This is a genomic window from Phyllobacterium calauticae (assembly GCF_019991125.1).
Lineage (GTDB): Bacteria > Pseudomonadota > Alphaproteobacteria > Rhizobiales > Rhizobiaceae > Phyllobacterium > Phyllobacterium calauticae.
The window spans coordinates 57,672-168,566 of record NZ_JAGENB010000008.1 but is presented as its reverse complement, the minus strand read 5'-3'; the positions used below and the strand labels follow the sequence as shown (position 1 = coordinate 168,566).

At 61.3% G+C, this 110,895-nt stretch carries 106 protein-coding genes (1 of these 106 cut by a window edge); 62 read left to right on the top strand and 44 right to left on the bottom strand.

Annotation, left to right across the window (positions count from 1 at the left end):
- The coding region (locus J1W56_RS22445; protein ID WP_223615510.1) for a caspase family protein at positions 1 to 1,261 on the bottom strand (1,261 nt) is incomplete at its 3' end.
- A gap of 525 nt (positions 1,262 to 1,786) precedes the next feature.
- On the opposite strand from J1W56_RS22445, the gene J1W56_RS22440 reads away from it, so the two are divergent.
- Positions 1,787 to 3,559, top strand: coding sequence for an adenylate/guanylate cyclase domain-containing protein (locus J1W56_RS22440; protein WP_223615509.1), 1,773 nt, complete (start codon positions 1,787 to 1,789; stop codon positions 3,557 to 3,559).
- A gap of 22 nt (positions 3,560 to 3,581) precedes the next feature.
- On the opposite strand, the gene J1W56_RS22435 is transcribed toward J1W56_RS22440, so the two are convergent.
- Positions 3,582 to 5,078, bottom strand: a complete 1,497-nt coding sequence (locus J1W56_RS22435; protein ID WP_223615508.1) for an MDR family MFS transporter — start codon at positions 5,076 to 5,078, stop codon at positions 3,582 to 3,584.
- 268 nt (positions 5,079 to 5,346) lie between these two features.
- Between J1W56_RS22435 and J1W56_RS22430 the strand changes: the two genes are divergently transcribed.
- The 4 genes from J1W56_RS22430 to J1W56_RS22415 all read left to right on the top strand — a co-directional run bounded on the left by J1W56_RS22430 (position 5,347) and on the right by J1W56_RS22415 (position 8,570).
- Positions 5,347 to 6,834: a carboxypeptidase M32 gene (locus tag J1W56_RS22430; RefSeq protein ID WP_223615507.1), complete on the top strand. Its 1,488-nt coding sequence runs from the start codon at positions 5,347 to 5,349 to the stop codon at positions 6,832 to 6,834.
- A 134-nt stretch (positions 6,835 to 6,968) separates the two neighbouring features.
- On the top strand, positions 6,969 to 7,418 hold the full coding sequence (msrB, locus tag J1W56_RS22425; RefSeq protein ID WP_223615506.1) for a peptide-methionine (R)-S-oxide reductase MsrB: 450 nt from the start codon (positions 6,969 to 6,971) through the stop codon (positions 7,416 to 7,418).
- Positions 7,415 to 7,936, top strand: a complete 522-nt coding sequence (gene msrA / locus J1W56_RS22420; protein ID WP_223615505.1) for a peptide-methionine (S)-S-oxide reductase MsrA — start codon at positions 7,415 to 7,417, stop codon at positions 7,934 to 7,936. The genes msrB and msrA overlap by 4 nt, the downstream gene beginning before the upstream one ends.
- A 34-nt stretch (positions 7,937 to 7,970) precedes the next feature.
- On the top strand, positions 7,971 to 8,570 hold the full coding sequence (locus J1W56_RS22415; protein ID WP_223615504.1) for a DUF922 domain-containing Zn-dependent protease: 600 nt from the start codon (positions 7,971 to 7,973) through the stop codon (positions 8,568 to 8,570).
- A 6-nt stretch (positions 8,571 to 8,576) separates the two neighbouring features.
- Here the strand turns inward: J1W56_RS22415 and J1W56_RS22410 are convergent, their stop codons facing one another.
- The 5 genes from J1W56_RS22410 to J1W56_RS22390 form a co-directional block, all read right to left on the bottom strand.
- Complete coding sequence (locus J1W56_RS22410; RefSeq protein ID WP_223615503.1) at positions 8,577 to 9,743, bottom strand: diphosphate--fructose-6-phosphate 1-phosphotransferase; 1,167 nt, start codon at positions 9,741 to 9,743, stop codon at positions 8,577 to 8,579.
- Positions 9,744 to 9,776: 33 nt separating this feature from the next.
- Positions 9,777 to 11,303, bottom strand: a complete 1,527-nt coding sequence (zwf, locus tag J1W56_RS22405; protein WP_223615502.1) for a glucose-6-phosphate dehydrogenase — start codon at positions 11,301 to 11,303, stop codon at positions 9,777 to 9,779.
- A gap of 168 nt (positions 11,304 to 11,471) precedes the next feature.
- Complete coding sequence (locus J1W56_RS22400; RefSeq protein ID WP_223615501.1) at positions 11,472 to 11,666, bottom strand: hypothetical protein; 195 nt, start codon at positions 11,664 to 11,666, stop codon at positions 11,472 to 11,474.
- A 151-nt stretch (positions 11,667 to 11,817) separates the two neighbouring features.
- Positions 11,818 to 12,336 carry a SixA phosphatase family protein gene (locus J1W56_RS22395; RefSeq protein ID WP_223615500.1) on the bottom strand — a complete coding sequence of 173 codons (519 nt, stop codon included), beginning with the start codon at positions 12,334 to 12,336 and terminating at the stop codon, positions 11,818 to 11,820.
- A 111-nt stretch (positions 12,337 to 12,447) separates the two neighbouring features.
- On the bottom strand, positions 12,448 to 13,881 hold the full coding sequence (locus J1W56_RS22390) for an esterase-like activity of phytase family protein (RefSeq protein WP_404928700.1): 1,434 nt from the start codon (positions 13,879 to 13,881) through the stop codon (positions 12,448 to 12,450).
- A gap of 306 nt (positions 13,882 to 14,187) precedes the next feature.
- Here J1W56_RS22390 and J1W56_RS22385 point away from each other — a divergent pair, with 306 nt between their 5' ends.
- On the top strand, positions 14,188 to 15,795 hold the full coding sequence (locus J1W56_RS22385; RefSeq protein WP_223615498.1) for a CYTH and CHAD domain-containing protein: 1,608 nt from the start codon (positions 14,188 to 14,190) through the stop codon (positions 15,793 to 15,795).
- On the opposite strand, the gene J1W56_RS22380 is transcribed toward J1W56_RS22385, so the two are convergent.
- The 10 genes from J1W56_RS22380 to J1W56_RS22335 form a co-directional block, all read right to left on the bottom strand.
- On the bottom strand, positions 15,792 to 17,348 hold the full coding sequence (locus J1W56_RS22380) for an EAL domain-containing protein (protein WP_223615497.1): 1,557 nt from the start codon (positions 17,346 to 17,348) through the stop codon (positions 15,792 to 15,794). The two genes, J1W56_RS22385 and J1W56_RS22380, sit on opposite strands and share 4 nt — an antisense overlap.
- 142 nt (positions 17,349 to 17,490) lie before the next feature.
- Entirely contained in the window at positions 17,491 to 18,621 is a 1,131-nt protein-coding gene (locus J1W56_RS22375; RefSeq protein WP_223615496.1) for a glycosyltransferase family protein, read from the bottom strand.
- Positions 18,618 to 19,865 (bottom strand): glycosyltransferase family 4 protein, encoded by a 1,248-nt coding sequence (locus tag J1W56_RS22370; RefSeq protein WP_223615495.1) that lies wholly within the window; start codon positions 19,863 to 19,865, stop codon positions 18,618 to 18,620. Before J1W56_RS22370 ends, J1W56_RS22375 begins: the two co-directional genes overlap by 4 nt.
- A 10-nt stretch (positions 19,866 to 19,875) precedes the next feature.
- Positions 19,876 to 21,090, bottom strand: coding sequence for a glycosyltransferase family protein (locus tag J1W56_RS22365; RefSeq protein WP_223615494.1), 1,215 nt, complete (start codon positions 21,088 to 21,090; stop codon positions 19,876 to 19,878).
- Positions 21,091 to 21,192: 102 nt separating this feature from the next.
- The gene (locus tag J1W56_RS22360) at positions 21,193 to 22,368 is read right to left on the bottom strand and encodes an ABC transporter permease (RefSeq protein WP_223615493.1); all 1,176 of its coding nucleotides are present in this window, start codon (positions 22,366 to 22,368) and stop codon (positions 21,193 to 21,195) included.
- Complete coding sequence (locus tag J1W56_RS22355) at positions 22,365 to 23,363, bottom strand: ABC transporter permease (RefSeq protein WP_223615492.1); 999 nt, start codon at positions 23,361 to 23,363, stop codon at positions 22,365 to 22,367. The genes J1W56_RS22360 and J1W56_RS22355 overlap by 4 nt, the downstream gene beginning before the upstream one ends.
- 2 nt (positions 23,364 to 23,365) lie before the next feature.
- The gene (locus J1W56_RS22350; RefSeq protein WP_223615491.1) at positions 23,366 to 25,273 is read right to left on the bottom strand and encodes an ABC transporter substrate-binding protein; all 1,908 of its coding nucleotides are present in this window, start codon (positions 25,271 to 25,273) and stop codon (positions 23,366 to 23,368) included.
- Positions 25,267 to 27,156, bottom strand: a complete 1,890-nt coding sequence (locus J1W56_RS22345) for an ABC transporter ATP-binding protein (protein WP_223615490.1) — start codon at positions 27,154 to 27,156, stop codon at positions 25,267 to 25,269. Before J1W56_RS22345 ends, J1W56_RS22350 begins: the two co-directional genes overlap by 7 nt.
- Before the next feature lie 512 nt (positions 27,157 to 27,668).
- Positions 27,669 to 28,631, bottom strand: a complete 963-nt coding sequence (locus tag J1W56_RS22340) for a polysaccharide lyase (protein ID WP_223615489.1) — start codon at positions 28,629 to 28,631, stop codon at positions 27,669 to 27,671.
- On the bottom strand, positions 28,628 to 29,965 hold the full coding sequence (locus J1W56_RS22335; protein WP_223615488.1) for an adenylate/guanylate cyclase domain-containing protein: 1,338 nt from the start codon (positions 29,963 to 29,965) through the stop codon (positions 28,628 to 28,630). The genes J1W56_RS22340 and J1W56_RS22335 overlap by 4 nt, the downstream gene beginning before the upstream one ends.
- A 494-nt stretch (positions 29,966 to 30,459) precedes the next feature.
- On the opposite strand from J1W56_RS22335, the gene J1W56_RS22330 reads away from it, so the two are divergent.
- Positions 30,460 to 31,803 (top strand): nucleotide sugar dehydrogenase, encoded by a 1,344-nt coding sequence (locus J1W56_RS22330; RefSeq protein ID WP_223615487.1) that lies wholly within the window; start codon positions 30,460 to 30,462, stop codon positions 31,801 to 31,803.
- 2 nt (positions 31,804 to 31,805) lie between these two features.
- On the opposite strand, the gene J1W56_RS22325 is transcribed toward J1W56_RS22330, so the two are convergent.
- Positions 31,806 to 32,960: a DUF3095 domain-containing protein gene (locus tag J1W56_RS22325; protein WP_223615486.1), complete on the bottom strand. Its 1,155-nt coding sequence runs from the start codon at positions 32,958 to 32,960 to the stop codon at positions 31,806 to 31,808.
- A gap of 494 nt (positions 32,961 to 33,454) precedes the next feature.
- Between J1W56_RS22325 and J1W56_RS22320 the strand changes: the two genes are divergently transcribed.
- Complete coding sequence (locus J1W56_RS22320; protein ID WP_223615485.1) at positions 33,455 to 34,249, top strand: helix-turn-helix transcriptional regulator; 795 nt, start codon at positions 33,455 to 33,457, stop codon at positions 34,247 to 34,249.
- An 8-nt stretch (positions 34,250 to 34,257) separates the two neighbouring features.
- Here J1W56_RS22320 and J1W56_RS22315 read toward each other — a convergent pair whose 3' ends face one another.
- From J1W56_RS22315 to motA, 7 genes are read right to left on the bottom strand one after another with little or no spacing between them, the layout of a single operon-like run.
- Entirely contained in the window at positions 34,258 to 34,698 is a 441-nt protein-coding gene (locus J1W56_RS22315; RefSeq protein ID WP_223615484.1) for a hypothetical protein, read from the bottom strand.
- A 30-nt stretch (positions 34,699 to 34,728) separates the two neighbouring features.
- Positions 34,729 to 35,793 carry an EscU/YscU/HrcU family type III secretion system export apparatus switch protein gene (locus tag J1W56_RS22310; protein WP_223615483.1) on the bottom strand — a complete coding sequence of 355 codons (1,065 nt, stop codon included), beginning with the start codon at positions 35,791 to 35,793 and terminating at the stop codon, positions 34,729 to 34,731.
- A 20-nt stretch (positions 35,794 to 35,813) separates the two neighbouring features.
- Positions 35,814 to 36,842 (bottom strand): flagellar motor switch protein FliG, encoded by a 1,029-nt coding sequence (locus J1W56_RS22305; RefSeq protein ID WP_223615482.1) that lies wholly within the window; start codon positions 36,840 to 36,842, stop codon positions 35,814 to 35,816.
- 53 nt (positions 36,843 to 36,895) lie between these two features.
- Positions 36,896 to 37,249 carry a flagellar motor switch protein FliN gene (gene fliN, locus J1W56_RS22300; protein WP_105735218.1) on the bottom strand — a complete coding sequence of 118 codons (354 nt, stop codon included), beginning with the start codon at positions 37,247 to 37,249 and terminating at the stop codon, positions 36,896 to 36,898.
- A gap of 25 nt (positions 37,250 to 37,274) precedes the next feature.
- Complete coding sequence (locus J1W56_RS22295; protein ID WP_223615481.1) at positions 37,275 to 37,775, bottom strand: BAB2_0123 family type IV secretion system effector; 501 nt, start codon at positions 37,773 to 37,775, stop codon at positions 37,275 to 37,277.
- Positions 37,756 to 38,691, bottom strand: a complete 936-nt coding sequence (locus J1W56_RS22290; protein WP_223615480.1) for a FliM/FliN family flagellar motor switch protein — start codon at positions 38,689 to 38,691, stop codon at positions 37,756 to 37,758. Before J1W56_RS22290 ends, J1W56_RS22295 begins: the two co-directional genes overlap by 20 nt.
- An 8-nt stretch (positions 38,692 to 38,699) precedes the next feature.
- Positions 38,700 to 39,572, bottom strand: coding sequence for a flagellar motor stator protein MotA (gene motA, locus J1W56_RS22285; RefSeq protein ID WP_319025573.1), 873 nt, complete (start codon positions 39,570 to 39,572; stop codon positions 38,700 to 38,702).
- 163 nt (positions 39,573 to 39,735) lie between these two features.
- On the opposite strand from motA, the gene J1W56_RS22280 reads away from it, so the two are divergent.
- The 35 genes from J1W56_RS22280 (at position 39,736) to J1W56_RS22110 (ending at position 69,011) form a co-directional block, all read left to right on the top strand.
- Positions 39,736 to 40,515 (top strand): DUF1217 domain-containing protein, encoded by a 780-nt coding sequence (locus J1W56_RS22280; RefSeq protein ID WP_223615478.1) that lies wholly within the window; start codon positions 39,736 to 39,738, stop codon positions 40,513 to 40,515.
- A complete protein-coding gene (gene flgF / locus J1W56_RS22275; protein ID WP_223615519.1) occupies positions 40,512 to 41,237 on the top strand; it encodes a flagellar basal-body rod protein FlgF in 726 nt (241 codons plus the stop codon). The genes J1W56_RS22280 and flgF overlap by 4 nt, the downstream gene beginning before the upstream one ends.
- A 31-nt stretch (positions 41,238 to 41,268) precedes the next feature.
- Complete coding sequence (fliI, locus tag J1W56_RS22270) at positions 41,269 to 42,645, top strand: flagellar protein export ATPase FliI (RefSeq protein ID WP_404928685.1); 1,377 nt, start codon at positions 41,269 to 41,271, stop codon at positions 42,643 to 42,645.
- Entirely contained in the window at positions 42,642 to 43,217 is a 576-nt protein-coding gene (locus J1W56_RS22265; protein ID WP_223615477.1) for a hypothetical protein, read from the top strand. The genes fliI and J1W56_RS22265 overlap by 4 nt, the downstream gene beginning before the upstream one ends.
- Before the next feature lie 115 nt (positions 43,218 to 43,332).
- Positions 43,333 to 43,713 (top strand): flagellar basal body rod protein FlgB, encoded by a 381-nt coding sequence (gene flgB, locus J1W56_RS22260; protein WP_105735211.1) that lies wholly within the window; start codon positions 43,333 to 43,335, stop codon positions 43,711 to 43,713.
- Positions 43,714 to 43,718: 5 nt separating this feature from the next.
- Positions 43,719 to 44,138 carry a flagellar basal body rod protein FlgC gene (flgC, locus tag J1W56_RS22255; RefSeq protein WP_105735210.1) on the top strand — a complete coding sequence of 140 codons (420 nt, stop codon included), beginning with the start codon at positions 43,719 to 43,721 and terminating at the stop codon, positions 44,136 to 44,138.
- Positions 44,138 to 44,458 (top strand): flagellar hook-basal body complex protein FliE, encoded by a 321-nt coding sequence (locus J1W56_RS22250; RefSeq protein ID WP_223615476.1) that lies wholly within the window; start codon positions 44,138 to 44,140, stop codon positions 44,456 to 44,458. Before flgC ends, J1W56_RS22250 begins: the two co-directional genes overlap by 1 nt.
- A gap of 9 nt (positions 44,459 to 44,467) precedes the next feature.
- Positions 44,468 to 45,256, top strand: a complete 789-nt coding sequence (gene flgG / locus J1W56_RS22245; RefSeq protein ID WP_223615475.1) for a flagellar basal-body rod protein FlgG — start codon at positions 44,468 to 44,470, stop codon at positions 45,254 to 45,256.
- Positions 45,257 to 45,264: 8 nt separating this feature from the next.
- Positions 45,265 to 45,747, top strand: coding sequence for a flagellar basal body P-ring formation chaperone FlgA (flgA, locus tag J1W56_RS22240; RefSeq protein ID WP_223615474.1), 483 nt, complete (start codon positions 45,265 to 45,267; stop codon positions 45,745 to 45,747).
- Positions 45,744 to 46,964 (top strand): flagellar basal body P-ring protein FlgI, encoded by a 1,221-nt coding sequence (locus tag J1W56_RS22235; RefSeq protein WP_404928681.1) that lies wholly within the window; start codon positions 45,744 to 45,746, stop codon positions 46,962 to 46,964. The genes flgA and J1W56_RS22235 overlap by 4 nt, the downstream gene beginning before the upstream one ends.
- An 89-nt stretch (positions 46,965 to 47,053) precedes the next feature.
- Entirely contained in the window at positions 47,054 to 47,494 is a 441-nt protein-coding gene (locus tag J1W56_RS22230; protein ID WP_308526413.1) for a MotE family protein, read from the top strand.
- Positions 47,491 to 48,204 (top strand): flagellar basal body L-ring protein FlgH, encoded by a 714-nt coding sequence (gene flgH, locus J1W56_RS22225; protein ID WP_223615473.1) that lies wholly within the window; start codon positions 47,491 to 47,493, stop codon positions 48,202 to 48,204. The genes J1W56_RS22230 and flgH overlap by 4 nt, the downstream gene beginning before the upstream one ends.
- 5 nt (positions 48,205 to 48,209) lie before the next feature.
- Complete coding sequence (locus J1W56_RS22220; protein WP_223615516.1) at positions 48,210 to 48,698, top strand: flagellar basal body-associated FliL family protein; 489 nt, start codon at positions 48,210 to 48,212, stop codon at positions 48,696 to 48,698.
- Complete coding sequence (fliP, locus tag J1W56_RS22215) at positions 48,695 to 49,432, top strand: flagellar type III secretion system pore protein FliP (protein WP_223615472.1); 738 nt, start codon at positions 48,695 to 48,697, stop codon at positions 49,430 to 49,432. Before J1W56_RS22220 ends, fliP begins: the two co-directional genes overlap by 4 nt.
- A 167-nt stretch (positions 49,433 to 49,599) precedes the next feature.
- The gene (locus J1W56_RS22210) at positions 49,600 to 50,550 is read left to right on the top strand and encodes a flagellin N-terminal helical domain-containing protein (RefSeq protein WP_223615471.1); all 951 of its coding nucleotides are present in this window, start codon (positions 49,600 to 49,602) and stop codon (positions 50,548 to 50,550) included.
- 139 nt (positions 50,551 to 50,689) lie between these two features.
- Complete coding sequence (gene fliF / locus J1W56_RS22205) at positions 50,690 to 52,336, top strand: flagellar basal-body MS-ring/collar protein FliF (protein WP_223615470.1); 1,647 nt, start codon at positions 50,690 to 50,692, stop codon at positions 52,334 to 52,336.
- Between the two features lies 1 nt (position 52,337).
- Entirely contained in the window at positions 52,338 to 52,991 is a 654-nt protein-coding gene (locus tag J1W56_RS22200) for a hypothetical protein (RefSeq protein WP_223615469.1), read from the top strand.
- Positions 52,988 to 54,247 carry a MotB family protein gene (locus tag J1W56_RS22195; protein WP_223615468.1) on the top strand — a complete coding sequence of 420 codons (1,260 nt, stop codon included), beginning with the start codon at positions 52,988 to 52,990 and terminating at the stop codon, positions 54,245 to 54,247. The genes J1W56_RS22200 and J1W56_RS22195 overlap by 4 nt, the downstream gene beginning before the upstream one ends.
- A gap of 38 nt (positions 54,248 to 54,285) precedes the next feature.
- A complete protein-coding gene (locus tag J1W56_RS22190; protein WP_223615467.1) occupies positions 54,286 to 55,455 on the top strand; it encodes a chemotaxis protein MotC in 1,170 nt (389 codons plus the stop codon).
- Positions 55,452 to 56,678 carry a flagellar hook-length control protein FliK gene (gene fliK, locus J1W56_RS22185; protein ID WP_223615466.1) on the top strand — a complete coding sequence of 409 codons (1,227 nt, stop codon included), beginning with the start codon at positions 55,452 to 55,454 and terminating at the stop codon, positions 56,676 to 56,678. The genes J1W56_RS22190 and fliK overlap by 4 nt, the downstream gene beginning before the upstream one ends.
- On the top strand, positions 56,611 to 57,201 hold the full coding sequence (locus tag J1W56_RS22180; protein WP_404928677.1) for a transglycosylase SLT domain-containing protein: 591 nt from the start codon (positions 56,611 to 56,613) through the stop codon (positions 57,199 to 57,201). The genes fliK and J1W56_RS22180 overlap by 68 nt, the downstream gene beginning before the upstream one ends.
- Positions 57,202 to 57,439: 238 nt before the next feature.
- Positions 57,440 to 58,111: a flagellar transcriptional regulator FtcR gene (ftcR, locus tag J1W56_RS22175; protein ID WP_105735195.1), complete on the top strand. Its 672-nt coding sequence runs from the start codon at positions 57,440 to 57,442 to the stop codon at positions 58,109 to 58,111.
- A 122-nt stretch (positions 58,112 to 58,233) separates the two neighbouring features.
- Complete coding sequence (locus tag J1W56_RS22170; RefSeq protein WP_223615465.1) at positions 58,234 to 59,520, top strand: flagellar hook protein FlgE; 1,287 nt, start codon at positions 58,234 to 58,236, stop codon at positions 59,518 to 59,520.
- Positions 59,521 to 59,548: 28 nt separating this feature from the next.
- Positions 59,549 to 61,021, top strand: a complete 1,473-nt coding sequence (flgK, locus tag J1W56_RS22165) for a flagellar hook-associated protein FlgK (protein ID WP_223615464.1) — start codon at positions 59,549 to 59,551, stop codon at positions 61,019 to 61,021.
- Positions 61,022 to 61,023: 2 nt separating this feature from the next.
- Entirely contained in the window at positions 61,024 to 62,073 is a 1,050-nt protein-coding gene (locus tag J1W56_RS22160; RefSeq protein WP_223615463.1) for a flagellar hook-associated family protein, read from the top strand.
- A gap of 51 nt (positions 62,074 to 62,124) precedes the next feature.
- Positions 62,125 to 62,469 carry a flagellar biosynthesis regulator FlaF gene (flaF, locus tag J1W56_RS22155; protein ID WP_223615462.1) on the top strand — a complete coding sequence of 115 codons (345 nt, stop codon included), beginning with the start codon at positions 62,125 to 62,127 and terminating at the stop codon, positions 62,467 to 62,469.
- Positions 62,470 to 62,474: 5 nt separating this feature from the next.
- Positions 62,475 to 62,915 (top strand): flagellar biosynthesis repressor FlbT, encoded by a 441-nt coding sequence (flbT, locus tag J1W56_RS22150; protein ID WP_223615461.1) that lies wholly within the window; start codon positions 62,475 to 62,477, stop codon positions 62,913 to 62,915.
- Positions 62,912 to 63,310: a flagellar hook assembly protein FlgD gene (gene flgD, locus J1W56_RS22145; protein WP_223615460.1), complete on the top strand. Its 399-nt coding sequence runs from the start codon at positions 62,912 to 62,914 to the stop codon at positions 63,308 to 63,310. The genes flbT and flgD overlap by 4 nt, the downstream gene beginning before the upstream one ends.
- A gap of 16 nt (positions 63,311 to 63,326) precedes the next feature.
- The gene (locus J1W56_RS22140; protein WP_105735188.1) at positions 63,327 to 63,593 is read left to right on the top strand and encodes a flagellar biosynthetic protein FliQ; all 267 of its coding nucleotides are present in this window, start codon (positions 63,327 to 63,329) and stop codon (positions 63,591 to 63,593) included.
- Positions 63,594 to 64,182: 589 nt separating this feature from the next.
- Entirely contained in the window at positions 64,183 to 66,273 is a 2,091-nt protein-coding gene (gene flhA / locus J1W56_RS22135; RefSeq protein ID WP_223615459.1) for a flagellar biosynthesis protein FlhA, read from the top strand.
- Positions 66,274 to 66,284: 11 nt separating this feature from the next.
- Positions 66,285 to 67,043, top strand: a complete 759-nt coding sequence (gene fliR, locus J1W56_RS22130) for a flagellar biosynthetic protein FliR (RefSeq protein ID WP_223615458.1) — start codon at positions 66,285 to 66,287, stop codon at positions 67,041 to 67,043.
- Between the two features lies 1 nt (position 67,044).
- Positions 67,045 to 67,455: a hypothetical protein gene (locus tag J1W56_RS22125; RefSeq protein ID WP_223615457.1), complete on the top strand. Its 411-nt coding sequence runs from the start codon at positions 67,045 to 67,047 to the stop codon at positions 67,453 to 67,455.
- A 49-nt stretch (positions 67,456 to 67,504) separates the two neighbouring features.
- Complete coding sequence (locus tag J1W56_RS22120; RefSeq protein ID WP_223615456.1) at positions 67,505 to 68,065, top strand: rod-binding protein; 561 nt, start codon at positions 67,505 to 67,507, stop codon at positions 68,063 to 68,065.
- 26 nt (positions 68,066 to 68,091) lie between these two features.
- Positions 68,092 to 68,529: a flagellar protein FlgN gene (locus J1W56_RS22115; RefSeq protein WP_308526412.1), complete on the top strand. Its 438-nt coding sequence runs from the start codon at positions 68,092 to 68,094 to the stop codon at positions 68,527 to 68,529.
- A complete protein-coding gene (locus J1W56_RS22110) occupies positions 68,526 to 69,011 on the top strand; it encodes a hypothetical protein (protein WP_223615455.1) in 486 nt (161 codons plus the stop codon). The genes J1W56_RS22115 and J1W56_RS22110 overlap by 4 nt, the downstream gene beginning before the upstream one ends.
- Positions 69,012 to 69,017: 6 nt before the next feature.
- Here the strand turns inward: J1W56_RS22110 and J1W56_RS22105 are convergent, their stop codons facing one another.
- The 6 genes from J1W56_RS22105 to J1W56_RS22080 all read right to left on the bottom strand — a co-directional run bounded on the left by J1W56_RS22105 (position 69,018) and on the right by J1W56_RS22080 (position 74,603).
- Positions 69,018 to 69,359, bottom strand: a complete 342-nt coding sequence (locus J1W56_RS22105; RefSeq protein ID WP_223615454.1) for a PilZ domain-containing protein — start codon at positions 69,357 to 69,359, stop codon at positions 69,018 to 69,020.
- A gap of 195 nt (positions 69,360 to 69,554) precedes the next feature.
- The gene (locus J1W56_RS22100) at positions 69,555 to 70,820 is read right to left on the bottom strand and encodes an ABC transporter substrate-binding protein (RefSeq protein ID WP_223615453.1); all 1,266 of its coding nucleotides are present in this window, start codon (positions 70,818 to 70,820) and stop codon (positions 69,555 to 69,557) included.
- Between the two features lie 25 nt (positions 70,821 to 70,845).
- Positions 70,846 to 71,682, bottom strand: a complete 837-nt coding sequence (locus tag J1W56_RS22095; protein ID WP_223615452.1) for a carbohydrate ABC transporter permease — start codon at positions 71,680 to 71,682, stop codon at positions 70,846 to 70,848.
- The gene (locus J1W56_RS22090) at positions 71,679 to 72,623 is read right to left on the bottom strand and encodes a carbohydrate ABC transporter permease (protein WP_223615451.1); all 945 of its coding nucleotides are present in this window, start codon (positions 72,621 to 72,623) and stop codon (positions 71,679 to 71,681) included. Before J1W56_RS22090 ends, J1W56_RS22095 begins: the two co-directional genes overlap by 4 nt.
- Positions 72,616 to 73,770 carry an ABC transporter ATP-binding protein gene (locus J1W56_RS22085; RefSeq protein ID WP_223615450.1) on the bottom strand — a complete coding sequence of 385 codons (1,155 nt, stop codon included), beginning with the start codon at positions 73,768 to 73,770 and terminating at the stop codon, positions 72,616 to 72,618. The genes J1W56_RS22090 and J1W56_RS22085 overlap by 8 nt, the downstream gene beginning before the upstream one ends.
- Positions 73,767 to 74,603, bottom strand: coding sequence for a metallophosphoesterase family protein (locus J1W56_RS22080; RefSeq protein WP_223615449.1), 837 nt, complete (start codon positions 74,601 to 74,603; stop codon positions 73,767 to 73,769). Before J1W56_RS22080 ends, J1W56_RS22085 begins: the two co-directional genes overlap by 4 nt.
- Before the next feature lie 223 nt (positions 74,604 to 74,826).
- Between J1W56_RS22080 and J1W56_RS22075 the strand changes: the two genes are divergently transcribed.
- The 3 genes from J1W56_RS22075 to J1W56_RS22065 all read left to right on the top strand — a co-directional run bounded on the left by J1W56_RS22075 (position 74,827) and on the right by J1W56_RS22065 (position 78,394).
- A complete protein-coding gene (locus tag J1W56_RS22075) occupies positions 74,827 to 76,083 on the top strand; it encodes an ATP-binding protein (protein WP_223615448.1) in 1,257 nt (418 codons plus the stop codon).
- 345 nt (positions 76,084 to 76,428) lie between these two features.
- Positions 76,429 to 77,721, top strand: coding sequence for an NCS2 family permease (locus J1W56_RS22070; protein ID WP_223615447.1), 1,293 nt, complete (start codon positions 76,429 to 76,431; stop codon positions 77,719 to 77,721).
- A gap of 67 nt (positions 77,722 to 77,788) precedes the next feature.
- Positions 77,789 to 78,394: a deaminase gene (locus J1W56_RS22065; protein WP_223615446.1), complete on the top strand. Its 606-nt coding sequence runs from the start codon at positions 77,789 to 77,791 to the stop codon at positions 78,392 to 78,394.
- Positions 78,395 to 78,454: 60 nt separating this feature from the next.
- On the opposite strand, the gene J1W56_RS22060 is transcribed toward J1W56_RS22065, so the two are convergent.
- The gene (locus J1W56_RS22060; RefSeq protein WP_223615445.1) at positions 78,455 to 79,333 is read right to left on the bottom strand and encodes an arginase family protein; all 879 of its coding nucleotides are present in this window, start codon (positions 79,331 to 79,333) and stop codon (positions 78,455 to 78,457) included.
- Positions 79,334 to 79,485: 152 nt separating this feature from the next.
- Here J1W56_RS22060 and J1W56_RS22055 point away from each other — a divergent pair, with 152 nt between their 5' ends.
- Positions 79,486 to 80,409, top strand: coding sequence for a LysR family transcriptional regulator (locus J1W56_RS22055; RefSeq protein WP_223615444.1), 924 nt, complete (start codon positions 79,486 to 79,488; stop codon positions 80,407 to 80,409).
- On the opposite strand, the gene J1W56_RS22050 is transcribed toward J1W56_RS22055, so the two are convergent.
- On the bottom strand, positions 80,396 to 80,899 hold the full coding sequence (locus J1W56_RS22050) for an ureidoglycolate lyase (protein WP_223615443.1): 504 nt from the start codon (positions 80,897 to 80,899) through the stop codon (positions 80,396 to 80,398). The genes J1W56_RS22055 and J1W56_RS22050 overlap by 14 nt on opposite strands.
- Positions 80,900 to 80,908: 9 nt before the next feature.
- Positions 80,909 to 82,327, bottom strand: a complete 1,419-nt coding sequence (gene puuE, locus J1W56_RS22045) for an allantoinase PuuE (RefSeq protein ID WP_223615442.1) — start codon at positions 82,325 to 82,327, stop codon at positions 80,909 to 80,911.
- 181 nt (positions 82,328 to 82,508) lie between these two features.
- On the opposite strand from puuE, the gene uraH reads away from it, so the two are divergent.
- From uraH to xdhC, 4 genes are read left to right on the top strand one after another with little or no spacing between them, the layout of a single operon-like run.
- Positions 82,509 to 82,877: a hydroxyisourate hydrolase gene (gene uraH, locus J1W56_RS22040; protein ID WP_223615441.1), complete on the top strand. Its 369-nt coding sequence runs from the start codon at positions 82,509 to 82,511 to the stop codon at positions 82,875 to 82,877.
- Positions 82,878 to 82,883: 6 nt separating this feature from the next.
- Complete coding sequence (gene xdhA / locus J1W56_RS22035; RefSeq protein WP_223615440.1) at positions 82,884 to 84,362, top strand: xanthine dehydrogenase small subunit; 1,479 nt, start codon at positions 82,884 to 82,886, stop codon at positions 84,360 to 84,362.
- 9 nt (positions 84,363 to 84,371) lie between these two features.
- The gene (gene xdhB / locus J1W56_RS22030) at positions 84,372 to 86,708 is read left to right on the top strand and encodes a xanthine dehydrogenase molybdopterin binding subunit (protein ID WP_223615439.1); all 2,337 of its coding nucleotides are present in this window, start codon (positions 84,372 to 84,374) and stop codon (positions 86,706 to 86,708) included.
- 7 nt (positions 86,709 to 86,715) lie between these two features.
- Positions 86,716 to 87,576, top strand: coding sequence for a xanthine dehydrogenase accessory protein XdhC (xdhC, locus tag J1W56_RS22025; RefSeq protein ID WP_223615438.1), 861 nt, complete (start codon positions 86,716 to 86,718; stop codon positions 87,574 to 87,576).
- Between the two features lie 3 nt (positions 87,577 to 87,579).
- On the opposite strand, the gene J1W56_RS22020 is transcribed toward xdhC, so the two are convergent.
- Positions 87,580 to 88,494 (bottom strand): LysR family transcriptional regulator, encoded by a 915-nt coding sequence (locus J1W56_RS22020; RefSeq protein WP_105735167.1) that lies wholly within the window; start codon positions 88,492 to 88,494, stop codon positions 87,580 to 87,582.
- 134 nt (positions 88,495 to 88,628) lie between these two features.
- Between J1W56_RS22020 and J1W56_RS22015 the strand changes: the two genes are divergently transcribed.
- A complete protein-coding gene (locus J1W56_RS22015; protein WP_223615437.1) occupies positions 88,629 to 89,870 on the top strand; it encodes a urate hydroxylase PuuD in 1,242 nt (413 codons plus the stop codon).
- Positions 89,867 to 91,222 (top strand): guanine deaminase, encoded by a 1,356-nt coding sequence (gene guaD, locus J1W56_RS22010; RefSeq protein WP_223615436.1) that lies wholly within the window; start codon positions 89,867 to 89,869, stop codon positions 91,220 to 91,222. Before J1W56_RS22015 ends, guaD begins: the two co-directional genes overlap by 4 nt.
- 44 nt (positions 91,223 to 91,266) lie before the next feature.
- On the opposite strand, the gene J1W56_RS22005 is transcribed toward guaD, so the two are convergent.
- The gene (locus J1W56_RS22005; RefSeq protein ID WP_223615435.1) at positions 91,267 to 92,097 is read right to left on the bottom strand and encodes an IclR family transcriptional regulator; all 831 of its coding nucleotides are present in this window, start codon (positions 92,095 to 92,097) and stop codon (positions 91,267 to 91,269) included.
- 167 nt (positions 92,098 to 92,264) lie between these two features.
- Here J1W56_RS22005 and gcl point away from each other — a divergent pair, with 167 nt between their 5' ends.
- Genes gcl through J1W56_RS21985 form a run of 4 tightly spaced genes read left to right on the top strand, consistent with a single transcriptional unit; the run spans position 92,265 to position 97,090 of the window.
- Entirely contained in the window at positions 92,265 to 94,049 is a 1,785-nt protein-coding gene (gene gcl / locus J1W56_RS22000) for a glyoxylate carboligase (protein WP_223615434.1), read from the top strand.
- 25 nt (positions 94,050 to 94,074) lie between these two features.
- Complete coding sequence (gene hyi, locus J1W56_RS21995; protein WP_223615433.1) at positions 94,075 to 94,890, top strand: hydroxypyruvate isomerase; 816 nt, start codon at positions 94,075 to 94,077, stop codon at positions 94,888 to 94,890.
- Between the two features lie 4 nt (positions 94,891 to 94,894).
- Positions 94,895 to 95,779, top strand: a complete 885-nt coding sequence (locus J1W56_RS21990; RefSeq protein ID WP_223615432.1) for a 2-hydroxy-3-oxopropionate reductase — start codon at positions 94,895 to 94,897, stop codon at positions 95,777 to 95,779.
- Positions 95,780 to 95,812: 33 nt separating this feature from the next.
- Positions 95,813 to 97,090: a glycerate kinase type-2 family protein gene (locus J1W56_RS21985; protein ID WP_223615431.1), complete on the top strand. Its 1,278-nt coding sequence runs from the start codon at positions 95,813 to 95,815 to the stop codon at positions 97,088 to 97,090.
- On the opposite strand, the gene J1W56_RS21980 is transcribed toward J1W56_RS21985, so the two are convergent.
- Together J1W56_RS21980 and J1W56_RS21975 are read right to left on the bottom strand one after the other, a co-directional pair.
- Positions 97,087 to 97,254, bottom strand: a complete 168-nt coding sequence (locus tag J1W56_RS21980; RefSeq protein WP_223615430.1) for a DUF1127 domain-containing protein — start codon at positions 97,252 to 97,254, stop codon at positions 97,087 to 97,089. The genes J1W56_RS21985 and J1W56_RS21980 overlap by 4 nt on opposite strands.
- 130 nt (positions 97,255 to 97,384) lie before the next feature.
- Positions 97,385 to 97,837, bottom strand: coding sequence for an Lrp/AsnC family transcriptional regulator (locus tag J1W56_RS21975; protein ID WP_223615429.1), 453 nt, complete (start codon positions 97,835 to 97,837; stop codon positions 97,385 to 97,387).
- A 123-nt stretch (positions 97,838 to 97,960) separates the two neighbouring features.
- Between J1W56_RS21975 and J1W56_RS21970 the strand changes: the two genes are divergently transcribed.
- Both J1W56_RS21970 and J1W56_RS21965 read left to right on the top strand, forming a co-directional pair.
- Positions 97,961 to 101,014 carry an aminotransferase class III-fold pyridoxal phosphate-dependent enzyme gene (locus J1W56_RS21970; protein WP_223615428.1) on the top strand — a complete coding sequence of 1,018 codons (3,054 nt, stop codon included), beginning with the start codon at positions 97,961 to 97,963 and terminating at the stop codon, positions 101,012 to 101,014.
- An 85-nt stretch (positions 101,015 to 101,099) separates the two neighbouring features.
- The gene (locus J1W56_RS21965; protein WP_223615427.1) at positions 101,100 to 102,116 is read left to right on the top strand and encodes an amino acid ABC transporter substrate-binding protein; all 1,017 of its coding nucleotides are present in this window, start codon (positions 101,100 to 101,102) and stop codon (positions 102,114 to 102,116) included.
- Between the two features lie 55 nt (positions 102,117 to 102,171).
- Here J1W56_RS21965 and J1W56_RS21960 read toward each other — a convergent pair whose 3' ends face one another.
- The 5 genes from J1W56_RS21960 to J1W56_RS21940 form a co-directional block, all read right to left on the bottom strand.
- A complete protein-coding gene (locus J1W56_RS21960; protein ID WP_223615426.1) occupies positions 102,172 to 103,719 on the bottom strand; it encodes a DHA2 family efflux MFS transporter permease subunit in 1,548 nt (515 codons plus the stop codon).
- Positions 103,712 to 104,932: an HlyD family secretion protein gene (locus tag J1W56_RS21955; RefSeq protein ID WP_223615425.1), complete on the bottom strand. Its 1,221-nt coding sequence runs from the start codon at positions 104,930 to 104,932 to the stop codon at positions 103,712 to 103,714. Before J1W56_RS21955 ends, J1W56_RS21960 begins: the two co-directional genes overlap by 8 nt.
- On the bottom strand, positions 104,925 to 105,389 hold the full coding sequence (locus J1W56_RS21950) for a MarR family winged helix-turn-helix transcriptional regulator (RefSeq protein ID WP_105735155.1): 465 nt from the start codon (positions 105,387 to 105,389) through the stop codon (positions 104,925 to 104,927). The genes J1W56_RS21955 and J1W56_RS21950 overlap by 8 nt, the downstream gene beginning before the upstream one ends.
- Positions 105,390 to 105,561: 172 nt before the next feature.
- A complete protein-coding gene (locus tag J1W56_RS21945) occupies positions 105,562 to 106,416 on the bottom strand; it encodes a ferredoxin--NADP reductase (protein ID WP_223615424.1) in 855 nt (284 codons plus the stop codon).
- A gap of 250 nt (positions 106,417 to 106,666) precedes the next feature.
- A complete protein-coding gene (locus J1W56_RS21940; RefSeq protein WP_223615423.1) occupies positions 106,667 to 107,653 on the bottom strand; it encodes an aldo/keto reductase in 987 nt (328 codons plus the stop codon).
- A gap of 177 nt (positions 107,654 to 107,830) precedes the next feature.
- Between J1W56_RS21940 and J1W56_RS21935 the strand changes: the two genes are divergently transcribed.
- The 3 genes from J1W56_RS21935 to J1W56_RS21925 are packed head-to-tail and all read left to right on the top strand — an operon-like array spanning position 107,831 to position 110,468.
- The gene (locus J1W56_RS21935) at positions 107,831 to 108,691 is read left to right on the top strand and encodes an ABC transporter substrate-binding protein (protein ID WP_223615422.1); all 861 of its coding nucleotides are present in this window, start codon (positions 107,831 to 107,833) and stop codon (positions 108,689 to 108,691) included.
- Positions 108,688 to 109,683 carry a FecCD family ABC transporter permease gene (locus J1W56_RS21930; protein ID WP_223615421.1) on the top strand — a complete coding sequence of 332 codons (996 nt, stop codon included), beginning with the start codon at positions 108,688 to 108,690 and terminating at the stop codon, positions 109,681 to 109,683. The genes J1W56_RS21935 and J1W56_RS21930 overlap by 4 nt, the downstream gene beginning before the upstream one ends.
- Entirely contained in the window at positions 109,680 to 110,468 is a 789-nt protein-coding gene (locus J1W56_RS21925; protein ID WP_223615420.1) for an ABC transporter ATP-binding protein, read from the top strand. Before J1W56_RS21930 ends, J1W56_RS21925 begins: the two co-directional genes overlap by 4 nt.
- A gap of 262 nt (positions 110,469 to 110,730) precedes the next feature.
- Here the strand turns inward: J1W56_RS21925 and J1W56_RS21920 are convergent, their stop codons facing one another.
- On the bottom strand, positions 110,731 to 110,895 hold the final stretch of the coding sequence (locus J1W56_RS21920; protein WP_223615419.1) for a mechanosensitive ion channel family protein. 2,100 nt of this gene lie beyond the right edge of the window; only the last 165 of its 2,265 coding nucleotides appear in the window; its start codon lies beyond the right edge, outside the window; it ends in the stop codon at positions 110,731 to 110,733.

The following is a 110,895-nucleotide window of genomic DNA, read 5'->3' as shown; positions in this document are numbered from 1 at the left end:
GCGGTGGTGGCGGCAGGAAGATCACCGGCGGCGGGGGTGGCGGCGCAAAGTCGAATTCGGGATCATCGAAATACAGGACCGGGCGGTCGACATAGATGATTTCCGTTTCAGGTGGCGGCGGCACGTCGTAAGCAATTACCGTGAAGGATGCGGGCGGCTCCAGCGCGGCTTCAAAATGGTCAAGCCTCCGGCGGGCATCCCAGCCGTGCGGACCATGCGGATAGCGGCGCAGATATGACCAATAGGCTTCCGGCGTGTCGGCGACCCAGGTTTGGCGCCATGTGATCGCCTCACGCCGGGCAGCGACAATGGCCCGCACACGCTTGGCCATCGGGTCGCTGGGGTAAGCGGCAAGAAAATCCTCGTACCCGCGCAGCGTATCGCGATCGAGCGCGGCGAGATAGGCATCGCGGGCATCAAAATCGCGAATGGCCTTGGCCCGCATTGCACCGCCCTGCAGCGCGGATACTTGCTGTGCCGGCGCATCGGGGCCTTTATCGAAGAAAAGGAACGGCGTACGGAATTTCGTGGCATTCCAGGGCAGTTCCCCGCCCTTGGTCGCATCGCTCACCCGCAGGCGCGTGCGATCGAAGACGTCATCAAGCCCCAGCCCGCCGACACGGATCATCTCGGCAAGGGCGTGCGCATAGGCGCCGTAAGGCCCCGCCTCTGGCGGAGCGACGGTTCCGGGCGCTGCATTGAAGCCGATCAGGACATTGGGATCGGGATCGACAATGGCCAATCCCCCTGCCAGCGGCTGATCCGATCGGACGAATGGGTTGGTTCGGGCCGCGTCGAGCACCATGATGGTGCCCTTGTTCTGCAGTGCGGCGAGCGATTTGGTGAAATCGGAGACCCGTATGGCTTCGACGGGAACATCGGTTGCGCGCTTCATTTTCGCATCGACACCGGCAAAATAGTTTTCGCCTTCATACTGCAGGCCATACCCGGCGAGATAAACGAAGACGACGGTGTCGGGCCCGGAGGCCGTTGCCTTGTCGAGAAAATCCCGGAAGGTATGGCGCAACGAATCCTGATCGAGATCCCTCGCTCCGACCACATCAAATCCTGCGGCCTGCAATGTTTGTGCAATCAGGCCGGCATCGTTGGCGGGTGTCGGCAGCGGACCGGTTTGATAGGCCGAATTGCCGATGACGAGAGCGATTCTCTTCTCTAATGGCGCCTGGGCTTGGGCCAGGCCGGGAATGGATAGGGAGCCGAGTAACAGAAATACAGCAAGACATGTCCGGATTATTCGCATCTCGATCACCTCATTGCAAAGCACGCACGTGCAGCAGGATTATGGTGTGCTTTGAAAGCGGCACGCAAAAATCGTGCTCCATGATTCCGGCAAAATCGTGGGATCGGCGCTTTAAATCTGCTTTGATCAAAGCTTTCAAAATTGCTGAGTATAATCAATGTGGCATGGTTGATGGGACGTCCTGCACCGGGAATTGCCGCGGTGGAATACGCAATAAAACACCGGTCTGTTGCCAGACCGGTGCCTTTGATCGTTGAAAAAGATATTGGTCATTGGAAAAGAGTGCATCTGAAGACCAAAGCCCTCGAAAGATACTCTAGCCATTTAAATCGATTTGAGAATTGGTAGTTCCACCTAGAGAGCGGAGCCATCGACAGGATTGCGGCTCAGGCAGATTGCTCTGCCTTTCCTCGCCACCGCAGCGGTGGCGACTTGCCGATCGCATTTTGATCACCTGTTTCACATGGACTTGGCTGGCATAGACTCATAAAGTCGGTTGCAGAGCCATTCAGATGGGGAGCAGTGTTGGCTATCGACCGCGTTGCACGCAAACTGGTTGCCATTCTGGCAATCGATATGGTCAGTTATTCGCGCCATATGGAAACCGACGAGGCCGCCACGATAGCGCGCATGCGCGTTCATCGTCAGCAGTTGATCGATCCGGTTCTGCGGGAACACAATGGACGCATCGTCAAGACAACGGGCGACGGGCTGCTTGTCGAATTCGGCAGCGTTGTCGACGCGGTCGAAAGTGCGGTTCTGATCCAGCGCGGCGTGGCGGACGCCGAAGCGGACATGCCGCGGGAGCACCGCATTCAATATCGTGCAGGCATCAACATAGGCGATATCGTCATTGACGGTGATGATATCTTTGGCGACGGCGTCAATATCGCCGCAAGGATGGAAGCCTTGGCTGAACCGGGTGGTATCTCGATCACCGCGAATGTGTTTGAGCAGGTCGCGGGCAAAGTGGCCTTCACCTTTGAAGATCTTGGCGAACGGCAGGTCAAGAACATCAGGAAGCGCATACGCGTCTACCGGGTTGTGCTGGAGATCATGGCGGGTGCCAAACGCCCCCGATCCGATGCGCCATCGGCCGACGGTGTCGCCAAGCCGGCCATCGCCGTCCTGCCGTTCCAGGATATGAGTGCCGACAAGGACCAGGAGTATTTTGCCGACGGTATCGCCGAAGACATCATTACGGGGCTGGCGCGCAACCAGGCATTCTTTGTCATCGCCCGCAATTCATCCTTTACATACAGAGGCGGTGCCGTCGACATAAAGCAGGTCGCCGGGGAACTCGGCGTGCGCTATGTGCTGGAAGGCAGCGTGCGGCGCAGCGGTCCCCGGGTGCGGATCACCGCGCAGCTGATCGATGCGGCGACCGGCAATCATATCTGGGCCGAGCAGTTCGACCGGCAGATGGATGACATCTTCGCTGTCCAGGACGACATCACGGCGAGCATTGTTGGCGTGGTGACGCCCGAACTCATCGGCGCGGAGATGAAGCGGGCTCGCCGGAAAGACCCCGCCAACCTCAGCGCGTGGGATTATGTCATGCGAGCGAACTGGCATGCCTGGCGCTGGACAAGGGAAGACAGCGCGGCAGCCAAGGATTTTGCCCTGAAGGCAATAGCGCTTGATCCGAACCTGGCGCGGGCACGGGTGGTGCATGCCATGTGCGATATCATCGATGTGCTGTATGCTTGGAGCCCCAATCCGCCGCAGGCCATGAACGAAGCCCACGAGATGGCGCGCGTCGCGGTTGAACTGGATGAGCGGGATGCCGAAGCGCATACGATCCTCGGTTCAGTCGCCCTGTTCATGCGGCGGTTCGACGATGCCCGGCGGTGCCTGGAAACGGCCATCGATATCAATCCCAATCTGGCGTTCGCACGCATGTGGGGCGGCGGATATTATGCGCTGGCGGGTGAAAGCGGCAATGCACGCGAAACCCTGAAGATGGCCATACGGCTCAGCCCGCGCGACCCGGCCAATTACTGGACTTTCGCATTTTTCGGCATGGCCGAGTTTGCCGACGGGCTTTACGACGCTGCGGCGGAATGGGCGCGCAAGGCCCTGCATCTCAATCCCAATTTTCCGACCGGTCATAGGGTTCTTCTGGCGGCACTCGGCGAGATGGGTGATGCAGACGCGACGCGTGCCGCGCTTGACCGCCTTCTCCAGGTCGCCCCGGGGACCAGCATTGCGACGACGCGTGCCGGAGTCCCCTGGCGAAACCCCGAGCATTTGCAGCGCTATCTCGATGCGCTGCGCAAGGCAGGGCTGCCGGAGTGATGCGGCAGCCCTGGCATTGCCGTCAGGACGACAGTGCCTCCTGCATCTCGGTTTGTGTCGGCGGCTTGCGGCCGGCCTCGCGTGAAACCGGGATCAGCCAGGTCGTGGCAAAGGTGAGGATGGCAACGGTGAACACCCCCCAGAAACTCCAGTGCAGGGCGGAGTGAAACACCAGGCGGATGGCGGGGTTCGTCGCCAGGCTGGACAGGCCCGATGGCTGGTTGATCACCTCGTGCAGTTTGTTGGCGAGATCGCCGCTGCCGAAATGCGCAATTCCGATATTGAGTATGGCGCCCAGGGTTGTCGCACCGAGGGTGTTGCCGAGGCTGCGCGAGAAGATGATCGATGCCGTGGCACTGCCACGCATCGACCATTCGACACTTTCCTGTACCAGAACGACGCTGGTGACGCTGATCAGTCCCATGCCGAAACCCATGAGGAAGGAACCGACGCCGGCCGAGACAGGGCTGCTTTCGGGCGTGAGGAAGAGCAGAAACGACGCGCCGATCGGAAACATCAGGCTGCCGGCGCGCAGGGTCCTGCGGATTCCAAACGCGCGAAACAGCCGGATGGACAGCATGACGGCGAGCGGCCAGCCGACGATGAGCATGGTCAGCGTGAAGCCGGCAACCAGCGGCGAGCGTCCCAGCACGCCCTGCACGTAGATCGGCAGTACGGTGGTCAGCCCGATCAGCGCCATGCCGGCGAGAAGCGTCGCTATGTTGCTGGTGGCGACAAGGCGGCGGCTCCACAGGGCAAGCGAAATGATGGGCTCCGGCGCCCGGCGCTCCTGCATGAAGAACAGGATGGCAGTCACGATGAACACGGCAGCCAGCGCGGCGAGGATCGACAGATCGGCGTCCGTTTCGGTCAGGATGACCATCAGCGAGACGATGGCAGTCGAAAACAGGATGGTGCCGAGATAGTCGATGCGGGCTTTGCGCGGCTCGATTTTTTCATGCAGGAACAGCGCAAAGCCGATGATCGTCAGCAGGCCGATCGGCAGGTTGATCCAGAAAATCCACGCCCAGGAAAAATGATCCACGATCAGGCCGCCGGCGAGGGGGCCGGTTACGGCGGAAATTGCCCAGACGCTGGCCAGAATGCCCTGCACCTTGGCGCGTTCCTCAAGCCTGTAGAGATCGCCGACGATGGTCATCGTCACGGGCTGGATGGCTCCGGCGCCCAGCCCCTGCAGCAGGCGGAATGCGATCAATGACGTCATCGACCAGGCAAAACCGGCCAGTGCCGAGCCGGCAAGGAAAATCACAATGCCACCGATGAGCATGGGTTTGCGGCCGAAAATATCGGACAGCTTGCCGTAGATCACCGTTGTCGTCGACTGTGCCAGCAGGAAGGCCGAGAAGACCCAGCTGTAATAGGTGAAACCGCCGAGTTGCCCGACAATGCGCGGCATTGCCGTGGCAACGATGGTGGCTTCAATGGCGACCATGAATGTTGCCAGCATGATGGAGGCAACAATCAACGGACGTTTTGAACGTTCAACCGATTGAGACATGTGTTGTTCTGGCTTTCCACTCGCCGAGATAGTGGTTGACGGGTCACGGAAGACCTCAGGCGAGCTGTATATGTGCGGGATCGGGTTGGCGGCAAGGGGCTCAAAATCGCGGCTTGCACGCCATACTTCAACGCCTCGAAACGCCGGTTGTCAATCTCCCCGATGCACACTCCTGACATCCCGGCGCGTGATTCAATCTTGCACTCGCCGGAAAATTGAAGTCCTCTCGGGCCCTGTTTTGAATCAGGATTCGCCCAAGGGGAACAGAATGTCCTTCCAGAAACTCGATGAACTCGGCCACAGGCTTGAAGCCCTGGAACACGCGCTTGCCATTCTCGGCGCCGACGAGGCCACCCATATGGCCGTTGGCGGCGGTGAAAAGCGGGCGGAAGCCATGGGCACGCTGGCGGGGATGTATCATCGCCAGGCATCCCCGCCCGAAATCGCCGACTGGATCGATGCGGCGGAACGGGAGGACCTCGACGAGGAGCAGGTCGCGGCTGTCAGGGAGTTCAAGCGGCACTATGTCAATCTGACCTGCCTGCCCGCTGAATTCGTCGAACGCCAGACGAACACTCGTATGCGCTGCGAGCAGTTGTGGCGCGACCTGCGTGCCAAGAATGACTGGGCCGGGTTTTTGCCGGCGCTCGAAGGTGTCATTGCACTGGCGCGCGAAGAAGCAGCCATGCGCTCGCAGGTTCTCGGCCTTGGTCTTTATGATTCGATGATCGAGCAATATGACCCCGGCAATCGCACGGCGGATATCGCGCCGGTATTCGACACGTTGAAAACCTTCCTCAAGGACTTCGTGCCGGAGGCGCTGGCCATGCAGGCGGAAAGGCTGGCAAAACACCCGCTGAAACCCTTGTCCGGTGTTTATCCGGTCGACAGGCAGCGCGAGCTTGGTCTTGCCATGATGGCAGCGGTTGGCTTCGATCTTTCCCATGGCAGCCTTTCCGTATCGCACCATCCGTTCTGTGGCGGCGTGCCGAGCGACGTGCGCATAACGACACGCTACCGGACGACGGAGTTTCTCTCCTCGCTGATGGGCGTGCTGCACGAAACCGGTCACGCGCTTTATGAACAGAACCTGCCGAAAAAGTGGTCGCATTGGCCGCTGGGAAAGGCGCGGGGCATGGCGGTGCACGAAAGCCAGAGCCTGTTTGTCGAAAAGCAGCTCGGCCGCAACCCCGCATTCTGGCAATGGGCTCTGCCGATTGTCGACAAATATCTGGGTGAATCCTGGTCCATGGATGACATCATTCCGCATGTTCACCGGGTCGAACGCGGTCTGATCCGGGTCGATGCCGACGAGGTGACCTATCCGCTGCATGTTATCTTGCGTTTCGAACTCGAACAGGACCTGATCCAGGGCAGATTGCAGCCGGTTGACCTGCCCGAGGCATGGGACGCGAAGATGCGCGACTACCTCGGATTGTCGACGATTGATAATCCGGCCGACGGGCCCATGCAGGATGTGCACTGGGCAAGCGGCGCCTTTGGCTATTTCCCGTCCTATACCCTCGGGGCGATGATGGCTGCGCAACAATGGGCGGCGCTGACAAAGGAATATCCGGCTGCCGACAGGGATATAGCCAAGGGAGAGTTTGCGGCCATCAACGGTTGGCGGCGTGACAAGATCTGGTCTCAGGCATCGCGCTGGTCGACGCCGGAACTGCTTGAACGCGCCACCGGCGAAAAGCTCAATGCGGACCACTTTATCGGCCATATCCGTGCGCGCTATGGTGCGGTGTAAACGCTTGCAGCGGACGATGTTTGCGCCGCTCCGGGCTTGATAACCGGGGCGGGCGGACACAAATATGCACCAACACACTTCATGGTTGGCCGGACATGCCGCAATCACGCTGACCCCTGATGGAAGGGAAACATATGCGCAAATATGAAAAGAACTCTGACGTGATCTCGAAACTCTCTCCGGAGCAGTTTCGTGTCACGCAGCAGAACGGGACCGAACGTCCCGGTACGGGCGAATACCTGGACAACAAGGAACCGGGTATTTACATTGATATCGTTTCCGGCGAGCCCCTGTTTGCCTCATCCGACAAGTTTGAATCGGGATGCGGTTGGCCCAGTTTCACCAAGCCCATCGAGCCTGCCCATGTGAACGAGCTGCGCGACGACAGTTACGGCATGGTGCGCATTGAAGTGCGCTCCAGCCATGGCGACAGCCATCTCGGGCATGTTTTCCCCGATGGTCCGCAGGATCGCGGCGGGCTGCGCTACTGCATAAACTCGGCCTCGCTCCGGTTCGTCCATCGGGACGATATGGAGGCGGAGGGCTATGGAGCCTATCTCAATCAGGTGGAGGAAATCGGATGACAAGCGAACGCGCAGTCCTTGCCGGCGGCTGTTTCTGGGGCATGCAGGATCTGATCCGTCGTTATGACGGCGTCCTGTCGACCCGCGTCGGCTATTCCGGCGGTGATGTCGAGAACGCAACCTACCGCAACCATGGTACCCATGCGGAAGCCATCGAAATCATTTTCGATCCCGCGCGGATCAGCTACCGGAACATTCTGGAGTTCTTTTTCCAGATTCACGATCCCACGACGCTCAACCGCCAGGGCAACGATCTGGGATTGAGTTACCGCTCGGCGATTTTCTATGCGGATGAAGAGCAGAAGCGGATTGCCGAGGACACGATTGCCGATGTCGATGCGTCCGGTCTGTGGCCGGGAAAGGTTGTGACCGAGCTCGCACCGGTCGGTGATTTCTGGGAGGCGGAGCCGGAACACCAGGATTATCTGGAACGGTATCCCAACGGATATACCTGTCATTTCATCCGGCCCGGCTGGAAGCTTCCTGTGCGGGACAAGGCGGCAGCATCAGGAGCCTGATGCTGTTCGCCCGGATGTGACGGGAAGGGGCCACATGATAAAAACTGCAGGGTACTGCCTGGTTGCCGTCTGCCTTGTCGGCATGCCTGCGGCGGCACAGGCGGCGTGGAAAGCTGTCGAACAGGTGGAAACCTACGCGATTGCCGGGAAATCCGGTGCGGCGCTCTATGCGTCGATTGGCGAGCGGGGGCCCGTCATCGCCGGTACCACCCGGACAATCGCCCACACCAATTTCAAACTGACGTGGCAAAGGAAGTATGAGCGGCAGGGCAATGCCTGCACCCTGGTTGCCGCAACGCCGAAACTCATCATCACCTATACGCTGCCGAAGCCCGCCGAGCGGTTGCCGGCTGCGGTACAGGCAAGCTGGGATACGTTCATTGCCGGTGTGCGCACCCATGAAGCCGTGCACGGCGAGACGATCAAGGACATGGTCAAGGGGATCGAGGCGGCGACCATCGGCCTGTCGGTGCCGGATGATCCCGGCTGCCGGAAAATCCGGGTCGAGATGACGAAGCGCCTTTCCGCGCTTTCCCTTGCCCAGCGGCAGAAGGGGCGGGATTTCGACCGGGTCGAGATGGGCGAGGGCGGCAACATCCAGCAGCTTGTGCTTCACCTGGTCAATGGCGGGTGACGCCGCCTATGCGAGCGGCTCGGCGAGCGTGAAGCGCTTTGGCAGCAGCCGTTCGAAATAGGCCCGGCACGGCGCTGAAATCCGGTTGCGCTCAGGCTCGAGAAAATCGTCCGGCAGGTGGCGTGTTTTGCCGGCAACGCTGGCAAGCGGAACGATCTGCGGACGGGTGCTGCCATCGGCATATTGCAGCGCTACCGACCCGCCGCCGCGCGCCGCCGTTTCGACGGCAAAGACTCCCGCCTCGAAAGCCTCTTGCGCATCAGTCGCATTGGTTGTGGCGATATTGCCGCGCGGCAGGTAGCCGAACGTATCCACCCGTGCACGGGCGCCGGGCAAGCCGTCCCTGAGAAGCTGTTCGATGGCCATTCCCAATTCTCCGCCGGACAGGCGGATATTGCCATGGGCGTCGCGTTCAAGGCGATCGGCGGGAACAAGGTTTTCAACCACGGTCCGCCCGTCCTCGCCGGTCACGCCTTCCGACATGGCAATGATGCAGCGGCCGTGACGGCTCTGCGCTTCGCGCACGTCATCGATGAACCGTTTTGCCGAGAAAGCCCGCTCCGGCACATAGACAAGATGAGGCGCGCTCGCATCGTCATGCTGCCATGCGGCGGCCGCGGTGGTCAGGAAACCCGCATGGCGGCCCATGACGATCCCGACATAGATGCCGGGCAGCGCACGGAAGTCGAGATCGATACTGAGGAAAGCGCCCGCGATGAACTCGGCAGCGGAAATGAAACCGGGCGTGTGATCGCTTTCAACCAGATCATTGTCGATCGTCTTGGGGGCATGAACGAAGGCAATATCCCCGCCCGCCGCTTCCACCAGGATCTGCTGGGTTCCGGCGGTATCGTTCCCGCCGATATTGATGAAGGCGGTCGCCCCGACCTGACGCAGGCTTTTCAGGATCGCCTCGCAATAAGCCGCATCGGGTTTGTCGCGCGTGCTCCCGAGCGCAGCACTCGGTGTTGCCGCGATCAGGCGCAGTTGTTGTTCCGGCAGAGCCGAGAGATCGACGAAGTTGCCGGCGCGAATCCCGCGCACGCCATGCTTTGCACCGAGCACGCGGGCACCGGGATAACGCTTGCGCACCTCCAGCGTGGCGCCCGCAAGGGTCTGGTTGATGACTGCCGTCGGTCCGCCGCCCTGTGCAATTACGAATGTCTCGGTCATATCCGTCCCTCTCGTTTTTCTTGTCGGATCAAGTCAGGAAACTTTCGCTTTCACCCGGTGCTGCACATCGGGCTGGTGCCATTTTCGGCCATCGCGCTCGATCAGTGCATCGGCGCATTGCGGCCCCATGCTGCCCGCCGGATAGGGATCAGGGCGTTCTGCCGATGTCGCCCACAGATCGAGAAAGGGTTGCACCGCCGCCCATCCCGCTTCGATGCTGTCGGCGCGCTGAAACAGGGTCTGGTCGCCGACAAACAGATCGTAGAGCAGGGATTCATAGCCGGTCAGTTTGCCGATATCAAAGAAATCCGCATAGTTGAAATCGAGGGATACCGGCACCGTCTCGACGGAAAGACCGGGCGACTTGATCGATATTTCGATGTGCAGGCCCTCGTCCGGCTGCACCTGGATGATCAGCCGGTTCGGTGTCAGGCGGCGCTGCGGCCCCATCCCCTTGAACTGGGCGAAGGGAACCTGACGGAAGGTGACGACGATCTCGGTATCGCGGGCCGTCATGGCCTTGCCGGTGCGCAGATAGAAGGGAACACCCGCCCAGCGCCATGTATCGACAAAAAGCTTCAGCGCAACGTAGGTCTCCGTTGCGCTGTCGCGCGCCACATCCGGGATATCCGTATAGTTCGGTATGGTTTTGCCGCCGGAAACCCCTGTTGTATAGGTGCCGCGCGCCGAGTTCTGCTCGGCTTCTTCGCCGGAGTAGATCCGCAGGGCTTTCAGGACCTTGCCCTTCTCGTCGCGGATTGCCTCGGCGTCAAAGCTGTTCGGCGGCTCCATGGCAACCATGGCAAGAAGCTGAAACAGATGGTTGGGCACCATGTCCCTGAGCGCGCCCGTTGCGTCGTAGAATTTGCCGCGGGTGCCGACATCGACGAGTTCGGCCGCGGTGATCTGGACGTGATCGATGAAATTGTTGCTCCACAGGGATTCGATCATCATGTTGGCAAACCGCGCCGTCATGATGTTCTGCACGGTTTCCTTGCCGAGGAAGTGGTCGACGCGATAGACCTGCGTTTCCGGCACGCGGTTCAATATCCTGGCATTGAGCGCCTTGGCCGAGGCGAGGTCGGTGCCGAACGGCTTTTCGATCACAAGGCGGCGGAAGGCACCACCCGTTTCTTTCAGCAGGTCGTGATCGGCGAGCTTGTCGACGATATCGCCGAAGAACAGCGGTGGCACGGCAAGGTAATAGGCGGCGTTCCGCCCGGCCTGCGCTCCGAGCTGGCCGGCAATCTCGGCATAGATTGCATCCTGCGTGAAGTCGCCCTGCCGATAGAAGATGCGCGAGCGCAGCCCCTGCCATGTCTCGGCGCTGTAGTTGGCCTTGATGTTGGACGTCGTGAGAAAGTCTTCGAGCTTGGCGCGCAGCATTTCGTCATCGCCGGGTTCAATGCCGATGCCAAGGATCTGCAGGCTGTCGCTCACGAGACCGCTCTGCGTCATGTTGAGGACGGTGGGAACGAGCAGCCGCCGCGTCAGATCGCCCGTTGCGCCGAAGATGACCAGAGTGACGGGCGGAGCGGGCGCGATGGTCGGTTCAGTCACGGGAGCTCCTTTGGTTCAACACTGGGCACATGGCGCGTAACGCGTGGGGGTCTTGGCCGGTTCGTTCCGAGAATGAACGGAATAACGCGCGGCGTGGCAAGCATTATCTTGCTGGCTTGCCACGATTTCATCCGCCAGGGGAAGCTGTTTCGTGATGCGCGTGGAGGCCTATTTGCCCTTGCCGAATTTAACAGGCTTGCCGTCAGGGTCCGAAAGCGCCGTCTTGATCGCATTGAGGAATGCTTCGGGATTGTCGATGGAAATGTTGACGCTCTTGGCTTCCTTGAACGGGTTGAGACCCGAAAGCTTGAGGTTGGCGGTTTCCTCTTCGTACCTGATTTCCTGAAGTTCTCTAAGGCGCATCCTGACGTCCAATCGCGGTTTGCAGTGAATGGTCCTGTCACATATTCGAAAAATGATTGTCATAATCAACAGCTGAAAGTTGAAATGACCGCCTCAGTGCAGCTATTTTGGCGCATGAACGCCCGTGGAATCAGGGGGCGGGCGAATGGCCTCACCCGTGGCCGATTGTTCTCGGTGTCACAAACCGCTCCAGTTCGCCGGATTGATCGGCAAGATCGGACCAGCGCGTGGCGGTGAAATCGATGACGGCTAGTCCCGCCGTGGGGTATTTCTGCCGGAGGCGGGTGAGATCGGCCTCCCGTCCCCTACCGGCAAGCCGGAGGGCTGCATCCTGCAACCCTGGATTATGGCCAACAACCAGCAATGTCCCGATCCCCGGCTCCACCGCCCTGACAACATCCAGGATCACCCGCGCAGGCGCCTCGTAGATCCGCGGCTCCTCCAGCCAGCGTATACCGTCTCCGATGACCGGACGCAGCAGTTCCCATGTCTCCAGTGTCCGCCGTGCCGTGGAGATAAGGGCGAGATCCGGTATCAGCCCTTCTCCGGTCATGTATCGGGCCATCAGGGGGCCGGCCCGGCGGCCGCGTTCGGCAAGCGGGCGGTCGTGGTCGTCAACACCATTCGGCCAGTCCGATTTGGCGTGGCGAAGCAGGAGAAGTCGCAGCATCTGTTTTGCTCCATGGGCACTCAGCTCACCCAATCATATAACATGAACGGGAATGCATGGAGGTTGATGTCATCGGAGAGGGCAATCCTCTCCGATGATATGTCGAGCGAACTACTTATGCAGTCCGGGAATGGTGACCTGAAACACCTGGAACATGGTGTCGACGTCGGCACCGCCCTCGGCCTTGTAGCTCGCGCCGACCTGAAAGCCGTCCTGGGTCAGGAAGTCATTGTCATTGCCGACGAACAGGAAATAGTCGTCCGGCAGCTTGGGATCGAGGACGCTGACAAGTGCCATGGCTTCCCATTTTTCCGACAGGTTGTTGCGGTCATTGGGCGCACCGTTGTGCAGGCCGAAGCGCGACAGGTTCGCATTGTCATTGATATCAATGAAGGGGGTCAGTGTTGCCGGGGTAATGGAAGGGTCGACAATGCCCTTGGGTGCAACGGCCTTGTCGGCATCGAAGGCGCTTCCGGCGATATCGGTGGCCGCCGAGGTGTCGACGACGGTGATGTTGCGGTAGAGCGACGTGTCGCCGTCAAGGCCATAACCGTTGCCGCTGTCGCGTGCCAGCATCAGGAATGCCTTGTCGGACAAAGCCACGATCTCGCTCTGCGCTGCCACAGCCTTCTTGCCCTTGGCATTGGTGAAGGCGGGAAGCGGCACGACATATTCATGCACCAGCTTCAGATGGGCCGGATCGGCCGCGTCATAGACGAGGGCGCGGGTGTTCTGGCGGGTCGAACTGGAATCGCCGCCATCCTGGCGGGCGGCCGACTGGAGAACGGCGATCAGGAACTTGCCGTCGGGCGTCAGTGCCATGCCTTCCAGGCCCTGATTGTTCTGGCGGCCGGTATCGGGGTCCTTCGGATCGGGCGCCTGTGCGCCGGGCCCCGGATTGTTGGAGGAGAAATTCGCCTTGCCATGGCGCATGGGAACCAGCGCTGCCGGAGGCTGGGTTGCCGACATCATGCGGCCCTCGGCGGAAAAGCGGTAAATATTCGGTCCATACTCGTCGCTGATGAACATCGTGCCATCGGCCAAGCGGACGATTGCCTCATTGTCCAGGGATATCTTGCCATTGACAGCCTGCGGCAGGATGGGAAAATCTCCGGCAGCGGCGCGAACATCGGACTGCGGGTCGAGGCCGGTTGTATCGGCGCCCTTGTCATCCACCAGCAGCAACGTGTCGGTGAGTGCAGCCTCGACGCCGCTCTGCTGCTTGTCGGCGGACGGTGTTGCGCCGGGCGCCACCGGCGTGAACCGGATCGACAGCATGTTGAGGCGGGGGCGGTAGTCGGTTGTACCCGCCACATTGTAACCGCGGTCGGGCAGGAGCAGCATCGTGCCCTTGTAGCTGTTGCCATCGCGGCTCCAGTCGGCCGGGTTCATCGCCATGCCCGAGCCGGAACCAAAGGTTTCACCGAACTTGTCACGCTGATTGGCCGGAATTCGCCCAACGCCGACCAGCCCCTTGTTGACGAGCGTTGCACCGCTGATCGCAACCGAATTATCGGCAAAGGCTGCGGTCGGAAGTATGGCCATGGAGGTTGCAAGCAACCGCAACAGGATTGACGGCAGATGGCGCATGGAAAAATCCTTTGACAAGACAGTGTGGCGGGTGGTCTCGGGGTCGATCTTGGGAAGAGACCGCCCCCCCGGGAATCGCGCAAGGAGACCTTTCCGGTAGGGTCTAGAACCGGAATGTAATACGCTCATGACAGCGGCGACGGCCCTGGGTCCCGCTGGCCATCAGCCGGGCAACCCGGCTCAACAATATTTGCGCTACCAAGACGGCACACACGCGATAGTATAGTCCGTGCAACGGGATGATCGACGGGAGCGGACGGAATGGCTGGAGTTTCGGTTCACGGAACGCAGGACGGTGCGGGCGTCGCGACTGCTGCCGTTCCGCCGCGTGCCCCTGTTGAGATCGAGCTGAAGCTGCGGGCGCCCGTGGGCATGCTCGATGAAATTCGCGCCTCCGCAGCGGTTCGGCAGGCCGCCCGCAACAAGGGCTTGATCCGGCGGCTTGATGCCACCTATTACGACACCTCCGATCATCGGCTGTTTGCGGCGGGATTGTCGCTGCGTGTCCGGCGTGAGGGCCGTCAACATGTGCAGACAGTCAAGCGGGCAGCGGATCACGGTTCTTTGCAACGCAATGAGTGGGAGACGGTGGTGAGCGGCATGGCGCCCGACCTTGCTCTGTTGCCGCTTGCCGATATCGGTGCGCCTTTGGACGGAATGACGGTGGATGAGCTGGCACCGGTTTTTGCGACCAGGGTCCGGCGGCATCTGCTGATGCTCGAGCATCAGGACGCCCGGATCGAACTTGCGCTCGATGACGGCGTCATTGAATTCGGCGCGTCGCGTGTGCCGCTGTCGGAAGTCGAACTTGAGCTGAAGCAGGGGAAAGTCGCGGCGCTCTATCAGTTCGGTCTCAATCTGATGGATGTTGCGCCGCTTTGCCTGGAAACGCAGAGCAAATCGGCGCGGGGGTATGCGCTGGCGCTTGGCGATGAACCATCGGCGGTCAAGGCGGCACCGTCCGGCTTCGTCAGGTCTGATACGGTCGATGAGGCGATTGCCAAGCTTCTGACCAATTGCCAGCAGCAGATCGTGGCCAATCTTAGCGCCAGTCAAACCGGGCAGGAGCCGGAAGGCGTCCACCAGTTGCGCGTCGCGCTCCGGCGATTGCGCGTGGCGCTGCATTTTCTCTGCCGCGAGTTGCAGGCGCCGTCGCTGGACAACCTCAGCACCGAGGCAAAACTGTTCGGGCAGGCGCTGGGTCCCGCCCGAAACTGGGACGTTTTCCTGCATTCGACCCTCACAGAGATTGAGGAAGCCAACCTGCCGCACGTCAATATATCCGCCTTCCGTGCGGCATGCATGTCCTCCCACGATCAGGCCTACCAGGCCGTCCGGCGTATCATCGGCGATCCCAGGACCAACCGGTTCCTGTTGTCCCTGGGGCTGGTGATCGAACAGAGGAGCTGGCGCAACGATATTGCCAGCGAGGATTTGCGCATCCTGACCGAGCCGCTGGCGCAGTTTGCGGCGCGGGTGCTGGACCGGATAGAACGGCAGGTCCGCAGGCGAGGGCACGGCTTTCGCCATCTTCACGCCGATGCGCGCCATCGGCTGCGCCTTGGCCTGAAGCGCTTGCGCTATGCCGTGGAGTTTTTTCTGCCGCTCTATTCCAGTCGGCCGGTGACCGCAAAATACCTGAAGCGCCTGTCGCGGCTGCAGGACCTTCTGGGTGAGGCGAACGACATCAAGAGCGCGCATGAGCTCATGGATACGCTCGACCATGATTCTCTCGGCGCGGAGGCAAACCGGGCCGTCGGGGCCATCATCGGCTGGCAGGGGCACCGCCAGGCGGCGGGCGGCAAACAGCTGATCGGCAGATGGCGGGCGTTCAAGGACACCGCGCCGTTCTGGACACCGCGGCCCTAGAATTTTTCCTGCACCAGTTCCTGCAGCGCGGCGGCACTGACCGGCTTGCCGTAAAACCATCCCTGACCGTCGATCGGCGTTTGCAGTCCGGCGAAATAGTCCCGCTGCGTGGCTGTCTCGATGCCTTCGACAACGATTCCGAGGTTGAGGACACGGGCCATGTCGATGATCTGCGGGACAATCGAGACCGTCACCGAGCCGGTTCCGATCGTCTGGGTGAATGATTTGTCGATCTTGATGCCATCGACATTGAGGTTGCCGAGATAGGCGAGGCTGGAATAGCCGGTGCCGAAATCATCGATGTAGATTCGGTGGCCGCGCGCGCGAAGTGTCCGGATGGCGTCGACCGCAGCGTCGGCATTGGCCGTTGATCGCTCGGTAATTTCAAGGCCGAGCTGTTCGCTTCCGACATTGGCCTGCCGCAGGCGCTGTTCCAGCGCCGAAGCAAATGCCGGATCGACAAGGTCGGCAGCGGATATGTTGACGTTGATGCGGAAGGTCCGGTCCGCTTGCAGGAAGGCATCCATATCGACCAGAACGCGGTCGAGGACATAGAGCGTGACGCGTTTGATCAGCCCTTCGTCTTCGGCTACCGGAATGAAGATGTCCGGCGAGATGGTGTCCTTGTCATCCGTCCAGCGCACCAGTGCCTCGGCACTGTGCGGCGTGTTCGTCCCGATATCGAAAATGGGCTGGTACACGACGGTAAGACGCCGCTTGTCGAGGGCCTGGGCCAGTCTGGCGCCGAGCGAAAGGCGCTTGCGCTGCAGAAGGAGGATGATCAGGGCGAGCGCGCCGCCCAGGGTGCCGCCAAGGCCGGTGATGCTGGCCTCGATGGGGAACGCATCCTCCTCCAGGTCCTTGACATGGGCCTGCAGGGAAACGCATGCCCGTTCGCCGCAGAGATTGCGAAAGACGATATCGCCATCCCGCCCGGCACCCTCCGGCAGTTTTTCACGCCGCTTTCCCGCATTCAGCCCGCCGAACATCGCGACGGGGTTTTGCGCGCCGGGCGGCTTGAACAGGATGCCGAAACTATAGTTCGGATCGGTCATGGCGTCGAATGCGGTGGGGTCGAGCACGACATTCGCATTCCCCCTGCCGATGATGGGCGCCGGGGTGTTGGAAATGGCAAGCGGCGTATTGGCGTAGACAAGCGTGCCGTCATTCGTTGCCAGATCCGGCTTGGCAAGTGGGGTGGGCTTGGCTGAACCGAAGACGGCGGAACAATGAAATGCGCCATCCCGCACGCGTCCGATGTCCTTCAGATACTTCGTATCGAAAAGCACATCGCGCAGGTGGTTGATCTCATCGTTCGAACAGAATGGAAAACCGGTTTCATTTGCCTTGGACAGGATCGTATCAGCCTCGGCGAAAACGAAGTCGGCGCGTTTCAGCAGCTGGTTCGACAGGGACAGCATGTGCCCGCGGTCGCTGCGGATGATGACAAGCCTGCCGATCCACGATCCGGCGAGGCTTCCCAGCACAATGAGAGCAATGGCCAGAGTAATTTGCGGCACAATCCGCCATTTAAAGGATCGTATTACTGGCATTCGCGTGATCTCATCCGCACTATATTTGGGCGACTGTATCGCAGGCGGGATAACAAGTGGTAATGAACCAGAAATTCTCCGCTCGGATTTCGGATGTATCAAACGCAACTGTTGCCGGGAGTGTGAAATCCCGATGCCGCTGCTACAGCATGTCCCGCAGCAGCTTTGCAGTGTGTGCCGCTCCGTTCAGATCGAGACGATGGCTGCCCGGTTTGGGCTGTGCGAGCGATGCCTCGATGGTCTCGCCGAGCAGGCGCCCGGTCAAGCCGTTTTCAGGCAGGGCCACGGCCAGCCCAAGCGCCGCGAGGCGGTTTGCCCGCACTGTCTGTTCGGTTTCGCCGCCCGCGGTGAATGGCACGAGGATTGAACGGCATTGCGCGCGCAGCACGTCGCAGACCGTATTGTACCCGGCTTGCGATATGGAAAGCGCCGCGCCGCGCAGCAGGGAAGGGAAGTCCTTGCGAAAACGCACCACGCTGACATTGTCGGGCACGGCGTGTGAAAGTGCCGCAAAATCGGCTTCCGGCAGATTGGGCCCGGTTATCAGGCACCAGCGGCCGCGATGGCTCGAGGTCCTCGCCGCTTCGAGGGCCGCGCGGATCAGATCAAGGCCGACGGCGCCGCCGCCGGCGGAAACGACGATGTCAAAGCTTTCCACCGGGAGCGCGGCAACAGGCGCGGCCACGAGGCCGGTATAGATGATCTTGTCGGCAATCTCGGCGGCCAGCGGAAATGTCTCGGGCAGGGTGACGAAATCCGGGTCGCCATGGACGAGCACATGATCGAAATGCGCCTTGATCAGTGCAACGGTTTCCTCATCCCGTCCGGGTTTGGACCGTTCCTGCAATATATCCCGCACGGAGGTCAGGAGTTTGGGCCGGGGGGAGGTGGCTGCTATGGCGTCGAGCAGCGGCAGCAACTCGAAGCGCATTTGCCTGCGGCCAAAGGGAAAGGCCTCGATGACGACGATGTCGGGCCGGACGGCGTGAAATGTCTCGAGCAGCAGATCCCGGCGGCGGTGGAGAAAGTGCTCGTCAACCGGGTTGCCGTGCTCGTCGGCCAAGCCGGAAAACCCGGCATTGCTGGCGACAACAGCGGGCAGGGCCACGGATTTGATGTCGGGGCCCGGAAATCCCGGAACAGGCAATCCGCCGGTGATGACCGTCACATCGAATGCATTGCGGGCCAGCGCTGCGGCAATGCGGCTGACGCGCGCGAGGTGGCCGATGCCGAGAAGATGCTGGACATAGAAGAGCACACGGGGAGCGGTCATTCCGTCCTTTGCCATTCGGTTTCAAACAGGTTGGTCAATTGCCGGATACTGGAATTATGGTCGAAGTGCTCGCGCACGCGCGCTTCGGCCGCCTGGCCGAGACGGTGGCGCAGGTTCGGCGCGCGGATTGCTTCCTCCAGCGCCCGGGCCAGGGATTCCGGATCTTCCGGAGGCACGACAAAACCGTTTTCCCGGTCGGTCAGCAGTTCCGGAACGCCGGAAATATTGGTGGAGATGCAGACAAGATTCTGGCTTGAGGCTTCCACGAGAACATTGGGCAGGCCGTCGCGGTCACCATCCGCAGCAATGCGGCAGGCCAGAGCGAAAATATCGGCGCGGCGATAATGCTCCAGCACCTCTTCCTGTGCGAGCGCGCCTTTCCAGGTGATGCGATCGGCAATGCCAAGTTTCTGCGCCAGCGGTTTGAGCCTGGCCAGCTGGTCGCCGCCCCCGATATGGACGAACGTCCAGTTGAGATCGCCGGGCAAGGCCGCCAGTGCGCGCATGAGGACGTCATAGCCCTTCTTTTCCACCGCGCGTCCGACGCTCAGGATCTGCACCGGGTCTGCCGGGTTCGAACCGTTGCGGCTGGATCGCGCCCCGGTGAAATGGCCGAACCGCGCCAGATCGAGACCGTGATAGCTCAGGTGCACCTGTTCCCGGCGATCGGTCAGCCCACGCATGTGTTCATAGCCGCTGCGGGTGCAGGTGACGCTCCAGCGGGCCTCCGCCAGCTTTTCCGTCAGTTCCCAGTCCGGCGAAGTCCAGATGTCCTTGGCGTGGGCCGAGCACGTCCACGGCACGCCGGTCATGATGCTGGCATAGGCGGTCACCGAAGCGGGCGTGTGGATGAAGTGCGCGTGCAGCCATTCTCCGGCATCGGGCCATTCATGGGCAAGCACAAGGGCCTGGCCCAGGCGGCGGAACCGGTTGCGGGTGACATCGCGGCGCAGATCGGTCCAGAAGCGCCGCAGCAGCGGTTTGAAGCCCGGCTTCGACCAGCCGGCAAACAGTGCCCGCAGCACCCGCAGAGGCTCCTCGTGCAGATATTCCGGCAGATAGACGACCCGCGCCCTGATCTCGTCATGGATGGGATGGCGCTTCTTGTCCGTCGGCTTGCGCATCGAAATGAGCGTCAGGTCGAAACCGGCGCGCTCCAGCCCGAGCAATTCCTGGGCGATAAAGGTTTCCGACAGGCGCGGATAACCCTTCAGCACCACCAGTGTTTTACGGCGTATGGGCAAAATCGGCTCTTTACTCGGCAACGGCCAAAGGTTGTTCTTGCTGACGCTCGTCCAGCCAATCGCCGACAATCGTCGAGATATGGACAAGCCCTTCCAAGCGCATGCCTTCGCCCTTGCCGCTTTTCGATGGCGGTGCCCGGTCAGGCAGACGCTTGAGCGCTTCGGCGAGTAGCTGGGGTTTTTCGGCCTCTTCCGGCAGGAGCATGTCGACAAGGCCGAGTTCCGAGGCGCGCTGGGCCCGGATCAACTGTTCCTCGCGCGGTTGGATGCGCGGGACGATCAGTGCCGGCTTGTCGAACGACAGGATCTCGCAATAGGTGTTGTAGCCGCCCATGGCCACGACCGCCTTCGCACCGGCAATCAGCTCTTCCATGCGGTTGTCGAACTCAATGACCTCGATATAGGGGATCTTGCCGCCCTTTTTCACCAGCTTGGCCCGTTGCTTGGCCGGCATGTAGGGCCCAAGCACAATAAAGGCCTTGTGTGTCAGTGTCGGGTCCTGCTGGTAGGCATGAATGACGTTGTGGACGAGGTCGGCACCATCGCCGCCGCCGCCGGTCGTCACCAGGATGTAATCGCCCTCCGGCACATGCACCGAGGCTTTGTCGTGCGACAGGCTGCGCTGCAAGAAGCCGACAAACTCCATCTTGTTGCGCACGCCGGCGGGCACGTCGAGATCAACCAGCGGATCGTAGAAATCCGGCGGGCCATAGACCCAGACATTGTCGTAATACTGGTCGATCTTCTGCATCACATTGGCTTTTTTCCATTCGGCCTCGAGCAGATGCGGTGCGTCCATGACTTCACGCAGGCCCAGCACAAGCGTCGTGCCGCGCGACTTGAGATAGGCCAGGGTTTCCTCGACCTCGCCTTTCAGGCCCATGGGCTCCTTGTCGACGATGAAAATATCCGGCTGAAACGTTTCAGCGGTGTGCCGGATGATCGACTGGCGCATTTTCAGGGTTTCATGCAGATCGATGTGCCGGGCAAGCGACGTGTACTCGCCGTTGCGCAGCTTGATCACGCTTGGAACCTTCACGAAGTCGACGCGGGCACGATAATCGAATGCCCCGGCGATGGTCGCGCCGGAAATGATGAGTATATTGAGCCCGCGATAGTCCTCGACAAGCGAGTGGGCGATGGTCCTGCAGCGCCTGAGATGGCCGAGGCCAAACGTATCATGGCTGTACATGAGGATCCGAGCATCTTCAAAACGCCGCATCATGGTCAAAACCTCTTTGAGACGAATAGCTTTGGCAGGTTTAGCTGCACAGCACATTCGGGACGGCTGGGAGAATGCAAATCCATTGGTATGTCAACTTTCCACTTATCTGTAGGGGTCTGCGGCGTCGCGCAACCCATCTCCCAGAAAATTGAATGCCAAAATAACAAGAATGACCGGAATCATTGGGAAAAGTAACCAGGGATAAAAAGCGATTACACTGACGCTGCGGGCTTCGGTCAGGAGAATACCCCAGCTGGTGATGGGCGGACGAAGGCCGAGACCGAGAAAACTCAGCGCCGTCTCGCCCAGAATCATGCCCGGGATGGATATGGTTGCCGTTGCAATCAGGTGTGACATGAAGCCCGGAACGAGGTGACGCCCGATGATACGTCCGCTTTTTGCTCCCATCAACTGGGCCGCCAGAACATAATCCTCTTCGCGCAACGCCAGAATTTTGGAGCGGACCGCACGGGCGAGGCCCGTCCAGTCCAGCAGACCAAGAATGAGCGTGATACCGAAGTAGATGATGATCGGGCTCCATGTCACCGGCATGATGGCGGCCAGCGCCATCCATAGAGGCAGACTAGGCAATGATTGCAATACCTCGATGACGCGCTGAACGAGCAGGTCGAACCAGCCGCCATGGTATCCCGCGAGTCCGCCGATGATGATGCCGAGGACGAAGCTGATGGTGATGCCGATAAGACCGATGGTCAGGGAAATGCGCGCGCCGTAGATAATCCGGGAAAGCACATCGCGGCCCAGCCGGTCGGTTCCCAGAAGGAACAGCTGCCCGCCCTTGGCCGGGCAGACCAGATGGACATTGGTCGCAATCTGGCCCCAGAAGCGATAATCGTCGCCGCGGCAGAAGAAGCGCAGCGGTTGCACGTCGCTCTTGTTGTCAGTGTATACGCGTTTCAGCGATTCCATGTTCAGGGTCATTTCACGGCCATAGACGTATGGTCCGATCAGCTTTCCGTCATGGAACAGACGGACCCGCTGCGGTGGGGCATGGATGAAATCAACATTGCGTGTGTGCAGGTTGTAGGGCGCCAGAAACTCGGCAATGATGATCATGCCGTAGAGTGCGATCAGGAAAATGCCGGACGCCAGTGCAAGGCGGTGGCGTCTGAATTTCCACCACATCAGCCGCAATTGCGATGCGAGATGAACCTTGGCCTGAGCCTCGGTCATCGTCTCGATCGACATCGGATCGAATGGTGCGCTTGAGACGTAGTGCTGCAGGGGCGCGCCGGGGAGCGGGAGTTGTGCTGTCACTTCGTGCTCCTGCCCTGCAACCGGATGCGTGGATCAAGAAAGGCCAGGGCAATGTCGGATATGAGCACACCGATCACCGTGAGAAACGCCAGGAACATGAGGAACGAACCGGCAAGATACATGTCCTGGCTCTGCAATGCCTTGATCAGCATGGGTCCGGTCGTTTCGAGCGACAGGACAATGGCGGTAATTTCCGCACCGGAAATGATATGCGGCAGGATCGAGCCGATATCGGCAACGAAGAAATTCAGCGCCATGCGCAAGGGATATTTGACCAGGGTGCGGAAGGGATGCAGCCCCTTGGCCCGCGCCGTCATCACATATTGCTTCTGCAACTCGTCGAGCAGGTTGGCGCGCAGGCGTCTGATCATGCCGGCCGTCCCGGCCGTTCCAACGATAATGACGGGAATCCACAGATGGGCGAGGATTGATCGCGCCTTTTCCCAGCTCATGGGCTCACTGAGATACTTCTGATCCATGAGATGGCCGATCGATGTGCCAAACCAGATATTGGCGAAATACATCAGGATCAGGGCCAGCATGAAGTTGGGTATGGCGATACCGAGCAAGCCAAAAAGCGTCAGCCCGTAATCGCTCCAGCTGTACTGATGCGTTGCCGAATACATGCCGATGGGAAAGGCGAGCAGCCAGGTCACCAGAATTGTGACGAATGAAACGAGAACAGTCAGCCACAACCGGTCGCCTACGACAGCGGTGACCGGCAACTGATACTCAAAGGAGTAGCCGAAGTCTCCCTGCAGCATGCCGCCCAGCCAGTGGAAATAGCGCAGAACCGGCGGTTGGTCGAAGCCATATTGGTGGCGAAGCTGTTCCAGATCCTGCAGGTTGACGGTTTCGCCCTGCGCCTGCATTTCGGCGATCTGGCTTTCAAAGAAGTTGCCGGGCGGCAAATCGATGATGACGAAAACCAGCGCCGAAATAATCAGCAGCGTGGGCACCATCGCGGCAATGCGCCATAGGATATATCGCAGCACGTCTACGTCCCCCCGCTCATCCAGAAAGTATCGGGCATGTAAACTCCGAGCCAACAGGTCGGATCAAAGCCGTAGAGACCTTTTTCGGGAACATTCTGCAAGTGCGAGGAGCGCAGAATGGGTTGCAACGTGCCGTTGACCAACCCTATCGAAAACACCTGATCGGTGTAGATGGCCAGCATCTTGTGCCATATGTCCGCACGCTCGGCCGAATGGGCCGATTTCCGCCATTGGTTTTGCAGGGCGACGAGTTCCTGTGCTTCCGGCAGGTCGGGTGCCTGGCCGCTCTGCCCGAGCGACAGGTAATGCATGCCCCAAAGCGGCCATTGCCATTGATCGTCGGTGGTCGGCGCCAGCTGTCCCGGATTCATGTCCGGTGTTGCCACGCCATTGGCGATGCCAAACCAGATGGACATCATGATCCGGCCTGCCTTGGCGCGGCTGCGGAAGATATCGCGCTGGGAGGTTCTGGTGAACAGCGCCAGGCCGATCTTGCGCCAATGATCCACTATGAGCTCGAGAACATCGGAATCCAGCGTGCTCTCGCCCGGCGTTTCGATGGTGATTTCTGCAAGGCGGCCATCGGGGAGCAGGCGGATGCCATCATCGTTGCGCCTGTGCATGCCAACTTCGTCCAGGAGCGCATTGGCCTTGTCCGGATCGAATGCAATCCATGCCTTGGCATAATCCGGTCTGAACAGCGGGCTTTCCGGCAGCACCGTGTCGGCGCTTGGTGTTCCCAGGCCGTAAAACACCGCCATGTTGATTTCATGCCTGTCGATGGCAAGCGACAGCGCGCGCCGGAAGCGCACATCGCGAAAAAGCGATCGCCATCCCTCATCCGCGCAATTGAGATTGGGCAGGATTGCGACCCGTGAACCCCGGGTCAATTTCCACAGGTCGACCTTCACCGGATAGCGCTTTTCGGCATCCTTGAGGAAGGTGTAGTCGGCAAAATCGATGCCGGTGGCCTGCAGTTCGCTTTCGCCCGCACCCGCCTTTGCCGGAATGATCGGCGATGAGCTGATGTTCAGGATGAAGCGGTCGATATAGGGCAGCTGCCGCCCGTTCTCGTCGACGCGATGGAAGAACGGGTTGCGCTCGAACACGAACTGTTCGGCCGGAGGGGTTGTCATGTTCCGCCAGGGATCGAGCACCGGCAGTTCGGGGTTTTCCGGACGGTACTGGCGCGCCATCTTGATGTGAAGATCGGCCCACTTCTTGACCCGGTTTTCTTTCATCAGGGCGGCAAGGCGGAACTTGTCCTGATAGTCCTTGTGGAATTGTTTCAGATAGAGCGACGGGCCAACCACAACCAGGGCTTGCGGGGCCGCCAGGCTAGGCAGGAAATCAGGATTCGGTGACTCCCAGGAATAGCGCACGGTCAGCGGATCGAGGACCTCGAACTTAGGCAACTTCCCGTCGATGCGCAGCTCCAGCGCGCCGCCAGCGGGCGTCAGGTCCGAATTCAGAAGAACATCGTTCCACCAGTAACTGAAATCATCGGTTGTCAGCGGCGAACCGTCGGACCACTTGTGCCCCTCGCGCAGTCTGAAGGTGAAAATGGTGTCGTTTTCCGATTCGAACGATTCGAGCACATCAGGCCGCAAAACGAGATGTTCGTCATATCCCACCAGACGGGCATAGCCGTAGATGGTCATGAACCGGATATCTTTCTGGCTGCCGATGATGGTGCGCAGCGTTCCGCCGTACTGTCCGGGGACGCGGCCCATTTCCTTCAGGTTGATAATCCGCGGCCGTTTGGGAATACGCTGGGCAAGCGGCGGCAGGCTGGTGGCACGCAGCCGGTCCTCGAGAAACTCCGGTTCGCGTTCGCGATCGGCCGCTTTGACCGAGACCGGAACCACGGTGGCGGCAAGGGCGCCCAGGACTGTCCGCCGCGTCACCACGAGCGTAGTTCCCGTGTATCGACATTGCGCCGCGCCAGCACCACGTGACCATTGCCGAGATCGGCGGGCGAGAGCGGATCATCGCTGTCGCCGCTGGAGAATTTTGGCCCCCAGGCACGTTCATCCGAGGCACCGCTGGCCTTGAGCGTCTTGAAATCCAGCGGCCGGTCGAGGTCCGGAAACGGCACGGCGGCCAGAAGCGCTTTCGTGTAGGGATGGACGGGATCGCGCAGGATAATTTCGCGGGGCGCAATCTCGACAATGCGCCCGGCACACATCACGGCGATACGATCGGCCATGTAATCAACCACCGCAAGATTATGGGAAATGAACAGATAGGTCAGGCCCAGCTCCTTCTGCAGGTCCTTCAGGAGGTTGAGGATCTGCGCCTGAACAGAAACGTCGAGCGCCGAAACCGGCTCATCGCAGATCAGCAATTGCGGTCCGAGCGCCAGTGCCCGTGCAATGCCGATGCGCTGGCGCTGGCCGCCGGAGAAGCTGTGCGGGTAACGGTTGAGATACCGCTGGTCAAGACCGATCGCCTGCATCAGCGCGCGCACCGTTTCCAGACGATAGGCCCGATCCCCGCGCCCGTGAATTTCCAGGGGCTCGCTGAGGATGTTCTGTACGGTCATGCGCGGCGACAGCGACGAAACCGGATCCTGGAACACCATCTGGATTTTGGTGCGCAATTCCAGAAGCTTGGCGCCCTGCGCGGCAAGCACGTCGATTTTGCCCCGGCCGTCATCAAAGGTCACCGAGCCGCCATCCGGGGTTACTGCCCGCATCAGGATTTTGCTGACGGTGGTCTTGCCGCTGCCGCTCTCGCCGACGAGGCCAAGACATTCACCACGCCGGATATCGAAGCTGACACCGTCGACGGCGCGTATGCGGGTCTTGTCCTGCTTGCCGAAAAGACCGGATTTGCGGATGCCGTAGCTCTTGGTGAGGTTTCGCACGGATACAAGCACGTCAGGGGCCGTTTCCTCGTGCTTTCTCTTTCCCCACAACGCGCCGGAATTGACCGGTACTTCACGCAATGCCTTCAGGCGTTCCCCGGGTTTCATGTCGAAATGCGGTATGGCAGCCATCAGCCCCTTCAGGTAACGATGCTGCGGGTTGCGGAAAATGGCGTCGACCGGCCCGGCTTCCATGATTTCGCCGTGGTAGATCACCACCACCTCGTCGGCCATGTTGGCCACGACACCGAGGTCATGGGTGATCAGCAGCATGGCCATATTGAGCTTGTGCTGGAGATTGCGCAGCAGTTCCAGGATCTGCGCCTGGATGGTGACGTCGAGTGCCGTTGTCGGTTCGTCCGCAATGAGCAGGGCAGGGCGGCAGATCAGCGCCATGGCAATCATCGCCCGCTGCCGCATGCCGCCCGACAATTCAAACGGGTACATGTCATAGGTGCGCTTGGGATTGGAGAACCCGACCAGCCCCAGCATTTCCTCGGTCTGCGAACGGCGTTCGGATTTGGTCGCCTTGGTGTGGATGGCCAGGACTTCGCTGATCTGGTTGCCGACGGTGTGCAGCGGCGAGAGCGACGTCATGGGTTCCTGAAATATCTTGGCCATGCGGCTGCCGCGCAGGGCTCTTATTTCGGGTCCGTCCCGCTCCAATTGCAGAATATCGGTGGTTTTGCCGTCGATCGGGTCCGTAAACAGGATTTTGCCGGTTACGGCGGCCGTGTTGGGCAGAATGCCCATGACGGACTGGCTGATGACGGATTTTCCCGATCCGGATTCGCCCACCAATGCCGTTACTTTTCCCGGAAGGATGCGCAGATTCGCACCCTTGACGACATGCATACGCCCGCCCAGCATCGAAAACGAAATGCCGAGATTCTCGATACGCAACAGATCAGACCCCGACGTCATGCCAGTTTTTCATTCCCCCAGAGCGTTTTTATTATCGCCATTACGATTAAGACTATCGCACGATATACAGTGAGTCTAGCTAGGTCGTGCACTCATAAATCTGATCGAAATGGCGCCTGAAACGGCAAGAAGATGCCGCGCATGGTCCGGTCCGGCCTTAGGCCGGGCCGAAAGACGCATGCGCAAGTCGATATTTGGAGCATGGTCTTGCCCGAAAAGTCGAACAACTTTTCGGGACCATGCTCTGAGAGATGCGAAGGGCGGGGCCTTTCCCCGGCCGAGCGGCTCGACACTGCAGCTTGCAGCCGTTTCGGCGTCCGAAGGATATGGTCCATTTGCCCGGCTACGTCGTCGCAAAGCCTTAAAAATGAACCACATTTCCCTCGTCTTTGCTCCTCGTATCCGAACAAATGGCCACATACCATTTCAATCAGATTTATGAGTGTACGACCTAGGTCACACGCCGATGACATCACTCTGGCATTTCAGGGTTATTTTTGTGTGGCCGTGCTCTAGAGCACGGGGCAGAACTGCGCGTCCATGACGTCTTCACAGCGCGGCGAACGGCGGAAATCGTCGTAATAGAGTGTCCATTCCTTGTCGTCGGCTGCACGGTACGGGCCAAATTTGAAATATTGATTCTTGCCCAGTCCCTTGTCGGCATGGCCGATATGGCCCCTGACCGTCACGATCCATTTGTTGTTGGCAAAAATCTCCACATGGCCCGAGCCGTCAGGTCCGGGCTTCGTGTAGATCGCAAAGTCGATCCAGCCCGAATCCGGCGTCGGCAGCTTGTTGCCGCGATCCGTCACCGTCATGGCGCTGGTGCAGGTGGAGAATTGTTTGCCGTTCTCGGCGGACCAGTTCGAATCGGTCGCCACAAGGGCGCGCATCTGGTTGGTTTCAGGGCGCAGCCACACCGGTGTCTGTCCGCCGGCGCACGCCGGATCCGCCGCGATTCCATTCTTTTTGGCCGGCGCGATATAATTGGTCTCGATGGTGGCGAACAGCTTTCCCTGGTTGAGCCGCAGCGCCAGAAAGGGACTGAAATCGCCGACCGCCTTCGGCCCGATCTCGCGTTTCCACTGGGCAATCAGATAGCGGTGATCGTCGCTGGGAATGGGATCGGCAAATTTGACGGCAAACCCGTACCAGACCCCCTGGTTGTAGGGCACGCGCTTGTCGGTCTTTTCCCAGATTTCCGCCCGTTCACTGCAATTGTGCTTTGTGCCCGGACACAGCGGTTTGACGCTCAGCTTGAGGGCGCCGCCACCATTGCGCGTGACCTCGGATTGAAATTCAACCGTTCCGGCGCTCTGCTCGAAATTCTTGCGGTAGTAGAGGCCGCCGGCCGGCGAAAAGTCCTGACCATCAAAACGGTCGATGAGCACGTCGCTCCTTGGCTCTGCGCCGGCTTGGGATGAGAGAGTCAAACTTGCAGCCAGGGCAGCCATCAGAACGGTCTTTCGCTTCATTGCATGAACTTCTCCAGAAGGGGCCTCTGATCCTGTGTTTTCGCATCACGGTGCAGCAGCATGACCTGTTCCGCTTCCGACAGGCCGTCATAGGCCACTTCATCAAAGGCATCTTCCGCCACGACAGTAGCCGATTGTTTGGGCAGGAGAACAGTGACCTTTTGCCCGACGCCGCGCAATTTTTCTTCGCCGAGGGTTGTCCAGTCACCGCCGCAATAGTTGGCGAACGCCTGGCTGGCGACGATTTCGCGCGAATACTTCTTGGTCAGGCCCTGCAGCCGCTGCACCTCATTGACGGCAGAGCCGAAGGCGGAAAAGGTCAGGCGGTCCTTCAGGCCGACATTGCCGAACATGACATTGCCCACATGCAGGCCGATGCCGTAGCGGATGTCGCTGAGGCCGTCCTTGCGCCGGTCGCGATTGAGCTCCGCCACGCGGGCCTGTGCCTTGAAGACAGCCGAAAGAGCCGCCTGACAGGCAACCTTTGAAGCGTCCTTGTGCCGGCCGCAGGGGTAGACCGCAAGAAAACCGTCCCCCATGAAACTGAGGATTTCGCCGCCGCCGCGGTTGAATGGCGCGGCGATCGCATCGAAGAAATGATTGAGTGTGTCGATATAGGCCTGACGGCCTTCCCGTTCGGCCAGCATGGTCGACTGGCGCATGTCGCCCATCACCAGGGCCGCCCGGATCGTTTCGCCGTCACCCCGGCGAATCTGGCCGTTGAGAACGCGCTTGCCGGCATTGCCGCCGAGATAGGTGGTCAGCATGTTGTCGGCGAGCTTGCCGAGAACCGCCATTTTGGCGGCAACGGCCAGATGGTTCTGCAGCTTCAGCAGTGCACCGATCATGCTTTCGCTAAAACCCGCGCTGCTGTCCGTTGACCAGGAGCCCATCATGCCCTGTGTCGACTCGCCGCTGAAAGGCTGCACGAAGGCCAGATAATCCGTCACGCCCTGCTTCTTCAGCTCGTCAAAGATGGGGAATTCATGCGGCCCGTCCGCATCGATGCGCCGCCGCACATGTTCGAGGTTGTTGCACAGCAGATAATAATAGGGGCTGAGCAGAAAACGTTCGGGTTTCTCGCCCGCATTGTGGCGATAGCCTTCCACCACGAGCCCGCTGGAGCGCTGCCAGGTGAAGCCAAGCGCGTCGTAGAGCGGGTGCAACATGGAGAACGTCAGGTGGACGCGGGCAATCGGCAGGCCCGCCGCGGCAATGCGTTCACAAAAACCGCGTATGATTGTCTCAAGATTCTCACCAGCGAGAGAAGAACGTGTGAGCCAGTCTGCGACCTTGTCGAGAAGTATGGTGGAAACATCCGTTTGCGTGCTCATCACTCGTCCTTGTCCTTGCGAACCGCGTCCAGCTTCGATGCGCTGTTCCGTGATCGGCCGGGCACATGAAAAATCATACCCAAAACAAGCAGATACGGAGACAAGATGAGCGAACCGGACAAGGGTGTCAACGCTGGCAGCGGGGTCGCCGGCAACAATCGCACTGCCCGGTTCTGTTCAAATGGATGGCTGGCTGGCGGTTCTCTATCGATCCTGATTGCGTGCTGGCACTGAAATGGGCATGTCACCGATCTGAAACAATAGAGGCGCCGGGGTTAATTCACCGGATCGGCACGCACTCCTGACAACCTCCTGTCAGCAGCGCGCCAGACCGGGCTTGCCGTCGCATCAACTGTTTGTGACAGGCCGGACGCCGCCGGCCTTGCTTGACAGCGGTGGCTGGAGCAGCCATCTAAACCGGACGAATTCCGGGCCGCCACTGCGCCCTCAACCGCATCCGCTCACGCGGCGTGCTTCGCAAAGAAGAGATCGCCTTGGCCGTTTCCTCCTCCCCCTTCTCCGACCTTTCCGCCAAAATCGACGCGCGCACCGCCCAGGCTGGGGTGATCGGGCTTGGCTATGTCGGGCTGCCGCTCGCCATCACCCTTGCCCAGAGCGGGTTTTCGGTGACCGGCTTTGATATCGATCCGGCGAAGATTGTCGCCCTCGACGCCGGTCATTCCTATATCGAGGCGGTCACGGACGCGTCGCTCGGTGCGCAAACGGCGCAGAACCGGTTCCGGTCGACAAGCGATTTTGCCCGGCTCGCCCAGTGCGACGTGATCGTCATCTGCGTACCGACACCGCTGACGAAACATCGCGATCCCGACCTGTCCTTCGTCGAGGCGACCTGCCGCTCGATTGCCGCGGCGCTCCGGCGCGGCCAGCTTGTCGTGCTTGAATCGACGACCTATCCCGGAACAACCGATGATGTGGTCAAAACCATTCTGGAAAAGACCGGTCTCAAATCCGGCAAGGACTTCTTCCTCGGCTTTTCCCCGGAGCGGGAAGATCCCGGCAATCGCGATTTCCAGACCTCGACCATACCGAAAATCGTTGCGGGCGATGGCGAGGAAGCCAGCCGGCTGATGCAGGCTTTCTACGGTGCGGCGGTCAAGACGGTTGTTCCCGTCTCGTCCAACGCCACGGCCGAGGCGGTCAAGCTGACCGAGAACATCTTCCGGGCGGTGAACATCGCGCTCGTCAACGAACTGAAAACCGTCTACGCCGCCATGGGCATCGACATCTGGGAGGTCATCGAGGCGGCCAAGACAAAGCCCTTCGGCTACATGCCGTTTTATCCCGGCCCCGGCCTCGGGGGCCACTGCATCCCGATCGATCCGTTCTATCTCACCTGGAAATCGCGCGAGTACGAGCTGCCGACCCGCTTCATCGAGCTGGCAGGCGAGATCAACTCCGCCATGCCGCGTTATGTGGTCGGCAAACTGGCCGAAGCACTGGATATCCGGGCGGGCAAGGCGCTCAGCCGCTCACGCGTGCTGGTTCTCGGGCTTGCCTACAAGAAGAACGTGCCTGATATCCGTGAAAGCCCGTCGCTGCGCCTCATTGAAATCATCGAGGAGCGCGGCGGCCATGCGGACTACCACGACCCGTTTGTCAGCGAGATACCGTCGACCCGCGAATATATGGCGCTGAAAGGCCGTGCGTCTGTGCCTCTGGATGAGAAAACGGTGAAATCCTACGATGCCGTTCTGGTTTCGACCGACCATGACGACGTGGATTATGCGGCGCTGGCCGAATGGTCGCCGCTGATCGTCGATACGCGCAACATTTTCACCAGGCGCGGGCTCGCCGCCGGGCATATTGTGAAATCCTAGGATCAGGACAGCTTGGCCTTGAGATTGCTGGCCGCCATGGCATAGCCGCCCGATGCCCCGTCGATGAAGTGCATGTGATTGCGCGACATGGGGGTCGGAACAAGACAGGTCATCAGGGCTGAATCCTGCCGGTGCAGGCCGAAGCGGGCGATGCCCGCCTTCGATGCCTTTTCCAGCAGGGCCTCAATGCGCTGCAACCGGGCCGGATCGATATCAATCGTCATTTTCAGACCATCGTCGAATTTGCGAAAATCCGAGTTCCGCGCGACGTCGCGCTTGTATTGTTTCGGATCAAATTTCCCCCAATGCAGGTCAAGCCTGTCCATCGCAACGGTCAGGGCGATCTGGGCGAGTATCGCGATTTTGCGAAGAAGGCGTTGCCCCCTGGGGGCAGTGGCGCGTGCCTCCGTCTCCACACCGCTGGTATTGAATGCAATGGGCGGTCCATCCGCCGGCAAGGGATGCGCGCCGCGATTCTGTTCGGCGGCAATCGCAACGATGTCGGCAACAAGCTGCTGGAACGCCGCCGTTGCGCCGGCGTCGCCGGGAATGGCGATGATGGACAGGATTTCGCCATTGCGTGCCACTATCGGATTCCATCGGCAGGAAAGCCCCGTCAGATCCGGGCGCGATCCCGATGGACCGGCGGCGATGGCATATTTGCCGGCTTTCATCTGCGCTTCGGCCCAACTGCTGCCGCCGCCCGTAAACATCGCGTAGAAGACTTCGGGACTGGCGCTGAACCGGGCAACGCGCACGTCAAGGCCTTGCGCCTTGATCTCGCTCATCGGCACGAGGGCGGCACGCAGGGTCAGTTGCAGGTCCTCACGCACCCAGGCCTGAACCGAGGCAAGCGCTTCACGCGCCTGCACGGCTGCGGAGGCCGGAATGGCGACAAGCGCGCCATCGCCGCCGAAGACGAAGGGGTAATTGTGCCTGCCCAGAGCATTGAGCAGGGCGGAGATGACGCTTGCGCCTGCCATGTTCACGGCCTTGTAACGCCCGGCTTCGATCGCCCCGGTTGAGCCGACAATATCGGCCACTGCCAGTATCCAGTCGTTGGGGAGCGGCCGATAATTGCCCGCATCCGCTACGCCTTCGAAGTCAATGAAGACGGGAAGCGAGTCGAAGAAATCGTCGTTTGCAATGGCACCCATGCAAGGCAATTAGCACATTGTGCGGGAACAGGCGACGGGCAGGATGAATGTACGGCGATGAAGCGGGAATAACGGGTCTTGCCGGCAACCGGTGCGGGGCCGCCTCCCGGCCAAAGGCAAGCGTGCCAACCATGCGCGCAGCGGTTGTGGATACACCTGGCGCGATCGCAACAGCCGGGCGCCTGTGCCCGAATTTTGCGGTAAAATGACCGAAAACATTGGAAAATGTGCGTCAAAGGAGACACGCGTTTTCTGGTTTGTCAGGCTTGATACCGATAATCAAAGCTTGGCAGGCAGGTTCAACCATAAATTGCCTTTTGCAGCATTTATGTGAAAAACTGCAAATACAATTGTTCATCGTCTTGTCTGCCTGCCTGTCTCGTGCGAGCATGAAGGGGCTTTTAATCCCATGCGATGAAAAGCCATCTGAAATCCAGAAGAATACCGTTGCGGAAGCCGGCACTTTGCGGGCCAAGAGGAATGACTTGTATCCAATGCTGCTTGAACTGGCCCATTTTCCCGATTTTCAAAAGGGCCTGTTCAAGGACGTGGTGGCTTCGGACACGCTTGCAATGCTGCACGAGGTCAAACAGCAGACCGGCTGCCGCCACATTGCCCATGTCGGGCACCCGGAACCGCGGCCTGGCAGCGATGTGGTCGATGAAAATGTCCCGCTTCTGATGACCTATCCGGTCAGCTGGATGTTGCGCTATTTTGCCAAGGACTATCTCAAGATCGATCCGGTGATGCAGGGGATGACGCTGTTCCAGCCGCGTGCCGATGCGCCCGGCACGATCTGCAACCTGACTGCCGATGCCATCCCTTCGCCAGCCGTAAAACGCTATCTGATGGACGCGGAACGGCGCGGGCTTGGCAACCTGTATCTTGCGATTTGCGCGACGAATGCCTTCGGCTTCCGCGGGATCACGCTCTTCACCTTCGACGTCGAAAAGGCGGAGCAGGGTGCCTTTGTCGAGCGCAGGCGCAAGCAGTTATCGGCAGCTTCGGCGCGTATCCACAACGCCCTGCACGGCACCCGCAATCCGGCCCTTGCCGCGATCATCTCCAATCTGTTGACCAGACGCGAGATCGACTGCCTGTTCTGGGCAGCCAATGGCAAGACGGATGGCGAGATCGGCGAGATTCTCAATATCGCGCGCTGGACGGTGGTCACCTATCTGCAGAACGCCAAGAACAAGCTGGGCTGTTCCAACAGAACATCGACAGTGGCGACGGCGCTTGCTCTCGGCGTGATCGACATACCCACCGTTGCCAAGGCCTATCTGTAGGAAGGCGGTTATTGCGCCTTTGCCGATGCCGACAATTGCGGCAGGCGTGCATTCTCGAAGGCCTGGGCCAGCAATGCGGTGTTTTGCGCGGGACTATGCCCCGTTTCGGCAAACCGCAGATGGTGCAGATCGATCTCGGTGCTTTCGGAAGACAGCGTCAGCCGGAAATAGGCATTGACCCCCATATTGCTGAACTCGAGATCGAGCATCACTTTCGGCGCGGTGTTCCAGTCCAGCGCATATTCACCGCCAAGACCGAACGTCAACGTATCGGGATAGAACGTCAGTTCCGTCGCTGAATTGACGATATCGGCAATGTTGCCGAACAGTTCACAGCGTATGAAGGCAATATAGTCGGCAACATCCACAAGACGAAGATCATGGATGACCTCTGTCAGGTGGTTTGAAATGATATCAACCCGGGCAACCGAATATTGCGTTCTTTTCATCTGCTGTTTACCCGATTGGAAACGGTTTTATTATTTACGTCGTACATTAACGAATTGGATCAGTTCTGCCACGGCTTTGTAGAATTCTGGTGCAATGGCATTGTTCACTTGCACTTGCTTGTACAACGCGCGCGCCAGTTGCACATTCTCGAAAACCGGTATGTCATTGGCCGCGGCGATCTCCCTGATTTTGAGAGCGATCAGATCCTGCCCCTTGGCAACCACGATAGGGGCCGGATCTTTCGCCGGGCTGTAGCGTAGAGCAACGGAGAAGTGTGTCGGATTTGCGACGATCAGCGTGGCCGTCGGAACCGAGGCAATCATGCGCTGGCGCGCCCGGTCACGGCCGAGCGAGCGCAACCGGGCCTTCAGCAGCGGATCGCCCTCTGCCTGCTTGTGCTCGTCCTTGATCTCCTGCTTGGTCATGCGCAGTTCGCTGCGCCAGTGAATACGGGCCCAGGCAAGGTCGAAGGCTGCGAGCGCGGTCACCGCAATCGTCACGGATGCCAGAAGCCGGGTGATGTTGCTGCGGATGAGCTCGGGCAGCTGGCTGGGTTCGGTGATGATCGTGTCGACGAAGAAATGGCTGCTGCGGAAGAACATCATGAAAACGATGATGCTGGCCGCCGCGAACTTGAAGACCGACTTGAGGAATTCTATGCGGCCCGACGCGCCGAAGATGCGTGTCCAGCCCTTTGCAATGGATACGCGCGAAAACTGCGGCTGGATACGGTCAAAGACCATGCGCGGCGCATTCTGCAGCACCGATGCGAGGATGCCGGCGGTGGGAATGATGATGAAGACGGGAAGCAAGGCCGCACCCACGGCCAGGCCGACGATGCCGAACAATTGCCGGGCATCCTGCGCGCTGTTGAGCCGCCATTCCTCGGGCTTGTCAAGCAGGGCCGAGAGGAACGCCACCAGTTTCGAGCCGCTGGGCACGGCGACGAAAACCATGATGACGAGAAAGGCGGCGATGGAGGCGAGGATCGGCGCTTCGCGCGAGACGGGCAGATTCCCCTTCTCGACCGCATCACTGATTTTCTTCTCAGTTGCTTCCTCGGTTTTACTCTCTTTGTCGGGCCCGTCCGACATGCTCTAGCAGGCCCTGCCGATCATGTTTCGGATTCTTGCGGTTCGAGCTTGAGCTCGCCGCGTTCGGCCAGGGCAATGGCGGTGCGGGCAATGGCGCGGCGCGCTTCCGTGACTGTGTTGGCATTGATGTTGGTCTGGCTGGACAATTCGGTTTCGACCATGCGCCGTCCGCGTGTCGACAGGGACTGGAGGATGAGTTCCTGCAGGCGCGGCTCGCAGCCATGCAATGCTGATGTGACCACATCCGTCTGGATTTCATCGAAGAGGATGAGGCGCGCGCGCTGCGATATGCGCACGATATCCTCGAAGGTGAAGAGCTTGGCCTTGATCTTGGCAAGGTCTTCCGCGCCCAGATCGGTGAGGCTCGCCAGCAGTTCGTCGATCTCTGATTTTTCCAGCTGGTTGATGATGTTGGCAACGGTGCCGTGATGGCTCTTCTCGGAACCCGAATTGTCTTTTCCGGTGACCTCGCGCTGCAGGATGCTTTCCAGCATCGCGATCGTCGAAGGACCCACCTTGCGGATATGCAGCGTGCGCTGAATGATGGCACCACGTTCCTGCGGCGCAAAGCCGATCAGCAGCCGGGCCGCGATATCGGAAGGCAGGCGCGAAATCACATAGGCCGTCACCTGGGGATGCTGCGTTGACAGATAGGCTTGCAGCACGTCGAGCGGCACGCGCGGCAGGATATCCCACACGGATTCCTGCGTCAGCAGTTCGGGGCGGCGGTTCTCGATGACCGCGCTGGCCTCTTCCGCCGACAGCGTTTCGCGCAGCAGCCCTTCAAAGCGCATGCCGGCTTCCGAAACCGGCGCGCCGTCGGCAAAGGCGTTCTCGAATTCCTTGACCAGCTCTTCGAAGTCACCGGGGGTGATCGGCTCGAGCTTGCGGGCATGGCCGGCAAGCGAGCGCAGATCGTCCGCATTGAAATGCTTGAGAAGCCGCGAGGCGGATGGCCGCCCGATCGCCACAAGCAATGCGGCCACCTTTTCCGGGCCGCTCAGGTCCTGGATGGTGCTTTCGCCCTGAGGTGTGTCTTGATCGCTCATGCGGTCTGGCTTCTCGTGCTTGTAGGGGGGAAGGCGGCGCGGCGGCGGATGACTTAGCTGCCGCTGCCGATGACTTCGGTGAGGCTGACGCCGAAGCGCGAGGAGTCGTCCTCGAGGACGATGACTTCACCGCGTGCGATCACCCGCCCGTTGACGACGATATCGACGGGATCGCCGATCTGCTTGTCGAGGGTCACGACGGCGCCGCGGCCGAGCTTCATCAGATTGGCCACCGGCATCGACGTGCTGCCGAGAACAACCTGGACGTCGACGGGAATGCCCATGATGAGATCGATGTTCGGCTTCGATCCCGCAGGTTTGCGGCTTGGTTGCGGTTCATCGCGCTTGAGATCTTCGATTGCCTCGTTGAGCTCGTCTTCGATGGAATTCTTGTCGGAAATGGCCATGATGGGAAATCCCGTTCACACTGGGTTAAAGGACGGCATTCGCCACGTCAGCACTGCGGACGATGCGATTGACGAACACGGGCAGGACTTTCGCCGGAGCCGCGGGCTGGTTGTGGATAGGCGTGCCCTGACGGATCTCGGTCTGGGCTGCCGGAACCGGCTGCTGCGCAAAGGCGGGTGCGGCAGCGCGCTGGGCGGCATCGACGGCCGGGAAGGGGCGCACATTGTCCTTGAACTCGTTCTTGGCGCGTTCAACCATGCGGATGGTGCGCGTCATTTCCGAACGGGCGCGATCGGAATCCTTGAGCTTGGCCTCCAGACGCACGCTTTCGTCCCGGCAGGTTTCACGCTCGTTCTGCAGGAAGAGCAGCGCCTGCTCGAGGCTCTGGGCCGAACCGGCCACCTGTTGCGCCATGGCGCGGCTCATGGCCGTCAGCCGGTTGGCCTTGCGCAGGGCAACGAGGAAGACCGTAAGCCCGGTTGCGATCAGGGCGGCGGAAATGAGATTAGCCAGCAGCAAGCTCATCGAGCAGGTCCTCTTCTTCATTGATAGGATCGGTGATGCGAACGGTGAATGCCGTGCCGGTCTTGCCCAGACGGCATTTGTAAAGTGCCTGTTTGCCGCTGCGCAGGCGTACCTGATTGATCGCATCCTTGGGCAGCTGCAGGATCTGGCCGGGTTTCAAAAGGGTGATTTGTTCCAGCGTCATGGACCCCTGCTGGATGAAGGCCTCAATGTCGATATGGGCCCGGCTCACCTCGAGACGCAGCTTCTTTGCCCAGGTCGGATCGGAGTGGTGTGCCGGCTGTTGCAGCATCCGCGCGATGGCATCCTGCATGGGACGGAAGCTCGAACGCGGCATCATGATGATGATCTGGCCGCTGTGTCCGCCAACCTTGAGCAGCATCGTGCAGCATATCATGCGTGTATCGGTCACCGAGGCAACCGAGAAATGCGCGGCTTCCGTCAGTTCGGCGATCTGGAACAGCGCGTCGCTGCCACCCGAGAACATGTGATCCAGCGATGCGGTGACGTCGGTGAAAATCTGGCGGGCGATGCCAAGGTCGACCGAGGTCATCGGGCGATGCGGCTGGTGGTCCTGGCTGGCGCCGGACCCGAACAGGGCATCGACCCCGCAATCGACAAAGGCACGGTCGGCAGCCAGCAGCAGGCGCGATGCCCATTTGACGACCTGCACGGTTCCGATCAGTCCCGAGCGCATCAGGGTGCTGGCAATGGCATCCTTCTCGATTGATTCCATGCGCACGAATTCGGCCGCAATGGTGACGTCGGACTGGCTGGTTATTTTGCCGGCAAACGTCGTTGCAAGGTCACGAAACACGGCCTCAAGGGATTTGAGATCGTCCACCGACATGCCGGCGGCGCGCAGGATGCTTTCCGCAAGCACGTCCGGTCGTTTCTGTTCTGTCTCGACATCCATTGTTCAGCCTACGCCGCTTGCTGCATCGGAACGGTGGAGATGGTTTCCTGCTCGACCACATCGATGGACGGACGATCATAGGCCGAAATCGTCTTGCGTCCATATTCGAGCGCGATCTGCGGCAGGGCGCCGTTCATGTAGGCGAGCAGTGTCTGCTTGACGATCATGTAAAGCCGGTTCTGCTTCTCGCGCGTCGTCTTGATCTTGGTGGCAATCGGGCCGACCACACCATAGGAAAGAAAGATACCGGCGAAGGTGCCGACCAGCGCCGCGCCGATCAGATGACCCAGCACTTCCGGCGATTCATTGAGGGCGCCCATGGCCTTGATCACGCCCAGCACCGCAGCAACGATGCCGAGTGCCGGCAAACCTTCCGAAATGGCCACCATGGCATGGTAGGGCTTGAGCTTGTCGCGGGAGATCGTGTGGATTTCCTCGTCCATCAGCGCCTCGATTTCGTGCGAGCGCGCATTGCCGATAATGATCAGGCGGCAGTAGTCGCAGATGAACTGCGTCAGATCATGGTTCTTGAGAACGCTCGGAAATGCCTGGAAAATCAGCGATTCATTGGGATTGTCGATGTGGACTTCCACCTCGTTGCGCGACTTGGCGCGCAGTTCCCGCATCAAAGCGTAGAGGACGCCGAGCACATCGAGGTAGTCGCGCTGCTTGGGAACCTTGTTGGAGAAAGCCTCCATGCAGGCGCGTCCGGTATCCTTGACCGCCGAAAACGGATTGGCGACCAGGAATGTGCCGAGCGCGGAGCCGCCGATGATGACGAATTCCCATGGCTGCATGAGAACACTCACATGCCCGCCCATGGCAATGAAGCCGCCAAGGAGACATCCCATCGTTACCACAAGTCCAACAAGGATTCCCAAAGCGCTCTCCTGCAAATATTGCCAGCGGCCGAGGAGTAGCAAGTCCGGCTTGCGTGAACCTTGCATGGAGACGCAGGTTTGTGGTCGGGGTGAAATTGCGCGGACAGCTTCAGGCAAGCTTGCTTTGGCACAGATAGGCGAAAGCCGTGGGAGTGCCGTTGCCATGATCAACACGATGACCAGCTATAAATTGATCTCGTCGAACCTGACGCGTTCGCTGACGAGGGTGGCGGCCGAACCGGTCGTGCAGCGCGACACGGACTACTACCTGAAGAATATCGGCAAGGTCAAAACCATTGACGATTTCATGAAGAATGACCGGCTGTATAAATACGCCCTGAAGGCTGTCGGGCTTGAGGACATGGCTTTCGCCAAGGCCTTTATCCGCAAAGTTCTCACCGAAGGTACCGGCAAGGACAGCTTTGCCAACAAGCTGACGGACAAGCGCTACCTGGAGTTTGCCACGACGTTCGATTTCGCCAAACTGGGTGACAAGGCGACCAGCCAGCCCGCCGTGCTCAAACCGGTGACGGACAAATATGCCCGCCAGACGCTGGAGCAGGAAGCCGGGCAGGACAATGAAGGCGTGCGGCTTGCCCTGTATTTTGCCCGCAAGGCGCCCACGATCACCAATGCCTATGAAATCCTCGGCGACAAGGCACTGCTCAAGGTCTTCCAGACAACCTTTTCCATTCCGACGCAGGCGTCCAACATGGATATCGACCGGCAGGCCAAGATGGTCACCGACAAGCTCGATCTCGCATCTCTCAAGGATCCGGCGAAGCTTGAGAAATTCCTCACCCGGTTTACGGCTATGTATGAAATGAACAATCCCTCGACTGCCTCCACCATTCCCTCGCTGCTTTTCGGCGGAGATACCACCATCGGCATTTCGCAAAACATCCTGACGATCTTGCAGTCGTTCAAGCTGGGTGGCCGCTGATGGAAAACTCGATCTATGTCGGCCTGTCCTCGCAGATATCGCTGGAGCGCCGCCTGGATGCCCTGGCGCACAATGTGGCGAACATGTCGACGCCGGGTTTTCGCGCCACGGGCATGAAATTCGAAACCATGGTGTCGAAGGCGGCCGAGGACTCGAGCTTCGTTTCGGCCGGTCAGAGCTATATCAAGACGGATGCTGGCCCGATCACCCAGACCGGCAATCCCCTGGATATCGCCGCAAAGGGCGACGTATGGTTTTCGCTGCAGACACCGGCCGGGCAGGTTTTCACCCGCGACGGCCGCATGCAGATGACAACGACCGGCGAGCTGCGCTCGGTCAAGGGTTACCCCATCCTGGATGCGGGCGGCCAGCCCCTGGTCATTGACCCCAATGGTGGCCCGCCGCAGATTTCCGCCGATGGGGCGGTCTATCAGAACAAGCGCCAGCTGGGCTCCATTGGCCTGTTCACGATCAGCCCCAATGCCAAGCTGACCTATTTCGACAATTCGGCTGTTATTCCGAGCATTACCGCGCAGCCGACCATCGACAATCCGCACGCGGGTGTTGTTCAGGGCGCCATTGAGGGATCAAATGTCGATGCGATCGGCGAAATGACCCGGCTCATGAGCGTTACCCGGGCTTTCGAGCGGGTCGATGCCTTGCTGCGCGGCAATGAAGGCACCTTCTCCGAAGCCATCAAGACGCTCGGATCGAAGACCTGATGCACCGTCTCCTTGAACCGGCGGGATAAGCATGCAGGATCTTGAAGCAGCCCTGCCAACGATGAGCACCGGGACGGGCAGTCTCGAGGCGCTGGCCCGGCTTGTCTCGCAGGTCGTGACGGCTCCGGCTCCCGTGGCCGTCGGCGGCTATGTGAACGAGGTGTCGCGCTCCGCCATCGGCGTGCGCGGCATTTCGGAACAGGCGCAGCTCGGCGACATGGTGACCATCCGCAGCGACAACCGGCTGCACCCGGCCGAAGTCGTGCGGATCGAGCAGTCGCGCGTCCTGGTCAAGCCGTTCGATGACCGGATCGTGCCGTCGCTCGGAACGCCCGTCTTCCCCGAGGGGCCGTTTCGCATTGCGCCGGCGCCCGACTGGAAGGGGCGGGTCATCAACGCCCTCGGTCTTCCGCTCGACGGCAAGGGTTTGCTCACCGCAGGCAATAATCCCAAGCCCGTGGATTGTCCGGCTCCGCTCGCCATGAATCGCAGCCGCGTCGAAATCGGCCTGCGCACCGGCGTCAATGTCGTCGACGTCTTTGCGCCGATGTGTTTCGGCCAGCGCATGGGTGTCTTTGCCGGGTCCGGCGTCGGCAAATCCACGCTGCTGGCCATGATGACCAAGGCAACGGATTTCGACACGGTTGTCCTGGCGCTGACGGGCGAACGCGGCCGCGAAGTGCGCGACATGCTCGAAGACACCATGGCCGGCAAGCTTGGCAAGACGGTCACTGTTGTTTCGACCGGCGACGAAAGTCCGATGATGCGCCGGCTTGCCCCCAATACGGCAACGGCCATCGCCGAATATTTTCGCGATCTGGGCGACAATGTTCTTCTGATCGTGGATTCCGTGACGCGTTTTGCCCATGCGGCGCGCGAAATCGCCATTGCCGCAGGTGAACCGCCGGTTTCGCGCGGCTATCCGCCGAGCGTGTTCAGCCAGTTGCCGCGCCTGCTTGAGCGCGCCGGCCCCGGATTGTCGGACAGTGGTACGATTACCGGCATTTATGCCGTTCTGGTCGATGGCGACGATCACAATGATCCGGTGTCCGATGCGATCCGCGGCACGCTGGACGGGCACATCGTGCTCGACCGTGCCATCGCTGCGCAGGGTCGTTTCCCGGCCATGGATATTCTCGGTTCCATTTCGCGCCTGGCGCAGCACAACTGGTCGCCGGAACAGGCGAAACTCGCCACCAGCATGCGCGGCCTCATTTCGCGGTTCGAAGAGACCCGCGACCTGCGGATGATCGGCGCCTATCAGGAGGGGGGTGACCCCCTGCTCGATCAGGCCGTTCATCTGGTTCCACGCATTTACGACGCTATGCAGCAGACACCGGCCACGCCGCTTTCGCTGGATCCCTACAGCGATCTGGCAGCGGCGCTTCGGCCAAAGGAGGGGGCATGACAAAACAGAAGACCACGGGCCTGGCGCCTGAAAGCGATCCCGCAACGGAAATTCCCGCACCCCGCCAGCGCGACAAGCGCTTTGACGGCTATATCAAGGGCGCGGGATTTGTCCTTGCAACCATCTGCGCTATCCTGCCCTTCGTGATGTATTACGACATCTGGGAAGCGCGGCCCAAGCCGGAAGCCACCGGCAAAACCGTTCGCGACCCCCTGGACCGGACCAACCAGAAGGTCGTGCGCAAGAACAACGGCACCGAAGTGTCGCTGTCGAGAACGAAAACCGGCGACGTGGACCTCATGACCACGGCAACCACGTCGGCGCTCACCGGCGATCGTCTGGCGGGGATCAATGCCGCCAGCAAACAGCCGTTTCCCGACAAGCCGGTGTTCCTGGTGCGCGAAGTGGTCGGCGGTCTGGTGATGATCGAAGACAATACCGGCTACTGGTTTGTCGAGAAGGGATCGCCCTTGCCGGACGGAAGCACCCTGGTTGCGATCGAGCGCGGCAATGGCAACGGTTCGTGGCAGATCAAGACATCCGACGGCGAAGTGATCAGCCGAACCAATTGATCAAATGCCTCTTTGTCCATGCATAAGTTCCGTGGCTGTCGTCGCCGCAAGTCTCACGCAAGATTGACCGCATAGAGTGATCTCAATTGATTGGTCCGGGACGCGAGGCAGGCACATGCAGGGGATTCATCTGTTCGAATTGGCATCACGTCAGGCCGAGTGGCTGTCCGTCAGGCAGGCCGCGGTTTCCGGCAATGTCGCCAATGCCAATACGCCGGGTTTCAAGGCGCGGGACGTGGAGCCGTTCAAGGACGTGTTGCAGCAGACCCAGCTGACCATGGCGGCGACAAATGCGAAGCACCTTGAAATCAATGCATCCGGCATCGCCGCCACCGCGCTGCGCAAGAATGAAGTGACGGAACAGAACCATTCGAAGAACACGGTCAGCCTCGAAGCGGAAATGGTCAAATCCGGCGAGATCAATCGCCAGTTCGCTCTCAACACCAGCATCGTGAAGGCCTTTCACCGCATGATGCTCTCCGCAGTAAAGGGCTGAAACAGATGTCAGATCCGCTCCAGGCCGCGCTCAAGGTTGCCGCTTCCGGCCTCAATGCCCAATCGACTCGTCTGCGCATCGTCTCCGAGAACCTGGCCAACGCCCAGTCGACCGGCAAGACGGCCGGCAGCGATCCATACCGCCGCAAGACCGTCTCCTTTGCCACCGAGCTCGACCGCAGCAGCGGCGTCGAGACCGTGCGCATCGCGGAAGTCGGGCATGACGTTTCCGCCTTTACCGAAGAATATGATCCAAGCCACCCGGCCGCCAACACCAAGGGCATGGTCAAATATCCAAACGTGAACATGGTCGTCGAAATGGCGGACATGCGCGAAGCCAACCGCTCCTACGAAGCCAATCTCCAGGTGGTCAAGCAAGCACGTGAACTGATTGCCATGACCGTCGATCTCTTAAGGAACTCCTGATGATAGACCAGCTTCTCAGTGTATCCACCCGCAACGCTCTTTCCAAACTATCGGAAACCGTCAATCAGACATCCATGCCCGGTGCCGCTTCGCCGGCGACAGCCGCAACCGGTCAGCCTTCCTTTGACAACGTTCTGTCGCAGCTCACCGGCAAACTCCAGAATGCCGAAGCGGTTTCGCTCAAGAGCATGACCGGCGACGTGCCGACGCGTGACGTGGTCAACGCGGTCATGGATGCGGAAAAATCGCTCCAGACGGCCATCGCCATTCGCGACAAGATCGTCCAGGCCTATCTCGAAATCAGCCGTATGCCGATTTAAGGAATCAGAATGAAAGCGCTCACCATTGCTGCGACCGGCATGAATGCCCAGCAGCTCAATCTGGAAGTGATTGCCAACAACATCGCCAATATCAACACGACCGGGTTCAAGCGCGCAAAGGCCGAGTTCTCGGACTTGCTGTATCAGACGGAGCGCAGCGCCGGTGTGCCCAACATGGCAAACCAGAGCATCATTCCCGAGGGCGCGATGGTCGGGCTCGGCGTGCAGACCTCGGCCGTCCGCAACCTGCATATTCAGGGCGGGCTCAATCAGACGGGCAATCCCTTCGACGTGGCGCTCAAGGGCCGCGGCTGGTTCCAGATCCAGAACACCGCGGGCGAAACGCTCTATACCCGCGCCGGGGCATTCAACACCAATGCGACGGGGCAGCTCGTAACGCTCAACGGCGATCTGGTCGAGCCCAACATTGTTGTTCCGACCAACACCATCGAAGTGAAAATCACCGATTCCGGCCAGGTTTTTGCCAAGCAATCCGACCAGATTCCGATGATCAATCTCGGCCAGCTGACCATTGCCAATTTTGCCAATGAAGCCGGTCTCGAGCCGCTTGGCGACAACCTCTACAAGCAGACCGATGCGTCGGGTGCTCCGGTTGTCGGCGTTCCCGGTGATCCCGGCTTCGGCACATTGAAGCAGGCCTATCTGGAAAATTCCAACGTCGACCCCGTCAAGGAAATCACCGATCTGATCACGGCCCAGCGGGCCTATGAAATGAATTCGAAAGTCATCCAGGCAGCCGATGAAATGGCATCGGTCGTGTCGAAGAACCTGCGCTGAGGACGATCATGACGGCGGCAAAGATCATCGGGAACTGGGCTCTTCGCGTGCTGGCATTCAGCCTGTGCGCGCTGGTCTTTTCCGTCGCCGCCCGCGCCGAGCGCATTGCATTCCTGGTGCCTTCCCAGATCATCTATCCCGGCCAGACCATCGGCAATGCGGGATTGACGGAAAAGTATTTTACGATCCGCGCCTCCGCCGCCGCGCAATATGTGCTGTCGCCGGATCAACTCGTCGGCAAGATATCGCGCCGGACACTGCTACCGGGGCAGCCCATCCTCCTGTCTTCGGTCAATGAGCCCGACATGGTGCAGCGCGGGGTTCCGGCGGTACTGGTCTATGACACCGGTGCGCTCGTCATCACGGCGCGGGGCACGCCGCTGGAGCCGGGCCGCGTCGGTGATTTCATCAAGGTGCGCAATATCGACAGCGGCATCACCGTAACGGGCACCATCCTCGCCGATGGGCGTATACAGGTAGGCATGCAATGATGCGGCGTTTCGCGATTGTCCTGTTGGCCGTCCTTGCATCGACCGCACTGCATGCGGGCGAATCTTCGCCCAAGGAAAGAGGCTACAAGACGCCGGCCCAGGCCCAGGCTGCCTGGCAGAAGGACGTCGACGACGGGCGCTGGGGCGGACCAGCTTCCCAGTTCAGCGATGGCGGAGTCATCGCACGGCTCAAGGATATCGCCGCCATTCAGGGCGTGCGTGAAAACCAGCTCGTCGGCTATGGTCTCGTTGTCGGATTGAACTCAACCGGCGACAGCCTGCGCAATGCGCCGTTCACAGAGCAATCCATGCGCGCCATGCTCGATAATCTCGGCATCAGCCCGCCGGCCGGTGCATCGCGTTCGAAGAATATTGCGGCCGTCATCGTCACCGCCAATCTGCCGCCCTTTGCCGGGCGCGGCTCGCGGATCGACATCACCGTTTCCTCGCTGGGTGACGCCACATCGCTGTCCGGCGGCACGCTGGTCATGACGCCGCTGGCCGCTGCCGATGGCCAGGTCTATGCGGCGGCTCAAGGCAACCTGATCGTGTCCGGCTTCACGGCATCCGGTAACGCCGCCACCGTTACGCAGGGTACGCCGACCAGCGGACGCATTCCCAACGGCGCCCTGGTTGAAAGGGAGGTTTCCGGAAATTTCGGCCAGGACGGTGAACTTCTCGTCGAGCTGCGGCAACCGGATTTCACCACGGTCGTGCGCATCACCGATACGATCAATGCCTTTGCCAAACGGCGGTACAATCAGCCTGTTGCCAAGGAGCGCGACGCCAAGTCGATCCGTCTGCGCAAGCCCAAAGATATCACGGCGGCCCGCTTCCTCGCGGAAATCGAAGGTCTGCCGGTGCCGACCGACGAGGTGGCGCGGGTCGTCGTCGACGAGCGCACCGGGACCGTGGTCATCGGCGAGAAGGTGCGGATATCGCGGGTCGCCATCAGCCATGGCACGCTTTCCGTCAAGGTCACCGAGACGCCGACGATCATTCAGCCGGAACCGTTCAGTGACGGCGTGACGGCGGTCGAACCGAACACCAACATCCAGGTTCGGCAAACCTCCAAAATCGGTGTTCTTGGCGGAACCGATCTTGAAAGCCTAGTGAAGGGTCTCAATCAGATCGGCGTGAAGCCGCAGGGCATCATCGCCATCCTTCAGGGCATCAAGACGGCCGGCGCATTGCATGCGGAGCTGGTGGTCCAATGAGTGTTGCCATGAACGCGCGACGGAAAATCACGGCATCCTCCAAGGCTGCAGCATTCTTGCTGGCAATCTCCCTGCTGCCATCCGCCACCATGGCGCAGGATGCGGCCCCCAAGGATGAAACCGGGCAGGAAATCGGCCGCTATTGCACCAACATCACCGACAAGGCGGCCGATGCGCGCTATGCCATGCAGACGCGCGAACTGGAGCAGCTGCGGGCGGATATCGACAGCCGCATCCAGGAGCTGGAGGCCAAGCGCAAGGAATATGAAGTCTGGCTGAAACGGCGTGACGCGTTCATCGACAAGGCCGAGGATTCGCTGGTGGGCATCATTTCCAAGATGCGGCCGGATGCGGCTGCGGCCCAGATGGCGCTGATGGGCGACGAGCCGGCAGCCGCGCTGCTGCTGAAGCTCAATCCCCGTGTCTCCAGCGTTATCCTGAATGAAATGCCCGCGGAAAAATCCTCGCGTCTTGCCCGCGTGATTGTCGGATCCCGTGTGGTCACAAACAAAGAAAGAACCGCACAATGAAGAAAGCGGCATCCCTGTTTGCCATCGCCAGTGCCGTTGCCCTTTCGGGATGCGCCGACAATTTTCGTGATCTGAACCGCACACCACAGATGTCGCCGGTGGGCGCGGGTGTCGGGCAAAGCTTCAGCGTCTCGGATCCGTCCTATTATCCGTCCCAGCCGCAGCCGAAACGCTATTCGCTCTGGCAGGACCGCGCGGCCGGGTTCTTCCGCGATCCGCGCGCCACCAATCCGGGCGACGTTTTGACCGTCAACATTCTGATCGACGAAAAGGCGACGTTCGACAACAAGAACAGCCGTTCGCGCGTCGCCTCATCCGATGTCGGCGGCAAGGCGGATATCAGCGGCAGCGGCTTCTCCGCCGGCAATATCGGCGGCAATCTCGATCTGAAATCCGATAGCCGCACCAAGGGCGAGGGCAAGATCGAGCGGTCGGAAAAGATCGTGTTGAGGGTTGCGGCCATCGTCACCAATATTCTGCCCAACGGCAATCTGGTCATCCGCGGCTCGCAGGAAGTGCGCGTCAATTATGAATTGCGCGTGCTGAATGTCGCCGGCGTCGTACGGCCGCGCGACATTTCCGGCGACAATGTCATTTCCTACGAGAAGATCGCCGAGGCGCGCATTTCCTATGGCGGCCGCGGGCGCCAGAGCGAAACGCAGCAGCCGGCATGGGGTCAGCAGATCCTCGATCAAGTATCGCCGATCTGACCGATATGAGCACGCTCGCCGAAGACACGACACCCGCCCCGAAAGCACCATCCAGCGTGGCGGTCATTGCTGCGGTGGTGGTTCTCACGCTCGTCGCTGCGGCAGGCGGCTGGTTTCTTGGAACACAGCTCGGCCTGAGCGTGCCGGCCGGTCAGGCCGCCGGGGCGGGCGAGAAGACGCGCCCCGCCGGTACCGACCTGCCATCCGGCAATGTCGTGGCGCTCAAACCGATCCTGACCAACGTGAAAATCCCGCAGGATGTCTGGATCAGGCTGGAAGCGGGCATCGTGGCCAAGCCCGGCGAGAAAATATCCGATGAAATGGCGGCAACCGTTGCCGGCGACTTCATGGCCTTCCTGCGCACCGTCAATCTCATGCAGCTGCGCGGGGCGGCGGGGCTGGAATATCTGCGCATGGATCTGCAGGAGAGGGCGCGGATGCGTTCCGAAGGCAAGATCGAGAAAGTGTACATCTGGGCATTGGTGATGGAATGAAACGGCGTCTTCTGACACCCCTGCTGCTGCTTGTACTCGGCGGAACCGCCGTGGCCCAGACGCCCTCGCTCCTGGACGGGCTGATCCCGCAGGGCAGCGCGTCGACCAGCGGCCAGATCATCCAGATGCTGGCGGTGCTGACGGTGCTTTCCATCGCGCCGGGCATCCTGATCATGGCCACGAGTTTTACCCGCTTCGCCATTGCCTTCTCCATGCTGCGTTCCGGCCTCGGCCTGCAGACAACGCCGGCCAATCTCGTGATGATCAGCCTTGCACTGTTCATGACCTTTTATGTTATGGCGCCGGTTTTCGACCGGGCGTGGCAGAACGGCGTGCAGCCGCTGGTGAACAACCAGATCACCCAGGATGTGGCGATCCGCGAGATCATGTCGCCGTTCCGTGAATTCATGCTGCGGCAGGTGCGCGACAAGGATTTGCGGCTGTTCGAGGATCTGGCGGACGAATCCTTCCGCACCAAGGCCAACGAGGCCATTGATATGCGTATCCTCGTGCCCGCCTTCATGATTTCCGAGCTGCGCCGCGGTTTCGAGATCGGCTTTCTCATCGTCCTGCCGTTCCTGGTCATCGACCTGATCGTCGCGACGCTCACCATGTCCATGGGCATGATGATGCTGCCGCCGACCGTGCTGTCGCTGCCGTTCAAGATCCTGTTCTTCGTGCTGATCGACGGATGGAATATTCTGGTCGGCAGTTTGATACGATCGTTTTCGTAACCATGATGAAAATTAATCCTGGCCGTTATTGAAACCGTAACAATTCTGGCGTACTCCTGCTCGTCATAACAGGTGACCGCTTCGGTTACAGGCATCATGCCGCTCTGTTAGGTCGGTTCTGATCCGACATGTCCCCATCACATGTATCTTTTATAGGGGCTTTTTCTATGGCCAGCATTCTTACCAACGCGTCAGCAATGACCGCGCTTCAGACACTTACTGCAACCGGCAAAAACCTTGCCACCACTCAGAACCGCATTGCAACGGGCCTGAAGATTTCCGAAGCTTCCGACAACGCCGCTTACTGGTCGATTGCCACGACAATGCGTTCGGACAATGGTGCCAACTCGGTTATCCAGGACGCTCTCGGTCTCGGCAGCTCCAAGATCGATACTGCCTATTCCGCAATGAACAAGGCCATTGATTCGGTAAACACCATCAAGAACCTGGTTCTGGCTTCCAAGAATGCCAGCGCTGAAGACCGCGCCAAGAACCAGCTGCTGATCAACTCGGCTATCGGCGCCCTGAAGGAAAACGCAGGCGCTTCCTACGCTGGTTCCAACCTGCTCACCACCGACCAGGCTGTCGACGCTGCTCCTGCAACGGCAAACTTCAGCACGATCGCTTCCTACAGCCGCAGCTCGACCGGCGTCGTAACGACCGGCTCGATCGACGTTGCGCTTGCCAATACCCGTCTTATCGACACGGGCGGCACCGCTGCAACGAAGACCGGCATTCTCGACAAGCAGTTTGCTGTTACCAACGCAGCAGCCGCACCTGTCACAACGCAGACTTCGATCCTGACGATCGACGTTTCGGCTGCAGGCGTCGACAACACGGCGATTGACGGCATGCTGACCGGTATCGAAGCTGCTGCCAAGGGCCTGGCTTCCGGTGCTTCGCAGCTCGGTGCTGCCAAGACCCGCATCGACAGCCAGAAGTCGTTCATCAGCGCGCTTTCGGATGCCGTTGATCGTGGTATCGGCACGCTGGTCGATGCTGACATGAACAAGGAATCGGCTCGTCTGTCGGCTCTGCAGGTTCAGCAGCAGCTCGGCGTTCAGGCGCTGTCGATTGCCAATGCAAGCAACCAGACCATCCAGCAGCTGTTCCGCTAAGGATGGCGATCCCTCGGGATCGGTACTGAATTGGGCCACGCCTCGTGCGTGGCCTTTTTCTTTTCCACTTCGCAGCACGCTCTAACTTCGCGCAAGCTTCGGCCTCTATGGTCGGACGACGCAAGCGTGGTGGGCATCGATGGAAAAGAATATCAGACAGTCTCTGGAGCAGTTTCTGGGTGCCATGAAAAAGCTTGGCGCGCGGCGGCTCATCGGGCTCGCCCTCGTCGGCGTCACCCTGTTCGCCACCATTCTTGTCTCCAGCATTTATCTCAACCGCCCGCAATATGAGACGCTGTATGTCGGCCTCAGCCGCGACGACGTCAACCGCATGGGCATGGCCCTCGGCGAAGCGGGCATAGCGTTCGATGTGAAGGCCGACGGCACGTCCGTGCTCGTCCCGTTCGGCAAGGCGGACCAGGCCCGCATGTATCTGGCCGAAAAGGGCCTGCCGACCAGCAACAATGCCGGTTACGAGCTCTTCGACAATATGGGCTCGCTGGGCCTTACCTCGTTCATGCAGGAAATCACCCGGGTGCGTGCACTCGAAGGCGAAATTTCCCGGACAATCCAGGCGATCCGCGGCATCAAGGCCGCCCGCGTGCATATTGTTCTGCCGGAAAAGGGCAGTTTCCGCCGCGGCGATCAGGCACCCTCCGCTTCCGTGGTGATCCGCACCGAGGGCGGGTTTTCGATGGAGTCGGCGCAGTCGATCCGCCAGCTTGTCGCGGCTGCCGTGCCGCAGCTGACTGCCTCCGAAGTCACCGTGCTCGATACGAACGGGCGGCTCCTGGCATCCAAGGATGATGGCTCGAATGCCGGTGCCGTCATGTCGGCGACGCTGGAACAGAATGTTTCGGCCTCGGTCGATGACAACATCCGCAAGGCGCTGGCGCCCTATCTCGGCATCGGCCATTTCCAGACAAGCGTCCAGGTGGCGCTCGACACGGACAAGCGCCAGACCAACGAAACCGTGTTCGATCCGGAATCAAAGGTTGAGCGGTCCGTGCGTGTCGTGCGCGAAAGCGGCGATTCGAAGAACTCGAAGAGCGACAACGCGACCGGTGTGGAACAGAACATCCCGCAGGAAGAAATCCAGAGCAAGAACGGCGACAGCTCGACCGAAAAGACCGACAAGCGCGAAGAGCTGACCAATTACGAGGTCAATTCCAAGACGATCTCGACGGTCAGCGACAGCTATCAGATCAAGCGCCTGTCGATCGCCGTCGTCATCGACCAGGCGCGGTTGCTGGCAACCGCAGGCGTCACACCGGTTCCGGACAAATTCGTCGAACAGCAGATCGCCAAGATCACCCAACTTGTGGCAACCGCGGCCGGCCTCGACCAGAAGCGTGGGGACGTCATCAACGTGACCGCGCTGAACTTCATGGAAGCAACCGACGATCAGCTGCAGCCGGCCGCCACGCCGCTGTCGGAAACGATGTCACGGCAGGCGGGCAGCTTCGTCAATGCCGCTGCACTGATCGTCGCCGTGGGTCTGATCCTGTGGTTCGGCGTTCGCCCGCTGATGCGCGAAATGACCAAGCCGCAGGATGCGCTGCAGCTGGCCGCCGGTACGGACGTGGCTGTTCCCGATTTCACCGCCGCATCGCGGCCGCAGCCGGCGCTGGCCGCCAATGCCGACCAGAGCCTGCCCTATGACGACCTGAGCGAGCTGCGGCGGCGCATGCGCGTTCCCGCGCAGAACCGGCTGGAACAGATGATCGATATGGATGAAGAGCGCGTGGCGGCGATCCTGAAGCAATGGGTTCACGAGGCAGCTTGATATGGCCCGATCGATTGCCAACATGCTCACAGACTTCACGCCGAAACATGTGCCCGACGACCGGGTGACGGTTTTTGCCGCCGCGACGCGTGAGCGCGTTGAAACACTGGTGGACGATGCGGTTCCCGAAGATGTTGTCGATCTCATCGATATCGAGCTGAAGATCAAGGAAACCTTCGAACTCGGCCGCGCCGAGGGGCAGGCGGAGGCCTCCGTGCTCTTCGATGCGGAAAAACTGCGGCTGGAGCGGGATTTTCAGGAACAGCTGGCGGCGGCGGAAGCGGATTTCATGGATCGGATCGGAACCCGCCTGTACGAACAGGTGGAAGCGGGGCTGGCGGTCATATCGGCGGGACTGTCGAGCAGTCTTGCAACCGTTCTTTCCCCTTTGGTTGAAAAGAATCTGCGTGACCGCGCTGTTACCGGCTTTGTCGGGGAAATCGAGCGGCTGACACAGGGCCTGGAGGGCGTGATGATCGACATTTCCGGGCCGCCGCACCTCATCGATGCTTTGCGCAATCGCCCGGGGATTGACCTCATGCGCTTCACGTTCATCCGGTCCGATCAGCCGGAGCTGTCGATGAAACTCGACGACGTGGTTGTCGAAACGCGGCTTGGTCACCTGATTGATGCGGTGAAGGATACGATCCGATGAATATCGACCCGGAAACCCGCCGCGAAATCGTCATTGTCCGGCGCGGCCGCAATGACGGCGAAGACAGCCACCATGGCGGGGTCTGGAAGATCGCCTATGCGGATTTCATGACCGCGATGATGGCCTTCTTCCTGGTCATGTGGCTCATCAATGCCGCCAATGAGGAAACCAAGGCGGCCGTTGCCAGCTATTTCAATCCGGTCAAGCTGATGGATCGGCAGGCGCGGCCAAAGGGCATCGAAGCCACGGACAATCAGGAAGGCAAGGTTCGCTTCGAACGCCCCAATTCGACCGATGCGGAAACCAAGAGCGCGCGCAACGAAAAGGAACTGCAAGCCAAGCCGGAGACGGAAGAGCGGCAGATGTTCAAGGACCCCTATGCGGTGCTTGCGGAAATCGCCACGGATTCCGGCGTGTTGCAGAACCGGTCAGCCAAGGGTGACGGCGGGTCCAACAATGCCGGCCCATCCACGGGCGCGCAGGGCGGTGACGCCTATCGCGATCCGTTCAATCCCAACTATTGGTCGACCCATGTGGAGGATGATCTCTTTCCGCTGACCGACAGTCCCGCCGTGCCGCCGCCCTCGCAGGAGCAGCTGGAAAAGCGGGCTGCGGGCGTGGAAGACAAGGCCGGTGCGCAGGCGCAGACGGCCGATGCAAAGCCAGTGGATACGGCCAATGCCGCCCAGCAGGCGAACCAGCAGAAGCTGGAAAAGACCGCGGCCAAGCCCGCCGACGCCAGCATAACCGTCGATCCGGCGAAGGGCGACAAGCAGCCGGATTCGGCGCAGCTTGCTTCGGCGCGCGAGCTTGCCTCGGAAATTTCGAAGAAGACCGGCACCGCCGCCGATGAAAAGGCGCCTGACATCACCGTGGTGCCCACCGACGAGGGTGTCTTGATCCAGCTGACCGACAAGGTCGACTACGGCATGTTCGCCATCGGATCGGCAAAGCCGGACAAGCGGGTGGTGCAGGTTCTCGAGCAGATCGCCAAGATCATCGCGACGCGCAAGGGCGACGTCATCATCAGCGGCCACACCGACGCACGCCCCTTCAAGAGCGACACCTATGATAACTGGCGGTTGTCATCGGCGCGCGCGCACATGGCCTATTACATGCTGACGCGCGGCGGCCTCGATGCCAAGCGCATCCTGCGCGTGGAAGGCTATGCCGACCGCGATCCCAAGGTGCCGGCCGATCCCTACGCGGCTCAGAACCGGCGTATCGACATCTTTTTGAAAACGGCCAAGAGATGATGTGGGGCTCCCGTCTGCGATGGCTGCTGATCGGTTTTGTGAGCCTGCCTCTTGGCATGGCCCGGGCCGACATGCTGTCGCCGGAACCCTATCTGCTGGTGCGCTCCATGCGGATGCTGCAGGATCAGGTGGCCTCCGGCAAGCCGGAAGCCCTGCCCATGCTCAACCGGGTGCTGGGCCATATTGCTGCGCAGCTCCAGGCGGCCAATCCGGATGTCTGGCAAAAGCCGGCCAACGCCTACGCCATTCTCATCTATCTCCTGAATGGCGGCAATCCGCAGGTCGTGCGCACCATCCTCACCACGACGAAACTGGATGGCATCAGTCCCAAGCTGGTCGCCGGTTCGCTGGCCTATGCGGATGGCAACCCGCTTGGCATTGTTGAAAACTTCAGCGAGGAGCTGCCGCCGGATGTGCCGAGCGAACTGATCGCTTCCATCTCGCTGGTGACCGCAGCACAGCTCGCCGCCATCGATGTACCGACAGCTTTGAAGCGCCTGGATTACATCCGCTTGACGGCGCCGGGAACCCTGCTGGAAGAGGCTGCCCTTCGGCGCGGCCTGATGATGGCCGCCAATCTGGGCGACAAGGACAAGGTCAGGCTGCTGGCCCGCAATTATCTGCAGCGCTTTGCCCTTTCACCCTATTCGGAGGACTTCTTCCGCCAGCTGGTCGATGCGGTCATGGTCCTCAAGACCAAGATCAGCAATGACGAGATCGAGGAAATGGCGTCGCTGGCCTGGACCGGTGCCCGCATGCCCTTTTACCTGCGCATAGCCCGCGGTGCGATCGTCGGCGGCGACATGCAGCGCGCCCGCTTCATGTCGGAAAAAGCCGAAGCGCTGGCCCAGTCGCTCAAGGCGGATGACACGCAGGCACGGCTCTATCTCGGGATCAGCAATGTCGGCACGGAGAAGACCGACGATGCGATGAAAATGCTCTTGGAATTGCCGCGCGACCGCCTGCATGAACGCGACGTCAAACTGCTGGAAGCAGCGGCGGCGATGGGGGGTAAAATCCTCGAGCAGCCATCCGCGGATGTTGCGGAAACACCGCAGCGATCCGTTGTGAGAGCCGGTGCCGCACCAACGGACGCCAGGGCAAAGACCGGTGCACCCAAACCGGCCATCGCGGTTGATCCGATGATCGATGAAACACGCAAGAAGCTTGACGCAATCGATGCGCTTCTAGGGAAGGCCAGGAAATGACCATCGGACCGGATATGCCGCTCAGATCACTCAAGGACGCCATTGTCGGGGAGACAGGCAAGGGAAACCGCCTGCCCGACAGGAAAGCGGCCAAGGGCAAGGACGACGCGGTTGACTTCAAGTCCATGCTGGAGGCAAAGCCGCTGCGCCTGCCGTCCGAGGCGGGCGATGGGATCGCGCCGGATGACGTTGCCGCGATGGATGACGAACCGGAGGTTGAAGCGGACGACGAGCAGGCAAGCACGGGCCCGTCCGCGCAGGCCATGTTCGGCCAGTCCATCCTCGCCCTGGAACAGCTGTTTGACCGGCAGGCATCGGCCGGTGGCGGTCAGCCCGGACGTGAGAACAAACCGCTGCGGGCACTGGACGCCAATGCCCTGACCGACGGGGAAACGGCGCTCGATACCGGCGAAAATGGTCAGGACGAACCGCCTGCGCCTGCGTCTCTGGCTGACAGGAAATCCACTGCGGATGGGGCTGACAAGCCGGCTGTAAAAGCCGCTGCCAATCCTGATACCAAGGCTCAGCCGGACAAGGCCGATGGCCCGCAGCCGCAGCCTGCCGAAGCAGCGGCGGCCGATGCGCCCAAGGCCCGCGTCAGTGCAAAGCAGGCTCCCGAACAGGCGCCGCCGCCCGCCGTCAGCACCCCGGCTCCGGTTGCCCAGCCGGCCCCCGCCGCCGATCCGCGCGTCACCCTGACAACGCTTGCCGAGGCGGCGCCAGCAGCGCCGCAGAGCCGCCCCACCATCGCGGATGTCCAGATCATCTCGGATCACAGCACCAGTGCGGTACGAACGCTGGTGATCCAGTTGCAGCCGGTCGAACTCGGTACGGTCACGGCCCGCCTGCGTCTGACCGGCGAAGGCATGCATATCCAGCTCATGGCGGAAAGCAGGGCGGCAGCCGAGCACCTCGCGCGCGACCACGAAGCCCTTGGCAAGGCCCTGCAGCGCGCCGGCGTTGCCGATGACGCATCCGCCGTCACCATTTCCGTGATCGATCGCAGTGGAGCCGTGGCAAGCACGCAACCGGGCCAGCAGGCCATGACCGGCCAGGACCAGCCGGCCGGGAGCCGGGGACAGGCCAACACCGGCTCGCAGGGAACGCAGGGCGACCGCTCGTCCGGGCAGCAGCATTTTGGAGACAGCAGACCCGATGAAAGCGATGACAAGACTGCCAAAACCATGGCTGATCGCACTGTGTCTCGCGGTCTGGTCGTGTAGCAGTCTGCTGACCGCGCACGCTGCGCATGCCGACGATCTCTGCGAGCGCGAAATGCACCGGGCGTCGAGCAAATACGACATCCCGATCGGCATTCTCTATGCCGTTGGATTGACCGAAACCGGGCGCAAGGACTCGCTGCAGCCCTACGCCATGAACATCGAAGGCAAAGCGGTTTTCATGCCGTCAGCCGCGGCCGCCGTGATGAAGTTCAACGAAGCGCATGGCCAGGGTGCCAAGCTCATCGACCTCGGATGCATGCAGATCAATCACTATTTCCATGCCAGCGCCTTTCCCTCCGTGGGGGCAATGCTGGACCCGGCAACCAACGTCGATTACGCCGCGCGCTTTCTCAAACAGCTCCGGGCACGCGAAGGCAACTGGACCATGGCGGTGGCACGCTACCATGCGGGTCCCAACAACAATCCGGCACAGAAGCAGTATGTGTGCCGGGTCATGGAAAACATGGTGGCTTCGGGCTTCGGAAACTGGACGCAAAAGGCGCGAATGTTCTGCGATAAGTGAGGGCGTTAATGATCGGTAATAAAACGTGAATTTGTTGACGCGGTCATCTTTCGTTAAGGTATGACCGGTAGACATTCAGCCATGCGAGTCGCATCGCGTTTCCCTCCCGTTTCCCCTTCGGACTCCCCATTTCAGACTCCCAATTAATTGCGGTCAATTAGTTGGGGATTGTCGGCGAGTCATCGACCCCGCTAGGTGTGTGTTGTGTGGGGTTTTTACTGATTCGGAAGGTGGGGCCGTGATTGTAGTCGTCGACGAACGAAGTCTGGTGACGAGTGGGTATTCGGCGTGGTTTGCCCGCGAGGGCATTACAACAACAGGGTTCGCTCCCGATGATTTCGGTGACTGGGTTTCGACCGTCCAGCAGAGCGACATTATGGCGGTTGAAGCGTTTCTGATAGGGGAATGTGCGAACCGCAGCCAGTTTCCCCACAAGATTCGTGAGCGCTGCTCGGCGCCGGTCATTGCGGTCAACGAAACGCAGTCGCTCGAACACACGCTTGAACTCTTCCAGGCCGGTGTTGACGATGTGGTCCGCAAGCCAATGCATGTGCGGGAAATTCTCGCCCGCATCAACGCGATCCGCCGGCGCTACGGCAACGGCGATACGGGCACGCAGGTCGGTCCGATCCGCGTCTTTTCCGACGGCCGTGATCCGCAGGTCAACGGGGTCGAGTTTTCGCTGCCGCGGCGCGAACGCCGTATCCTGGAATATCTGATCGCCAACCGCGGGCGGCGCCTGAACAAGGCGCAGATATTCAGCGCGATCTACGGCATTTTCGACAGTGAGGTCGAGGAAAGCGTGGTCGAGAGCCACATCAGCAAGCTGCGCAAGAAACTGCGCGAGCAGCTGGGCCACGATCCGATCGATTCCAAGCGGTTCCTCGGTTACTGCATCAATCTCGATTGAGCCTCCACCGCTCCGCCGCCGGCGGGGCGTTCAGCAAGTTCTCGAAACATTCAAGGCGTCAGGTTCACGCAAGCATCGTCAGGTTACGATTCGCAACGGAATCATCGCGCAAGGAGACGGAAATGAGCCTCTATGGAATGATGCGGACGGGTGTATCGGGCATGAACGCCCAGGCAAATCGCCTGTCGACCGTGTCCGACAACATCGCCAATTCCAGCACCACCGGTTACAAGCGCGCCAGCACCCAGTTTGCCTCGCTGGTTCTGCCAAGCTCGGGCGGCTCCTACAATTCCGGCGGCGTCGAAACGGTTGTGCGTCACCATATTTCCGACGATGGTTCGCTGCGCTTCACCACCTCGTCGACAGACCTTGCGCTCAAGGGCAACGGGTTCTTCGTGGTCAATGACAGCAGCGGCACGCCATACCTGACACGCGCCGGTTCGTTCGTGCCGGATGCGCAGGGCAATCTGGTCAATGCGGCCGGCTACTATCTCATGGGCAATCCGATCGTGAACGGCCAGACCAATTCGGTCATCAACGGCTACCAGGGGCTCGAGAAGATCAACGTCAAGCAGAACGATCTTGTCGCCGATCCAAGCCGCAAGGGTACGTTCACGGCCAACCTGCCGGCGGGTTCCGCCGTTGTCGCTGCCGCCGACCTTCCGTCCAATGCGGCCGCCAATACCGCCGGGACGGCAAAATACACCGCCAAGACATCGCTTCAGAGTTTTGACAATCTCGGCAATCTGGTTGTTCTCGATGTTTACTTCACCAAGACGGGTGAAGATCCGGTCACCAAGAACGCCACGTGGGAGGCCACGGTTTACAACAAGGCCGATGCGGCGGCCAGCGGCGGCTTCCCCTATTCAAAGGCGCCCCTGGCCAGCGAAACCTTCAATTTCGATGGCGCAACCGGCAAGATGACGTCGGCCGACAAATCCCTTTCGGTGCAGATTCCCAACGGCCAGATGCTCGAGATCGACATGTCGGCCACCAAGCAGCTGGCAGGCGATTATACGCCGATCGAGGCGAAGATCGACGGCAGCACCCCGAGCCCGATCGAGAACGTCGATATCGCGGCAGACGGCACCGTCGTTGCCCGCTACAAGAACGGCGCGCAGCGCGCCATCTACCAGATCGCGCTGGCTGACGTTCCCAGCCCTGACAATCTGCTTGTCCTGTCCGGCAATGTGTATGCGACCAGCGCCAATTCCGGCGATGTGCAGTTCGGCCGGCCCGGCAAGGGCAGCTTCGGAACGCTGACATCCGGCGCGCTGGAAGAATCGAACGCGGATATCGCGCAGGAACTGACTGAGATGATTGAGGCGCAGAGAAGCTACACGGCCAATTCCAAGGTCTTCCAGACCGGTGCGGATTTGATGGACGTGCTGGTCAATCTGAAGAGGTAGCATCCCAAATGTTGATTGGACCTAAGGCATGTCACTAAGCTCGGCGCTCCTTACCGCTCAGAGTGCTCTGACGACGACGTCGAAACAGACAGCGTTGGTATCCCGCAATCTTGCGGGTGCCAACGATCCCAATTTTACGCGCCGCATCGGCTCCGTCGTCAGCGGCCCCAACGGATCGACCTATCTGTCGGTCAGCCGCTCGGCCGACGATGCGCTCCTGTCCAAATATATCGAGACGAACAGCCAGTACGGCTCGTCCTCGACGCTGAAGAGCGGCCTTGACAGGCTTTCCGGCATTTACTCCGCCAACAACGCATCCGGTTCGCCGAGCGCTCTTCTGGGCGACCTGCGCGATTCCCTGCAGCTTTATGCATCGCAGCCGGGCAACAACTCCGTCGGTGAAGCGGCGGTGTCCAAGGCCGTCAACTTGGCCAATGCCCTGAACAAGGGAACAAGCGACATCCAGACGCTGCGCCAGGATGCCGACAACGACATCAAGGATTCCGTCAGCAATCTGAACGCGCTGCTGGCAAAGTTCGAAACAATCAACAACCGGGTGGTCAACGGAACCCGCTCGGGCGCCGATGTGTCGGATTTCCTCGATCAGCGCGATGGCCTGCTCAAGGAAATTTCCGGTGAGATCGGCATCACGACGATGGTGCGCGGCGACAATGATGTCGTGATTTTCGCAGAGTCCGGGGTCACCCTGTTCGAAGGCTCGCCCCGCAAGGTCAGCTTCACGCCGACCGCTGCATTTGCGGCGGGAACCACCGGCAACCAAGTCTATGTGGACGGCGTGCCGCTGTCGCACGATACGTTCCAGCAGCCCTACGGGACGGGACGGCTGAGCGGCCTGCTGCAGCTGCGCGACCAGACCGCGCCTGCCTACCAGAACCAGCTCGACGAGATCGCGCGCAGTCTTGTCAGCATGTTTGCCGAAAAAGACCAGAAGACACCGCCGACCCTGCCGGACGTTCCGGGACTTTTCACCTATTCCGGCGCGCCGGCCATGCCTGCGGACGGAACGATATCGCCCGGCCTCGCCGGGACCATCAAGGTCTCCTCGGCCTATATCCAGTCGCAAGGCGGCAGCCCGACGCTCCTGCGTGACGGCGGCACCAATCCGGCCAATCCGGACTATGTGCAGAACACTTCGGGATCGGCTGGCTTTTCATCCCGCCTGCAGGGGCTGATCGGCGCCATCAATGCGCCGCGCAGCTACGATGCGAATGCCGGCATCACCGGCCAGAAGAACCTCCTGGACTATTCCGCCGCCTCGATCAGTTCGCTTGAAACCAAGCGCAAGGCTGCCACGGAGACCAATACCTACAACGGCGTACTGGCATCGCGGGCCGAAGACGCGATCTCCAATGCGTCGGGTGTGAACATCGATGTCGAGATGCAGTCGATGCTGCAGCTTGAACACTCCTATCAGGCGTCGGCCCGGATTCTCTCCGCCGTGGATGCCATGTTGAACGAACTCCTGAACGCGGTGAAATAGCGATGAAAACCCAATCGATTTCATCTTACATGCTGGCCAATTCCACCCGGAATATCCTGGCCAAGGCGCAGGCCGACCTGATCAAGGCAAAGGAAGAGTCGACCACCGGATTCGTGTCCGACACCGGTCTCGCACTCGGCAGCCGGACGGGCCAGTCCATCTCCCTGCGCAAGGAGTTCGACCGGTTGACGGTTCTGACCGAAACCAACAACCTGATCGGCCAGCGCATGACGACATCGCAGAATGCGCTTGGCAATATGGTCAAGGGCGCGACGGATTTTCTCGGCACCGTGACGGCGCTGCGCGGTTCGTCCGACGGTCATTCGGTTGCCCTGGACAAGGCGAAAAGCGGTCTGCAGACCATGACCGGCCTCGCCAACACCAACTACAATGGCGAGTATGTCTTTGCCGGCGTGAACACGGACGTGCAGCCGATGGACGACTACTACGCCGCCGGCAGTCCGGCGCGCGCAGCCATCCAGACAGCTTTCCAGACGCAGTTCGGCTTTCCCATGACCGATCCGCAGGTGAAGAACATCACCGCCGATCAGATGAAGACCTTCCTCGACACCACGATGACCGCCCAGTTCAGCGCCGGCTCGTGGTCCAGCAACTGGTCGTCCGCGTCAGACACCGTCGTCAAAAGCCGGATCGCGCCGACGGAGCTGGCCGAGACTTCGGTCAGTGCCAACAATGCCGGGTTCCGGCAGATGGCGTTGAGCTACACCATGGTTGCCGAACTGAGCAATATCGGCTTGAACCAGGGCGCTTTCGATGCGGTCATGGACAAGGCGATCTCCACGACAACCCAGGCCGTCACCTCGCTGACCGGCGCACAGGCGTTTCTGGGTGATGCCCAGGCGCGGACCAAGGATGCGACGGATCGCCTGACCGTGCAGATCAAGGTGCTCAACAGCTCCGTTCTCGATCTGGAGGCCGTCGATCCCTATGAGGCGGCGAACCGCGTGCATGCACTCTCCACGCAGATCGAGGCTTCCTACGCCCTGACCGTCAAGCTGCAGAGCCTGAGCCTGCTCAACTACCTGAAATAGCTGTAGCGGGCGCGGTTGCCGTGCCCGTCTGCGCCGATACCGGAAAGACATATGTACCAGGCCCGATACAACGACATCATGGATGACGGCGCTGCCAGCGCCAAGGAGCGCGAACGCTCGCTGTTCGACCAGTCGATCATGATGCTGGAGGAAGCGCGCGACGAGGGCGCCTATTCCTTCAAGGGCATCGAAGCCGTGCATTTCACCTCGCGCCTGTGGGTGATCGTGATCGAAGATCTCGGCAGCCCGGAAAACGGCCTGCCGCCGCAATTGCGGGCATCGCTGATCTCGATCGGCATCTATATCCTCAAGGAGCTTGAAGAGATCCGCCAGGGCCGGTCGACCGACTATGACGGCATTATCGAGATCACCAGAACCATTCGGGACGGGATCTGAACACCATGAAAATCACCCTGCGCGCCGGCGAGAAAGTCTATATCAACGGTGCTATCCTTTGCGCAGACCGCAAGGTTTCCCTCGAGTTTCTCAACGATGTGACGTTCCTGCTCGAGAGCCACGTCCTGCAGGCGGACGAGACGACGACACCGCTGCGCCAGCTCTATTACGCCGCACAGATCATGCTGATCAATCCGCTGATCAGGCATGAAGCCAGCGTCACCTTCAAGCGCATGCTGGCAAACCTGCTGGCCACCTTCGAAAATCCGCTGATGCTCAAGGAGCTGAAGCTGATCGACGAGATCGTCTGCAACGATCGGGTGTTCGAGGCGCTCAAGGCCATACGGCTGCTCTATCCGCTGGAGGCGCAAATCCTCTCCGGCGAGCTTGAAACCATTCATCCCACCCATTCGGATCAACCAAACCGGCCGGAGGCAATCGCATGACCACCACATCTTCCGTAGGATCGTCGACCGGCACCACTCCGGATACGTCCAAGACCGGCGGACCGAGCGTCGACTATCAGTCCTTCCTGAAGCTGCTCGTCGCGCAGATGAAGAACCAGGACCCGACGCAGCCGATGGACGGCACGCAATACGTTGCGCAGCTCGCCCAGTTCTCCAATGTCGAGCAGGCGACGCTGATGAACAAGAAACTCGACCAGATTCTTGCCAGCGCCTCGCTTTCCCAGGCGGATGGCATTATCGGCAAGACCGTCACCAGCGCCGACGGCAAGGTCACCGGCGTGGTGGAATCGGTCAAGATCTACAGCGACGGCATGATCGCCACGCTCAAGGGCGGGGCCACACTGCCGATCACCGCCGGCATCGTCGTCAGTTGACAGCCCGCCGCCGACCATGAATGAGGCCGATGCGCTCGACATCGTCAACCAGGCGATCTGGACGGTGATTGTCGCCGCCGGCCCGGCCGTCGGCGCCGCCATGCTGGCGGGCGTCATCATTGCCCTGTTTCAGGCCCTGACCCAAATCCAGGAAGTCACGCTGACCTTCGTGCCGAAGATCATCGTCATTCTCGCTGTGCTTGCGCTGACCGCCCCCTTCGTCGGCTCGCAGATCAACACGCTGACCCTGCTCACCTATTCGCGGATCGAAAAGGGCTTTTGAGCCTTTGGTGCGTGGTGTGGTGACGCAAGAGGCATAGGTATTTTCACCCCCCTCTGTCCTGCCGGACATCTCCCCCACAAGGGGGGAGATCACATTGGCATGAACGTTTTCGCGCTATTCTCAATGTTGAAGATTGGCTGAAACAATCCTGACAGCTGATCTCCCCCCTTGTGGGGGAGATGGGCGGCAGCCCAGAGGGGGGTAAAGCGTGATTTGGATGAAACTTATCCACGTTCTCCCAACCCGCATTATTCTCATCCCTGTCCTTTCCGGCGGGAATGCTTCCGGAAACTTTCGAAAGTCGGGAAAGGACCGGCGCTTCGGCCTCGCAGGGAAGAAAACCTGTGCGGCCGGAGAGGGAGCGTTCAATGATGCCGCATTGAGCGAAACCGGTTGCCGGGGCGGGTGGTCCCCAGGATCGCAAGCATAGCATACCAGAATACCCAAGACCCGCGTTCCAAGGGACCGCCCGTCTTTCCCACCTTTCAACAGCCAGACGCGAAAGCGGGCGTGGCAACCGGTCAGCGTGGCCGCTTTGGCTTCGCGTAAGCTTCGCTCCCTATGCTTGCTGTGATCATAGGAGAATGCTGTGCAACAGGCTGCCGTAAAGAAACTGGGCGACAAGGGCTATCTGACCGGCAGCGATGTCGGGCTGGCGCTTGGCATCGTCATCATTCTGACCGTGCTCTTTCTGCCCGTCTCGCCGATGGTGCTCGATATCGGCCTGGCCTTTTCCATTGCGCTCTCGGTTCTCATTCTCATGGTGTCCCTGTGGATCCAGCGCCCGCTCGATTTCTCGGCATTCCCGACGGTCCTGCTGATTGCCACCATGATGCGCCTGTCGCTCAACATCGCGACAACCCGCGTCATCCTCACCCACGGCGATGAAGGCTATGCCGCCGCCGGGCAGGTGATCCACGGTTTCTCCCAGTTCGTCATGGGCGGCGACTTCGTCATCGGCCTCGTGGTCTTTGCCATCCTGATCATCGTCAATTTTCTCGTCATCACCAAGGGCGCCACGCGCATCGCGGAAGTCGGCGCACGGTTCACGCTCGATGCCATTCCCGGCAAGCAGATGGCAATCGATGCGGATCTTTCCTCCGGCCTGATCGACGAAAAGGAAGCGCAGCACCGCCGCCGCGAGCTGGAAGAGGAAAGCGCCTTTTTCGGTTCGATGGACGGTGCATCGAAATTCGTGCGCGGCGATGCCATCGCCGGCCTGATCATCACCGCCGTCAATATTTTCGGCGGCATCATCATCGGCGTCACCCGCCACGGCATGGAAGTCAGCCAAGCGGCCGACGTCTTCACCAAGCTTTCCGTCGGTGACGGTCTGGTCACGCAGATTCCGGCGCTGATCGTCTCGCTGGCCGCAGGCCTGCTGGTGTCCAAGGGCGGCACGCGCGGTTCCACCGACAAGGCCGTCTTCGGCCAGCTCGGGGCCTATCCCAAGGCTCTGTTCGTTGCCGCGCTGCTGCTGTTCGTGCTGGGTGTCCTGCCGGGTCTGCCTTCCTTTCCCTTCTTCGTTCTCGCCTTTGGTCTCGTCGCCATCGGCATTGCCGTTCCGCGCAAGATCGCTCGGGCGGCGGCGGCGGCCGTGGCCGAACAGAACCAGAGGAAGAAAGAGGCGGAGGACGAGGATCGCAATTCCGTCCGCGCCTCGCTCGAAACGGCGCAGATCGAGCTGTGCCTCGGCAAGCAGCTGTCGACCCGCCTGATGGCCTCGCAGCTGGAACTGGCGCACCGCGTCAACAAGATGCGCAAGAAGTTCGCCACCGAATACGGCTTCGTGGTGCCCGAGATCAAGGTCACGGATGACTTCCTCATCCCGCCGAAGGTGTACCGCATCAAGATCCACGGCACCGTTGTGGTCTCGCAGGAGCTGCGCGTCGGTGAAATCCTGGTCATCCCGGGCGACCGGCCCATTCCCGAAATTCCCGGCGAAGAGGTGCGGGAACCGGCCTTCGGCATGAAGGCCTATTCGGTGCCGGAAACCTTTGCCGCCGATCTTAAGCGCGACAACTACATGACCGTCGACAATCTCTCGGTGCTGCTGACGCACCTGAGCGAGATCGTCCGCAACAACCTGGCGCAGCTCCTGTCTTACAAGGACATGCGCGCGCTGCTCGACCGGCTCGGCCCGGAATACCGCAAGCTGCTTGACGATATCTGCCCCGTGCACCTGTCCTATTCCGGCCTGCAGGCCGTGCTCAAGCTGCTGCTGTCGGAGCGCGTGTCGATCCGCAATCTCAACCTGATCCTGGAAGCCATCGCGGAAGTCGCGCCGCATATCCGCCGTGCGGAAATGATCGTCGAGCATGTGCGCATGCGCATGTCGCAGCAGATCTGCGGCGATCTGGCGGATAATGGCGTGCTCAGCGTGCTGCGCCTCGGCAACCGCTGGGACATGGTGTTCCACCAGAGCCTCAAGCGCGATGCCAAGGGCGAAATCGTCGAGTTCGACATCGATCCGCGCCTGCTCGAACAGTTCGGCACCGAAGCCAGCACCGCGATCCGCAAGCATCTGGACGCGGGCGAGCGCTTCGTGCTCGTCGCGTCGCCGGAAGCGCGCCCCTACATCCGCATGATCATCGAGCGGCTGTTCGCCACGCTGTCCGTGCTGTCCCATGTGGAGATTGCCCGTGGCGTCGAAGTGCGTTCGCTCGGCACGATCTCGTGAGGCCTTGATCGATGCTGCAAAACCTGGCGCTCAGCGACATGGTGATCGCCGCCTTTCTGGTGTTCGCCCGCGTCGGCTCGTGCCTTCTGATCATGCCGGGCATTTCCAGTCCGCGCATTCCCATGCAGATAAGGCTGTTTCTCGCCCTGACCTGTTCGCTGATGGTGGTGCCGCTGGTGTTCAAGCAGATGGCGCCCGTGGCCAATGCCGCGCCGCTGGTGCTGATGCGCATCATCCTTATCGAAGCCGTCGTGGGCGCGCTGATCGGTATCCTGGCGCGCATGTATTTCTGGGCCCTGCAGTTCATGGCCAACACCATCGCCATGGCGACGGGCTATTCCGGCGCGCCGGGGGCGGGCATCGAATCGGAGGAGCCGCAGGCCGCCATCGCCACCATCGTCACCTTGTCGGCACTGCTCATGTTCTTCGTGATGGATCTGCATCTCGAGGTGCTGCGCGCCCTGCTTTCATCCTATTCGGCCATTCCGGTGGATGGGGTATTCCAGCCCGCGACTGCCATGGTCAACCTCACCGATACGCTGTCCAAGGCCTTCTTCAGCACCATCCGCATCGCCGCGCCGTTCATTGTCTTCGCCATTGTGGTGAATATTGCGGTCGGGCTGATCAACAAGCTGACACCGACCATTCCCGTCTACTTCATCTCCATGCCGTTCGTTCTCGCCGGAGGCTTGATGCTTCTCTATTTCAGCATGCCGGATCTCCTGCGCTTCTTCACCAGCGAGGCCGGCACTTACCTACGGAACTTCTGACATGAGCATCAGGCCGGGTTCGCGCCAATCCCTGCGCGGAATGATCAAACTGCAGCGGCTGACCAAGGCCCGGCACGAGATGGCGCTGGCGCGCCTGAATGCGCAGTCCTCGGCCATCGCGGAAGAGAATACGGCACTGTTCAGGATGCAGAACGACCGCTTCGAGAACGGCGCGGGGATCGTCCCGCCCGATCTCGTCATGAAACGGCTGGAAACCAACAAGGCGAAGCAGGCGGGCCTGTCCGAACAGATGGTGCGGGAAAAGCGCGATCTTTTGGCGGTGTCGCGCACCATCGATATTCTGTGCGACCGCCTGCGCCAGCTGGAACAGGCGATGGAACGGGCTGCTGCTGCCGAGGAAATCGAGGAATATGTCATCCATACAATCGTTGGCGGCACAAGCCTCCCGTAAGTTTGGCGCGGTAAGGTACGAAGCATGAAACACGATGGGACAGTGACCGATGGCCATTAATCCACCTTCCGATCTGGTGCTGGATGTTGCCAATGCAGCCGATCCGGCAACCCTGCAGGCGTCGGTCGAGAAGTTTCGCAGCCTTGCCGCGGCGCGTGTCGAAGCCCAGACACGGCTGTCGCGCGAGACATTCGCGTCCATCCAGCAGGCCGGGACACCAACGGTTTCCATCGGCAGCACCAGCGCGCCGGGCGCACCGAACCCCGCCTACAAGAAATTCGAGTCGTTCATGCTGCAGTCCTTTGTCGAATCCATGTTCACCGGCGACAACCAGGCCGTGTTCGGCAAGGGCATTGCCGGTGATTACTGGAAATCGATGATGGCGGAGGCGGTGGCCAAGCAGATGGCCGATGCCGGTGGCATCGGCGTGGCGCGGATGCTGGAACAGCAAAGCGCCAACAAGGCGAAAAGCGCGGCGGCGAGCGCCGCGCCTGCGGTCTCCGGCGATCAGACCCCGGACCCGAATGTCATTTTGTACCAGATCGAACGGCAACTCATTCACAAGCAATTGAAGACGACGAAACCTCTTGACGCGATCAAACGGGGCTGATGCCGGCAAGATTGGAGGAAATGAATATGGATATAGTCAACGATAATGAAGAGAACGGCACCGTGATCGAACACGCTCCCCTTGTACCTGAGGTCGAACCGGCGCTTGAGCCTGTGCTCTTTGCCATCAAGCGCCTCGAAGAGGTCGTCGAGCGCGAAACCAAACTGCTGCTCGATGGCGAGACCATCGATCTTGCCGAAATCAACTCGCACAAGAGCCGTGGCCTGCGCGATTTCAACAAGGCGATGAACAAGGCCGCGAAAACTGCCGGCGTACCGGCGCTGAAATCGCTGCAGCCGGTGCTGGATGCCTTGAAGCAGAAGCTGGACCGCAATTGTGATGCCATCAAGCTGCATCTGCGTGCCGTGACCGAGCTGACCGGCCTCATCCGGGATGCGCTGGAAACGCAGGAAGCCGACGGCACCTATACCGCCCAGCAGATGAGGAACGGGCAAGGCGCATGATCCGTATTGTCCTGATCGGCCTCTGGATCTGCGGCGTGGCGCTGGGATCGCTGTATTTTGCCGTGTGGCAGAATTCGGCGACGGCAGCTGTGTCGTCGCAGAGCAAGGATGTGCTCGATTTCGGCAAGACCGACAGTTTCAGTGTCCCGATCATTCTGGACGGGGCAGTGGAAGGCTATATCGTGGTGCAGCTCGGCTACACGCTCGACAGCCGCGTCAAGGCCTCCGTCACCGTGCCTGTTGCGCCGTTCATCAATGATGAAATCTTCCGCCAGTTCTATGGCCGCTTTTCCGACGTGAAAGACGTACAGAAGGTTGAATTTGCCAGCGTCAAGCAATCGGTCATCGACGGGGTCAACGCGAAATTCCCCGAACCGCTGGTGCGCGATCTTCTGGTCGAACAGTTCAACTACATCACCGCCAAGGAAATCCGCGACCAGAACACCAAGGGCCTGCAGCGGCAGGCACCCGCGGCACCCTGATCCACCTCACAGGGAATAGTATTTTCCGGCAAGCGCGCTGAGGACCGCTTCGCTCAGCGGTGTCACATTCGCATCCTCGATGAAGCGCACGCCGAAGTCGCCGTCCCGGTGCCAGACAATCTCGGTCATCAGCGCCCCGCGATGCTGGTCGTCGAACAGCCAGAAGCGGTTGGGAATGGTGCAGGGCCCCACGGTGCGGATGCGGGCGCCGCCGCCGGCAATGTTGTGAAAGTGGCACTCGGTCAGAAACTGGCCTTCAAGCGTTGCAAGCTTTCCTGAGCGCAGGCGTGTCCGCTTGCGTTCTTCAATACGCTTTTCCGTCTTGTGGCCGGATTCGGTTGGTGGCATCGATGGCTGGTCCAGCAAGGATTGATGGTCCGGCGCGAGTACGTATCCGGGATACATATTTCAAGCCGGTGGTTGTCCCTGATGGTCATAGTCTCAAACCATTGCAAAACCGTTATACCAAGTTGGCAAATGCGTGTGATGCGGACAGGCGCCTTGTCCCGGCGGGCAGGGCGCCTGTCCTTGATCGAGCCGGTGTCAGCGGCGCGGCAGAAGCTTCTGGACCTCGTCGGCCGCGTTGTTCAGGGCTTCCTGCGGTGCGGCCGACTGTTCGACGACCCGCGAGAGGTTGTCGACGATGGTCTGGGTCACCTTGACGCCATTGGTGCCGGGGAAGGCATACCAGGGGATCATGCGGTTCATCTGGTTGAGACCGGCCTGGAACAGCGGGTTCTGCTTGTAGAAATCGGCGAGATAGTCCGGCGACTTTGCTGCAAGTTCGTTGTTCGGCACATAGCCGGTGCCGGGAACCACCACGGAAGCGCCGTAGGGACCGGCGGCGAACTTGGCGAATTTCCATGCGGCCTGCTGCTTGGCGGTATCCTTGGTCAGGATGACGACGGCATTGCCGCCCGTGGGCAGATGACCCTTTTCCGGATTGAGCAGCGGCAGCGGGCCGGTGCGCAGGTCGAACTTCGTGCCGACATTCTTGATCGTGTTGCGCAGCGCGCCCGTGGTCTGGAAGGCAAAGCCCACCTTGCCGGCAACGAAGGCCTGTTCACCCGCCTGCTTGGTCAGGACAGGCATGCCGCCCTCCTTGACCAGACGGCTGACGAGGTTGAAGGCGGCGATGCCTTCCGGGCCGTTGAAGGCGACTTTCCTTTCATCCGGCGAAAGCATGGTGCCGCCGGCGCCGAACAGCAGGGCGGAGAACATCCAGTCATCGCCCTGCCAGCGGAAGTCGATGCCTTCATTGCCGTTGCCGAGCGCCTTGACCTTGGCACCCAGGGCAATGACCTCGTCCCAGGTCTTCGGCGGCTGGTCGGGATTGCCGCCCGCCTGCCGGATCAGGTCGGCATTGTAGTACATGATCGGGTTGGAGGTGGCGAAGGCAAGGCCGACCTGCTGGTCGCCGACCTTCGCGAGGCGAAGGATGTTGTCGCTGAAGCCCTGGGCCGCCATATCAGGCTCCTTGGCGATCAGCGGCTTCATGTCGACATTGACGCCGCGCTCGGCAATCATGCGCAGGCGGTTGAGGCCGATGAAGGTGATATCGGGCATTTCGGCGGTTCCCGCCTGCCGCAGGATCGTCTGGATGCCTTCCTCATAGGTGGCCGAGGGGCTGACGAAGCTGATCTTGATATCGGGGTTTTCCTCCATGAACTTCTTGGAGATGACATCCATCACATCCTTGAAGAAGCCGGGCATCGGGTAATGCACGTTCAGGGTGGTCTCCGCGAAAGCGGGAACACTGAACGCGGTGGCGATCGCGGCTGCCGCAATCGTCTTTCGGAAGAAGCTCATTGTTATCTCCTGGTCTTGGGAACGGTCAGCCTTTGAGGCCGGTGAGGGTGATGCCTTCGATGAAACGCCGCTGCGCCAGCAGGAAGGCTGCAACGAGCGGCAGGGTGATGATGAGGGTTGCGGCCATCAGCGCGCCGTAGTCGTCGCCGGCTTCGGCGGCGCGGAAGAACAGGAGGCCCAAAGGCGGTGTCGCCCGTTCGCTGCCGGTGATGACGATGAGCGGCCAGAACAGGTCGTTCCAGTGCGCCACCACGGAGAAGATCGCAAAGGCGGTGACGGCCGGCCAGGCATTGGGAACGATCACCCGGTTGACGATGGCAAGCTCCGACATGCCGTCCAGCCGGGCAGCCGAGATCAGGTCGTCCGGCATGGCGCGGAAAAACTGCAGGAACAGGAAGATGCCGAAGACCGAGATGAAAAATGGTGCGGACAGGGCAAAATAGCTGTTGAGCATGCCGGCCTTGTTCAGGGCGACGTAGATGGGCAGGGCAGTGGCATGAATGGGGATGAGCAGCCCGAGCATGACAAGCGTCATCATCGTGCGGGCGGCACGGAATTTCAGCTTGGCCATGGCATAGGCGCAGGGAATGGCGATGACCACCTGGAAGAAGAAGATCAGGCCGCAGACCACAAGCCCGTTCCACAGGAGCTGGCCCATCGGCACCCGGGTGAGCGCCTTGGCAAGGTTTTCCCACAGCGCCCAATGCTGCGGCAAAAGGGTGAGAGAGGAGGAAAAGATTTCCTCGCGGGATTTCGCCGCCGTGGAAATCATCCAGATATAGGGCGCCAGGAAGACGAGCGCACCGGCGGACAGGACGCCGAGGCGCAGGTTGCGCATGGAGAAGAGGGCGGTGTTTTTCATGTGTAGTGCACCCGTCTGTCGAGAACCCGGTATTGGACGAGCATCAGCACGATGAGGAAAGCGAGGAAGATGACGGTCATGGCCGAGGCGTAGCCGACGCGCAGATAGACGAAGCCCTCCTGATAGATGGTCCACAGAAGCACTTCCGAAGCCTTGTTCGGGCCGCCCTCGGTCAGCGTCTTGACCGTCTCGAACACCTTGACCGCATTGATCACGCTGATCGTGGCGACGAACAGGGTGGTCGGTCCGAGCATCGGCCAGGTGACAAGCCGGAAGCGCTCCCAGCTGCCCTTGGCGCCATCCACTTCCGCCGCGGCATAAAGTTCGCGCGGGATGGCGGTCAGGCCCGCGAGAAACAGCACCATGTTGAAACCGACCGACTGCCAGATGCCGATGATCGCCAAGCTGATCAGCACCGTGCTGCTGCTGCCGAGCCAGTTGGGACCGGCAATGCCAAGCATGGACAGCATGGCGTTGACCGGGCCGATGGTCGGGTGCAGCAGGTACTGGAACACCGTGGCCATGGCCACCAGCAGCGATGCGACGGGCAGGAAGTACACGGTGCGGAAGAAGGCGCGGCCGCGCGTCTCGCTCTCGATGAGGAGGGCGACGCCAAGGCCGATGAACACGGAAAAGGGCGTGACGATGGCCGTATAGACGGCGGTGTTCTTCAGCGAGATGAGGAACGTCCGGTCGGCGAAGAGCTCGATGTAATTGTCGAGGCCGATGAACTGGAAGTCATCATAGCCGAGCTCATAATTGGTCAGGCTGAAGACAAAGACGGCGAGTGTCGGCAGCAATATCAGGACGATGATGAGCAGGATTGCCGGTGCGGCCAGCTGCCAGGCCACGCGCTCTTCGCGTTTGGCGGCGCGGATGGCTGCCTGCCGGGCGGTGGTCCGGGCGGCGGGAAGAAGATTGGGTATCGCGGTCTCATGCATCGACGGCAACCCTTGCCGTTGCCCGCAGCGGCACACGCAGCCCGTCCTGCCCGAAGACGAGGCAGGCATCCCTGTCGATCTCGAGCGTGATCGGCGATCCCATACCCAGATGGGTAACGTCGGCCGGGGCGGCCTTGATGACAATGCCGTCCCCGGCGCCATCGGCCTGCGTTGTCACCAGCACTTCCGAGCCGAGGAACTCCAGCCGGGTGACGGTGGCGGCAATGCCCTTGGTGCCCTGCGGCCTCAGCCTGATGCGCTCCGGCCGGATTGCGAGCTGGACCGGGGTGCCGACCGGACCGGTGATGCCGTCGACCACGGCCTTGCCGCTGAAGAACACCGTGCCATTGTCCGCGGTCACGGCATCGATGATGTTGATGCGCGGGCTGCCGACGAATTTTGCCACCTCGACATGGCGCGGATCGTCATAGATCTCGGCGGGCGAGGCGAACTGCAAGACCTTGCCGCCCATCATCACGGCGACCCGGTCAGCCATGCTGAGGGCCTCGGACTGGTCATGCGTGACGTAAATGGTCGGCACGCCGGTGCGCCGGTGCAGGTCGACGATTTCAGCGCGGGTATGCACGCGCAGATTGGCATCGAGATTGGAAAGCGGCTCGTCCATCAGGAACACGCCGGGCTGGCGTACCAATGCCCGGGCGAGGGCCACCCGCTGACGCTGGCCGCCGGACATCTGTCCCGGCTTGCGGTCAAGCAGGTGATCGATCTTGAGGCTGGTCGCCGTGGCGAGCACCTGCTGTTTGATTGCCGCCTGCGCGGCGCTTCTGCCCGCGATGAAGCGGCCAAGCAACGGCATGCGCTGCAGGGTGGAAAGCGTGCGCATGGCCAGCGGCACGGCAATGTTCTGCTCGGCGGTCAGGTGCGGATAGAGCGCATAGGACTGGAACACCATCGCCACATTGCGGTCGGCCGGGTGCTCCGCCGTGATTTCGCGGTCGCCCATCCAGATGCTGCCGGCATCGCCATGGTCAAGACCGGCGGCAATGCGCAGCAAGGTGCTCTTGCCGCAGCCCGATGGCCCGACGAGCGCTATGAACTCGCCGTCTTCCGCTTCGATGCTGACATCGTTCAGGATGCTGTTCGTGCCGTAGGATTTCGAGATGTTCCTGAGGGCGAACGCGCTCATACGGCTGTCTCCGGTGCCTGCGCGATGCGTGCACGCGGATAGACCTCCTCGACGACGTCATCGAGGATGAAGCGCGAGAGGCTGCCGATCTCGACGATGTCTGTTTCAACCGTGTCGGTCAGCGTATGGATCGCTGCGCCGACAATGCGCTGGCCGGGCATGTCCCGCTCCATGTCCCCGACGACGAACGACGAAGCCGGGGCCCAGACGAGACTGGTGTCGTTGTGCATGCCCTGCCAGGCGCGGTGCAGGTGCCCGCTGGCATGCAGGGCCACATCATATTCCCCGATCAGGTCGAGCAGCCGTTTGCGTGGCGCAGGGCGAACGCTCCAGTAACCGGTTTCGCCTTCGTCGGCCGCGTCGACAAACAAGGGCTTGTGCGCGAAGAGGGCGATGCGGCGGGTCTCCGCTTCGGCAAGCGCGTCCTCGAGCCAATCGAACTGCTCTTCCTCTTCGAGGCTGTCATTGCCGAGGATCAGGCTGTTGAGACCGACCAGCCGCCAGCCGTCCATGTCGTGAATCCAGCGGTCCGGTCCGACCATTTCGCGCCAGCGGTCGATGCGCGTGGCGTTGACCGGCTGCGGGCTGCCGGGCATGTGGCCGATGTCGTGGTTGCCCGGCAGGCTCAGGACCTTGACGGGAAGCGCGTTCAGCAATCCGGCGGAGAAGGCCAGGTCATCCTCGATATCCGCGCCGTCGATGGACAGATCGCCCGTGTGCACCACCAGGTCCGGTTTCTGCTCGGCGACCCATTGGGCCAGGGGTGACCAGTTGGCGTTGAAATGGGCCTTGGAAGGGCTGAGGTGAGTGTCGGTGATCTGGATGATCCGCACAGGATATCTCTCTTCAAAATCGAACAATGGGGGCGCATGTGGTGCTGGGGGAAAGCCGTTTTCGACCCGACCCGGCGCGGGGTCTTCTTAGGCTTGGTCTGTGACAGCTGCGTTTCAAGCCAATGACAATTCGATGAACGTCATCGCATCGCTGCGCGCATGTGATTAAAAATAGACGTCTATTCGCTTTAAATCAGACGGTAAATGATTTAGGAGTGGACGCATGAGTGATTCCCCGCCTGAAAAGCATGGCCTGATCGAAAGACGCGTCGGGCCGCACGTCGCAACCGCCCTGTCGGATACGCGGGTCGTGCTGATCGCCGGTCCGCGCCAGGCGGGCAAGACGACGCTGGCCCGCCAGTTCGCGGGTGCCGACAGGCCGTATCTGACATTGGACGATGCCGCGACCCTGCAGGCGGCCCGTACCGATCCGGTCGGCTTCATCCGCGGGCTGAAACGGGCCGTCATCGACGAGGTGCAGCGCGCGCCGGAACTGATGCTGGCGATCAAGGAGAGCGTCGATACGGATCAGGAGCCGGGACGCTTCCTGCTGACGGGATCGGCCAATCTCGCCACGGTTCCGGCCATCGCCGATTCCCTCGCGGGACGCATGGCGGTCATCCCGCTGCTGCCGTTTGCACAATGCGAACTGGCGGGAACGCCGGGCAATTTTCTCGACCGGCTGTTTGCCGGGGACGATCTGCAGCTGGCAGCCCGGCCGGTCACCGGACAGGCCCTGAGCGATATCGTGCTGCGCGGCGGCTACCCCGAGGTCGTGCGCCGGTCGTCGCCAGCGCGCCGCAAGGCCTGGCTGGAAGACTACGTTGCCCTCATTCTCGACCGCGACGTGCGGGACATCGCCAATATCGATCAGCTGGACCGCCTGCCGCGGCTTCTCGATGTGCTGGCCGAACATGCGGGCCAACTGACCAACCATTCCAGTTTCGGTGCGGCGCTCGGCCTTTCCAGCGTGACGGCGCAGAAATATGTCGCCATTCTCGAACGCCTGTTCCTGGTGCGCACCTTGCCGCCCTGGTCCACCAACCGCCTGACCCGGCTGATCAAGACGCCCAAGCTGCATTTTCTCGATACCGGTCTGCTCGGCGCCCTGCGCGACACCGATGCCGACGATGTGCTGAGCGACCGCACGCGGTTCGGCGCCATCCTGGAAAGCTTTGTCGTATCGGAAATCTTCAAGCTGGCGGCGTGGTCGGAGCGCCGCCTGACCTTTTCGCATTACCGCACCAAGGATCAGGACGAGGTCGATCTGGTCATCGAGGACAGGCGCGGCCGGGTCATCGGCATCGAGGTCAAGGCAGCGGCCACCGTGCGCCAGCAGGATCTGCGCGGGCTGCGCCAGCTGCAGGAGGCGGTCGGCGACCGCTTCGTCCATGGCATCGTGCTGCACGATCACGACCGGATAACGCCCTTCGGTGAAAAGCTGCATGCAATGCCGCTGTCCAGCCTGTGGTTGAGTTAAGTCAGCGCAGGATGCTTGCGGGATGCGGCAAATGTTTCTATGGATGAGCGGGATAGCCGCAGCCGCTATCTGCCTCTTTTCCCATCCGAAACTTAGCTGGCATCAATAAAATATTGAAGCTGTTTCGCTCATGTCTGCGGAAATCATGGCCTAGCATCGCCGCGCCGGAAGACGCACTATCAGCCCCGCAGTGGAAGCACTGAGGAGAGGCTGGCCGTGGAGGAGCTGCGCCAGTTTTCTCTTGATTGAAGACGTTCGAAAACTCAAAACAGGCAGCCATGCGACTCGCCGATCCAGGGGGTCACGCAGCAACCGGAGACTCGGCGAGAGCCAGGGGGAGGAATCATGCTCGAAAAGCTTTTCAAGCTACGAGAACACAACACATCCGCACGCATCGAAATGCTCGCGGGACTGACGACGTTCCTGACGATGTCGTACATCATCTTCGTCAATCCGGAGATTTTGTCATCGACGGGAATGGACCGCAATGCCATCTTTGTCGCCACCTGTATCGCCGCGGCGGTCGGATCGCTGGTCATGGCGCTTGTCGCCAACTGGCCCATCGGCATGGCGCCGGGCATGGGCCTCAATGCCTTCTTCGCCTTCACGGTCGTGGCGGCGATGGGCTTCAGCTGGCAGCAGGCGCTGGGTGCCGTTTTCATTTCCGGATGTATTTTCATCCTGCTCACCGTTACGGGCGTGCGCAGCTGGCTTGTTGCCGGCATTCCCAAATCGCTGCGCAGTTCCATTGCGGCGGGCATCGGCCTCTTCCTTGCCTTCATCGCGCTGAAGAATTCCGGGATCATCGTCGCCAACCCCGCCACCTTCATCGGTCTGGGCCATCTCGGCAGCACGCCCGCCCTGTTCGCCATGCTGGGCTTCTTCATCATCGCGGCGCTCGATGCCCTGAAGGTGCGCGGTGCGATCCTCATCGGCATTCTCGTGGTCACCGTCCTGTCGATGGCCGTGGGCGCCAGCGAGTTCAAGGGTGTGTTTTCCGCCCCGCCGAGCCTGGCGCCGACATTCCTGCAGCTCGATATCATGGGCGCCCTGCATACGGGCCTGCTGCAGGTGATCCTGGTGTTCGTGCTGGTCGAGGTGTTCGATGCCACGGGAACGCTGATCGGCGTGAGCAAGCGTGCCGGCCTGATCGAGGAGGGGAAACCCAACCGTCTCGGACGCGCCCTGTTTGCCGACAGCACCGCCATCGTGGCCGGTTCGCTGCTGGGCACCAGCAGCACCACCGCCTATGTCGAAAGCGCATCGGGCGTTCAGGCCGGCGGTCGGACCGGATTGACGGCACTCACCATTGCCGTCCTGTTCCTGGCGGCCCTGTTCATCTCGCCGCTGGCCGGTTCCGTTCCGGGTTATGCCACGGCACCCGCCTTGCTCTACGTCGCCGGCCTGATGATGCGTGAACTCACCGACATCGAATGGGGTGATGTGACCGAGGCAACCCCGGCGGCACTGACCGCGCTGATGATCCCGTTCACCTACTCGATCGCCAACGGTCTTGCCTTCGGCTTCATCAGCTACGTCGTGATCAAGACGTTCACCGGCCGGGTCAAGGACGTGCATCTGGCAACATGGCTCGTGGCGATCCTGTTTGTCGTCCGGTACACCCTGTTTCCTGTGTGAAAAAGCGGCCCGGATGCATGCCGTATCCGGGCCAGACTGTTTGCAGGCTTAAGCGAAGGACACGTCAATGACTGTGGAAAGACCAACGACCGCGACGATCGATGCGCTGCTCGACGCGATGGAGCATCACATCATTCCGATGACGGAAAAGGGTGTGGCGGCAGGCAACAAGATTTTCGGCGCCGCCTTGCTGCGCAAGTCGGATCTGTCGCTCGTTCTGGCGGAGACGAACAACGAGACGGAAAACCCGCTCTGGCACGGCGAGGTGCATACGCTCAAGCGCTTCTACGAAGTGAACCCGGACAAGCGCCCGGACCCCAGGGATCTCATCTTCCTGTCGACTCACGAACCCTGCTCGATGTGCCTTTCGGCCATCACCTGGGCCGGCTTCGACAATTTCTACTATTTCTTCAGCCATGAGGATTCCCGCGATGCTTTTGCGATCCCGCATGACCTGAAGATTCTGAAGGAAGTCTTCACGCTGGAGCCCGGCGGTTACAACACTGAAAATGCGTTCTGGAAAAGCTATGCCATCCACGCGCTGATTGCGGCGCTGCCGGAGCCGGACCGGGGCAGGCTGCATGCCCGTGCCGCCCGGATCGCCAAGAAATATGCGGATCTGTCGAACCAGTATCAGGCGGGCAAGGATCAGAATTCGATCCCGCTGAACTAGGGGGTCGACCCATCGATACATGGACGGGACGGGGTTTGCGCCCCGTCTCGTCTGTTTTGGCTAGCTGCTGCCGAGAAGCGGCAGTGTCCGCAGCGATTTTGCCAGCCGGATAGCGCTCCACGGCATGTATTCGGCGATCGCCAGCCCGACGATATCGGCTTCGGCATCCACGGCCCGCAGAATTCCGGCCACGTCCTCGAAGCGCATCCGGCCTTTCGCGACGCCGTCAAAGGCATCCGGACTGGCAGCGGGGTCCTGCGAAAGAAGGAAATCGTAGAAAGCGGGATCGAGCACATCGAGGTCGAAATGCACCGCCACCTTCCTGGCGCCGGACGCGCGCAGCCAGGCGAGGACGGGCTCTGCCGACCCGGCCAGGTCTTCCGGGCTGAGCCGCGCCAGGCCGTGCTTCGGGATGAAATCGGTTTCGAACGGGGTGGTTTCGGTCAGGCCGACATAGAGGATCTGGCTGGCCTTCACCGGCTTCGGCACGGCGGCCACGAAATCCGGATCGCCCATGCCCATCAGCATGGCAAGGACATGCGCGTGGGCGTTGCGGAACTGCTGCGGTCCCATCACGTCGGGGTGGGCATCCACCCAGAGAATCGCGAGATCGTCGCCGTATCTTGCATTGAGATAGGCAATCGGCGCGAGGTCGATGAGGCAATCGCCCCCAAGGGTGACAATGGCCTCGGGATCGTGCCGGGCGATGGATGCGCTGGTTGCGGCGATGAGATCGAGCAGCGGCTGGCGGGAGACGATGCCCCGCTCGACCGGCCGCACGGCGTCATCGGCCTCCGGCACGGCCACCGTCTCTTCCGGCCCCGGCGCCTGCGGGGCCAAGGCAGCGAGCACGCGGGCGCCGATTGCGTAGTCGGGATGATCGCCGCCCTGCCATTGCGGCAGGTTCAGGCGCAGAATTTTCATCGGATCGATGGTCATGGGTTCACTCTTTCCTGTGGGAGACGTGCAGCCGGACGGGCTCCGGCGGCGCTGAAAGCAGGAAATAGGTGATTGAAATCGGAAACAAAATGCCGCATTCATGGCATCACCGTCCATAAGCATGGACAATCGTTCTCACGTGGAGAAACGCGGTGAATCAGCTGCTTGCGATGCGCGCCTTCATACGGGTCGTTGAATCTGGTTCCTTCCGGGGCGCCGCCAACCAGCTGCTGCTGCCGCGCTCGACGGTGAGCAAGCTCGTGACCGATCTGGAAAAGCATCTCGGCACCCGGCTGATGCACAGGACCACCCGCCACGTCGCGGTGACACCGGAGGGCGAGGAATATTACCGGCATGCGGCCCGTCTGGTGGCGGAGATCGACGAGGCCGACGGTGCGGTGCGCGGCAGCAAGCTGACACCGCGAGGGCATCTGCGCATCGAATCCACCGCCACGTTCGCCCAGAATATCCTGATCCCGCACCTGCCGGATTTCCATGCGCAATACCCGCACATCACCATTGCCTTGGGCACCAGCAACCGAACGGCGAACATCGTCGGCGAGGGCGTGGATTGTGCGATCAGGGCCGGGGACATCGGCGACCTGTCCCTCGTGGCACGGCACCTGTTCGACGCCGGGTTCGTGACATGCGCGTCGCCCGCCTATCTCGAGCGCATGGGGACGCCTGCGGCCCCGCAGGAGCTCGAGGGCCGCCACTGCAAGGTTGGCTTCTTCTCGCATGCGGATGGCAAGGCCAAGCCGATGCTGTTCGTGAAACCCGGTGACAGGTACACCATCAGCGAGCTGCAATTCTCCGCCAATGAGGACAATGGCCAGATCGCCATGATGCTGGCAGGGCTCGGTATCGGACAGAATCTCAGGCCGTTCGTCCAGCCTTACCTCGAGTCGGGGCAACTCGTTGAAATCCTCGGCGAATGGAGCCATCCGCCGCTGCCGTTCCATGTGGTGTATCCGCCCGGCGGGCATCAGAGCGCCCGGCTGAAGGCCTTTATCCAGTGGCTTATCGAGCGCTTCGGGAAAGCCGGCATGCCGCCGGCCACGCTCAGCGGACGATGAACGGTTCGGGGTAAAAATATTCCTCGAGATTGTTGCCGTCGCCGCCGCGATCCACGACGATAAAATCCGAGATGCCGCCGAGGGGCGTGAGGATGCCATGCCAGATATTGCGATGGATGTTCACACCCTGTCCCGGTCCCGTCAGGAAGGCGATGGGATCGCCCGCCCCGCCCGGCAGATCATGGGCAACCACGACCAGCAGGGGATGGGCGGACAGCGGCATGAAGGCCTGGCTGCCGAGCGGGTGCCGTTCCACCATCGTCAGCGTCAGCGGCAAATCATAGGGCTTGCCGCGCAGGAGGCTGATCAGCACGCGCGGGTTTTCCCCGGTTGTCTCGACCTTCGCCAGGTCGTGATAGCGCGTGCACATGCCGTGATTGATGGGAAAGCTGGATGATCCCTCCACCTCGATCACGTCGCCGAAGGGCTGGAACGCTTCGCGGGTAAGGGGCTGTATCCGAATCGCGCGCGTGGCTGTTGAACCTGACATGGTCATCCCTCAATTTGGCAGCATGCCCTGCAGGCGGAGAAACGCGATCCGCTCCACCTGCCGGCAGGCGGTGTTGAATTCGGTTTCCCGGTCGTTCTTGACGCGTGCCCTGAAGGCTTCAAGGATGCCATCCTTGCTGTGGTCCTTGACCGCGATGATGAAGGGGAAGCCGAAGGTTTCGACGTAGAGGCCGTTGAGCGCTTCGAACTGCGCGCGCTCCGCGTCGGTCAGGGCATCGAGACCGGCGGATGCCTGTTCCTGCGTGGAACTTTCCGTCAGCCGCTTGGCCTGCGCCAGTTTCCCGGCCAGATCCGGGTGGGCGGTAAGCACGGCAAGCCGTTCCTCCGCCGACGCGCCGCGGAAGACGGTGGTCAGCAGGGCATGTAGCCCCGCTGCCGTGTCGTGCCCATGGGAAAGCTCGCAGGCAAAGGCGCGCTGCGCGATCCATTCGGAATGTTCGAACACGCCGCCAAAGCGCGCCACGAATGCTGCTTCCGCCAGTCCCGACGGGCGCGGTTCGCCGGATGGCTGCGGATGGGTTTTTGCCCAGTGCCGGGCAATGTCGATGCGCCGCGCCAGCCAGACATGGCTGTGGCTCTGCACATAGTCGATGAACCTTGCGACGGCGGCCGCGCGCCCCGGCCTGCCGGCAAGGCGGCAATGCAGGCCGATGCTCATCATCTTGGGAGAACCCGCTTCGCCTTCGGCGTAGAGCGTGTCGAAACTGTCCTTGAGGTAGGAGAAGAACTGCTCGCCGGAATTGAAGCCCTGCGGCGTGGCGAAGCGCATGTCATTGGCATCCAGCGTGTAGGGGATGATCAGCTGCCGCCGGCCGGCAGCCTCGTGCCAGTAGGGCAGGTCGTCGGCATAGGAATCCGACACATAGTCGAAGCCGCCTTCCTCTGTTGCGAGGTCGACAGTGTTGACCGAGCAGCGGCCGGTGTACCAGCCCTTCGGCCGCTCGCCGGTGATATCCGTGTGGATGCGGATGGCCTCGCGCATATGCTCGCGCTCCGCCTCCCTGGTGTAATCCTTGTATTCGATCCACTTCAGCCCGTGCGAGGCGATCTCCCAGTCCGCATCCAGCATGGCGCGGACCTGTGCCGGCGAGCGCTGCAGGGCCGTTGCCACGCCATAGACGGTTACAGGCACGTTCTTGCCGGTGAACAGGCGGTGCAGACGCCAGAAACCGGCCCGCGCGCCATATTCGTAGATCGATTCCATGTTCCAGTGCCGCTGGCCCGGCCAGGCCTGCGCCCCGACGATTTCCGAGAGAAAGGCTTCCGACGCGGCATCCCCGTGCAGGACGCAGTTCTCGCCGCCTTCCTCATAGTTCACAACGAACTGGACAGCGATTTTTGCGCCGTCCGGCCAATGGGCCTGCGGCGGGGTTTCTCCATATCCATGCAAGTCTCTGGGATATCTCATGGCAGCGATCCGTCCTCCACTCTGCTGGTCCGATCCCATGAATAATCAAATAAGCGGAGATGCATTCCCCCAGAAAATTTTGAAAGTCCTGTAAGGAAGCGCTGCCTACTGCACCGCCGCCGCGCCGGGCAAACTGGGCGATGCAAAAGTGGAAAATCCGCCTTGGGAGGGAGGAACGCTCATGAGTTCTCAGAACGAAACGACAGGCCGTCTGACGACGCATGTGCTGGATACCGCCAGCGGCAAGCCTGCCGCCAACCTGCGGGTCGATCTCCTGCGTCTTGACGGCGAGCAGTTCTCGGCACTGCGCAGCACGCGCACCAATGAGGACGGACGCTGCGATGCACCGCTTCTGGCCGGCGCGGAGATGCGTGCCGGCACCTACGAGCTGCGTTTTCATGTGGGCGCCTATCTCGGCGGGCAGACCGATGGCGCCGTGCCGTTCCTCGATGTGGTGCCGATCCGCTTCGGCATCGGTGACGAGGCCGCGCACTACCACGTGCCGCTGCTCGTCGCGCCCTATGCCTACTCGACGTATCGCGGGAGCTGACCGGCCATGGATATCCAGACCCGCACCAGCCTCCGCCTCCTGCTCAATGACCGGCTTGTCGAACTGACCGATGTGGCGGCAACCCAGACGCTGCTCGATTTCCTGCGCCTCGATCGCCGGTTGCGCGGCACGAAGGAAGGCTGCGCCGAAGGTGATTGCGGCGCCTGTACCGTCCTGATCGGTCGCCTGACCCATGGCCAGCTGACCTACGAATCGGTCAATGCCTGCATCCGCTTTGTCGGTTCGCTCGATGCCTGCCATGTCGTCACGGTGGAGGCGCTTGCCGCAGCCGATGGCACGCTGCATCCCGTGCAGCAGGCGATGGTCGACACCCATGCTTCCCAGTGCGGCTTCTGCACACCCGGTTTCGTCATGTCGCTCTACGGCCTGTGGATGCACAATCCGAGCCCGGCGGTGCGCGACATTGAAAAAGCGCTGCAGGGCAATCTGTGCCGCTGCACCGGCTATGCCGCCATCATCCGCGCGGCGCAAAGCGTGTCGGCGCGCAATGCCGGCCATGATCCGCTTGTCGCCGAGCGCGCACGGGTCATCGAACAGCTGCAGGCATTGAAGGACGGCAGGCGCGTCGATATCGGCGAAGGGAAGCAGCGTTTTATCCTGCCCGCCGATGTGGATGATTTCGCCGCTGTTCTCGACGCCAATCCCGGCGCAACCATCGTTGCCGGTTCGACCGATGTCGGGCTGTGGGTGACGAAATTCATGCGCGAGATCGGTCCCATCATCTTCACCTCGCATCTGGACGGGCTGCGCCGGATCACGGCCGACGACAGCGGGCTGACGCTCGGTGCCGGTGTGAGCTACACCGACGCCTATCCGGCCATCTCGGAACATTTCCCGCAATTGTCGGAGTTGTGGAACCGCATCGGCGGCGAGCAGGTGCGCAATATGGGCACGATCGGCGGCAACGTCGCCAATGGTTCGCCCATCGGCGATACGCCGCCGGCGCTGATTGCGCTCGGCGCAAGCGTGCGCCTGCGCAAGGGCCCGAACCGCCGAACCGTGCCGATGGAAAAATACTTCATCGACTATGGCAAACAGGACCGCGTGCCGGGAGAATTCGTCGAGGCGATCCACATTCCCGCGCTCAAGCCGGGCGAACTGTTCGCCGTCTACAAGATATCGAAACGGCTCGACGAGGACATTTCGTCGGTGTGCGGCGCATTCAAGGCGCTGCTCGACACTGCTGGCAAGGTGCAGGCGGCCACGATTGCCTTCGGCGGCATGGCAGGGACGCCAAAGCGCGCAGCCGCCGTCGAAGAGGTGCTGACGGGCGCCTCATGGGATGACGCGACCATTGAGCGGGCCATGGCGGCCTTTACAGCGGATTTCACGCCGCTGACCGACTGGCGCGCCTCGGCGGACTACCGGCTTTTGACCGCCAGGAACCTGCTGCGCCGCTTCCATCTGGAGACCACGGGCGAAGACAATATCCGGCTGAACCGTTATGCCGCGGTTGCGGGCTAGGAGGGTAGCATGAATTCGATCCAGCCGATGGCCCGCATCAAGGGCGGGGTGCACGAACAGCAGCCGCATGAATCCGGCCACAAGCACGTTTCCGGTTCCGCCGAATATATCGATGACATGCCGGAACCGGCCGACACGCTGCACGCCTATCTCGGCCTGTCGCAGCGTGCCCATGCAGACATCGTGTCGATTGATTTCGAAGCGGTCAGGGCATGTCCGGGTGTCATCGGTGTCCTGACGGTGGACGATATCCCCGGCCACAATGATGTGAGCCCGGCCGGCAAGCATGACGATCCGGTCTTTGCGGTGGGCAAGGTGGAATTCCATGGCCAGCCGATGTTTGCCGTCATTGCCGAAACGCGGCAGATTGCCCGGAATGCGGCCGCGAAGGTCAGGGTGGAATACCGCGATCTCGAGCACGCCATCGACGTGCTCGACGCCGAAAAAGCCGGCTATCCGCTGGTCATCGATCCGCTCAAGCTCGAGCGCGGAGATATTGCCGAGGGGCTTGCCAAGGCAACGAACCGGCTGAGCGGTGAAATGCGCATCGGCGGCCAGGATCATTTCTATCTCGAAGGCCACATCGCCTTTGCCATGCCGGGCGAGGATGACGAGGTGACGGTGTATTCTTCGACCCAGCACCCGAGCGAGACCCAGCACATGGTCGGCCATGTTCTCGGCGTGCCCGCCAATGCGGTCACGGTCAATGTGCGGCGCATGGGCGGCGGTTTCGGCGGCAAGGAAACGCAGGCCAATCTGTTTGCTGCGGTCGCAGCGGTTGCGGCGAAGAAATACAAGCGGGCGGTTAAAATCAGGCCGGACCGCGATGACGACATGGTTGCCACGGGCAAACGCCACGATTTCCATGTGGCCTATGAACTGGGTTTTGACGATGACGGCCGCATCGAAGCGGTGGATGCAACGTTTTCGGCGCGCTGCGGTTTCTCCGCCGATCTGTCCGGACCGGTCACCGACCGCGCGCTGTTCCACGCCGACAATTGCTATTTCTATCCGAATGTCCGCCTGCGTTCGCGGCCGCTCAAGACCAATACGGTGTCCAACACGGCGTTTCGCGGCTTCGGCGGGCCGCAGGGCATGGTCGGCGGCGAGCGGATGATCGAGGATATCGCCTATGCGCTGGGGAAGGACCCGCTGGAGATCCGCAAGGCCAATTTCTACGGCGATGCCGGCAGGAATGTCACGCCCTACCATCAGACCGTCGAAGACAATATCATTCCGCAGATCGTCGCCGAACTGGAGGCATCGTCGGACTACGCGGCGCGGCGCGAGGCGGTTCTTGCCTTCAACCGCGACAGCCGCATCATCAGGCGCGGCATCGCGCTGACGCCGGTCAAGTTCGGCATCTCCTTCACCAAGACCGAATACAACCAGGCGGGTGCGCTGGTGCATGTCTACAGCGACGGTTCGATCCATCTGAACCATGGCGGCACGGAGATGGGGCAAGGGCTCTACACCAAGGTGGCGCAGGTGGTGGCCGACGAGTTCCAGGTCGATCTCGACCGCGTCAAGGTGACCGCGACGACCACGGCGAAGGTGCCGAACACATCGGCGACGGCGGCATCGTCCGGGTCCGATCTCAACGGCATGGCCGCGGCCAATGCGGCGCAGCAGATCAAGGCGCGGCTGGTGGATTTTGCCGCCGAACATTATGCGGTCGCAAAGAGCGAAGTCTTCTTCGAACCCAACGCGGTCCGGGCCGGCAATCGCCTTATCCCGTTTCCCGATTTCATCCGGACGGCCTATGGCGCGCGCGTGCAGCTTTCGGCGGCGGGTTTCTACAAGACCCCGAAAATCCACTGGAACCGCGCGGAAGGCAGAGGCCGGCCGTTCTATTACTTCGCCTATGGCGCTTCGGTCTCGGAAGTCAGCATCGATACGCTGACCGGCGAATATCAGGTCGACCGGACAGATATCCTGCACGACGTCGGAAAATCGCTCAATCCGGCGCTCGATCTCGGGCAGGTCGAAGGCGCCTTCGTGCAGGGCATGGGGTGGCTGACCACCGAGGAGCTCTGGTGGGACGCCAAGGGACGCCTGCGCACCCATGCACCCTCCACCTACAAGATCCCGCTCGCCTCGGACCGTCCGCGCCAGTTCAACGTGGAGCTGGCCACATGGTCCATCAATCGCGAGGAGACGATCCGCCGTTCCAAGGCGGTCGGCGAGCCGCCGTTCATGCTGGCCATCTCCGTGCTCGAGGCAATCTCCATGGCTGTCGCCAGCGTTGCCGACTACCGGGTCGCGCCGCGCCTCGATGCCCCGGCAACGCCGGAACGCGTGCTGATGGCGGTCGAACGGCTGCGCGCTGCGCGAAACGGGAAGTGAGCGTCCCATGCCGTCGAACCGCGATGATATCAGGGATTTTCTCAACCGGCGCAAACATGTGGTGCTGGTCGAGGTGAAATCCGCCAGCGGCTCGACGCCGCGCGAAGCGGGCGCCTGGATGCTGGTTGCGGTCGATTGCATTTTTGGGACCATCGGCGGTGGCCAGCTCGAATTCATGGCCATCGATCACGCGCGGCGGCTGCTCAATGAGGGCGGGGCGGATGCGGACGATATTTCCGTTCCGCTCGGACCGGAGATCGGACAATGCTGCGGCGGGCGGGTTGCCCTCGGCTTCAAGCGGGTGGACAGGCCCCTGCGCTCGGCACTGGTGGAAAAGGTCGACCTGGAAATCGCCCAGCGCCCGCATGTCTACATCTTCGGGGCGGGGCATGTCGGCGATGCGCTGGCCATGGCCCTGTCGCTGGTGCCGCTGCGCATCGTTCTCGTCGACACGCGCGAGATCGAACTGTCCGCCACGCGGGTCCCCGGCATCGAAACCTGCCTGACGGCGATGCCGGAAATGGTGGTGCGCGATGCCCCGGCGGGCAGCGCCTTCGTTGTCCTCACCCATGACCATGCGCTGGATTTTCTCATTACCGCCGAAGCCCTGGCGCGGGGCGATGCCGCCTATGTCGGCATGATCGGTTCGAAGACCAAGAAGGCGACGTTCCGCAGCTGGCTCGAGCGGGAAGTCGGTCGCCCGGACATTTTTGACGGGCTTGTCTGCCCGGTGGGGGGAACCGCGGTCAAGGACAAGCGCCCGTGCGTCATTGCGGCGCTGGCGGCCGCCGAGATCATGACCTCAGCCCTCAACCACCGGATCGGCGAGGAGCGCCTGCCCAAGCAGAAGGCACGCCTGCACGCCTGATGCCTATTCGAGCATGGCGCTGATCAGCCGCTGGCAGCGCTCGGTCATGAAATCGATCATCAGCCGCACCTTCGGGTCCTGGAACCGCTTGTGCGGATAGATCGCTGCAAGCTGGATGCTGACCGGCGGCGTATTCTCAAGGATCGGCTGCAATGTCCCGTCATTGATGTGGTTTTTGACCTCGAACAGCGGCTTGTTGATGATGCCGCGGCCATCGAGCGCCCAGCGGGTCAAAACGTCGCCGTCATCGGAATCATAGGGGCCGCTGACCTCCAGCTTGCGCGGGCCTTCCGGCGTCTGCAGCGTCCAGTAATATTCCTTGGAGCCGGGATAGCGCAGGAGCAGGCAATCGTGATGCCCGGTTATGAGCTCGTCCGGGCTGGCCGGGATGCCGCGCTTGGCAAGATAATCCGGCGAGGCGCAGATCACCCGCTCGCAGTTCATGATGCCGCGCATGCGCAGGTTGGAGTCCTCGAGAATGCCGAGCTTGAAGGCGACGTCGACGCCCTCGCTCATGATGTCGATATTGTGGTCCGACAGTCGCAGCCGCACCTCGATATCCGGATATTTGTCGTGGAATTCCGGCACGCCGGAGGCGATCAGCCGGCGGCCGATACCGAGCGGCGCGGTGATGCGGATGGCGCCCTTCGGCTTTTGCGACAGGTCGGCAATCGCCGCTTCCGCCTCGTTGATCGCCTCGATGATCTTGACCGCCCCTTCATAGAAGACGCGGCCATGCTCGGTCGGTGTCAGCTTGCGCGTGGTGCGGTTGAAAAGGCGCACGCCGAGATAGCGCTCCAGCTCCTTGATGCGGTTGCTGGCGACAGCCGGGGACGCCCGCTGGTCCCGGCCGGCGGCAGAAAGGTTTCCCAGTTCGACGACGCGAACGAAAACACGAAGATTATCGAAATATGACATGGTTCCCACCCCTGTCTTACACCGTTCCATGATGTAACATTTTATAGTTTTTTTTGAAAGAGATGGGCGATTTATGGCGTTTTCCTGCGGCTCAGGCTTTGGCACATACTCTTTCGCATAAAAGGGAGAGCCGCATGTATGAATATGCCATAGCCTGGGAATGGCTGAATTTTGCCGTCCGCTGGTTGCACGTGATCACCGGCATTGCGTGGATCGGCTCGTCATTCTATTTCGTGGCGCTTGATCTTGGCCTGCGGCAGCGTCCGGACCTTCCGGTGGGCGCCCATGGCGAGGAATGGCAGGTGCACGGCGGCGGTTTCTATCACATCCAGAAATATCTGGTCGCTCCAGCGCAGATGCCCGAACATCTCACCTGGTTCAAATGGGAATCCTATGCGACGTGGCTGTCCGGCTTCGCCATGCTGTGCATCGTCTATTATGCCGGCGCCGACCTCTACCTGATCGATCCGCATGTGCTCGACGTGTCGCGCCCGGTGGCCATCGCGATCTCGCTGGCCTCGATCTTCGGCGGCTGGGTGGTCTATGACACGATCTGCAAGTCGCCGCTCGGCCGCAACGATACGCGGCTGATGGTGCTGCTCTATTTCATTCTGGTGGGCATGGCCTGGGGCTATACCCAGCTGTTCACCGGCCGTGCCGCCTTCCTGCATCTCGGCGCCTTCACGGCGACGATCATGTCGGCAAACGTGTTCATGATCATCATTCCCAACCAGAAGAAGGTGGTTGCGGACCTCATTGCCGGTAAGACGCCGGACCCGAAGCTGGGCAAGCAGGCCAAACAGCGCTCCACCCACAACAATTACCTGACGCTGCCGGTGCTGTTCCTGATGCTGTCGAACCATTATCCGCTGGCATTCGGCACCCAGTACAACTGGATCATCGCGTCGCTGGTCTTCCTGATGGGCGTCACTATCCGCCACTGGTTCAACACGCGCCATGCCCGCAAGGGCGACCCGACCTGGACGTGGCTGGTCACCGCCATCCTGTTCATCGTCATCATGTGGCTGTCGACGGTGCCGAAAATCCTGTCGGGAGGCCCGGCCGCCGACAAGGTATCGGCCGTGCAGCAGCCCTTCATCGCCTCGGCGGAATTTCCCAAGGTGCGCGATACGGTCCTCGGCCGCTGCTCCATGTGCCATGCGAAGGAGCCGGGCTGGGAAGGGCTTATCGCCCCGCCCAAGGGCGTCATGCTGGAAACCGATGGCCAGATCGCCGCGCATGCCCGCGAGATTTATCTGCAGGCCGGGCGCTCGCACGCCATGCCGCCGGCCAACGTGACCGCCATCTCCAACGAGGAGCGGCAATTGCTGGCCAAATGGTATGAGAACACAGTCAAGGGAGGAACAATCCAATGAGCCAACTGCTGCTGCGCGGCCGGGTGCTGACCTTCACCGATGCGCCGAAGGCCATCGATGACACCGCGTCCTATTCCTATTTCGAAGATGGTGCCGTTCTCATCGAAAACGGCAGGGTTGCCCGCGTAGGTGACCATGCAACGCTTGCGCCTCTGGCCGGGCCGCAGGCGGAGATCGTCGATCACCGCCCGCATCTGATCCTGCCGGGCTTCATCGACACGCATCTGCACTTCCCACAGACGCAGGCCATCGCCTCCTACGGGGCGCAGCTGCTGGAATGGCTCAACACCTATATTTTCGTCGAGGAGCAGAAGTTCGCGTCCTCCGCCCATGCCGATTTCATCGCCGGGCGCTTCATGGACGAACTCCTGCGCAACGGCACCACTTCGGCGGTTGCCTATTGCTCGGTGCATCCGGAAAGCGTCGACGCCTATTTTGCGGCTGCGGAAAAGCGCAACATGCTGATGATCGGCGGCAAGGTCATGATGGACCGCAATGCGCCGGAAGGGCTGCGCGACACGGCGCAGACCGGCTACGACGAGACCAAGGCGCTGATCGCGAAATGGCACGGCCGGGGCCGGGCGCATTATGCCATCAGCCCGCGCTTTGCCATCACCTCGACGCCCGAGCAGATGGAGATGAGCCGGGTTCTGGTGCGCGAACATCCCGAATGCTATGTGCAGACACACCTGTCGGAAAACCGCGACGAGGTTGCCTATGCCACGTCGCTGTACCCCGCAGCCAAGGATTATACCGACATCTATGCCGGCTATGACCTCCTGGGCAAAAAGATGCTGCTCGGGCATTGCATCTACCTCTCCGACCGGGAAATTGCGGTGCTGGCCGAAACCGGGTCCGTGGCGGTCTTCTGCCCGACTTCCAATCTGTTCCTCGGCAGCGGCCTGTTCGACCGCGACCGGTTCCAGACGCTGGGCGCGCGGTTTTCCGTGGCGACGGATGTCGGCGGCGGCACCAGCTTCTCCATGCTGGAGACGATGGCCGAGGCCTACAAGGTGCTGCACGTGCAGGGCCAGCGCCTCTCGCCCTTCGCGTCCTATTACATGATGACGCTCGGCAATGCGCGGGCGCTCGGCCTTGAAGACCGGATCGGATCGCTGCATGCGGGCGCCGATGCGGATATCACGGTTCTCGACAGCCGCGCCAAGCCGGCGATGGAATTGCGCATGCGCACGGCAACCACGCTGGCCGAAGAGCTGTTCATCCTGCAGACCATGGGGGATGACCGTTCGGTGGCCGAGGTCTACGTGGCGGGCAAGCCGATGAAGAGCAGGCTCGACAAACATCCGGCGGCGGGGCCGGCCCGGTCGGCGGCCGATCTGCAGATCGCCTGAGGATGACGAAAAAGGGGGGCTGGGGCCCCCTTTTGCTTTTCCCGCTAGAGTTCGTGCGGTTTGCGGCCACCCATGGCCTGCGTCAGTTCATCGGCGGTCCGGCGGATGACCGGTCCAAACACATCCAGCTTGTTCCTGGGCAGGCGCACGGCCGGGCCTGAAATCGAAATCCCGGCGATGGCCTCGCCATGTTCGTTGAAGACGGGTGCTGCGATGCAGCGCATGCCGAGCGTGTGCTCCTCATCGTCGATCGACCAGCCGCGTGCGCGGATCTGCTGAATGTCCTTCAGGAGGGCGGGCAGCGTATCGAGCGTGCGGTCGGTGAAATGCGCCAGCGTCTTGCCGCTGAGCATCTGGCCGATATCGGTGTCGGACCAGGTCGACAGGATGGCCTTGCCGATGCCGGATGCATGGATGGGGCCGCGCCGTCCCGGCCGGAAGAAGGCGCGCATCGGCGCATGGCTCTCGATCTGGGAGATGAACACCACATCGCCTTCATCCTCGATGGCGACATTGGCGGTCTCGCCGCACGCGTCCATCAGCTCTTTCAGGAATGGCCGGCTGATGCTGCCGAGCTTGCGGTAGCGCAGGAAGGCATTGCCGATTTCAAAGGCGCGCACGCCGACCGTCCATTCGCCGGATTCCGGATCATGCGCGAGCATGCCGTGATTGGCAAGCGACGTCAGCAGCCGGTGAACGGTCGATGGCGCCATGCCCGTGTGGTCGGCGAGGTCCGTCAGCGTCGATCCGTCATTGTCGGCGACGATGCTGAGCAGATGGAGGCTACGGTCAAGCACCTGAACCGAGGAAGGCACGGCATTCTCCCCCGCCTTGCGTCCCCGCCTGCCTTTTGCTGCCGTCGACTGTAAGGCCATGCTGCCGTCTTTCCCCTTGCATTGCGTTGCATTGGCATAATCCGGCGCGGTTGATTTTACCAGTTTTATTGAAAATCTTTATTTCCATATGATGAGAATGATTTCCAGAAATTCATTGTGCGATTCATGAAACGGATTATGATCCCACTAAATCTGGAGGAATGATCATGACCAAAATGCGTGCTGTCGATGCTGCGGTTCTTATCCTGGAAAAGGAGGGGATCGATTGCGCTTTCGGTGTGCCGGGCGCGGCCATCAACCCGTTCTATTCGGCGCTGCGCGCCCGCGGTTCGATCCGCCATATCCTGGCGCGCCACGTGGAAGGCGCTTCGCACATGGCGGAGGGCTATACCCGCGCCAATCACGGCAATATCGGCGTGTGCATCGGCACATCGGGCCCGGCCGGTACCGATATGATCACCGGTCTTTACTCGGCCTCGGCCGATTCCATCCCCATTCTGTGCATCACCGGGCAGGCGCCGCGCGCGCGTCTCGACAAGGAGGATTTTCAGGCCGTCGATATCGCTTCCATCGCCAAGCCGGTGACCAAATGGGCGGTAACCGTGATGGAACCCGGCCTGGTGCCCTACGTCTTCCAGAAGGCCTTTCACATCATGCGCTCGGGCCGTCCGGGTCCGGTGCTCATCGACCTGCCGCTGGATGTGCAGCTGGCGGAAATCGAATTCGACGCCGACACCTATGAACCGCTCGAGCCGTACAAGCCCGCCGCAACGCGGGCGCAGGTGGAAAAGGCGCTGGCCATGCTCAATGCGGCGGACCGGCCGCTGATCGTGGCGGGCGGCGGCATCATCAATGCCGATGCCTCCGATCTCCTGGTTGAATTTGCCGAAATCACCGGCGTTCCCGTCATCCCGACATTGATGGGCTGGGGAACGATCCCGGACGATCACCGGCTGATGGCGGGCATGTGCGGCCTGCAGACCTCGCACCGCTACGGCAATGCCACGCTGCTGGCTTCGGACTTCGTGCTGGGGATCGGCAACCGCTGGGCCAACCGCCATACGGGCAATGTCGCGACCTATACGGAAGGGCGCACATTCGTGCATGTCGACATCGAGCCGACCCAGATCGGCCGCGTTTTCGCGCCGGATTTCGGCATTGTCTCCGATGCGGGCAAGGCGCTGAAGCTGTTTCTCGACGTGGCCACCGAATGGAAGGCCGCAGGCAAACTGCGTGACTGGTCGGCATGGGCGCGGGAATGCCAGGAGCGCAAGCGCACCCTGCTGCGCAAGACGCATTTCGACCAGACGCCGCTGAAACCGCAGCGCGTCTACGAGGAGATGAACAAGGCGTTCGGCCGCGATACCTGCTATGTCACGACCATCGGCCTCAGCCAGATCGCTGGGGCGCAGTTCCTGCATGTCTACCGCCCGCGCAACTGGATCAATTGCGGTCAGGCCGGTCCCCTCGGCTGGACCTTGCCCGCCGCCCTCGGCGTGCGTGCCGCCGATCCGCACCGGCCGATCGTGGCGCTCTCCGGCGACTATGATTTCCAGTTCATGATCGAGGAACTGGCCGTCGGCGCCCAGCACAAGCTGCCCTATCTGCATGTCGTCGTGAACAATTCCTATCTCGGGCTGATCCGGCAGGCGCAGCGCGGCTTCAACATGGATTTCGAAGTGTCGCTTGCTTTCGACAACATCAATGCGTCTGATGATGCGGAGAGGGGCTACGGCGTCGACCACGTGGCGGTGGCCGAAGGTCTCGGCTGCAAGGCCATCCGCGTGCGCAGCCCCAACCAGTTTGCCGACGCCTTTGCGCAGGCGCAGGCGCTGATGGACGAACACCAGGTGCCGGTGGTCATCGAGTTCATTCTCGAGCGGGTGACCAATATCTCCATGGGCGCCGACATCAATGCGGTGGTCGAGTTCGAGGAGCTGGCCGAGCAGAAACAGGATGCGCCGACCGCCGTCGCGGCATTCCTTGACTGACATTCACTGACTTTCCGGAGGTCTTATGCCCAAATTTGCAGCCAATCTGACGATGCTCTTCAACGAGGTTCCGTTTCTCGACCGCTTTGCACTGGCCAGCCAGGCGGGTTTCGATGCGGTGGAATATCTCTTCCCCTATGAATTCGATGCCGCCGTTCTCGAACAGAAACTCGGACAGCACCGGCTGGTGCAGGTGCTGCACAATCTTCCGGCCGGCAACTGGGCGGGCGGCGAGCGCGGCATCGCGGTGCTGCCGGACCGCATCGACGAGTTCCGCCGCGGCGTTGCCACGGCCATCGACTATGCCACCGAGCTGGGATGCAGGCAGATCAACTGCCTTGCCGGCATTGCGCCGGTCGGGCTGGCGGCCGATGTGCTGCGCACGACATTCGTGCACAATCTGCGCCTGGCGGCGCAGGAGCTTGCCAGGCACCAGATCCGCCTGCTGATCGAGCCGATCAACTCATACGATATTCCCGGTTTCTACCTGAATACCGTCGAACAGGCGGCATCGATCATCGATGAGGTCGGCAGCGACAATCTCTTCATCCAGTACGATCTCTATCACCAGCAGCGCACGCGCGGCGAACTGGTGGCGACCTACCAGCGCCACAAGGACCGCATTGCCCATATCCAGCTGGCCGACAATCCCGGCCGGAATGAGCCGGGCACGGGCGAAATCAACTATCCCTTCGTGTTCGAGGCACTGGACGAGGCCGGTTATACCGGCTGGATCGGCTGCGAATACAAACCAAAGACTGAAACGCAACGCGGACTGGGCTGGCTGAAGGACTTTTCCGACGCGCAGAAATCCGCCGACATCTTGAGAATGAGGAGCTGAGCACATGGCTGACATAGGTTTCATCGGACTGGGCATCATGGGTACGCCCATGGCACGTCACCTGCAGGATGCGGGGCACAACGTCTACACCTCGAAATTCTTCATCGAGCCGCGCCCGGAACTGGTCGAGAACGGCCTGAAGATCGTTGAAAGCCCCAAGGCTCTGGCCGAAAAGACTGACATCATCATCCTGATGCTGCCGGACACACCCGAGGTCAAGGACGTGCTCTTCGGCGAAAACGGCGTGGTCTTCGGCTTGAAGCCGGGCAAGCTCGTCATCGACATGAGCTCGATCTCGCCGATTGAAACGAAGGAATTCGCCAAAAGGGTTCGCGAGACAGGCAGCGAATATATCGATGCGCCGGTATCCGGCGGCGAAGTGGGCGCCAAGAATGCCACGCTCAGCATCATGGCGGGCGGCGAGCAGAGCGCCTTCGACCGGGCCCTGCCGCTGTTCAAGCTGATGGGCAAGAACATCACGCTCGTCGGCGATTGCGGCGACGGCCAGGTGACCAAGGTTGCCAACCAGATCATCGTTGCCCTGACCATCGAAGCTATTTCGGAAGCGCTGGTGCTGGCGTCGAAGGCGGGTGCCGATCCGGCCCGGGTGCGCGAGGCCCTGATGGGCGGCTTTGCCTCCTCGCGCATTCTCGAACTGCATGGCGAGCGGATGATCAAGCGGACATTCGAACCGGGTTTCCGCATCTCGCTGCACCAGAAGGACCTCAACCTTGCCTTGCAGAGCGCCAAGTCGCTGGGCGTCTCGCTGCCCAACACGGCATCGACGCAGGAACTGTTCAACAGCTGTGCGGCGAACGGCGACAGTGATCTCGACCATTCCGGACTGGTCAAGGCGCTGGAGCGCATCGCCAACCACGCGGTCGCCTGAGTTCGACAGACAAGGCCATGGGGGCGGACAACGATGACATTGAAAACCGCCCCCAGGGCATTGCTGACATCCCTGTTTGACGCCGCCGTGGCGGCGGCGCAGGCCGAGCGCACCGTTGCCGCCAACCTGCCGGACCGCCCGAAAGGGCGCACCATCGTCATCGGCGCCGGCAAGGGCTCGGCGCAGATGGCGCGTGCTTTCGAACAGGCCTGGGATGGCCCGCTGCAAGGGGTTGTCGTCACCCGTTACGGTTTCGGCGTGCCATGCGAGCGGATCGAGATCATCGAGGCGGCGCATCCGGTGCCCGATGCGGCGGGTCTGAAGGCCACGGCACGACTGTTTGACGCGGTTGCCAATCTGACAGAGGACGATCTTGTGGTGGCGCTGATATCGGGCGGCGGTTCCGCGCTGTTGCCGGCACCGCCGGAAGGCATGACACTTGATGACGAGATTGCGGTCAACAAGGCATTGCTGGCATCCGGCGCACCCATCGCCGCGATGAACACGGTGCGCAAGCACCTTTCAACCGTCAAGGGCGGACGGCTGGCCGCCGCTGCCTTTCCGGCGCGGGTCGTTACCCTGGTCATATCCGATATTCCCGGCGACAATCCGGCTCTGGTCGCGTCGGGGCCGACCGTGCCGGATGCAGCATCGCTCGACGATGCGCGGGCGATCGTGCGCCAGTACAATCTTGCATTGCCACCGGCGGCCTTGCGGCATCTGTCGCTGGATGCGGCCCGCGCACCCAATCCCGGCGATCCCGGTTTTGCCCGCAACACGGTCCGCATCATCGCTTCAGCGGCGGTCTCGCTCGACGCGGCCGCAGCGGAGGCGCGGCGCCAGGGCGTCGACGCCATCATCCTGTCCGATGCCATCGAGGGCGAGGCGCGGGAGGTGGCGCATGTGCATGCCGCACTTGCCCGCGAAGTTTTGACCAGAAACCGGCCGTTCACGGCGCCGGTGGTTCTCCTGTCCGGGGGAGAAACCACGGTCACCGTGCGCGGGAAGGGCAAGGGTGGGCGCAACACGGAGTTTCTTCTGTCTTTTGCGCTTGGCATTGCCGGGGCGGGGGGTATCTCGGCGCTGGCCGCCGATACGGACGGCATCGATGGTTCGGAGGACAATGCCGGGGCCTTTGCCGATGGCAGCACCGCCGCGCGGCTGGCGGGTCTTGGGAGGGACGCGCGCAGCCTGTTGAATGCCAATGATGCGTGGTCGGCGTTCGATGCTCTCGGTGATCTTTTCGTGCCGGGCCCGACGGGCACCAATGTCAATGATTTCCGGGCCATTTATATCGATGGCGGCAGCTAGTTTCTTTCGCGTTGGCTGCCCGAATAGGAGCGGACGGGAATGCCAAGGACATGGCTCAAGGGATCAATGCCCAGGTCTGCCAATTGATCCAGCGGCAGGCTGTTGAGTTCGGCAATGGTGCGGCGCGCATTGCGCCAGGCAATATAGTTGCGGTAAATGTTCATTTTCATACCTCGTCTTTGTTCGTCAAATAGACCTGTGAACACGACGGAGTATGCGCGGCCACGTCAAAAACCGGTATCCCGTTTGGCCGAAGAGATTGCCTGATCCTCCGAGAGTGAATCCGGCCGGCGGTTATTCTCCCGCGTCGCCGCCCATCCGGTCGATGTCGCGGCGCAGGATGATCGATGTGGTGACGTCATCGACTTCCTCCAGCAGCGCTACAGTGTTGCGGATGGTGTTGAGATGATTCATCGACGGCACCTCGACCTCGACAATCAGATCGAGCTGCCCGCTGACCGAGGAAACGCGCCGGACTTCCGGACGGGCCGCAAGCTGGTCCAGCACGCCGAGCGCCGGGGTGCGCACCAGGCTGATCAGCAGGAAGGCGCAGATCACCCCCTCGTTCAGCTGCCCGATATCGGCCCGGTAGCCGCGGATGACCCCCGACCGTTCGAGAAAAAGAATGCGCTCGCTGGTTGCGCTGCGCGACAGGCCGATCTTTCCGGCGAGCGTCTTCAGCGGAATCTTGGCATCGCGCGACAGGATGCTCAGAATGTTCCGGTCCTTTTCATCGAGTTCCTTCATTGCCCTCTTCTCTTCCCCCGACCAAATGCCGGTTCAGGCCGTCCTTCTGACGGTCAAACCGGCGGATTAACGGATGCCCCATTTTGAGGCCCGTGCCAAGCTCTGGCGAAAAGGAGTTGATGCATGATCAATCTGTCCCATCCGGCACCGGCATTTTCGAATGCGGAAGCCCTCGCCATCGCCAAGGAGCATTTTGGCGTCGAGGGCCGGATCAGTTCTCTGGCCAGCGAACGCGACCAGAATTTCCGGATCGATGCATCGGACGGCTCCATCTGGATTCTCAAAGCCGTCAATTCCAGCGAGCCGAAGGACCAGAGCGATTTCCAGACGGCGCTGCTGCATCATCTGGAAGCAAACGCGTCCGATCTGCCGGTGCCAAGATTGCGCCGGTCGCTGGACGGGCAGGTGCTGGTGCAGATCCAATCCCGGACCGGTGAACGGCATTGCATCCGCATGGTGTCCTGGCAAGATGGCGATCCCCTGGCCAAACGCGAACGCACGCCGGCGGTCCTGCAAAGCCTCGGCGGGATGCTTGGGCGGCTGGACAGGGCCATGCAGGGCTTCATGCATCCCGGCGCGCTCAGGACATTCGACTGGGACATGCGGGCGGCGGGCCTGTCGCGCCAGCGCCTGAAATATATCGACAATGCCGAGGATCGTGCGCTGCTCGGTCGCTTCCTCGACCGGTTCGAGGCGCGGGTGGCACCGCGCCTGCCTCGCTTACGCGCCGCCGTCATCCATAATGACGCCAACGACTGGAACGTGCTGGTCGACGCGGACAATCCGGGGAAAATTGCCGGCCTGATCGATTTCGGCGATGCGCTGCACAGCATCCTGATCGCCGAAGTTGCGGTGGCCTGCGCCTACTCCATTCTCGATCTCGACGATCCCATCGGCGCGGCAGTCGCCATCGTTGCGGGTTTCCATGCGGAATATCCCCTGCAGGAACAGGAGGTGGACCTGCTGTTCGACCTGATCGCCATGCGGCTCGTCACCAGCGTCACGCTGTCGGCGCAGCGCAAGGACAAGACGGATGACAATCCCTATCTCGCCATCAGCGAGGCCCCCGCATGGGCATTGCTGCGGCGCCTCGATGCGATCAATCCGGGCTTTGCCACGGCGATTTTCCGCCATGCCTGCGGATATGATGCGTCTGCCGGGGCCAAGGCGGTTGCCGGCTGGATCAAGCGCAACAACCGGACCTTTGCCCCGGTTCTCGCGCAGCATCCGGCCACCGCGGCCAAGGCGCTGGTTCCCTATGGCGATCCCGAAAATGCCATGACCGTCTGGTCCGCGACGCAGCAACCGGACAAGGCAACCGCATGGTGGGATGCCTATTGCGCCGAAAACGGTATCGCGCTCGGCATCGGGCCGTGGGGCGAGGAACGCTCCGTCTATACCGGCGCGATGTTCGAATCGCGTTTCATTGCCGGCGAGCGGCGCACCCGGCATCTCGGCCTCGACCTCTTCATGGCTGCAGGCACGAAGCTGTTCACGCCCATCGCGGCAACTGTCGCAGAAGTCGTCATCGAGCCCGATCCGCTCGGCTATGGCTGCCTCGTCAAGCTCGAACATGCGCCGGATGGCTGCCCGCCCTTTGCAACGCTGTGGGGGCATCTTGCGCACGAGGCCCTGACGCGGCTGCGTCCGGGCGACGTGCTTCAAGCGGGCGATCTCGTCGGCCAAATGGGCGCGCCTGCGGAAAATGGCGGCTGGGCACCGCATCTGCATCTGCAATTGTCGGTGGATACATCGCTGTCCGCAACCGCCATCCTCGGCGTCGGCGAAGCGCGCTATCTCCCGGTCTGGGGCGAACTCTTCCCGGACCCGGCCAATTTCATCGGCCTGCCGCGCGAGACATTCCAGCAGACGGGGCGCAGCAGGGAGGCCATTGTTGCCGCGCGCCGTACGTCGCTCCTGCCCAATCTCTCCATTTCCTATGCGGAGCCGATCAAGTTCGTGCGCGGCGAGGGTGTCTGGCTGATCGACGATCGCGGCCGGGCCTATCTCGACTGCTTCAACAATGTCTGCCATCTCGGCCATGCCCATCCGGATGTGGTGAGGGCCCTGTCGTGGCAGGCGGGCGTGCTCAACACAAATACGCGCTATCTGCACGACAACATCGTCACCTATGCGGAGCGGCTGACCGCGACGTTGCCCGGTGACCTGACGGTCGCGACCTTTGCCTGTTCGGGCAGCGAGGCCAACAGCCTGATGCTGCGGATGATGCGGGCACATACCGGCCGCGAGGAGGCGATTGTTCTCGATTGGGCCTATCACGGCACGACGCAGGAACTGATCGAGCTCAGCCCCTACAAATACAAGCGTCGAGGCGGCAAGGGCCGCAAGCCGCATGTCTATGAGGCCGCCATTCCCGATCCTTACCGCGCGCCGTCCGACTGGCCGCAGGCGGAGATTGCCAGCCGCTATGCGGAAAGCGTTGCCGAACAGATCGAACAGATGCGCCGGGCAGGCAAGGCGCCGGGCCTGTTCCTTGCCGAGTCCATTCCCAGCGTCGCCGGTCAGGTGTTCCTGCCGGATGGTTACCTCAAAGAGGTCTACGCGATGGTGCGTGCCGCCGGTGGTATCTGTGCGGCGGATGAAGTGCAGGTCGGTTTCGGCCGCGTCGGTAGCCATTGGTGGGCGTTCGAGACGCAAGGCGTCGTGCCCGACATCGTCACCATGGGCAAGCCCATCGGCAATGGCCACCCCATGGCGGCGGTGGTGACGACGCGCGAGATCGCCGCCTCGTTCAACAACGGCATGGAATATTTCAACACATTCGGCGGCAATCCCGTTTCCTGTGCTGTGGGCCTTGCGGTGCTCGACGTGATCGAGCGCGACAATCTGCGGCAAAATGCGCTGGACACAGGCAATTACCTGCTGCAGCGCTTCGAGGAGATGAAGGCCCGCCATGCCGTCATCGGCGATGTGCGCGGACAGGGGCTCTTTCTCGGCGTCGAACTCGTCACGGACCGCAGGAGCAAGGAGCCTGCCACGGAGATTGCCCGCGCCATCAACAACGGTGCCAGGGAGCGCGGTGTCCTGATGGGAACGGAGGGACCGCACGACAACATCCTGAAGCTGCGCCCGCCGATGATTTTCAGCCGGGCCAATGCGGATTATCTGATCGACGTGTTGGAGGACACGTTCACGGCCGTCCTGGCGAACCAGTGATCCAAACACCGAAGAAAGAACGAACCGCCGGGCAGGTGTCCGGCGGGCGGGAAAGATTTATTCAATCACAATGAGGGAGAACATCATGAAACGGACTGCACTTCTGGCCCTGCTGCTGGCATCGGCAGCCTTTACCGCCACCCCCGCCAAGGCCGACACGCTGTCGGTGATCAAGGAACGCGGCCGCGTCAATTGCGGCGTCAGCCAGGGCGTCCTCGGCTTTTCCAATGCGGACAGCACGGGCAAATGGACCGGCTTCGACGTCGATTTCTGCCATGCGGTTTCCGCGGCAATCTTCGGCGACCCGGACAAGGTCAACTTCATTCCGCTTTCCACCAAGGACCGCTTCACCGCGCTGCAGTCCGGCGAAGCCGATCTGCTGTCGCGCCAGACCACATGGACCCTGTCGCGCGATACCACCATGGGCCTCAAATTCGTCGGCACCGCCTATTATGACGGGCAGGGCTTCATGGTGAAGAAGTCACTGGGCGTGAAGAGCGCAAAGGAGCTCTCCGGCGCCTCGCTGTGCACCGAGACCGGCACGACGACGGAACTCAACGTTGCCGATTATTTCAAGGCGAACAACATCACCTACGAGATCGTCTCGTTCGAACGCCCGGATGAAACCATTGTCGCGCTGAACAATGGCCGCTGCGATGTCTACACGACGGATGCCTCCGCACTCTACGCGCAAAGGCTGACCCTGTCCGACCCCGAGGGGTTCATGGTGCTACCCGAGATCATTTCCAAGGAGCCGCTGGGACCGGCGGTGCGCCAGGGCGATGACCGCTGGTTCAACATTGTCCGCTGGACCCTGTTCTCGATGATCGAGGCGGAAGAGCTGGGCATTACCAGGGAGAACATCGCCAAGCAGATGGAATCCGGCAATCCGTCGATCAAGCGCTTTCTGGGCGCCGAGGGGGATACGGGTGCGCCGCTGGGCCTCGACAAGGGCTGGATCTACAAGATCGTGTCGACAACCGGCAATTACGGCGAGATGTTCGACCGCAATCTCGGCAAGGGCAGTCCCCTGAAGATCGACCGGGGCATCAACGCTTTGTGGAATGCCGGCGGCCTGATGTATGCGCCGCCGGCGCGCTAGGAGGGGTCTGTAAAAGAACAAGGGCGGGTGGTCCAATGGACCGCCCGCCCTTGTTTCATTCCATCACCGCATGTTCCGGCGGCGCGGCGCTGGGTGCCGGCTTGCGCAGCAGGAACACCAGCGGGATGGCTGCCAGCGACATCAGCATCAGCAGCTTGAAATCGTCCATATAGGCGATGATCGTGGCCTGCAGGGTGATGATGCCGTCAAGCGAAGCGCGGCCCGCCGCCTTCAGCGGGTCGAGATGCTGCATCACGGCAGGTGCATTGAAGGCGTGGTTGAACGGCGTGACATAGGCGGCGATCGAGGCGTGGTTGGTCTGCACATTCTCGGTGATCAGCGCCGTGACGATGGAAATGCCGACGCTGGAACCGATATTGCGCGAGAGATTGTAAAGGCCCGTGCCTTCGCCGCGCATGCTGGCGGGCAGGGTGGCAAAGGCAATCGTCGTCAGCGGCACGAAGAGGAAGCCGAGGCCGGCACCCTGGATGAAGCCCACCGAAACGATGGTCCACTGCGATACGTCAGGCGTCCAGCCGGTCATGTCGTACATGGCCCAGGCGGTCAGCCCGAGGCCGAGCACCAGGAGGAAGCGCGTATCGACCTTGCCGATGAGGCGGCCGACGATGAACATGCACACCATCGTGCCGACGCCGCGCGGGCCCATGACGATACCCGCCGTGGTGACGGGATAGCCCATGAGGGTCTGCAGGTAGGGCGTCATCAGGGCGAGCGAGGCGAGATAGGTCACGCCGACGATGAAGATGAAGAACATGCTGACGGCAAAGTTCCGGTCGAGGAACAGCCTTGGATTGACGAAGGACCGTTCGGCCGTGAAGGTGTGGCTGAGGAACAGGTAGAAGGCGCTGACGCAGACAAGCGCTTCCAGCTGGATTTCGCCGGAGGAAAACCAGTCGAGCTGTTCGCCGCGGTCGAGAAAAAGCTGAAGGGCGGCGATGGCAAGGCTGAGCGTGCCGAAGCCGAACCAGTCCAGCTTGGCCTTCAGCTCCCGCCCGGTTTCGGTGACGAAGGCAACGATGCCGGCAAAGGCGAGAAGGCCGATGGGAACGTTGATGTAGAACACCCAGCGCCAGCTGATATTGTCGGTCAGCCAGCCGCCGATGACGGGGCCGAGCACGGGACCGACCATGACGGAAACGCCGAACAGCGCCATGGCCGAGCCGCGCTCCTCGACGGAATAGATGTCGAGAAGAATGCCTTGCGATAGGGGGACGAGCGAGGCGCCGAACAGGCCCTGCAACAACCGGAAAGCCACGATCTGCGGCAGCGACTGGGCAATGCCGCACAGCACCGACGCCACGACGAAACCGGCGATGGCGGTGAGCAGCACGCGCTTGCGGCCGAAGCGGGCGGCCAGAAAGCCCGACGGCGGCGTCATGATGGCGGCAGCGACGATGTAGGAGGTCAGGACCCAGTTGATCTGGTCGGCGCTCGCCGCAACGCTGCCCTGGATATAGGGCAGCGCCACGTTGGCGATGGTCGTATCGAGCGCCTGCATGATCACGGCGAGGATGACGCAGGCCGTGATCGCGCCGCGATTGGCAACCGGTGCGGTGCCCGGCAGTGCGACGGTGCTAGACATGATCCTTGCTGCCCAGAAGCGATTGCACGAACTGCGGCAGGCCGCGTGCATGGCCAGTATCGACTTCGGCCGTCACGCTCATGCCGACGCGCAGCGGCGGCTTGCCCGCCGTGTCGTTTATGCTGACGAGCATGGGAATGCGCTGCACAACCTTAACCCAATTGCCGGTTGTATTCTGTGCGGGCAGCAGCGAGAAGCTCGAGCCGGATGCCGGGCTGATGCTGGCAACCGTGCCCTTCCATTCGACGCCCGGATAGGTGTCGACGGTCACGGTCACCGGCTGGCCGGGCTTGACATAGGTCAGCTCGGTTTCCTTGGGGCTGGCGGCAACCCACATATGGGTTGTCGAGACAAGGCTGAAACCGGCCTGCGAGGCCTGGAGATAGGCGCCGACCTGCAGCGAACTGACATTGGTCACGATCCCATCGAAGGGCGCGCGCACCGTGGTCGCGTCAAAATCGTGCTGGGCCTTGTCGACGGTTGCCTTTGCCGCGAGATAGGACGGGTTCTGCTCGACAGGCTGGTCGGCATTGTTGCCCAACTGGGCGAGCGTGGTGGCGGCCTGCGCCCTGGCGACATCGACCTTCTGCTGGGCGGCATCCAGATCATGCTTGGCCTGATCGTAGGTGGCCTTGGAGACGGCGGCGGTGTTGGTCAGGTCCGCCTGGCGCTGCAGGGTCTTCTGGTAGAAGGGAATGTCGGATTCCGCCTGGGCGATTTCCGCCAGCGTCTGCTTGTAGCTCGCCTGCAGGTTGAGAATCTGGTTGCGAACGGTGCCGAGCTGCGCCTGCGCGCCCTCAAGAGCGATGCGGTAGACGTCGGGGTTGATGCGGAACAGGATCTGTCCCTGCTTGACGACCTCGTTGTCATGCACGTCTATGGCGCTGACCAGCCCCGATATATCGGTGGAAACGCCGACCATGTCCGCCTGCACATAGGCGTTGTCGGTGGACATGACCTGCCCGCCGATGACGTAGAAATAACCGCCGACCACGAGGGCAAGCGGCAGCGCGGCGAAGAGCACGGGGCGCAGACGGTTGCGGCGGGTTTTCGGCGGCGTGATATCGGGCAGCGGCACCGGTTCGTTGACGCGGGCGGCTACCGGCGCTTCGCCGGGTGCGTCGGTCTTTTCCAGAACAGGCGCGGCGTGCCCCGGTGCGGCGGGGTGATCGGAATTGGCGGGAATGCGGGAGTTGGGAGATCCGTCAGCCATGGTGTGTCTTCCTGTCATCGACCGGTGTCTGACAGGCATCGATCAAATTGGACTTCATAAGGGTTAGAGTGCGGATGAGATGTTCGCGGTCTTCCGCCGGCACATTTTCGAGGGCTTCGGACCGGGTGACTTCGCCGATGACGCGCATATCCGCCAGATGCGGGCGCGCTTCATCGCGCAGGAACAGCAGCCAGATGCGGCGGTCGGTCGGGTGCCGGCGCCGCTCGATCAGGTTCCGCTCCTGCAGCTTGTCGAGGATGCGCACCAGGGTGATCGGCTCGATTTCGAGGATTTCCGCCAGGCCAGCCTGATGAATCCCCTCATTCTTGGACAGATAGGCCAGCGTCTGCCACTGTGACCGGGTCAGGCCGAGGCATTTTGCCCGTTGTTCAAACCGCTTGCGCAGCAACCGCGCAACATCGTGCAGCAGAAAGCCAAGAGTGGGTGTGTCGTCCATGATGTGGGGTTTTGAAACTCATAAGGGTGCTTATAACATTCACACATATAGCATGCGGACTCATGTTTTAGAAGAGACAAGGTGTCACAAGTCAGTGAGGCAAGACGCATAGCAAAATGCCCGGCCTCAAGGAGACCGGGCACGATATTCCAGATGTTTCTGCAGGCAGGTTTTAGCCGACGAAAGCCCGCTCGACCACATAGGTCGCCGGTTTGTTGTTGGCGCCTTCGACCAGGCCGAAGGATTCCAGAATGGCCTTGGTGTCGTGGATCATGTGCATCGAGCCGCAGATCATGCCGCGGTCGGTTTCGGGATCGAGCGGCGGCAGGCCGAGATCGCTGAACAGCTTGCCGCTCTGCATCAGGTCGGTGATGCGGCCCATATGGGTGAATGGTTCGCGCGTGGTCGTCGTGTAGAGCCGCAGGCTGTCGGCGGCGAATTCACCGATCAGCGGGTCATCCTTGATGCCCTCGACCATTTCGGTGATGTATTTCAGCTCGGCGATATCCCGGCAGGTCTGGATCAGGATGACCTCTTCGAACTTTTCATAGGTCTCGGGGTCGCGGATGAGGCTGGCGAAGGGGGCAACGCCGGTTCCGGTCGACAGCATGTAGAGCCGCTTGCCCGGAAGAAGCGCATCGAGAACCAGTGTCCCCGTCGACTTCTTGCGCAGGAGGACCGTATCGCCCCGCTTGATCTTTTGCAGATGCTCGGTCAGCGGGCCGTTGTCGACCTTGATCGAGAAGAATTCGATTTCCTCGTCCCAGGACGGGCTGGCGATGGAGTAGGCACGGTAAACCGGCTTTTCCGCATTGGGCAGGCCGATCATGACGAATTCGCCGGAACGGAAGCGGAAGCTCGTCGGCCGCGTAATACGGAAACGGAACAGGCGATCGGTATAATGGCGCACCTCGGTGACCGTTTCCGCGAACACATTGTCGGGAATCGCAAATGCAACCGGTGCCGAAAGGTCATCCGTTGCATGAATGGGTGCCGCCGTGACGGTCGCTGACGAAGATGCAGTCATCCCTGGGTCTCTCGCTCAATACTTCGTGTCAACACATGAAAGAGAGCCGGGCGTTGCTCCATTCATTGCCTGATTTCCGGCCGCCACATACGCCAGCCGGGCGCGCTGAACGCAGTCAGCGAGCCCTTATGTAATCAGATGAGCGGAATATGCAATGGCTGATATTGCAAGGCAGATCAGCAAATTAGCGGTTGCTGCCACCCGATGAAACCCATGCCGATACTAATCCGGAGCGATCTTTTAGAAGAATTTAGCGAAGGACGAAACGTTCGCAGTCGGTGTATACAGATTCCGGGACTTTCGTGGATAAAATTTCCAGATTGCGGGTCAGGCTCGAGGGCTTCGCGGTGCCGATCAAAACATTCGCCACGACCGGTTCGCGGAACGGAAACTGGATGGCGGCGGCTGCCAGGGGCACATTTTCGGCCTCCGCGATGGCCTGCATGGCGCGGACGCGCTCGAGAATATCCGGGGATGCCGAGCCATAATCAAAATGCGCGCCGGGGACGGGACCCGTCGCCAGAATGCCGGAATTGAACACGCCGCCAATGACGAGCGAGGTGTTCTGCGCCCGGCAGACGTCGAGCAGGCCGCGTTCGGCCGCGCGGTCGAGCAGGGAATAGCGCCCGGCGAGAAGAATGCAGTCGAGCGGATGGCGGGCCAGCACATTGAGGCAGACCTCGACTTCGTTCACCCCCAGCCCATAGGCGGCAATCGCCCCGGCCGACTTGAGTTCGTCCAGCGCCTTCAGCCCGCTGCCGAGCAGCTGGTCCATATAGACGGCGTTTTGTCCGGCACCATGGGTATAGGCACCGATATCGTGGATGTAGAGGATGTCGATCCGGTTCAGGCCGAGGCGCGCCAGGCTGAATTCGAAGGAACGCATGATGCCGTCATAGCTGTAGTCATAGTCGACGGCGAAGGGCAGGGGATTGACGTAGGAATGATCGGGGACCTGATCCTCCGGCACCGGGCGCATGAGGCGGCCGACCTTTGTCGAAAGCACGTAGCTGTCGCGCGGCTTGTCGCGCAGGAAGTCGCCGGTCCGGCGCTCCGACAGGCCGAAACCGTAAAACGGTGCCGTGTCGAAATAGCGTATGCCGGCATCCCACGCGGTCTGCAGGGTTTCCATTGCGGCGTCGCGCGTGCATTCACGATACAGCCCGCCAATCGCCGCCCCGCCGAAGCCGATTTCAGTGACGGCCAGCGGCGTTTTACCAATCTTGCGAATGTCCAATTGTCTCTCCCGGAATCTGTCCCATGGTGGAAGCGGCAAAACGGGATGTCAACCGGTCAGACGATGGATATGCCGCAGGAATGACTATACGCCGGACGATATTGATGGCAGCTATAGGCAGGTCGCCGCATGCCGCCAAGGTTTCGGCTGTATGAGGGGCAAGGGGAGTTTGCGGGCGTGAGCAGGGGATACAGACGGGCTGTCGGCGCAGGCGCGGCGTGGTTGGCATCCGCCATTGCGCTGCCTGCCACGGTCGATTCCGCGTCGGCCGAAGCGCCGGGACGCGTCGTCTCCATGAACCTTTGCACCGATCAGCTGGCGATGCTGCTGGCATCGGGCGGGCAACTCGTTTCCGTGTCCTATCTCGCCGGGGACGCGACCGTATCGGTTCTGGCCGGGGAGGCGGGGGCGTTTGCGCTCAATCATGGTCAGGCGGAAGAGATATTCCTGATGCAGCCGGATCTCGTCCTGACCAGCACCTATACCACGCGGGCCACGACCGGTATTCTCAGGCGGCTGGGATTTCGCGTCGAGGAATTCCCGCCGGAATCTTCCTTCGAGGATATCCGCGCCAATGTACGGCGGATGGGTGCCCTGCTCGGGCGCGAAGCCAGGGCGGAAGAACTGCTGGGCGCCATGGACGCGGCCCTGGCAAGCCTTCCGGCACGCAGCGCCGATGCGCCCACGGTCGCGCTCTATTATGCCAACCAGATCACCTCGGGCCGCAACACCCTGGCCGGTGAGGTTGTCAACCGGGCGGGACTGATCAATATGGGCGAAAAACTGGGCCTCGACGGCACGCAAAAACTGTCGCTCGAACAACTGGTCATGGCCAAGCCGGACCTGATTGCCACCCACAACGCCTATCCGGCGCCCGCGCTTGCCTATGACGCGCAGCTCCATCCGGCGTTCCGGGCAGCGCTGCAGGGGCGGCAGCCCGTCGATATCCCCGACAAGTACTGGATATGCGGCGGACCGTTCACGGCAGAGGCCGTCAAGCTGCTGTCGGATGCGGCACGGCTGGAGGGCTCCAGATGAAGGATCATTACCGTCTTCTCCTGTCCGGGCTTGCGCTGTTGACCCTTGTCCTGTTCGTGCTGTCGCTGCTCGCCGGTCCGGCCGCACTGGGCATTTCGGACAGTATGCGCGCCCTGCTGACCGGGCAGGGCGACGCCATCGTCATCGTCATGCGGGAAATACGGCTGCCGCGCGCGCTGCTCGGCCTGATGATCGGGGCGACCCTCGGGCTCTCCGGCGCGGTACTGCAGGGCTATCTGCGCAATCCGCTGGCGGAACCGGGCCTTCTCGGGGTGAGTGCGTCGGCATCCCTCGGCGCGGTGATCGCCATCTATACCGGCCTGTCCCTGGCTTTCCCGCTTGCCCTGCCGCTGATGGCGCTGGCAGGCGCTGTTCTCGCGGTCTTCCTGGTGCAGGCGCTGGCCGGCCGCGGCGCGGGTACGCTGACCATCATTCTCGCCGGTGTCGCTGTCTCGAGCTTTGCCGGGGCGATGACCACGCTGGCGCTGAACCTGTCGCCCAACCCGTTTGCCGCGATGGAGATCGTCTACTGGATGCTGGGATCCCTCACCGACCGCTCCATGCTGCATGTGCAGCTTGCCGCCCCGTTCATCCTTGCGGGCTGGGCGCTGCTGTTCAGCCTCGGCCGCGCGCTTGACGCCCTGACACTGGGCCCCGATGCGGCGGCCAGCATGGGCATCAACATCCGGCGGGTGCAGTTCTTCGCCATTCTGGGCACGGCCGCATCCGTCGGGGCGGCCACCGCCGTTGCCGGTGCCATCGGCTTCGTCGGCCTGATCGTACCGCACGTGCTGCGGCCGCTGGTGGGTGCCCGGCCGTCGCGCCTGCTGCCGGCCAGTGCGCTTGGCGGCGCATCGATGCTGCTGGCAGCCGATATTCTCGTGCGCCTGATCGCGCCGGGCCGGGATTTGAAGCTCGGCGTGCTGACGGCCATGATCGGCGCGCCCTTCTTCCTCTGGCTGGTGTTTCGCACGCGGAGGACGCTGATATGACGATCCTCAGCCTGTCCCATGTCCATGCGTCGCTCGGCTCCAGGGCCGTCCTGCACGATGTATCGCTTGACGTTCGCGCCGGTGAATTTGTCGGGCTGATCGGTCCGAACGGTGCGGGCAAGTCAACCCTTCTGCGGAGCATCCTCGGCCTGGTGCCGTCGAGCGGCGACATCGCCATTGCCGGAAAACCGGCGAGGCGGATGAACGTCGAGGAACGGGCAAGGCACGTCGCCTATCTACCGCAGGACCGCGAAATCGCCTGGGCCGTGTCGGTGGAACATCTCGTCTCGCTCGGCCGCACGCCCTACCGCCGCGGGTTTTCCCGGCCGAGCGCGCATGACGCGGCGCTGGTTGAACAGGCGATGCAGCGGATGGATGTTCAGCAGCTGCGCCATCGTTCGGCTCTCGACCTTTCCGGCGGCGAGCGGGCGCGGGTGCTGATCGCCCGTGCCCTGGCGCAGGATGCGGCGCTCCTGCTTGCGGACGAACCGGCCGCGGGGCTCGATCCGGCACATCAGATCGGCCTGATGCAGTCGCTTGCCGATCTGGCCGGCAAGGGCTCGGCGGTGGTTGCATCCCTGCACGACCTCAGCCTTGCCGCGCACTGGTGCAGCCGGCTGGTTCTCATCCACGCAGGCATGATCGTCGCCGACGGCAGGCCCGCGGAGGTGCTGACGGCCGATCACATGCGCCGGATTTATGGTGTCGAGGCCTATCTCCAGGCGACGGAGCAGGGGCTGATCGTCCAGCCCGTCGCGCTTGCCGGCACGCCGGAGTGGCTCTAGGTCGTACACTCATAAATCTGATTGAAATGGTATGAGGCCATTTGTTTGGATACAAGGAGCAAAGACGAGGGAAATGTGGTTCATTTTTGAGGCTTTGCGACGATGTAGCCGGGCAAATGGACCATATCCTTTGGACGCCGAAACGGCTGCAAGCTGCAGTGTCGAGCCGCTCGGCCGGGGGAAAGGCCCCGCCCTTCACGTCTCTCCTCGCATCTTCTTGCCGTTTCAGGCGCCATTTCGACCAGATTTATGAATGCACGACCTAGCCCGGCTTGGCCGCCTGCGTCGACGCGAGTTCGGCGGCCTTCTCCAGGGCGATCTGGGTTGCCGCACCGGCACCGGCCGCGTCGTTGGTCCCCGAGCGCACGGTCACCGCATTGGATGCCAGCAGGAGACCGGCTTCGCGGAAGGCCACGAGCAGCCGCTT

Coding starts and splice junctions, on each gene's coding strand:
- J1W56_RS22435 (WP_223615508.1), bottom strand. CDS start 5,078: ATGTCTCAATCGGTTGAACGTTCAAAACGTCCGTTGATTGTTGCCTCC.
- J1W56_RS22430 (WP_223615507.1), top strand. CDS start 5,347: ATGTCCTTCCAGAAACTCGATGAACTCGGCCACAGGCTTGAAGCCCTG.
- msrB (WP_223615506.1), top strand. CDS start 6,969: ATGCGCAAATATGAAAAGAACTCTGACGTGATCTCGAAACTCTCTCCG.
- msrA (WP_223615505.1), top strand. CDS start 7,415: ATGACAAGCGAACGCGCAGTCCTTGCCGGCGGCTGTTTCTGGGGCATG.
- J1W56_RS22415 (WP_223615504.1), top strand. CDS start 7,971: ATGATAAAAACTGCAGGGTACTGCCTGGTTGCCGTCTGCCTTGTCGGC.
- J1W56_RS22410 (WP_223615503.1), bottom strand. CDS start 9,743: ATGACCGAGACATTCGTAATTGCACAGGGCGGCGGACCGACGGCAGTC.
- J1W56_RS22400 (WP_223615501.1), bottom strand. CDS start 11,666: ATGCGCCTTAGAGAACTTCAGGAAATCAGGTACGAAGAGGAAACCGCC.
- J1W56_RS22395 (WP_223615500.1), bottom strand. CDS start 12,336: ATGCTGCGACTTCTCCTGCTTCGCCACGCCAAATCGGACTGGCCGAAT.
- J1W56_RS22390 (WP_404928700.1), bottom strand. CDS start 13,881: ATGGCCATACTTCCGACCGCAGCCTTTGCCGATAATTCGGTTGCGATC.
- J1W56_RS22385 (WP_223615498.1), top strand. CDS start 14,188: ATGGCTGGAGTTTCGGTTCACGGAACGCAGGACGGTGCGGGCGTCGCG.
- J1W56_RS22380 (WP_223615497.1), bottom strand. CDS start 17,348: ATGCCAGTAATACGATCCTTTAAATGGCGGATTGTGCCGCAAATTACT.
- J1W56_RS22375 (WP_223615496.1), bottom strand. CDS start 18,621: ATGACCGCTCCCCGTGTGCTCTTCTATGTCCAGCATCTTCTCGGCATC.
- J1W56_RS22365 (WP_223615494.1), bottom strand. CDS start 21,090: ATGATGCGGCGTTTTGAAGATGCTCGGATCCTCATGTACAGCCATGAT.
- J1W56_RS22345 (WP_223615490.1), bottom strand. CDS start 27,156: ATGACGTCGGGGTCTGATCTGTTGCGTATCGAGAATCTCGGCATTTCG.
- J1W56_RS22340 (WP_223615489.1), bottom strand. CDS start 28,631: ATGAAGCGAAAGACCGTTCTGATGGCTGCCCTGGCTGCAAGTTTGACT.
- J1W56_RS22335 (WP_223615488.1), bottom strand. CDS start 29,965: ATGAGCACGCAAACGGATGTTTCCACCATACTTCTCGACAAGGTCGCA.
- J1W56_RS22325 (WP_223615486.1), bottom strand. CDS start 32,960: ATGGGTGCCATTGCAAACGACGATTTCTTCGACTCGCTTCCCGTCTTC.
- J1W56_RS22320 (WP_223615485.1), top strand. CDS start 33,455: ATGCTGCTTGAACTGGCCCATTTTCCCGATTTTCAAAAGGGCCTGTTC.
- J1W56_RS22315 (WP_223615484.1), bottom strand. CDS start 34,698: ATGAAAAGAACGCAATATTCGGTTGCCCGGGTTGATATCATTTCAAAC.
- J1W56_RS22310 (WP_223615483.1), bottom strand. CDS start 35,793: ATGTCGGACGGGCCCGACAAAGAGAGTAAAACCGAGGAAGCAACTGAG.
- J1W56_RS22305 (WP_223615482.1), bottom strand. CDS start 36,842: ATGAGCGATCAAGACACACCTCAGGGCGAAAGCACCATCCAGGACCTG.
- fliN (WP_105735218.1), bottom strand. CDS start 37,249: ATGGCCATTTCCGACAAGAATTCCATCGAAGACGAGCTCAACGAGGCA.
- J1W56_RS22295 (WP_223615481.1), bottom strand. CDS start 37,775: ATGAGCTTGCTGCTGGCTAATCTCATTTCCGCCGCCCTGATCGCAACC.
- J1W56_RS22290 (WP_223615480.1), bottom strand. CDS start 38,691: ATGGATGTCGAGACAGAACAGAAACGACCGGACGTGCTTGCGGAAAGC.
- J1W56_RS22280 (WP_223615478.1), top strand. CDS start 39,736: ATGATCAACACGATGACCAGCTATAAATTGATCTCGTCGAACCTGACG.
- fliI (WP_404928685.1), top strand. CDS start 41,269: ATGCAGGATCTTGAAGCAGCCCTGCCAACGATGAGCACCGGGACGGGC.
- J1W56_RS22265 (WP_223615477.1), top strand. CDS start 42,642: ATGACAAAACAGAAGACCACGGGCCTGGCGCCTGAAAGCGATCCCGCA.
- flgB (WP_105735211.1), top strand. CDS start 43,333: ATGCAGGGGATTCATCTGTTCGAATTGGCATCACGTCAGGCCGAGTGG.
- flgC (WP_105735210.1), top strand. CDS start 43,719: ATGTCAGATCCGCTCCAGGCCGCGCTCAAGGTTGCCGCTTCCGGCCTC.
- J1W56_RS22250 (WP_223615476.1), top strand. CDS start 44,138: ATGATAGACCAGCTTCTCAGTGTATCCACCCGCAACGCTCTTTCCAAA.
- flgG (WP_223615475.1), top strand. CDS start 44,468: ATGAAAGCGCTCACCATTGCTGCGACCGGCATGAATGCCCAGCAGCTC.
- flgA (WP_223615474.1), top strand. CDS start 45,265: ATGACGGCGGCAAAGATCATCGGGAACTGGGCTCTTCGCGTGCTGGCA.
- J1W56_RS22235 (WP_404928681.1), top strand. CDS start 45,744: ATGATGCGGCGTTTCGCGATTGTCCTGTTGGCCGTCCTTGCATCGACC.
- J1W56_RS22230 (WP_308526413.1), top strand. CDS start 47,054: ATGGCGCAGGATGCGGCCCCCAAGGATGAAACCGGGCAGGAAATCGGC.
- flgH (WP_223615473.1), top strand. CDS start 47,491: ATGAAGAAAGCGGCATCCCTGTTTGCCATCGCCAGTGCCGTTGCCCTT.
- J1W56_RS22220 (WP_223615516.1), top strand. CDS start 48,210: ATGAGCACGCTCGCCGAAGACACGACACCCGCCCCGAAAGCACCATCC.
- fliP (WP_223615472.1), top strand. CDS start 48,695: ATGAAACGGCGTCTTCTGACACCCCTGCTGCTGCTTGTACTCGGCGGA.
- J1W56_RS22210 (WP_223615471.1), top strand. CDS start 49,600: ATGGCCAGCATTCTTACCAACGCGTCAGCAATGACCGCGCTTCAGACA.
- fliF (WP_223615470.1), top strand. CDS start 50,690: ATGGAAAAGAATATCAGACAGTCTCTGGAGCAGTTTCTGGGTGCCATG.
- J1W56_RS22200 (WP_223615469.1), top strand. CDS start 52,338: ATGGCCCGATCGATTGCCAACATGCTCACAGACTTCACGCCGAAACAT.
- J1W56_RS22195 (WP_223615468.1), top strand. CDS start 52,988: ATGAATATCGACCCGGAAACCCGCCGCGAAATCGTCATTGTCCGGCGC.
- fliK (WP_223615466.1), top strand. CDS start 55,452: ATGACCATCGGACCGGATATGCCGCTCAGATCACTCAAGGACGCCATT.
- J1W56_RS22180 (WP_404928677.1), top strand. CDS start 56,611: ATGAAAGCGATGACAAGACTGCCAAAACCATGGCTGATCGCACTGTGT.
- J1W56_RS22170 (WP_223615465.1), top strand. CDS start 58,234: ATGAGCCTCTATGGAATGATGCGGACGGGTGTATCGGGCATGAACGCC.
- flgK (WP_223615464.1), top strand. CDS start 59,549: ATGTCACTAAGCTCGGCGCTCCTTACCGCTCAGAGTGCTCTGACGACG.
- J1W56_RS22160 (WP_223615463.1), top strand. CDS start 61,024: ATGAAAACCCAATCGATTTCATCTTACATGCTGGCCAATTCCACCCGG.
- flaF (WP_223615462.1), top strand. CDS start 62,125: ATGTACCAGGCCCGATACAACGACATCATGGATGACGGCGCTGCCAGC.
- flbT (WP_223615461.1), top strand. CDS start 62,475: ATGAAAATCACCCTGCGCGCCGGCGAGAAAGTCTATATCAACGGTGCT.
- flgD (WP_223615460.1), top strand. CDS start 62,912: ATGACCACCACATCTTCCGTAGGATCGTCGACCGGCACCACTCCGGAT.
- J1W56_RS22140 (WP_105735188.1), top strand. CDS start 63,327: ATGAATGAGGCCGATGCGCTCGACATCGTCAACCAGGCGATCTGGACG.
- fliR (WP_223615458.1), top strand. CDS start 66,285: ATGCTGCAAAACCTGGCGCTCAGCGACATGGTGATCGCCGCCTTTCTG.
- J1W56_RS22125 (WP_223615457.1), top strand. CDS start 67,045: ATGAGCATCAGGCCGGGTTCGCGCCAATCCCTGCGCGGAATGATCAAA.
- J1W56_RS22120 (WP_223615456.1), top strand. CDS start 67,505: ATGGCCATTAATCCACCTTCCGATCTGGTGCTGGATGTTGCCAATGCA.
- J1W56_RS22115 (WP_308526412.1), top strand. CDS start 68,092: ATGGATATAGTCAACGATAATGAAGAGAACGGCACCGTGATCGAACAC.
- J1W56_RS22110 (WP_223615455.1), top strand. CDS start 68,526: ATGATCCGTATTGTCCTGATCGGCCTCTGGATCTGCGGCGTGGCGCTG.
- J1W56_RS22105 (WP_223615454.1), bottom strand. CDS start 69,359: ATGCCACCAACCGAATCCGGCCACAAGACGGAAAAGCGTATTGAAGAA.
- J1W56_RS22100 (WP_223615453.1), bottom strand. CDS start 70,820: ATGAGCTTCTTCCGAAAGACGATTGCGGCAGCCGCGATCGCCACCGCG.
- J1W56_RS22095 (WP_223615452.1), bottom strand. CDS start 71,682: ATGAAAAACACCGCCCTCTTCTCCATGCGCAACCTGCGCCTCGGCGTC.
- J1W56_RS22090 (WP_223615451.1), bottom strand. CDS start 72,623: ATGCATGAGACCGCGATACCCAATCTTCTTCCCGCCGCCCGGACCACC.
- J1W56_RS22085 (WP_223615450.1), bottom strand. CDS start 73,770: ATGAGCGCGTTCGCCCTCAGGAACATCTCGAAATCCTACGGCACGAAC.
- J1W56_RS22075 (WP_223615448.1), top strand. CDS start 74,827: ATGAGTGATTCCCCGCCTGAAAAGCATGGCCTGATCGAAAGACGCGTC.
- J1W56_RS22070 (WP_223615447.1), top strand. CDS start 76,429: ATGCTCGAAAAGCTTTTCAAGCTACGAGAACACAACACATCCGCACGC.
- J1W56_RS22065 (WP_223615446.1), top strand. CDS start 77,789: ATGACTGTGGAAAGACCAACGACCGCGACGATCGATGCGCTGCTCGAC.
- J1W56_RS22060 (WP_223615445.1), bottom strand. CDS start 79,333: ATGACCATCGATCCGATGAAAATTCTGCGCCTGAACCTGCCGCAATGG.
- J1W56_RS22050 (WP_223615443.1), bottom strand. CDS start 80,899: ATGTCAGGTTCAACAGCCACGCGCGCGATTCGGATACAGCCCCTTACC.
- puuE (WP_223615442.1), bottom strand. CDS start 82,327: ATGAGATATCCCAGAGACTTGCATGGATATGGAGAAACCCCGCCGCAG.
- uraH (WP_223615441.1), top strand. CDS start 82,509: ATGAGTTCTCAGAACGAAACGACAGGCCGTCTGACGACGCATGTGCTG.
- xdhA (WP_223615440.1), top strand. CDS start 82,884: ATGGATATCCAGACCCGCACCAGCCTCCGCCTCCTGCTCAATGACCGG.
- xdhB (WP_223615439.1), top strand. CDS start 84,372: ATGAATTCGATCCAGCCGATGGCCCGCATCAAGGGCGGGGTGCACGAA.
- xdhC (WP_223615438.1), top strand. CDS start 86,716: ATGCCGTCGAACCGCGATGATATCAGGGATTTTCTCAACCGGCGCAAA.
- J1W56_RS22020 (WP_105735167.1), bottom strand. CDS start 88,494: ATGTCATATTTCGATAATCTTCGTGTTTTCGTTCGCGTCGTCGAACTG.
- J1W56_RS22015 (WP_223615437.1), top strand. CDS start 88,629: ATGTATGAATATGCCATAGCCTGGGAATGGCTGAATTTTGCCGTCCGC.
- guaD (WP_223615436.1), top strand. CDS start 89,867: ATGAGCCAACTGCTGCTGCGCGGCCGGGTGCTGACCTTCACCGATGCG.
- J1W56_RS22005 (WP_223615435.1), bottom strand. CDS start 92,097: ATGGCCTTACAGTCGACGGCAGCAAAAGGCAGGCGGGGACGCAAGGCG.
- gcl (WP_223615434.1), top strand. CDS start 92,265: ATGACCAAAATGCGTGCTGTCGATGCTGCGGTTCTTATCCTGGAAAAG.
- hyi (WP_223615433.1), top strand. CDS start 94,075: ATGCCCAAATTTGCAGCCAATCTGACGATGCTCTTCAACGAGGTTCCG.
- J1W56_RS21990 (WP_223615432.1), top strand. CDS start 94,895: ATGGCTGACATAGGTTTCATCGGACTGGGCATCATGGGTACGCCCATG.
- J1W56_RS21985 (WP_223615431.1), top strand. CDS start 95,813: ATGACATTGAAAACCGCCCCCAGGGCATTGCTGACATCCCTGTTTGAC.
- J1W56_RS21980 (WP_223615430.1), bottom strand. CDS start 97,254: ATGAACATTTACCGCAACTATATTGCCTGGCGCAATGCGCGCCGCACC.
- J1W56_RS21975 (WP_223615429.1), bottom strand. CDS start 97,837: ATGAAGGAACTCGATGAAAAGGACCGGAACATTCTGAGCATCCTGTCG.
- J1W56_RS21970 (WP_223615428.1), top strand. CDS start 97,961: ATGATCAATCTGTCCCATCCGGCACCGGCATTTTCGAATGCGGAAGCC.
- J1W56_RS21965 (WP_223615427.1), top strand. CDS start 101,100: ATGAAACGGACTGCACTTCTGGCCCTGCTGCTGGCATCGGCAGCCTTT.
- J1W56_RS21960 (WP_223615426.1), bottom strand. CDS start 103,719: ATGTCTAGCACCGTCGCACTGCCGGGCACCGCACCGGTTGCCAATCGC.
- J1W56_RS21955 (WP_223615425.1), bottom strand. CDS start 104,932: ATGGCTGACGGATCTCCCAACTCCCGCATTCCCGCCAATTCCGATCAC.
- J1W56_RS21950 (WP_105735155.1), bottom strand. CDS start 105,389: ATGGACGACACACCCACTCTTGGCTTTCTGCTGCACGATGTTGCGCGG.
- J1W56_RS21945 (WP_223615424.1), bottom strand. CDS start 106,416: ATGACTGCATCTTCGTCAGCGACCGTCACGGCGGCACCCATTCATGCA.
- J1W56_RS21930 (WP_223615421.1), top strand. CDS start 108,688: ATGAAGGATCATTACCGTCTTCTCCTGTCCGGGCTTGCGCTGTTGACC.
- J1W56_RS21925 (WP_223615420.1), top strand. CDS start 109,680: ATGACGATCCTCAGCCTGTCCCATGTCCATGCGTCGCTCGGCTCCAGG.